The 115,343-nt window shown below is 32.1% G+C and carries 89 protein-coding genes, 1 CRISPR repeat array and 1 other annotated feature (1 of these 91 running past the window's edge); of the genes, 47 read left to right on the top strand and 42 right to left on the bottom strand.

The genetic code is table 11. The features are described from left to right. From rhaD to ACTHPI_RS02385, 4 genes are all read left to right on the top strand, one after another. Nucleotides 1–393, top strand: the final stretch of a protein-coding gene (gene rhaD / locus ACTHPI_RS02400) for a rhamnulose-1-phosphate aldolase (RefSeq protein WP_445352585.1). The gene continues 429 nt to the left of window position 1, outside the view; only the last 393 of its 822 coding nucleotides appear in the window; its start codon lies beyond the left edge, outside the window; it ends in the stop codon at nucleotides 391–393. A gap of 154 nt (nucleotides 394–547) precedes the next feature. Further along, entirely contained in the window at nucleotides 548–1,321 is a 774-nt protein-coding gene (locus ACTHPI_RS02395; protein WP_445352584.1) for a sulfite exporter TauE/SafE family protein, read from the top strand. A gap of 145 nt (nucleotides 1,322–1,466) precedes the next feature. Then, complete coding sequence (locus ACTHPI_RS02390; RefSeq protein ID WP_445352583.1) at nucleotides 1,467–2,789, top strand: MFS transporter; 1,323 nt, start codon at nucleotides 1,467–1,469, stop codon at nucleotides 2,787–2,789. After that, nucleotides 2,755–3,054, top strand: coding sequence for an L-rhamnose mutarotase (locus tag ACTHPI_RS02385; RefSeq protein WP_445352582.1), 300 nt, complete (start codon nucleotides 2,755–2,757; stop codon nucleotides 3,052–3,054). The genes ACTHPI_RS02390 and ACTHPI_RS02385 overlap by 35 nt, the downstream gene beginning before the upstream one ends. 127 nt (nucleotides 3,055–3,181) lie before the next feature. Here ACTHPI_RS02385 and ACTHPI_RS02380 read toward each other — a convergent pair whose 3' ends face one another. Then, complete coding sequence (locus ACTHPI_RS02380; protein WP_445352581.1) at nucleotides 3,182–4,102, bottom strand: LysR substrate-binding domain-containing protein; 921 nt, start codon at nucleotides 4,100–4,102, stop codon at nucleotides 3,182–3,184. Between the two features lie 120 nt (nucleotides 4,103–4,222). On the opposite strand from ACTHPI_RS02380, the gene ACTHPI_RS02375 reads away from it, so the two are divergent. Continuing rightward, the gene (locus ACTHPI_RS02375; RefSeq protein ID WP_445352580.1) at nucleotides 4,223–6,004 is read left to right on the top strand and encodes an FAD-binding protein; all 1,782 of its coding nucleotides are present in this window, start codon (nucleotides 4,223–4,225) and stop codon (nucleotides 6,002–6,004) included. A gap of 98 nt (nucleotides 6,005–6,102) precedes the next feature. Here the strand turns inward: ACTHPI_RS02375 and ACTHPI_RS02370 are convergent, their stop codons facing one another. Beyond that, nucleotides 6,103–7,002: a LysR family transcriptional regulator gene (locus ACTHPI_RS02370; protein ID WP_445352579.1), complete on the bottom strand. Its 900-nt coding sequence runs from the start codon at nucleotides 7,000–7,002 to the stop codon at nucleotides 6,103–6,105. 132 nt (nucleotides 7,003–7,134) lie between these two features. Here ACTHPI_RS02370 and ACTHPI_RS02365 point away from each other — a divergent pair, with 132 nt between their 5' ends. Continuing rightward, nucleotides 7,135–8,730 carry an FAD-dependent oxidoreductase gene (locus tag ACTHPI_RS02365; RefSeq protein ID WP_445352578.1) on the top strand — a complete coding sequence of 532 codons (1,596 nt, stop codon included), beginning with the start codon at nucleotides 7,135–7,137 and terminating at the stop codon, nucleotides 8,728–8,730. Nucleotides 8,731–8,843: 113 nt separating this feature from the next. After that, nucleotides 8,844–10,223: a PTS transporter subunit EIIC gene (locus ACTHPI_RS02360; protein ID WP_445352577.1), complete on the top strand. Its 1,380-nt coding sequence runs from the start codon at nucleotides 8,844–8,846 to the stop codon at nucleotides 10,221–10,223. A gap of 50 nt (nucleotides 10,224–10,273) precedes the next feature. Here the strand turns inward: ACTHPI_RS02360 and ACTHPI_RS02355 are convergent, their stop codons facing one another. From ACTHPI_RS02355 to ACTHPI_RS02340, 4 genes are all read right to left on the bottom strand, one after another. Continuing rightward, nucleotides 10,274–11,278 carry a LacI family DNA-binding transcriptional regulator gene (locus tag ACTHPI_RS02355; protein WP_445352576.1) on the bottom strand — a complete coding sequence of 335 codons (1,005 nt, stop codon included), beginning with the start codon at nucleotides 11,276–11,278 and terminating at the stop codon, nucleotides 10,274–10,276. A 121-nt stretch (nucleotides 11,279–11,399) separates the two neighbouring features. Next, on the bottom strand, nucleotides 11,400–12,719 hold the full coding sequence (locus tag ACTHPI_RS02350) for an oligosaccharide MFS transporter (RefSeq protein WP_445352575.1): 1,320 nt from the start codon (nucleotides 12,717–12,719) through the stop codon (nucleotides 11,400–11,402). 21 nt (nucleotides 12,720–12,740) lie between these two features. Then, nucleotides 12,741–14,144 carry a glycoside hydrolase family 32 protein gene (locus tag ACTHPI_RS02345; RefSeq protein ID WP_445352574.1) on the bottom strand — a complete coding sequence of 468 codons (1,404 nt, stop codon included), beginning with the start codon at nucleotides 14,142–14,144 and terminating at the stop codon, nucleotides 12,741–12,743. A 340-nt stretch (nucleotides 14,145–14,484) separates the two neighbouring features. After that, nucleotides 14,485–14,841: direct repeats of the CRISPR family, unit length 30 nt; unit sequence GTTTTTATTTAACTTAAGAGAAATGTAAAT. A 624-nt stretch (nucleotides 14,842–15,465) separates the two neighbouring features. Beyond that, entirely contained in the window at nucleotides 15,466–16,662 is a 1,197-nt protein-coding gene (locus ACTHPI_RS02340; protein WP_445352730.1) for an amidohydrolase, read from the bottom strand. A 150-nt stretch (nucleotides 16,663–16,812) separates the two neighbouring features. After that, nucleotides 16,813–17,065 (top strand) — a binding site (T-box leader). Between the two features lie 68 nt (nucleotides 17,066–17,133). Here ACTHPI_RS02340 and ACTHPI_RS02335 point away from each other — a divergent pair. Beyond that, entirely contained in the window at nucleotides 17,134–18,759 is a 1,626-nt protein-coding gene (locus tag ACTHPI_RS02335) for a peptide ABC transporter substrate-binding protein (protein WP_445352573.1), read from the top strand. Nucleotides 18,760–18,884: 125 nt separating this feature from the next. Here ACTHPI_RS02335 and ACTHPI_RS02330 read toward each other — a convergent pair whose 3' ends face one another. The 6 genes from ACTHPI_RS02330 to ACTHPI_RS02305 form a co-directional block, all read right to left on the bottom strand. Then, complete coding sequence (locus ACTHPI_RS02330; RefSeq protein ID WP_445352572.1) at nucleotides 18,885–20,303, bottom strand: C69 family dipeptidase; 1,419 nt, start codon at nucleotides 20,301–20,303, stop codon at nucleotides 18,885–18,887. Between the two features lie 19 nt (nucleotides 20,304–20,322). Further along, nucleotides 20,323–20,688 carry a PqqD family peptide modification chaperone gene (locus ACTHPI_RS02325; RefSeq protein ID WP_445352571.1) on the bottom strand — a complete coding sequence of 122 codons (366 nt, stop codon included), beginning with the start codon at nucleotides 20,686–20,688 and terminating at the stop codon, nucleotides 20,323–20,325. A 2-nt stretch (nucleotides 20,689–20,690) separates the two neighbouring features. After that, nucleotides 20,691–22,631, bottom strand: a complete 1,941-nt coding sequence (locus ACTHPI_RS02320; RefSeq protein WP_445352570.1) for an OPT family oligopeptide transporter — start codon at nucleotides 22,629–22,631, stop codon at nucleotides 20,691–20,693. Nucleotides 22,632–22,781: 150 nt separating this feature from the next. After that, nucleotides 22,782–23,096 carry a metal-sulfur cluster assembly factor gene (locus tag ACTHPI_RS02315; RefSeq protein WP_445352569.1) on the bottom strand — a complete coding sequence of 105 codons (315 nt, stop codon included), beginning with the start codon at nucleotides 23,094–23,096 and terminating at the stop codon, nucleotides 22,782–22,784. 13 nt (nucleotides 23,097–23,109) lie between these two features. Beyond that, the gene (gene sdaAA, locus ACTHPI_RS02310; protein WP_445352568.1) at nucleotides 23,110–23,991 is read right to left on the bottom strand and encodes an L-serine ammonia-lyase, iron-sulfur-dependent, subunit alpha; all 882 of its coding nucleotides are present in this window, start codon (nucleotides 23,989–23,991) and stop codon (nucleotides 23,110–23,112) included. 17 nt (nucleotides 23,992–24,008) lie between these two features. Then, nucleotides 24,009–24,674, bottom strand: coding sequence for a serine dehydratase beta chain (locus tag ACTHPI_RS02305; RefSeq protein WP_445352567.1), 666 nt, complete (start codon nucleotides 24,672–24,674; stop codon nucleotides 24,009–24,011). 234 nt (nucleotides 24,675–24,908) lie between these two features. Between ACTHPI_RS02305 and ACTHPI_RS02300 the strand changes: the two genes are divergently transcribed. After that, nucleotides 24,909–26,261, top strand: a complete 1,353-nt coding sequence (locus ACTHPI_RS02300) for an MFS transporter (protein ID WP_445352566.1) — start codon at nucleotides 24,909–24,911, stop codon at nucleotides 26,259–26,261. A 172-nt stretch (nucleotides 26,262–26,433) separates the two neighbouring features. Here the strand turns inward: ACTHPI_RS02300 and ACTHPI_RS02295 are convergent, their stop codons facing one another. Then, nucleotides 26,434–27,189: an MIP/aquaporin family protein gene (locus ACTHPI_RS02295; RefSeq protein ID WP_445352565.1), complete on the bottom strand. Its 756-nt coding sequence runs from the start codon at nucleotides 27,187–27,189 to the stop codon at nucleotides 26,434–26,436. A 376-nt stretch (nucleotides 27,190–27,565) separates the two neighbouring features. On the opposite strand from ACTHPI_RS02295, the gene ACTHPI_RS02290 reads away from it, so the two are divergent. The 6 genes from ACTHPI_RS02290 to coaA all read left to right on the top strand — a co-directional run bounded on the left by ACTHPI_RS02290 (nucleotide 27,566) and on the right by coaA (nucleotide 33,785). Further along, on the top strand, nucleotides 27,566–28,360 hold the full coding sequence (locus ACTHPI_RS02290) for an enoyl-CoA hydratase-related protein (protein WP_445352564.1): 795 nt from the start codon (nucleotides 27,566–27,568) through the stop codon (nucleotides 28,358–28,360). Nucleotides 28,361–28,404: 44 nt separating this feature from the next. Beyond that, on the top strand, nucleotides 28,405–29,343 hold the full coding sequence (locus ACTHPI_RS02285; protein WP_445352563.1) for a nitronate monooxygenase: 939 nt from the start codon (nucleotides 28,405–28,407) through the stop codon (nucleotides 29,341–29,343). A 333-nt stretch (nucleotides 29,344–29,676) separates the two neighbouring features. After that, nucleotides 29,677–31,242, top strand: coding sequence for an acyl CoA:acetate/3-ketoacid CoA transferase (locus ACTHPI_RS02280; RefSeq protein ID WP_445352562.1), 1,566 nt, complete (start codon nucleotides 29,677–29,679; stop codon nucleotides 31,240–31,242). A 76-nt stretch (nucleotides 31,243–31,318) separates the two neighbouring features. Continuing rightward, nucleotides 31,319–32,236, top strand: coding sequence for a LysR family transcriptional regulator (locus ACTHPI_RS02275; RefSeq protein WP_445352561.1), 918 nt, complete (start codon nucleotides 31,319–31,321; stop codon nucleotides 32,234–32,236). A gap of 10 nt (nucleotides 32,237–32,246) precedes the next feature. Continuing rightward, nucleotides 32,247–32,858 (top strand): ECF transporter S component, encoded by a 612-nt coding sequence (locus ACTHPI_RS02270; protein WP_445352560.1) that lies wholly within the window; start codon nucleotides 32,247–32,249, stop codon nucleotides 32,856–32,858. A gap of 12 nt (nucleotides 32,859–32,870) precedes the next feature. Then, on the top strand, nucleotides 32,871–33,785 hold the full coding sequence (gene coaA, locus ACTHPI_RS02265; RefSeq protein ID WP_445352559.1) for a type I pantothenate kinase: 915 nt from the start codon (nucleotides 32,871–32,873) through the stop codon (nucleotides 33,783–33,785). Nucleotides 33,786–33,874: 89 nt separating this feature from the next. On the opposite strand, the gene ACTHPI_RS02260 is transcribed toward coaA, so the two are convergent. Continuing rightward, on the bottom strand, nucleotides 33,875–34,834 hold the full coding sequence (locus ACTHPI_RS02260; RefSeq protein WP_445352558.1) for a sugar-binding transcriptional regulator: 960 nt from the start codon (nucleotides 34,832–34,834) through the stop codon (nucleotides 33,875–33,877). A 334-nt stretch (nucleotides 34,835–35,168) separates the two neighbouring features. On the opposite strand from ACTHPI_RS02260, the gene deoC reads away from it, so the two are divergent. The 4 genes from deoC (at nucleotide 35,169) to fucP (ending at nucleotide 39,283) form a co-directional block, all read left to right on the top strand. Next, nucleotides 35,169–35,822, top strand: coding sequence for a deoxyribose-phosphate aldolase (gene deoC, locus ACTHPI_RS02255; protein WP_445352557.1), 654 nt, complete (start codon nucleotides 35,169–35,171; stop codon nucleotides 35,820–35,822). An 18-nt stretch (nucleotides 35,823–35,840) separates the two neighbouring features. Next, nucleotides 35,841–36,857, top strand: coding sequence for an aldose 1-epimerase family protein (locus ACTHPI_RS02250; protein ID WP_445352556.1), 1,017 nt, complete (start codon nucleotides 35,841–35,843; stop codon nucleotides 36,855–36,857). 21 nt (nucleotides 36,858–36,878) lie between these two features. Further along, nucleotides 36,879–37,820: a ribokinase gene (gene rbsK / locus ACTHPI_RS02245; protein ID WP_445352555.1), complete on the top strand. Its 942-nt coding sequence runs from the start codon at nucleotides 36,879–36,881 to the stop codon at nucleotides 37,818–37,820. A gap of 86 nt (nucleotides 37,821–37,906) precedes the next feature. Further along, a complete protein-coding gene (gene fucP / locus ACTHPI_RS02240; RefSeq protein WP_445352554.1) occupies nucleotides 37,907–39,283 on the top strand; it encodes an L-fucose:H+ symporter permease in 1,377 nt (458 codons plus the stop codon). A gap of 25 nt (nucleotides 39,284–39,308) precedes the next feature. Here the strand turns inward: fucP and glsA are convergent, their stop codons facing one another. Both glsA and ACTHPI_RS02230 read right to left on the bottom strand, forming a co-directional pair. Beyond that, complete coding sequence (glsA, locus tag ACTHPI_RS02235) at nucleotides 39,309–40,217, bottom strand: glutaminase A (RefSeq protein WP_445352553.1); 909 nt, start codon at nucleotides 40,215–40,217, stop codon at nucleotides 39,309–39,311. 123 nt (nucleotides 40,218–40,340) lie between these two features. Further along, complete coding sequence (locus tag ACTHPI_RS02230) at nucleotides 40,341–40,691, bottom strand: hypothetical protein (RefSeq protein ID WP_445352552.1); 351 nt, start codon at nucleotides 40,689–40,691, stop codon at nucleotides 40,341–40,343. A gap of 645 nt (nucleotides 40,692–41,336) precedes the next feature. On the opposite strand from ACTHPI_RS02230, the gene ACTHPI_RS02225 reads away from it, so the two are divergent. Genes ACTHPI_RS02225 through ACTHPI_RS02215 form a run of 3 tightly spaced genes read left to right on the top strand, consistent with a single transcriptional unit; the run spans nucleotide 41,337 to nucleotide 43,906 of the window. Then, nucleotides 41,337–41,948, top strand: a complete 612-nt coding sequence (locus tag ACTHPI_RS02225; RefSeq protein ID WP_445352729.1) for a GTP pyrophosphokinase — start codon at nucleotides 41,337–41,339, stop codon at nucleotides 41,946–41,948. Beyond that, nucleotides 41,948–42,613 (top strand): response regulator transcription factor, encoded by a 666-nt coding sequence (locus tag ACTHPI_RS02220; protein WP_445352551.1) that lies wholly within the window; start codon nucleotides 41,948–41,950, stop codon nucleotides 42,611–42,613. The genes ACTHPI_RS02225 and ACTHPI_RS02220 overlap by 1 nt, the downstream gene beginning before the upstream one ends. 18 nt (nucleotides 42,614–42,631) lie before the next feature. Then, a complete protein-coding gene (locus ACTHPI_RS02215; RefSeq protein ID WP_445352728.1) occupies nucleotides 42,632–43,906 on the top strand; it encodes a sensor histidine kinase in 1,275 nt (424 codons plus the stop codon). 65 nt (nucleotides 43,907–43,971) lie between these two features. Here ACTHPI_RS02215 and ACTHPI_RS02210 read toward each other — a convergent pair whose 3' ends face one another. Next, nucleotides 43,972–45,717 carry an oligopeptide ABC transporter substrate-binding protein gene (locus ACTHPI_RS02210; RefSeq protein WP_445352550.1) on the bottom strand — a complete coding sequence of 582 codons (1,746 nt, stop codon included), beginning with the start codon at nucleotides 45,715–45,717 and terminating at the stop codon, nucleotides 43,972–43,974. 864 nt (nucleotides 45,718–46,581) lie between these two features. On the opposite strand from ACTHPI_RS02210, the gene ACTHPI_RS02205 reads away from it, so the two are divergent. From ACTHPI_RS02205 to ACTHPI_RS02175, 7 genes are all read left to right on the top strand, one after another. Continuing rightward, nucleotides 46,582–57,138 (top strand): MBG domain-containing protein, encoded by a 10,557-nt coding sequence (locus ACTHPI_RS02205; RefSeq protein WP_445352549.1) that lies wholly within the window; start codon nucleotides 46,582–46,584, stop codon nucleotides 57,136–57,138. A 126-nt stretch (nucleotides 57,139–57,264) separates the two neighbouring features. After that, nucleotides 57,265–58,548, top strand: coding sequence for a phosphatidylserine decarboxylase family protein (locus tag ACTHPI_RS02200; RefSeq protein WP_445352548.1), 1,284 nt, complete (start codon nucleotides 57,265–57,267; stop codon nucleotides 58,546–58,548). Between the two features lie 119 nt (nucleotides 58,549–58,667). After that, nucleotides 58,668–60,200 (top strand): YfcC family protein, encoded by a 1,533-nt coding sequence (locus tag ACTHPI_RS02195; RefSeq protein WP_445352547.1) that lies wholly within the window; start codon nucleotides 58,668–58,670, stop codon nucleotides 60,198–60,200. 347 nt (nucleotides 60,201–60,547) lie between these two features. Continuing rightward, complete coding sequence (locus ACTHPI_RS02190) at nucleotides 60,548–68,230, top strand: mucin-binding protein (protein ID WP_445352546.1); 7,683 nt, start codon at nucleotides 60,548–60,550, stop codon at nucleotides 68,228–68,230. 107 nt (nucleotides 68,231–68,337) lie between these two features. Continuing rightward, nucleotides 68,338–68,937 carry a L,D-transpeptidase gene (locus ACTHPI_RS02185; RefSeq protein WP_445352545.1) on the top strand — a complete coding sequence of 200 codons (600 nt, stop codon included), beginning with the start codon at nucleotides 68,338–68,340 and terminating at the stop codon, nucleotides 68,935–68,937. A gap of 76 nt (nucleotides 68,938–69,013) precedes the next feature. After that, nucleotides 69,014–69,232 (top strand): hypothetical protein, encoded by a 219-nt coding sequence (locus tag ACTHPI_RS02180; protein WP_445352544.1) that lies wholly within the window; start codon nucleotides 69,014–69,016, stop codon nucleotides 69,230–69,232. Nucleotides 69,233–69,495: 263 nt separating this feature from the next. Next, entirely contained in the window at nucleotides 69,496–69,945 is a 450-nt protein-coding gene (locus ACTHPI_RS02175) for a hypothetical protein (RefSeq protein ID WP_445352543.1), read from the top strand. A gap of 127 nt (nucleotides 69,946–70,072) precedes the next feature. On the opposite strand, the gene ACTHPI_RS02170 is transcribed toward ACTHPI_RS02175, so the two are convergent. The 7 genes from ACTHPI_RS02170 to ACTHPI_RS02140 all read right to left on the bottom strand — a co-directional run bounded on the left by ACTHPI_RS02170 (nucleotide 70,073) and on the right by ACTHPI_RS02140 (nucleotide 73,976). Next, on the bottom strand, nucleotides 70,073–70,339 hold the full coding sequence (locus ACTHPI_RS02170) for a hypothetical protein (protein ID WP_445352542.1): 267 nt from the start codon (nucleotides 70,337–70,339) through the stop codon (nucleotides 70,073–70,075). Nucleotide 70,340: 1 nt separating this feature from the next. Beyond that, nucleotides 70,341–70,559 (bottom strand): hypothetical protein, encoded by a 219-nt coding sequence (locus ACTHPI_RS02165; RefSeq protein ID WP_445352541.1) that lies wholly within the window; start codon nucleotides 70,557–70,559, stop codon nucleotides 70,341–70,343. Between the two features lie 244 nt (nucleotides 70,560–70,803). Continuing rightward, a complete protein-coding gene (locus tag ACTHPI_RS02160) occupies nucleotides 70,804–72,267 on the bottom strand; it encodes a DNA primase family protein (RefSeq protein ID WP_445352540.1) in 1,464 nt (487 codons plus the stop codon). Continuing rightward, nucleotides 72,267–73,079: a bifunctional DNA primase/polymerase gene (locus ACTHPI_RS02155; RefSeq protein WP_445352539.1), complete on the bottom strand. Its 813-nt coding sequence runs from the start codon at nucleotides 73,077–73,079 to the stop codon at nucleotides 72,267–72,269. The genes ACTHPI_RS02160 and ACTHPI_RS02155 overlap by 1 nt, the downstream gene beginning before the upstream one ends. Next, complete coding sequence (locus ACTHPI_RS02150) at nucleotides 73,076–73,294, bottom strand: hypothetical protein (protein WP_445352538.1); 219 nt, start codon at nucleotides 73,292–73,294, stop codon at nucleotides 73,076–73,078. Before ACTHPI_RS02150 ends, ACTHPI_RS02155 begins: the two co-directional genes overlap by 4 nt. Before the next feature lie 117 nt (nucleotides 73,295–73,411). Then, nucleotides 73,412–73,708: a DNA-binding protein gene (locus tag ACTHPI_RS02145; protein ID WP_445352537.1), complete on the bottom strand. Its 297-nt coding sequence runs from the start codon at nucleotides 73,706–73,708 to the stop codon at nucleotides 73,412–73,414. A gap of 67 nt (nucleotides 73,709–73,775) precedes the next feature. Further along, a complete protein-coding gene (locus ACTHPI_RS02140; protein ID WP_445352536.1) occupies nucleotides 73,776–73,976 on the bottom strand; it encodes an XRE family transcriptional regulator in 201 nt (66 codons plus the stop codon). Between the two features lie 136 nt (nucleotides 73,977–74,112). Between ACTHPI_RS02140 and ACTHPI_RS02135 the strand changes: the two genes are divergently transcribed. Both ACTHPI_RS02135 and ACTHPI_RS02130 read left to right on the top strand, forming a co-directional pair. Further along, nucleotides 74,113–74,682, top strand: coding sequence for a helix-turn-helix domain-containing protein (locus ACTHPI_RS02135; protein ID WP_445352535.1), 570 nt, complete (start codon nucleotides 74,113–74,115; stop codon nucleotides 74,680–74,682). A 121-nt stretch (nucleotides 74,683–74,803) separates the two neighbouring features. Next, nucleotides 74,804–75,952: a tyrosine-type recombinase/integrase gene (locus ACTHPI_RS02130; protein WP_445352534.1), complete on the top strand. Its 1,149-nt coding sequence runs from the start codon at nucleotides 74,804–74,806 to the stop codon at nucleotides 75,950–75,952. 456 nt (nucleotides 75,953–76,408) lie between these two features. Here the strand turns inward: ACTHPI_RS02130 and ACTHPI_RS02125 are convergent, their stop codons facing one another. Continuing rightward, on the bottom strand, nucleotides 76,409–77,398 hold the full coding sequence (locus tag ACTHPI_RS02125) for a LacI family DNA-binding transcriptional regulator (protein WP_445352533.1): 990 nt from the start codon (nucleotides 77,396–77,398) through the stop codon (nucleotides 76,409–76,411). Between the two features lie 174 nt (nucleotides 77,399–77,572). Here ACTHPI_RS02125 and ACTHPI_RS02120 point away from each other — a divergent pair, with 174 nt between their 5' ends. Continuing rightward, nucleotides 77,573–79,882, top strand: a complete 2,310-nt coding sequence (locus ACTHPI_RS02120; RefSeq protein ID WP_445352532.1) for a glycoside hydrolase family 31 protein — start codon at nucleotides 77,573–77,575, stop codon at nucleotides 79,880–79,882. Nucleotides 79,883–79,986: 104 nt separating this feature from the next. Here ACTHPI_RS02120 and ACTHPI_RS02115 read toward each other — a convergent pair whose 3' ends face one another. Then, on the bottom strand, nucleotides 79,987–80,769 hold the full coding sequence (locus ACTHPI_RS02115; protein ID WP_445352531.1) for a PhzF family phenazine biosynthesis protein: 783 nt from the start codon (nucleotides 80,767–80,769) through the stop codon (nucleotides 79,987–79,989). A gap of 121 nt (nucleotides 80,770–80,890) precedes the next feature. Between ACTHPI_RS02115 and ACTHPI_RS02110 the strand changes: the two genes are divergently transcribed. The 3 genes from ACTHPI_RS02110 to ACTHPI_RS02100 all read left to right on the top strand — a co-directional run bounded on the left by ACTHPI_RS02110 (nucleotide 80,891) and on the right by ACTHPI_RS02100 (nucleotide 84,742). Beyond that, nucleotides 80,891–82,819 (top strand): SLAP domain-containing protein, encoded by a 1,929-nt coding sequence (locus ACTHPI_RS02110; protein WP_445352530.1) that lies wholly within the window; start codon nucleotides 80,891–80,893, stop codon nucleotides 82,817–82,819. A 346-nt stretch (nucleotides 82,820–83,165) separates the two neighbouring features. Beyond that, entirely contained in the window at nucleotides 83,166–83,840 is a 675-nt protein-coding gene (locus ACTHPI_RS02105; protein ID WP_445352529.1) for a dihydrofolate reductase family protein, read from the top strand. Nucleotides 83,841–84,037: 197 nt separating this feature from the next. Beyond that, entirely contained in the window at nucleotides 84,038–84,742 is a 705-nt protein-coding gene (locus tag ACTHPI_RS02100) for a TIGR02452 family protein (RefSeq protein ID WP_445352528.1), read from the top strand. 180 nt (nucleotides 84,743–84,922) lie between these two features. Here the strand turns inward: ACTHPI_RS02100 and ACTHPI_RS02095 are convergent, their stop codons facing one another. Beyond that, nucleotides 84,923–85,198, bottom strand: coding sequence for a hypothetical protein (locus ACTHPI_RS02095; RefSeq protein ID WP_445352527.1), 276 nt, complete (start codon nucleotides 85,196–85,198; stop codon nucleotides 84,923–84,925). Between the two features lie 277 nt (nucleotides 85,199–85,475). On the opposite strand from ACTHPI_RS02095, the gene ACTHPI_RS02090 reads away from it, so the two are divergent. Then, complete coding sequence (locus tag ACTHPI_RS02090; RefSeq protein WP_445352526.1) at nucleotides 85,476–86,243, top strand: hypothetical protein; 768 nt, start codon at nucleotides 85,476–85,478, stop codon at nucleotides 86,241–86,243. Nucleotides 86,244–86,442: 199 nt separating this feature from the next. Here the strand turns inward: ACTHPI_RS02090 and ACTHPI_RS02085 are convergent, their stop codons facing one another. Further along, nucleotides 86,443–86,673, bottom strand: coding sequence for a hypothetical protein (locus tag ACTHPI_RS02085; RefSeq protein ID WP_445352525.1), 231 nt, complete (start codon nucleotides 86,671–86,673; stop codon nucleotides 86,443–86,445). Nucleotides 86,674–86,735: 62 nt separating this feature from the next. Between ACTHPI_RS02085 and ACTHPI_RS02080 the strand changes: the two genes are divergently transcribed. Further along, nucleotides 86,736–87,227 carry a flavodoxin gene (locus ACTHPI_RS02080; RefSeq protein ID WP_445352524.1) on the top strand — a complete coding sequence of 164 codons (492 nt, stop codon included), beginning with the start codon at nucleotides 86,736–86,738 and terminating at the stop codon, nucleotides 87,225–87,227. Nucleotides 87,228–87,386: 159 nt separating this feature from the next. Next, on the top strand, nucleotides 87,387–88,142 hold the full coding sequence (locus ACTHPI_RS02075; protein ID WP_445352523.1) for a carboxymuconolactone decarboxylase family protein: 756 nt from the start codon (nucleotides 87,387–87,389) through the stop codon (nucleotides 88,140–88,142). A 296-nt stretch (nucleotides 88,143–88,438) separates the two neighbouring features. Here the strand turns inward: ACTHPI_RS02075 and xerS are convergent, their stop codons facing one another. Together xerS and ACTHPI_RS02065 are read right to left on the bottom strand one after the other, a co-directional pair. Next, nucleotides 88,439–89,566 (bottom strand): tyrosine recombinase XerS, encoded by a 1,128-nt coding sequence (gene xerS, locus ACTHPI_RS02070; protein ID WP_445352522.1) that lies wholly within the window; start codon nucleotides 89,564–89,566, stop codon nucleotides 88,439–88,441. 142 nt (nucleotides 89,567–89,708) lie between these two features. Beyond that, on the bottom strand, nucleotides 89,709–91,004 hold the full coding sequence (locus ACTHPI_RS02065; protein WP_445352521.1) for an extracellular solute-binding protein: 1,296 nt from the start codon (nucleotides 91,002–91,004) through the stop codon (nucleotides 89,709–89,711). Between the two features lie 242 nt (nucleotides 91,005–91,246). Between ACTHPI_RS02065 and ACTHPI_RS02060 the strand changes: the two genes are divergently transcribed. Both ACTHPI_RS02060 and brnQ read left to right on the top strand, forming a co-directional pair. Further along, nucleotides 91,247–91,684 (top strand): hypothetical protein, encoded by a 438-nt coding sequence (locus ACTHPI_RS02060; protein ID WP_445352520.1) that lies wholly within the window; start codon nucleotides 91,247–91,249, stop codon nucleotides 91,682–91,684. A gap of 107 nt (nucleotides 91,685–91,791) precedes the next feature. Continuing rightward, nucleotides 91,792–93,147, top strand: coding sequence for a branched-chain amino acid transport system II carrier protein (gene brnQ, locus ACTHPI_RS02055; protein ID WP_445352519.1), 1,356 nt, complete (start codon nucleotides 91,792–91,794; stop codon nucleotides 93,145–93,147). 163 nt (nucleotides 93,148–93,310) lie between these two features. Here brnQ and ACTHPI_RS02050 read toward each other — a convergent pair whose 3' ends face one another. The 4 genes from ACTHPI_RS02050 to ACTHPI_RS02035 all read right to left on the bottom strand — a co-directional run bounded on the left by ACTHPI_RS02050 (nucleotide 93,311) and on the right by ACTHPI_RS02035 (nucleotide 97,259). Then, nucleotides 93,311–94,309, bottom strand: coding sequence for an NADP-dependent oxidoreductase (locus ACTHPI_RS02050; RefSeq protein WP_445352518.1), 999 nt, complete (start codon nucleotides 94,307–94,309; stop codon nucleotides 93,311–93,313). A 205-nt stretch (nucleotides 94,310–94,514) separates the two neighbouring features. Next, nucleotides 94,515–95,156, bottom strand: coding sequence for a tyrosine-type recombinase/integrase (locus ACTHPI_RS02045; protein WP_445352517.1), 642 nt, complete (start codon nucleotides 95,154–95,156; stop codon nucleotides 94,515–94,517). 837 nt (nucleotides 95,157–95,993) lie between these two features. After that, nucleotides 95,994–96,818 (bottom strand): Cof-type HAD-IIB family hydrolase, encoded by an 825-nt coding sequence (locus ACTHPI_RS02040; protein ID WP_445352516.1) that lies wholly within the window; start codon nucleotides 96,816–96,818, stop codon nucleotides 95,994–95,996. Nucleotides 96,819–96,992: 174 nt separating this feature from the next. Next, the gene (locus ACTHPI_RS02035; protein WP_144356224.1) at nucleotides 96,993–97,259 is read right to left on the bottom strand and encodes a hypothetical protein; all 267 of its coding nucleotides are present in this window, start codon (nucleotides 97,257–97,259) and stop codon (nucleotides 96,993–96,995) included. Between the two features lie 232 nt (nucleotides 97,260–97,491). Between ACTHPI_RS02035 and ACTHPI_RS02030 the strand changes: the two genes are divergently transcribed. The 5 genes from ACTHPI_RS02030 to ACTHPI_RS02010 all read left to right on the top strand — a co-directional run bounded on the left by ACTHPI_RS02030 (nucleotide 97,492) and on the right by ACTHPI_RS02010 (nucleotide 102,975). After that, complete coding sequence (locus ACTHPI_RS02030; RefSeq protein ID WP_445352515.1) at nucleotides 97,492–98,616, top strand: low temperature requirement protein A; 1,125 nt, start codon at nucleotides 97,492–97,494, stop codon at nucleotides 98,614–98,616. A 139-nt stretch (nucleotides 98,617–98,755) separates the two neighbouring features. Beyond that, nucleotides 98,756–100,516 (top strand): 1-deoxy-D-xylulose-5-phosphate synthase, encoded by a 1,761-nt coding sequence (locus ACTHPI_RS02025; RefSeq protein WP_445352514.1) that lies wholly within the window; start codon nucleotides 98,756–98,758, stop codon nucleotides 100,514–100,516. Nucleotides 100,517–100,724: 208 nt separating this feature from the next. Continuing rightward, on the top strand, nucleotides 100,725–101,414 hold the full coding sequence (locus ACTHPI_RS02020) for an N-acetylmannosamine-6-phosphate 2-epimerase (RefSeq protein WP_445352513.1): 690 nt from the start codon (nucleotides 100,725–100,727) through the stop codon (nucleotides 101,412–101,414). A gap of 82 nt (nucleotides 101,415–101,496) precedes the next feature. Next, the gene (locus tag ACTHPI_RS02015; RefSeq protein ID WP_445352512.1) at nucleotides 101,497–102,318 is read left to right on the top strand and encodes a MurR/RpiR family transcriptional regulator; all 822 of its coding nucleotides are present in this window, start codon (nucleotides 101,497–101,499) and stop codon (nucleotides 102,316–102,318) included. 3 nt (nucleotides 102,319–102,321) lie between these two features. Beyond that, nucleotides 102,322–102,975 (top strand): DNA alkylation repair protein, encoded by a 654-nt coding sequence (locus tag ACTHPI_RS02010; protein ID WP_445352511.1) that lies wholly within the window; start codon nucleotides 102,322–102,324, stop codon nucleotides 102,973–102,975. A 2-nt stretch (nucleotides 102,976–102,977) separates the two neighbouring features. Here ACTHPI_RS02010 and ACTHPI_RS02005 read toward each other — a convergent pair whose 3' ends face one another. After that, complete coding sequence (locus ACTHPI_RS02005; RefSeq protein ID WP_445352510.1) at nucleotides 102,978–103,862, bottom strand: LysR family transcriptional regulator; 885 nt, start codon at nucleotides 103,860–103,862, stop codon at nucleotides 102,978–102,980. 103 nt (nucleotides 103,863–103,965) lie between these two features. Between ACTHPI_RS02005 and ACTHPI_RS02000 the strand changes: the two genes are divergently transcribed. Then, nucleotides 103,966–105,423, top strand: a complete 1,458-nt coding sequence (locus tag ACTHPI_RS02000) for an FAD-dependent oxidoreductase (protein ID WP_445352509.1) — start codon at nucleotides 103,966–103,968, stop codon at nucleotides 105,421–105,423. A gap of 69 nt (nucleotides 105,424–105,492) precedes the next feature. On the opposite strand, the gene ACTHPI_RS01995 is transcribed toward ACTHPI_RS02000, so the two are convergent. From ACTHPI_RS01995 to ACTHPI_RS01985, 3 genes are all read right to left on the bottom strand, one after another. After that, on the bottom strand, nucleotides 105,493–106,392 hold the full coding sequence (locus tag ACTHPI_RS01995) for a DUF7916 family protein (protein WP_445352508.1): 900 nt from the start codon (nucleotides 106,390–106,392) through the stop codon (nucleotides 105,493–105,495). Then, on the bottom strand, nucleotides 106,392–107,732 hold the full coding sequence (locus tag ACTHPI_RS01990) for a PTS sugar transporter subunit IIC (protein ID WP_445352507.1): 1,341 nt from the start codon (nucleotides 107,730–107,732) through the stop codon (nucleotides 106,392–106,394). The genes ACTHPI_RS01995 and ACTHPI_RS01990 overlap by 1 nt, the downstream gene beginning before the upstream one ends. A gap of 168 nt (nucleotides 107,733–107,900) precedes the next feature. Next, nucleotides 107,901–109,340 carry an FAD-dependent oxidoreductase gene (locus ACTHPI_RS01985; protein ID WP_445352506.1) on the bottom strand — a complete coding sequence of 480 codons (1,440 nt, stop codon included), beginning with the start codon at nucleotides 109,338–109,340 and terminating at the stop codon, nucleotides 107,901–107,903. 619 nt (nucleotides 109,341–109,959) lie between these two features. Here ACTHPI_RS01985 and ACTHPI_RS01980 point away from each other — a divergent pair. Continuing rightward, on the top strand, nucleotides 109,960–110,259 hold the full coding sequence (locus ACTHPI_RS01980) for a type II toxin-antitoxin system HicB family antitoxin (protein WP_445352505.1): 300 nt from the start codon (nucleotides 109,960–109,962) through the stop codon (nucleotides 110,257–110,259). 222 nt (nucleotides 110,260–110,481) lie between these two features. Here the strand turns inward: ACTHPI_RS01980 and ACTHPI_RS01975 are convergent, their stop codons facing one another. The 4 genes from ACTHPI_RS01975 to ACTHPI_RS01960 form a co-directional block, all read right to left on the bottom strand. Continuing rightward, nucleotides 110,482–111,642: a cysteine desulfurase family protein gene (locus ACTHPI_RS01975; RefSeq protein WP_445352504.1), complete on the bottom strand. Its 1,161-nt coding sequence runs from the start codon at nucleotides 111,640–111,642 to the stop codon at nucleotides 110,482–110,484. A 129-nt stretch (nucleotides 111,643–111,771) separates the two neighbouring features. Continuing rightward, nucleotides 111,772–112,461 carry a hypothetical protein gene (locus tag ACTHPI_RS01970; RefSeq protein ID WP_445352503.1) on the bottom strand — a complete coding sequence of 230 codons (690 nt, stop codon included), beginning with the start codon at nucleotides 112,459–112,461 and terminating at the stop codon, nucleotides 111,772–111,774. Nucleotides 112,462–112,669: 208 nt separating this feature from the next. After that, on the bottom strand, nucleotides 112,670–113,392 hold the full coding sequence (locus ACTHPI_RS01965) for a hypothetical protein (RefSeq protein WP_445352727.1): 723 nt from the start codon (nucleotides 113,390–113,392) through the stop codon (nucleotides 112,670–112,672). A 304-nt stretch (nucleotides 113,393–113,696) separates the two neighbouring features. Continuing rightward, nucleotides 113,697–115,343 (bottom strand): mucin-binding protein (locus ACTHPI_RS01960; RefSeq protein WP_445352502.1); only part of this gene is annotated, 1,647 nt, incomplete at its 5' end.

The following is a 115,343-nucleotide window of genomic DNA, read 5'->3' as shown; positions in this document are numbered from 1 at the left end:
AATTTAATTGCGATGTCATTTACACAACCACTTGATGAAAAGTACTTCTCAAAGACTATTTGGAAGATGCAAGCTGAAAGTATGCCAGTCTTGCCAGAAGGGTTAGGTATTATTCCTTATGAAACTCCTGGTACGACAATTATTGGTGAACATACTGCTGAAAAGATTGCAAATAAGTTTAGAGTAGTTATGTGGCCACATCATGGTATCTTTGCAGTAGGTGATACACCTGATGAATGTTTTGGTTTAATTGAAACAGTAGAAAAAGCTGCAACTATTTTTACTGCGATTCAAGCACAAGGAGGAAATCGTATCAATGAAATTACTGATAAGCAATTAATAGAAATTGCTAAGTACTTTAATGTTACCCCAAGAGAAGGTTTTTTGAATTAAAAATTAAATATAGAATTAAGTAGAAAAAGTTTTTCGTTTATCATCTCACACAAAAATGAAAACTTTAATAACTACCCTTTAAGGTGAAATAACAGATAAAGAAGATCGAATGAAAAATTCGGTCTTCTTTTTAATTTAGAAAGAGTGAAATGAAATGTCGGGAGTTGAAATAGTTATATTTTTAGTATTTGCTGGAATTGTTTCTGGAGTAGTATCGGCAGTTGCTAGTATGGCATCACTTGTATCGTATCCTGCACTTTTAATGGCGGGTTGCTCGCCGATTATAGCGAATATTACAAGTACTGCAGCGCTAATTTTTACAGGACCTGGTGTATTATTAGCATCTTATAAAAAAATGCTGGGCCATTGGTTTGAGTTTGGAAAATACTGCATATTTTTGTTGTTTGGTGTAGTACTAGGAAGTTTATTGTTAATTAAATTTCCTGGAAAAGTTTTTGAAAGAATTGTACCATTCTTTATTTTGTTGTCTGGTGTTGCATTGATTATAAGTAATAAAGGTAAAAAGAATGAAGAAGGATTAAAGAAAAAGAAACGGTCAAAATTAGGAATTATTGGATCATATATTGGTTTGATAATAGGTGGAATGTATACAGGTTATTTTGGTGCTGCGGCAGGAGTTATTCACTTAATTTTTATTAATTATTTGTCAGATGATGAATTTTATACAATCAATGCAATGAAAGATATTGTTGGAGCCATAGGAAATTTAGTAGCTCTTATGGTTTTTATATTTGGTGCATCTGTAGATTGGATGAAAGCTTTTCCCATGGCAATAGGTCTATTTATAGGAGGGTATTTAGGACAATATAGTATTAGATTTCTATCATTCAAACTTGTTGCTTGGATTACAATGGGATTTTCAATTTTACTTGCTGGCTGGTTATTTTATTCGGGGTGGATTGCATGAGAAATATTGTCTAAAAAAATCGATTAATATGTTACTATTTTCTAGCTTTAGTGTCATTGTAAGCGATTACATTATACGGTATAAATAAATATGTAAGGTTTGTTAAGATATTAGTTGATTATTTTATAGTAAGGAAGTAAGTTATATGGCTAAGACAAAAAATTTTTCTACTTGGGCTGTTTCTCTCACTAACTTTTTAGATTCAGGAAGTATTGTAGCAGGCGCTAGCGGATTAACACTCTGGACATCTTATTTAAAATTAAATAGTGTACAAGTTGGCTGGTTAGGTGCTTTAAGTGCAAATGCATTCGGTGCAGCTATAGGTGCTTTGATTGGTGGTCATCTATCCGATAAATATGGGAGAAAAATCATCTATACTTATGACATGCTTGTTTATATGTTAGGAACATTACTAATTGCATTTTCTGTAAATTTTCCAATGCTATTATTAGGATTTCTCATTAATGGTATTGCTGTAGGTGCTGGAGTTCCAGCCTCATGGACTTATATTTCTGAAAGCTCTGGCGGTAATAATCGAGCTAAAAATATGGGAATTTCTCAATTTGTCTGGTCATTAGGACCCGTTGTTATTTTTATCGCTGGTACTTTGATCTCGCCATTGGGTGTAATGGGCAATAGAATTTTATTTGGAATTTTAACGTTTATTGCATTTGTTGCTTGGAATCTTCAAAGAAAATTACCTGAATCAAAAGAATGGGTTGAACAAAAGAAAATTGAAAAAGAAACCGGTGAAAAAACTCATCCTTATAAGGATCTCTTCTCGAACATGGTAAGTGTAAAATCAGTACTATTCTTAGTTGGTGTTTACATGTTCTGGAATCTAGTTGCAGGTGCGATGGGATTCTTTATGCCATATGTATATGAAACAGCAGGTGGTTTATCAAATATGCAAGCTAACTTACTTCAAGCTGTACTTTGGGGCTTTACAGCGTTATCTGGTTATTTTGGATTTGCAAAATTTGGTGACAAGTGGAACCATAGAATATTCTTCTTTGTTGGGGCAGCTATGGCCTTAATTTCTTGGGTAGTTCTTGCTTATATTGGAATGGGCTGGCCAGCTCTTATCACTTTTGTTACTTTGTGGGGAATTTCTGCAGGTATTGGTGCTCAAGCTTGGTATTCATTATGGTCAACTGAACTATTTCCAACTAAGTATCGTGCTGGTGCACAAGGATTTATGTTCTTTGCAGTTCGTGGTAGTGCTGGTATTTGGTCAATTATTTTCCCATCAATTTTAACAGGAATGGGATTCAAGGCAGCTGGAACATTAATGATTATCTTTTTACTAGTTTCATTAGTAATTGGTACTATTTGGACTCCACATACTCGCGGCAAATCATTGGATGAAATTACACGTGAACGCTATGGCAAAGATATAGAAACTAATACCAAAAAAGAAAGAGTGAAGAAGTATGTCAACCAAACTGGGAAGAATCACGCATATTAATAATTTTAACGATATGAGTTTTGATTTTATTAAGATGAAAAATATTTTAGTAGATGTAGGAATAGTTGATTCTGCAATATATTTTGATGAAAAAGAAAATAAGTTGTTTGTTTATTTAGAAATTAATAACTATAAAAAGTATACTTTGATTTCCAAAAAATATTCTAGCAAATGGTGGTCTAATTTAAATTTGATAAATGATATTAGTTCTAATGAAAATTCTTTGGACTATGCGTGGAAACATATATTCAAAATTAAAGATTAAGTTAGAGTATTACATTAAGATTTAACTATAATAGTAAATATAAAATTTTATTTTTAAATGATGTATAAAATAAGCTAAAGTAGTCCTACAAGATTTTCATTAATCTAATAGGACTATTTTTATACTTTTAATTGAAAAATGAATTCTCCTTAAAGTAGTTAGTAATGCTTTGAGTAATATTTTTAATTAATTTATGAGAATTATTTAAATAAGAAATTCCAATACTAAGTTGTAATAAATTATCTGGAATATGAATAAGCTTGATTAGTTTATTCTCTTTAGCTGCAATTTCTAAAGCAGTATCTTTTAATGAAATAGCAAAACCATATCCTTTTACTGCTAGCTTTACAGCTGCAATAGAATTTTGAACTTTAATTTTCTTGTTAAGATTTACTTCATGTTCTAAAAACAAATTATCAATTATGGCTTGAAAGAAAGAATCATCTGTAAGACTAATATATGGTAAACTATCCAATTCTTTTAAGTGTTCTCGTTTAAGCTCTGCAGATTGTAAATTATAAATCGAAGAACTTTCTGAAGCAACTATATAAAGTTGAGATTGAGTTACATAAATTGATGAAATATCTTTATTAGTCAAAAATTTGCCAATAAATATATCAATATTATGATCAAGTAAATCTTTTTGGGCTAAATTAGTTGTTCTTTCATAAAAGGAAAAGGTAATATTTGGAAACTCTTTTAATAGATATTCTAGTAATTTATCCGCATTAATTTCTAGCCATGGCTGATTTAAAGCAATCTTCACTTGGTGTTCGACTGTTTTCTTATAGGGTAAAAGATTATATTTTAATTCATTTCGTGTTTCAATAATTTTTCTTAAATTATTGAGAACTAATTCACCGGCTTGTGTTAATTTGATAGGTCTTTCTTTTCTATATATAAGTATTACATCATATTTCTTTTCAGCATCTTTAATGATTCTACTTATATATGGCTGACTAAGAAATAGTTTATTTGCAAGCTCACTAATTGTATTACAGGTTTGGATTGAATTTAGAATATCATATAAATTTTCTTCTTTATTCATAATTTTATTACTGTTTAGTTATATTTTTTAATATTAAAAAGTATTGTACTTAATGTGAATTTTAACACATAATTAGTTTGTAAGCGATAACAAATATTAAATTATGAAAGGTAGTTATTTATGCTAAGACAAAATAATTGGAAGGCAGTTTATGATGTTGTTGTTTTAGGTTTTGGTGGAGCAGGCGCAACTGCCGCAAGATTTGCTGCAGATAATGATGCCAAAGTTTTGATTATTGATATTGCTCCATATGGTCATGAAGGCGGCAATACACGTTATTCAGCTCAATTAATTGGTACAGGATATAATCGTGATGAGCTTAAAAAATACTATAAAGGTTTAACTCATCCAATGAGTTTACCTGAAGATATGGTAGATCTTTATGTAGAAGGCATGGTAAAAATTCCTAAATATGTTAAGACATATTTAGATGTAGATCCAGTTAGTTTTATGAAAGATTTTAATATGCCATATGCTAAAAAAGCTTCTGCTTGTCAGGAATATCCAAATTTAGAAGGGCATAAAACTTATGATTATACAATGGTTCACAATGGTTGGTTTGATGCAGCACTTTGGAAAATCTTGCGTCAAAAAGTTTTAAATCGAAATGACAAAATTGATGTGTGGTATGAAGCTAGAGCTATGCATTTAATCCAAGATTCTAATAATAAAGTGATTAAAGGTGTTGAAATTATTAAAGATGGTCAGATAATTAATGTTTTAGCCAAAAAAGGTGTAATTTTAACTACTGGTGGTTTTGAAAACAATAAGGAAATGATTCAAAATTATTTAGGTGTACCAAAACTTTCACCGCTTGGAACTATTTACAATAAAGGTGATGGTATAAGAATGGCGGAAGAAGTTGGTGCGAAGTTATGGCATATGTGGAACTATGAATCTTTAGGATTATTACATGGACTTTCATTTGATACGCCTGAAGGAGAACGTTCACAATTATTTTTAGGTTGGTCCGAACTTAATAATGGAAGTATTTTTATGGTAGCAGATGATGGTATGAGATACTTTAATGAAACTGAAAATAATCGTCATGGGCATATATTTGATCATAGTCAATGGAGAGTACCTAAAACACAAGAAAAACCATATCTTATTTTTGATCAAGCACAATTTGAAGATATGCAGAAAAATAAGGAGCTTTTTTTAAATATTAAAAATAGACTTATCAAAGCTGATTCAATTGGAAGATTAGCTAAAATTACAGGTTTAAGTGTGAATGGATTAGAGAAACAAGTTCATATTTTTAATCAAGCAATTGATAATGGGGAAGATCTTCAATTTAACCGCCCAATTATTACAATGCGTAAATTTAATAATGGTCCATTTTATGCAATTAAGATGACTTACAATGTATTAAATACACAAGGTGGTCCTGAAAGAAACACTAAGGCAGAGATACTTGATACTAATCAAAATCCTATTCCTCACTTATATGGTGCTGGTGAATTAGGCGGTATTTGTGCTAATCAATATCAAGGAGGGGGTAATTTGGCAGAATGCTTGATTTGGGGCAAGATTGCTGGTGAACAAGCTGCTACAACTATTGATGAAGTTAACGAAGAGGCATCAAATCAATATAATGGTATAAATGAATTAGTAGATGGAAATAAAGTTGAAGATATTAAACTTACTAATAATCAATCTTTGGGTTCATCTGACGCAGGTATTGGTGGCAAGTTAGTTGTTCGTGTAACTCAAGATGATAATAAAATTACTAATGTGGAAGTTATCCAAGATCATGAAAGTGAAGATATAGGTAAAAAAGCTTTAGTAGAAGTTCCTAAAAGAATTGTAGAAGCTAATTCAATTGATGTAGACGTAGTTTCAGGCGCTTCAGCAACTAGTCGTGCAATTAAAGAGGCTGTAAGGGATGCTTTAAAATAACTAATAAAAAACGAAACAAGATGTAATATATTGAAGTGCCTTATAATTATTAGATGCAAGTCTAGAAATTATAAGGCATATTCAATTAGATGTTAATTTTAATGTTTATTTTGATAAGTTAAGAAACCTTCTTTAAGGTATGTAATGAATCTATCTAGACAATTTGCATGATTAGGTTTTAGTTTAACAATTCCATAGCTAAGATTGATATTGTATTTAATTGGAATTATAGTTACAAGATTCGTGCTTTTACCAGCAATAAAGTTGGGCATAATACTAATGCCTAAACTAGATTTACACATTAAATATGCAGTAGAAACATCGGTTACATAACTAATATTTAAGTTAGAGTTGTTTTTTGTAATTAATTGTTGAAGTTCAAACTGTTTAGGTGGACACCAGCTACTGTCTAACATAATTATATTGGTATTATTTAAATTTTCTGGTTCTAATTGAGTTTTATTGGCCAAAGAATAAGTTTTAGGAACGACTGCACAGAAATAGCCTATAGTAAGTTCAATATACTTAACTTGTTTTAAATCTTTAAAATCATCTTTTGTTGTTAGAATAATATCGGAGTTTTCATTGAACAGTTGCTTTTTTAAGGTTTCATGATTAGAAGTTTGAAGATATATTTTTTGATGAGGATGTTTAAAACTATAGTGTTGTAAAATTTGTGGTAAGAATTGATTTTCATTGGGAGAAGAAGTTATACCTATAGTTACTTTGGCTTTTTCTTCATTATTACTTTGAACATTTTGTAAGGCTTTATAATAGTTATTTATTAATGACTTAGCATCTTGATAAAATACTAATCCGTCTTGAGTTGGTTTTACACCACTACGAGAGCGAGAAAGTAATTTAACTCCGATTTCATGTTCAAGTGAATTAATAGCTTGAGAAACAGCAGGCTGTGAAATATGTTTTCGTTCTGCAGTTTTTCTAAAATTATGTGTTTCAACAGTATCTACAAAAATTTCTAAATGGTCTAAGTTCATAAATAACCTTCTTTTTATTTGATAACAAAATCTTATTAATAATAACAAAAACAATAAGTGAGACTTTTTACTATATGTTACTATATAACTTGTAAGCGATAACATCAATGACTAATAAATGGAGGTAAAATTATGGGGAATGACCTCGAAACATGTAATACAGAAGTTTTGGTAGTAGGTGCAGGTGATTCTGGCATGATGGCTGCAGCTGCGGCACGTGAAGTAGGTGCCAAAGTGATTTTGCTTGAAAAAGGCGAAACTCTTGGTCCTTTAAGATTATCCAATGCTGCAATTAATTCAAATGCTCAAAAGAGAGCAGGTATTTCAATCAATAAACATGATATAGTTGAATACTTAGCCTCATTTGCTCAACATAATGTAGATCAAAAATTATTAAATATTTGGGCCGACCATAGTTCAGAAACTGTTAACTGGTTAGAAGATAATATTTTAAAGCCTAATGGTGCATATATACGATCAGAACCTGATGCAATGGTAGCGGGGGATATTTATAAAGGATTTCCAACAGAAAACGATCCAACTATAGATGGAAAATCATATGTATCATATGCCCATTGGTTTAAAAAATGGTTGGAAGATAATGATATTGATATTCGTTATAGCACTTCTTTAGTTAAATTAATTAAAGAAGGAGATACTGTTACTGGTGCAATTGTAAAAGATACAAAGGATGACAAGGAATATCAAATTAAGGCTTCTAAGGGTGTAATTCTGTGTACCGGTGGATATTCTGCTAATAAAGAATTGCTTAAAAAATGGAATCCAGAAGCATTAAAGAAAAATGTTTATAATGATAGTCCGAGAAATGATGGTACAGGCATTACCGCAGCTCTTGAAGTTGGAGCTTTACGTGATCAAGAACCTGCAGAATGTATTTTTGATAGGGGACTCGTCCCTGTAGGAACAAAAACTGAGGATATGTATGTTCAAACCGCTAATACAAAAAATTGGCTTTGGATTGGCTCATATCCATTTTTAAAAGTTAATCTTCGTGGTAAAAGATTTGCAAATGAATCCATACCATATCAATTTATTTCTAATGCTGCAGCTAAAGAACCGGGTTACTTATATGCTATGATTTGGGATGATAATTATGCGGATGAGTTAAAACAATTCCATATGCTTGGTTGTGCTAAGTTTGGTTTTCCGGGATACATGACTAATAAGCAAGCCTTTATTGATGACGTTGAACAATATATAAAAAAGGGGTTGATTATTAAAGCTGACACAATTGAAGAACTAGCTGAAAAGCTTAATTTGCCAGTAGAAAACTTAAAAAAGACAGTTGAACGCCAAAATCAAAATTATATTGATCACGTTGATTATGACTTTGGTAAAGAATACTTTAGAATGAGTCCTATAAAAAAGAAACCATATTATGGTTGTATTTTAGGTGGACGTATTTTAGGTACATTTGATGGATTAAGAGTTAACGAAAATATGCAAGTTTTGGATAAAGAGTATAATCCAATTAATAAACTTTATGCTGCAGGTAATGATAGTGGTGGATTCTTTTGGGGATCATATCCAGATCGTGTTCCCGGGTTAGCATCTAGCCATGCACAAACATTTGGTCGATTAGCTGGTAGAGTTGCAGCTAATGATGGTAAGCTTCCTAATGAACTAGAGAATAATGTTGATTCAGAAATTCATACTGTTAAAGTATCGGATAATATAGAAGCTTCAACCGGAGCTTCTATGCACTAATTAATGTAATCATAATACATTATTTCTCTCTTCTTATCTATGTATTCAATTGTTCTATAGTGGTAGAATATTATAGCAAAATAATAATTGAATACTTGTTAAGGAGTAAAAAAGTGAATTTTTCTAATTTAGGAAAAGAAATAATAAAAAATGTTGGTGGAGTAGAAAATATAAATTCTCTTTATCACTGTACAACTCGCTTACGTTTTGAGTTAAAAGATGAGAGTAAGGCTAATACAGCAGCGATTAAAAAATTACCATTAGTCTTAGGAGTAACTTCTGCTAATGGCCAATATATGGTTGTACTAGGTAAGAATGTAGCTCCTACTTATGAAGCCATTATGGAAGAATATCATTTAAGTGATAAAGTTCAGCAATCAAGCAACAGTAAAAAATTCACTTTGAAAAAAGCAGGTAGAGTTACGTTAGACTATATTCAAGCCTCAGTAACTCCGATGATTCCAGCATTAATTGCAGGCGGTATGTTTAAGGTGTTTTTACTAATAATAACCGCTTGGATTGCCCCTTCTTTTGCGAAGACTAGTAGTTATATGTTACTAAGTGCGATTGCAGATGCACCATTTTACTTTATGCCGATTATGGTTGCCTATGGTGCCGCATTAAAATTAAAAGCTACGCCTACTTATGCAATGATGGCAACTGCATCATTGCTATATCCAAGCTTTCATGAATTATTAAATAAACTAATGACCAATCCTCATTTGGCAAGTCCTACTTTATTTAACTTACCAGTTAAAGTCGTCAACTATGGAACGTCTTTGTTGCCAGCTTTATTAATATCGCTTGCTGCATATTATGCTGAAAAACTGTTAAATAAACTTATTCCCGGTATCTTAAAAACAGTGTTTGTAGGTGTGGGAACTATATTTATTGCTGGATCATTAGGATTTTTAATTTTAGGTCCAGTTGGAAACTATTTAGGGGAAATAATTGCACAGGTTATAATTTTTCTTGGAAAAACAGTCGGTCCGCTTGCAACAGGTCTTTTAGCAGCAGCTTTACCATGGCTGGTAATGACTGGGATGCATGCCGCTATTGCGCCGTTTATGCCGCAATTAATTAATAATCCTGGTTATGATCCATTAATTCGACCTGCGTTTTTACTTCATAATATGGCTGAAGGTGGAGCTAACATTGGAGTTGGCTTACGTACTAAAAATAAAAAATTACGTAGTGAAGCATTTTCACTTGCTGTTGATGCGATTTTTGCTGGAGTTACAGAACCTTCTCTTTATGGGATAAACTTAAAATATAAGCGTCCTATGTATGGTGTAATGGCAGGAGGATTTGTTGGAGGCTTAACTGCAGGTTTGCTTGGAGCTAAAGCATATTTGGTAGGTTTTTCAACTATTTTTGCAATTGCTTTATTCGAAAAAACCGCACTAGCAATTATTATTGGAATTATAGTTACTATTGTGGTTTCAGCAGCGGTTACATATGTTTTAGGTTTTGATGAAAATCAACAATATTAAATAAATACCCTTCATAAGAAATAATTTTCTTTTGAGGGGTATTTTTGTAATTAGTTTGTTGTTAATTTTTTTAAAGTTGAACCTTCTCTTAATAGAATAGGTAATACATATTTGTTTTCTACATGTTTATTATTGATTAAATGCTTTAAAACACTAATTGAAGTTTTAGCAATTAACTGAATTGGCTGAACAATAGTAGCAAGCTCTGGACGCATTATTTTGGTAGTTGGCGCACCATCGTAACCTATTATTTGAAGATCTTGGGGTATTTTTATTCCACGCTGTTGAGCAATCTCTAAAATAAGTATCGCATCGACATCATTACTTGCAAAAATCCCGTCCACATTAGGATGTTCATCGAACAATTTGTTATATAGCTTCTTTTTTTCGTTTATATTAGCATTAAATTTAATCTTATAAGTAATAGGTTGTCTGTTATTAGCAATCATTACATCTTCATAAGCTTTATTTCTTAAATAATCATTTTTATCAAAACTTTCTACACTATCTGTATGAATGATTTCTTTAGCACCACGTTCAATAAGAGTTTCAGTTGCTAGTTTCCCGCCTGCATAGTTATCAGAGCTAATATTTGGTATAGTTTCATTTAAATATCTATCAATTGTAACTAGTGGCAAATTAATATCAGTATATTCAGGAATTTTATTTTGATGATTATGGGTAGCAATGATTAATCCATCTACTTGGCGAGCTAAAAGTTGTTGTAAATAAGCACGTTCTTTGTGTATATCATTTTCTGCATTTCCTAAAAAAACTTTAAAACCATTGGAAAAAAGATTTCTTTCTAATTGATATGTTAATTCACCAAAAAATGGATTGGCTACGCTGGGAACTAAAATTCCAATAGATTTAGTGCGGTGGGATTGTAACTGTTGTGCAATCATATTTGGTTGATAATGTAAAGTTTGCATTGCAGCTTCAACTTTTGCGATTGTCTTTTCACTAAGATATCCTCGATGGTGAATTACACGCGAGACAGTATTAGTAGAAACACCTGCAAGTTTAGCTACATCAGTCATTTTAGGTTGATTCATTATATTCCTCATCTCTTTATTACTAATTTATTATACTATTTTAGAGGAGGAAAATTGTAATATACAAAAAATAAGTATTTAAAATCTTAAATACTTATTTAATATATTATATAAACAACAACTAATTACTGCCTTTAAGACTTTGTTGCTTATGCTGTGTATAATGGTGTGAAACAGCTAACGGTTGACCATTTACTTCTTGATTGTCTTTTCTCAAAATAAAGAATGCGTAAATTGCGGAGCAGATAACAATCATTGAAATTACCAAGAAAGTGTTACGATAACCAATTGAATCATGAAGCATCCCTAATGGTGTTGAAAATACGATTTGACCAATTTGACCAGCGATTTGACCTACTACCATGTACATTGTGGCAGAAAGTCTCGTATCAAAGTGAAGTGTCAAGTAACGGAATAATGCCAAGGCAAAGATAGCAGTTTCAGGAGCATGGAATAATTTTACAATTGAAATCCCCACTGGATTGGTAACAATTCCACAAAGACCTATTCTTAAGAACATGATAGTAACCCCAATTAGTAGAGTTTTACGTACGCCAATTTTTTTCATTATCCAAGGAACGACTGCCATCATTGCTGCCTCTAAGAATACTTCAATAGAGTTTAAAATACCATATGCAGTATTACCTTGAGCTGGTGTAGTGAAGAATTGCGTGAAAAATTGTGGAAACATCTGTTGATCAAAGACGGTATAGAAAGAACCACTAAAAATAATAAATATTACCAATTCCCATAATTGCTTCATTTTAAAAACACTTAGAATATCTTTAAAGCTCGGCTTTTCAGAATCATGTTTTTCCTCTTTTTTATCGATAAATTCGTTAATTTCTTGAGGATTTTTTGTTTTATCAAAACATAATAACAAAAAAGTTAAAACACTCAATGCACTACATAACCAAAATACTAAATATGGACTAACAGTAAATAGATAACCTGCGCAAAGAGCAGAAATTGCATAACCAAATGATCCCCATGCTCTAGCTTTTCCATATTCAAAGCCATATCGACGACTCATACGTTCAGCTAATGCTTCAAAAGTTGGAGATGCTGCAAGAAAGGCAAATGATAGATAAAGTGAGCCGCAAAATGCACCTAAAATAAAATTAGAATGAAGTAACGGAGCATATATCCAGGTAAAGAATGGTCCAAGCAACATTTCTAGAACTGTAACAGCTATTAGTAGACGTCTTTTTATACCTAGTTTATCTTGAATAGAGCCATAAATAAACATTAAAATCAAAGTGATTGCAGAGTCAAGAGTATAAATTAATCCAACTTTAGCTCCTGAAAATCCGAGATCATTAGTTAGCCAAATTTGGAAGAATGACCACCAGATTCCCCATGCACTAAAGAATAATAATAAACTTAGTGAGCTTTCAAGATAGAACGGATTTTTAAAAATAGAAATTTTTTCTTTATTCATAATAATTGCCTCGTAATTAAATCAACGAAGGGCATATGCAGTTATTTCAGTTTGACAGGGTTGTTTGCTTGTTACTGAATATGAGACTGTGCCTTTTGCGTAGTAACGATCTGTAAATGAAGTCCAACCGTGATTAATAAAAATTTCAACAGAACTTGTATCAATATAAATTTGGAGTTGTTGAAGTTGTTGTGGTAGTTTTGCATAACGTTTACCATCTTTACCACGACGAGTTAATACAAGTTCATGATTTTGATAATTAAGATTGATTAAGATACCTTTATCATCCTTAAGCTGCCAATTGAAATCATTAGGTACATCATCAAAATTAAAGATAAATTCTGTATGTTGTGGGTCACTCACAGTTAAGTTTTGTTCACCAATAATGGTTAAAGTGTTATTAATATCCTTCTTTTTACGGAGGCTAGTTAACTCTTTAATTGGCTCAGCATATAAGTGCTGGTTTTTAATATGTAATTCACGTGGGAGAGTGAGTAATCCGGCCCACCCATCAGTATGTTCTGCTTGATTTTCATCAAATGGACTCATCCAACCGATTTGAATTCGTCTATTATCTGGAGATTCAAAAGATTGAGTTGCATAAAAGTTATGACCGTGATCTAATTCATTAAAATCACTACCAGTGAATTTATTTGTTTGATAATCAAGCCGACCGATTGAATAGCAAACTTGTGAAACATTTAAATATTCTTTATCAGTAGCTTTAATTCCTTCAGGAGAACAAATAAGCACGTCATGGCCATCTAAACTAAATAAATCAGGACATTCCCACATGCTGCCTTCACGGTTAATATTATGAGATTTTGCAATCGTACCTTTTAAATTCCAATTAAAAAGATCATCGGAGGAGTAAAGAAGAATACGACCGTGATTTGTTTTCTTATCACGACTACCTAATACGAGATAGTATTTTCCATTATGTTTCCAAACTTTAGGATCGCGAAAGTCTTGAGAATTATCATCTGGTGCTGAAATAATAGGATTATCTTTATATTTAGTAAAATGAATACCATCTTCACTGTAAGCGATATTTTGATTTTCCCAAAAATGATCTAAATCATTATCATTATAATAATGTTGACCAGTATATATTAGATAAAGCTTATCATCTTTAACAATTGCAGAACCTGAAAAGCAGCCACCTTCATCTTCAGAATCACCTGGAACAAGTGCGACTGGTAATTGTTCCCAGTGAATGAGATCTTTACTGCGAACATGTCCCCAGTGCATCGGTCCCCATTGAGTAGAGTAGGGGTGATATTGATAAAATACATGATAGTAGCCTTTAAAGTAGCAAAGACCATTTGGATCGTTAAGCCAACCGCCATTAGTTGCAATGTGATAATGAGGTCTATAACGATTGTTAGTAATATGAACAATTTTGTTTGAATTAAGTTGTTTCATTCTTTAGTCTCCTTAATTTATTTTTTTGCTTTTTGTTAGCGCTTACATACTTTATGCTAGTTCCAATCTGCTTATATGTCAAGCGCATAACATAAAAAAGCAAAAACATATATTATGCGTATAACATATTTAAGTTAGCAATCAGTCCATGGATTATTATTTATATCTGTTGATGTATAGTAACCTAATATTTAAGGGACATCGACAGATGCTATAAATGTTAATCTTATAGAGTTCTATAAAAAAGTTGCATTTTTAAGATTTTATTTTTATAACAATTAGACAAATCGACAGAATATGTCCTATAATACTTAGTATGACAAGGCTGATTGTAGGTAGCGTTTTTATTTAACTTAAGAGGAATGTAAATCAGGGAGAAAACACACTTACAAAACTTACTGCATCGTTTTTATTTAACTTAAGAGAAATGTAAATAATAATGTGTTAAGTTCACTAATTTTATTCTGGTATTGTTTTTATTTAACTTAAGAGAAATGTAAATCTACTATTAGTATTTAACCCAGCAAAAGGCTTACCGTTTTTATTTAACTTAAGAGAAATGTAAATAAAGAAGCTAATGATCGTGAAAAGTTTCAAGCTGAGTTTTTATTTAACTTAAGAGAAATGTAAATTAAGACAGTAAACAATACTGCAACTGCAGCAAAAAGTTTTTATTTAACTTAAGAGGAATGTAAATAAAAATGCCAATCTAGCGTCGCTTTCCAAATCACTTTTAACTTAAGAGGAATGTAAATAGATCAAATGGAATACAAAAAGGAAAAATTTTTGGTTTTTATTTAACTTAAGAGGAATGTAAATTACAATTGTTAATACAGCTATGGGGCAAAGTTCAGGCGTTTTTATTTAACTTATGAGAAATGTAAATACGCCTATCGTCCCTATTACTGCTACGATGTAGGGGTTTTATTTAACTTAAGAGGAATGTAAATGACATTCCTTTTTTTACCCAATAATCAAAAACTTGGTTTTTATTTAACTTAAGAGGAATATAAATTCGAAAAAAGTAGATACTTTACGAAATGAAGGCAACAGCGTTTTTATTTAACTTAAAAGAAATCTAATCCAAGTTAGTATAAGTATATATATTGTAAGCTTTGTGTTCTAACGAGGATTTAAAGTGCATTTATTATTAGAATTTCAAGTGCCTTTCATAAGAAATAATTTTCTTTTGAGGGGTATTTTTGTAATAGATAATATAATTATTTTATGTGCTTATTATCAATATCAGATAGTTTAAATTAAAAAGTAGCTCTAAACTAGATTATTAGTAAGTTAGAGCTACTTTTGATGTAAAAATAATTTATTCGTTTTCAAAATAATAGCTAATTATAGCTGCTGCAGATTTTGCACAAATAATTAAACAATCTTCGTTCATTAAGAACTTTGGACTATGATGTGGATGAATACTCCCATCATATGGCTGACAGCCAACATAATAGAAACAAGCTGGAACTTTTTCACCATAATATGCAAAATCTTCAGATGGAGTAATTGGGCCACTATCTTTAATTTCGGTTATTTCTGGAATATTACTTTCTTTAATCCAATCTTTAGCCTCTTGAGTTAGGATAGGATTATTTATAAGAACCGGGTAGTTATCATCATAGTTTAGTTCGGACTTTGTACCAAACATAACATCTGTTCCGTCCAATATTTGTTTAATATTGTTTCTAATTAAAGAGCGATCATCTTCATTCATTATTCGGACATCGCCTTTCATCTTCACTTGCCCTTGTATAGCATTGTAAGCTTTGCTTGCTCCATCAAAAGAACTAATAGTTACACTGGCTTCATGAAATGGATCAATGCGCCTAGAAACTATAGTTTGAACTGCATTAACAAAGTTAGAGCCAGCAACAATAGCATCATTACTTAAATTAGGCATTGCAGCGTGACCACCTTTGCCAGTAATTGTTAAGTCAAAGTTAGCACGTCCAGTTTGTGTGGCACCAGAATGAAGTTGGACACTCCCAGTTGGAAAAGTACTCATAACGTGAATACCAAAAATATCATCAACATTATTTAAGCACCCATCCTTGATCATTGAAATGGCACCACCTGGTGCAAGCTCCTCTGCTGGTTGAAAAATCAATCTGATACTGCCATTAATTTGATTCTTAAGTTGAATTAAGCATTTTCCTAAAACTAACAGATAAGCAGTATGTCCATCATGACCACAGGCATGCATTATTCCTGGGTTTTTAGATTTAAAAGGCAAATCATTATTTTCCGTGATAGGTAAGGCATCAAAGTCTGCGCGCCACGCTAGTTTTTTACCGGGGTTATTTGCATTAATGTCGACAATAATCCCATATCCATCTCCGCAGTCATGAACTTCGCAATCTAAATTTTGATAATAATTTTTAATGAATTTAGATGTGTTTTTTTCGTGAAAAGATAATTCAGGATGTTCGTGCAAATAACGTCTAATTTTGATTATTTCATCTTTATGCTGTTCGAGTAAGTTCATTAATTGTTTTTCAAAATTTGTATTCATCATAACGCCTCAATTCCTGTCTAAGTCTATCTTAAGACTAATAGTTAAAAAAAGATAATGAAATGGAGTAATATTTTATTACAAAATAAAGTTTAATTTTTATTGACTTTTAGTTTAATCCGAGTATTATTATTTTCAACAAGAAATAAATCAATAGCTTTGATAAGGAAAAGTAGGTTGAACTACGGCTTTCAGAGAGTTCCTGGTTGGTGTGAAGGAATAGTTACGGTTTTGCTGAAAATCACCTTTGAGCAGTAATTGCAATATGAGCAATTGCAGGGTCCGCCCTTTATAGCGGCGACGTATCGTCTGTTCTATTTGGAATAGGCCGCACGTGCATGAGGCTAAGTAAGTGATTTGACTTAGTGAATTATAGGTGGTACAGCGCTAAGGCGCCCTATTAGATCAATATGGTCTAGTAGGGCGCCTTTTTTTCTTTATCAAGCTTTTTTGTTAGAGGAGTAAATAGTTATGAAGGTAAAAGGATTATTAACAGTAGCAACTGTTACTTTAACAGCGTTGTTAGCAACAGCTTGCGGAAAAAAGTCTTCCGATAAAGCTGATGGGCAAACCTTACACTTAATGCAAACCAGTGAAATTCAATCCCTTGATCATTCCAATGAAGCAAACATCAGTCAGTGGAATGTATTAGAGAACTCTATGGAAGGATTATATAGAGCAGATAAAGAAAATAAACCAATTCCAGCTCTTGCCACTAAATTAGTAAAGCCAACAAATAATGGTAAAAGATATACATTCACACTTAGAAATAACGCAAAATGGTCAAATGGGGACCCAGTAACTGCACAAGATTTTGTGGTCTCATGGCGTCGCTCAGCTAGTCCAACATCTAAGTCTGGATATGCTTATATTTTTACGGGAGTTAAAAATGCAACCAAAGTTACAGCTGGGAAGCTACCAGTGAAAGATTTAGGAATCAAAGCGTTAAACAAACACACTTTACAGGTAGATTTAGAATATCCAATGCCATATTTTACACGAATGATGGTTATGCCAGCATTTTTCCCACAAAGTCAAACAGCACTGAAGAAATTTAAAAATGAATATGGAACTGCATCTAATAAGATGTATTATGACGGACCGTTTAAAGTTAATGGATGGACTGGTAGTAATTTAACATGGAGTTTAGATAAGAATAAATATTACTATAATAAAAAAGACATCCATTTACAAAAAATGACAATGCAGGTAGTTAAAGATGCAAACACAGCTCAGCAACTTTTTCAACAAGGAAGTCTTGATGATGCTACCATTACCGGAACTACAGCTCAAGGCATGCAAAATGATAAGAACCTTATGCACCTTAAAAGAGCAGGAGTATACTCTTTGCAACTCAATAGTAGAAAAGATGCAGTTTTATCCAATGTTAAATTAAGACAAGCACTAAACTTAGTTCTTGATAAAAAACATTTAACTAAAAAAGTCTTAGCGGATGGTTCAACTCCAGCCTATACTTTCGTGGCTCCAAACTTAGCTCAAGATCCTACTGTTAGAAAAGATTTTGCTACTGAAATGAAACCTAGTGAAACGTTTAATGTTAATAAAGCAAAGAAATTATGGCAAGAAGGATTAAAGGAAGAAGGAAAAAAGAAAGTAGATTTGAAATATTATACTGATGATCAAACTATCAATAAAAATATTGCTCAATTTGTTCAATCACAAGTAGAGACTAACTTAAAAGGAGCAAATGTAGAAGTTCATTCTGTCCCTAAGAAAAACGCTCAAGATAATGTAGCCAAAGGAAACTTTGATATGTATTTATCTTTATGGTTAGCAGATTATGCTGATCCAATGAGTGATTTAGATATTATGCAAACGAATAATACTCAAAACTATGGTAAGTACAGTAGTCAAGTTTATGATAATTATGTGACAGCTGCTAAAAGTAAGAGTGCAGTAAATCCCAAGAATTATTGGAAAAATATGCGTGGCGCTCAACAGCAATTAACTAAAGATGCAGCGATGACGCCACTATATAATATGACTGAAAGTCATTTGGTTAGGAAAAACCTTAAAGGTGTATTATGGCATCCAGTTGGTGAAGTAGATTATACTAGAGCTTATTTCAATGAATAGGCAAAAATATACTGAATTAAAAAATATATTTTTTAAATAAATTATAAAATTAAACTCGCTGATATATCCAAGCTCTAGATTTAAGCTAAGATTATCAGCGAGTTTTTATGAGTTATAATCAGCTATTACAAATTAGGATCCATCTTAAATGACATTTTAGAAAGTTCGCATCCCTGAGTTAATAAGTCATAGAACAATTCAAGTGTGCGTTTATTGTAATGACTAGCAATTTCATGGTTTTGTTCAGTTAAATAATCAATTAATTCTTGACCATCAAGTTTTTCAGCTTTTTCATCAACTTCAGCAATCTTACGACGAGCCCACTCGTTTAGTTCATTTTGATAATCAGTGTCTTGTTCCATAAATTCATCATAGTGACTTTCAACAACTTCAGCTAGTGCCTGATTAAGCCAATAAGCAGACTTTAGGTCCATCTTTTTTGGAACTTCACGGTAAGATTCATCAGTGTCATTGCTATTAGCAAAAAATGGAACGTATGGATTAAAAGCAGGAACCCCTAATTCAATCCAATGAATACTAGATTTGTATTTTTTAGAATTACGGACTTGCAAAATATGTGACTGAGCAGTTCGTGAAAGAGAAATTGCGCGGTAGGTCTTATTTTGAGGACTGTCAGACATTGGATCATATGGTGTTTCATTAAAGTGAGACTTTAATATATATTGAATATCTTCAAAAGAAATCTTGAATTCCGCCTTACGAATGAATGGCATTTCATCATCTTCTGGCATTTGATCTTTAGCGGCTTTAGGACTTAAATAACGCTGTGCAAACCAAGTACGAGGAGTATTGTAATGGTGGTCTTTTTTAGTTTTCGTACCAAAAATATGACGGAAATCCCAACGATTTTCATCTGGATTTAATTGATGTTTTTCAACAAATTCTCGAATTCCATCAGCCCACATATAATTATCAGGATCGTTAAAATCAATATCCTCAATTGCCATTTGGTTAGGAGTAACAGCATAGCAATCATCAGGAATACGAACGGCAACCCATTGATGACCAGTTACAATTTCCATGTACCAAATACTATCTTCATCGGAAAATTGAATCCCGTTCCCTTCGGCAGACCCATATTTAGCAACTAATTTTCCAGTATATTCAACTCCTTCACGAGCTGAATGAATAAATGGCAAAATCAAAGTACAAAGTGAATCTTCTGCGAGCCCATTTTTAACATATGGATCATATGCTAAAACGCGGTCATTTGCATAAACGCTTTCAGTAAAGGATGCTGCAACATTTGCTTCATTTATACCATCTTCTTCATTTGGACCAGTACTTTGATCAAGGTGTGGGGTAGAAGTATAACGCATACCGTCTTCTGGCATTGGAACTGTTACCTTGTTGTAAGGTGAGATATAAGTTTCATGACGCCCTTTTACGGCAGGTTTTACTACAAAACGTTTAGGTGTAATGGCTTTTACACGATCTTCATTACGAGCTATAAATGTTGCTCCATCTAATGAAGCTTTTTTACCAACCATAATTGAAGTACAAGCATCAGTATTCTTTTTCATGATAAACCTCCTAGGTTATTTATTTTTTAACTTTAATAATTAAATGATTTTGTTGGTCTAGTTCTCTAAGATAGATTACTAAACGAGTGTATTGATATTTACGAGTTTCTTTAAACTTGTTGCCGAGTTTTTTTCCTAAATCATAGACATTAGTTTTTCCATCTAAATTATGAAAAACAAAACTTCCATATTTATCTAATTCTAAAGTGCTTTTTTCAGGAATATTAAAATGAAGATATTTACGAAAAAACTGTTGAATTGGGTGATTGTTTTCTTTGACGATCGTAATAATTCCGTCTTTTTCAACAAATTTAACAGCGGGATTACGCTGGTAAATCATTTGTTTTAACTCTTCATCAGTAATACCTTTTTTATTTTTAAACATTTTTATTCTTTGGCGTCCTTTTTACTTTGAGAATCATGAATTCTAAATAATGGCCACATAACACAAATGAGCATAATTACTAAAAGTACCCAAGCCATTTCGTTGGAGGCAAAGAATCCGGTTAATGTTTTATCTTTTAAAACACCAAATACATGCAAAAAGATACCAATTAAACCAAGAATTGAAGCTCCAGCAACTAGTCCTGATGAAAGACTAATTCCACTTGAAACACGATGATCACGAGTAGACTTATCTTTAGTAAGCTTTTCTATAATTAAGCGAACAAGAGCACCAATGAAAATAATTGAAGTAGTTGATGCAGGAAGATAAAAACCTAATGCAACTGCCATTACAGGAAGTCCAAACATTTCAAAAGTGACTGCAAGAACAAGACCGCTAATAATCATGACCCATGGTAATTTATTTGACATAATGCCTTGAGTTAATGCAGCGATTAAGTTAGCTTGTGGAAGTGCAAATGGAGGGTTAGAGCCAGTTATTCTAAGTTGTGGTTCAAGTAAAACCATGGTTCCTACTACTACAATGGTACCGATTGTACCAGCGATTAAGTAGTATTTGGACATTTCATTTTTACTACCACCAATAACAAATGATACTTTTTGGGTTTGCATATAACCACTACCAACAGAAATGGCAGTTACGATAAAGACTCCAAAAGTTAATAGGATTTGAACATGGTCAGTATTTGTCCAGCCACAAAGAGCAAATATTAAAGTTAAGATAACCATTGAAGCAATTGTCATTCCGGACACTGGGTTATTTGAAGCACCAATTAAACCAGCCATTCTAGCAGAAACAATTACAAATAGAAATGACAATAAAATTGAAAGAATTCCACCCAATAACATGATTACTATATTATTGTTTGAGAAAAAGAATGCTAAAACTAAAATTAAAATAATTCCACTTAATAATAAAATTGACGATCCTTTATCGCTATTTTTTCCAGAAGCTGATTTTTTAGCCTTTAAAGTAGCGGAAATTGATTGTTTAATTGCGGGAATAAGTTTAATTGCCCCAATGATCCCACCACCAAGCATCATTCCGGCACCGATATATTTAAGATAAGAACTAATTACAACATCGGCGTTTGCTTGACTTAGTTGAATACTAGCATTATCCCATACATGCCAATTTGAACCGGCCATAGCAATAAAGTAAGAAATTAATGGACCAACTGCAAATCGTGCAAAAAGCATCCCTGCCATCATTATTAGAGAAACTTTCATACCAATAATAAAACCAAGCCCTAGAAGCATTGGATTTACTTCAGTCGACATAGACCATTTATAAAACTTTTTGCTAGAAAAACTGATTGTACTATTGAATAAGCCTAAAAATTGATTAGTGAAAAGGGTAATTAATCCACCAATTCCAAATCCTAGGCCCATCATCTTAAGAGATTCACCTCCGGCTTCGGAAGCAACGATAGTTTCCGCAATTGCCATTGATTCAGGATATTTTAAAATTCCATGTTCAGTAATAATTAAATAATTATAAACAATATTAGAAACACCAATAGCAAATGCTACTGCAGCTACCCCTACTAGAAAACCATAGAAGAAGTTGATTTTTCGTCCAATTAAAACAATCGCAGGTAAAACATAAATCATCCCACTTGCTATTGACTCACCGCCGCTTGACATACCTTGAATCAAGTTAACTCCGAGAATACCCTTCTTTTTAGCAAAAGCTGCTACTAAACCAGAACCTAAAATAGCTCCAGGAATTCCGGCTGAAACAGTTAATCCTGCCTTCATCCCAGAGTATGCTGTAGAAGCAGCAAAAATAATTGCTAAAACGGCACCAATAATCATAATAACTGCGCTGCCGCCGAGTCCATCATGTTTTCCGATATAGGGGTGATATTTTTCACCGGGAACTCCGCCGTACGCTGAATGATCGAGCGTTTTCTTTTTCATAGTCATACCTCCTCGTATTCAATTTTATATAATAACGCTTTCATATTAAATTATATAATTATATGAATATATTAACAAGGGATACGACTATGATTATTGTATATGTAGTCATAATTTATCAAAAAAACAGTGAATTCATTCACTGTTTTTTTATCTTATTCCTAATTGCTTTTTAGCAACGCTGCTCATTTTTTCTGGAGACCATACCGGATACCAGACAAATTCAACATCAACATTTTTAACTTCAGGAACTTTACTGACTTCTTCTGTAATTTTATTAATTAAAAAACCAGTTAAAGGACAAGCTGGGGTAGTAAGTGTCATATTGATTAAGCAAATTCCGTCTTCGTCTAAGTCAATAGAGTAAATTAATCCCAAATTAACAATATCTACTTGCAATTCAGGATCAATTACTTGGCAGAGATGATTTATAATATCATCTTTGATTAATTTACCTTCACGCATTATAGATTCCTTATTATACATTTTTCCCAAAAATTTTAGTTTTAATAGCCTGACCAGTAGGAGTGCCAGCTAGGCCGCCAATTCCAGTTTCTCTTAAAGCAGTAGGCATAGATTGACCTACTTTGTTCATTGCTAAGATATATTCATCTGCAGGAATAACGCTTTTGCAACCTGCAAGTGCCATATCGGCTGCAATTAATGCATTTGTAGCGCCGATTGCATTTCTTTTTACGCATGGGACTTCTACTAAACCCGCGATTGGATCACATACTAAGCCTAATAGGTTAGAAAGAGCAATAGACAATGCTTCAGCACTTTGTTGAGCATTACCTCCTGCTGCTTCAACACTAGCAGCTGCTCCCATTGCTGAAGCACTTCCAACTTCGGCTTGACAGCCACCTGAAGCTCCAGCAATGACAGCATTATTAGCAATAATTAATCCAAAGCCTCCAGCAGTAAACAAAAAATTGATTTCTTGTTCTTCAGTAAGTTCAAGTCGATTTTCTAACATGAACAAAATTCCAGGTAAAGTTCCTGCGGAACCCGCTGTTGGAGTTGCGCAAACTATTCCCATAGAAGCATTAACTTCATTTGTTGCAATAGCATTTTGTACTGCTTGCATCATGGTGTCACCAGACAAGGTTTTATTATTATGGCGATAATTCTTGATTTTTACTGCTTCTCCGCCACTTAGACCAGTTTTTGAAAAAACGCCTTCACCTTCCTGACCTTTTTCAACTGCTTTTTTCATAGTGGAAAGATTATATTTCATTTTATTCCAAACTTCTTTTCGAGAAAGTCCTGAAGTAAGGCATTCTTGCTCAATAATTAACTCTGAAATTGGTTTTTGGAATTTTTGGGATGCAGAAATTAATTCTTTTACTTTGTTATACATATTAATTGAGTCCTATTTTAATAAAGTACAATAATAGACTTGAATTTATCGTTAAGTTCTTTAACTAAACTATCCTGGAGATAGTTTTTTAAATTGTATTCATAAATGTAACTATTTTCTGATTGATAAGTATTTTCTTCTACAAAGGGAGCATTTTCCTTTAAAAAGTTACTTAGTGGTAAATTTGAATTTTTATGTTTTTTATGATCAATATATATAATCATAGGTAACAAACCTGATGACTTAATTTCAATATTATCTATGATAAGGCTTCTGATTTCAATGGCCCCGCCACCAATTGAACAACCTGACAGCTGTCGATATTTTGTATTATCTTTCATATCTAAAATAGCAGTATTGGGATGGTGGATAGGGCTGTCGCCCTTTTCTTCAACAAAGCGAATATCAATTCCTTGCTTGCGGGCAATTTCAGGAGCTTGAGGAACTCGTGGATCATCTGGTTCAAATCCCAAAATTCCTGCTGCAATAGCATAATCTGTTCCGTGACCACGATGGGTTTGAGAAAAAGAACCATAGTAATGAACCGTGACTTTTTTAGGAACACCGCCAAAAAGTTTATTTCCTTCTCGTCCAATGGCGACTGCCCCAGCAGTATGTGAGCTTGATGGACCAATCATTACTGGACCAATAATATCAAAGACACTTCTATATTTATTTACCATAATTTCACCTCAATGTTTATATAATGAGTATTCATAACTAAACAATACCATTGCTTTTAATTGCTGTAAATAATTGTATAACTTTAGTAAAATTTTCCAACAAAATAAGCATTAGTCAGTATCTAAATATGTAAATGCTGATTAATGCTTATTTATTTTATTTGTTTTGTAATAATATGTAATATTTTAAGGTGATAATGATATGCTTATGTTGTAAGAAAAGGAGGAGATTTTATGTTTCATTGGATTTTACAGCAGCCAGATTCTAAAAAGTTGGTTCCAAAGGCTAAAATAGCCAGTGCGTATAAATGGCACCAATTGGGAGTATTACTTGCTACATGTATCGGATATATAGGTTATTATATTATTCGCTTAGTGTTTACGACTGAACAAACTGACATTATGAAAGTATATAATTTTACTACTGCCGATATCGGCTTGGTATTGTCATGTTTTGGTATTGGATATGGAATTGCGAAGTTATTTATGGGAGCATTAGTCGATAAGTGTGATTCTAATCGCTATTTGATGTTAGGATTATTGCTATCAGCTATTTTAAATATTTTTCTTGGAAGTACACGTAATTTATACGTTATGATGTTTCTAATGTTTTTGATTGCAATTACTCAAGGAATGGGAGCGGCAGCCTGTCAAAGAATGATTCAATTATGGTGGGGAAGGCGAATGCGCGGAACTATTTTTTCTATTTGGTCTTCAGCTCACAATGCAGGTTCATTTATTTGTGTGGCTATTGTTCAATTAGCAACGTTTTTATTTGCAGGGTCACTGCCAGCTGTGTTTTATACTGCTTCAGCAGTTTCATTTGTAATTTGTATCTTTATTTTAGTGTTTGGTGCCGATCGGCCTCAAGTTGTAGGCTTGCCAGATATTTCTACATATACTGGTGATAAGGTGATTTTGGAAAATGGAAAAGTTTCTGTTGCAGATTCTACGAAATTAAGTATTGGACAAGTTTTTGTTAAATATATATTAAAAAATAAACTTGTTTGGGCAGTTACTTTGACCTCTATGTCGCTTTATTTAGTAAGATATGGTATACAAAGCTGGATTCCATCTTACTTAGTTCAAAATAAAGGTTTTGATCCTAGCTTTGCTAAGTGGTTAATTGGTATTTTTGAATTGGCATCTGTACCGGGAGTAATTATTATTGGGGCAATTTCAGATGTTTTAAAAGGACGTCGTGGACTTGTTTCTATTGCTTGTGTGATAGGGATGTTGATATGTTTAACGGTTTACTTCTTTAGTAATAATCATGCGTTGATAGTGACTGTATTATTAATAATGGGGAACTTGATTTATGCACCGTTAACTCTTGTAGGTTTAATGGTAAATGAAGTTGTACCTAAATTTGCTGTTGGAGCTTCCACTGGTTTTATGGGCTTTTTCCAATATATATTTGGAGAAACAATTGCAACAGCACTGATTGGAATCTTAGTTAATCAATATGGCTGGATTGCAAGTAATACAGTTTTGTATGTTGCATCATTCTTTGCGATTTTGTTTTTAATTTATACAGCTATTAGTGAAGGTAAATTGCGTAAAGAAGTGAAGAGAGAAGAAAAATAAACTTTAATAATTGTATAGTTAAAGATAAGAATACTTAGTTTTATTAAATTATAATTTATTATTTTTGGGAACTTAATTATCTGATTAAGTTCTTTTTTTATACATAAATAAGCATCAATTACAAAATTGTACTTGATGCTTATTATTTTTTAGTATTCCACATTGATATATTTTAAAGTCCAAATGAAAACTTATACATACCAATTCCAATAATTGCACCTAATATTGGAGCCACTACTGGTACCCAACTATATTCCCAATTTGAACTGCCCTTATTAGGAATAGGCAAAATTGCATGAATTATTCTAGGACCTAAATCTCGAGCAGGATTTAAAGCTGGTCCAGTAGGTCCTCCTCCTGCCATTACTAAGGCAGTAATCACGAGTCCAATACCAATATTCGCAATATCAATTGATTGTTTAAAAAACATTCCTCGATAAAGTCCCATAGCTATAAAGCCTAAGATAGCTGTATCAATTAATTCACTAATGAACCCGTTCCATTTACTACCCATAGTATCTCCAGTAGAAAAACAAGCTAAAATTTTACTCTCACTATTTGGAGTATTTTTGAAGTAAATCCAATAAATAGCAACAACTAATAATTGACCAAAAATTGCTCCCAACATTTGTGCCACTATATATTGAATTACATGAGACCAAGGGAAAATTCCGCAAGTTGCTTCTCCAAGTGTAATAGCTGGGTTAATATGATTTCCTGAAATTGAACCAAATAGCATTGCAGGTAGCATTACACCGAAGCCAAAGCCCCATGCTATAAAATTCCAACCACCATTAGATTGACCATCTTTTCCATTAGCAGTTGTTCCATTAAGAAATGAATTAGAAACAGCACCATTACCTAATATTACTAAAATAGCAGTTCCAAAAAATTCAGCAATATACCTAGACATCCACGTTCCAGACATAATAATACCTCCTTTAACTAAAATATTGTTCAAAGTAAACTTATTTTATATTCAAATTAAGCGTTTACACAAATTTTACTAGTTTAATAAAATTAATTGTTATATCTGTTATTTATGTTAGTTATGATAGACTTTATGCTTACTGTGGCATGAGTTTTAAATAAATAATTGTGAAATAATTATCATATTTTTATACTTGTTATAGTGAATATTACCAAAATTCATAATGTCTACAAGCTAGTATTTGTAAGCGATTTCAGCAAAAACTACAAAAAAGTAAAAAATGTTATCAATTTGCTAATTGTGTTGAAATACACAAGAATAATAAGCGTTGAGAGCAAAACAGATGAGTTGTTTTTTGAAAGGACAAAATATTATGAGTTTCAATACTTACGAAAATGTTTTATTAGATGAAGTTGAAGATGGAATTGCTGTTTTGACAATTAATAGACCTAAAGCATTAAATGCTTTAAATCTAGCTACTTTGCAAGATATCGGTGATGCATTACGTGAAATTAAATCAAGAGAAGACATCCGTGTAGTAATTATTACAGGATCAGGGGCAAAGGCATTTGTTGCAGGAGCTGATATTAAAGAGATGCAAAATGATAATGTAACAGAAGCTTTGAAACTTTCAAAACTTGCCCATTCATCATTTGGTGAAATTGAACACTTACCACAATTTGTAATCGCTGCAGTTAATGGTTATGCCTTAGGTGGTGGCTGTGAACTCGCATGTTCATGTGATATGAGAATTGGGGCAATCAGTGCTAAAGTAGGACAACCAGAAACTGGCTTAGGTATTATTCCGGGCTTTGGTGGTACACAACGCTTAACTCGTGTAGTTGGACGTGGAAAAGCTAAAGAATTAATTGCAACTTGCGATATGATTGATGCTAAGGAAGCTTATAGAATTGGATTATTTGATGAAATTGCTGAACCAGAAGAGTTGATGAACAAGGCAATTGAAATTGCTCATAAAATTATGAAGAATGCGCCATTATCTGTTGCTCGTGCAAAGTATTCAGTTGATCGTGGTGCTGATTTGCCATTAGATGTTGCAATTGATATTGAAAGTCAAATTTGGGCAGAAATGTTTGACACAGAAGATCAAAAAGAAGGTATGGCTGGATTTGTTGAAAAGCGTCCAAAGCACTTTATTGGTAAATAATAGGTTAAATAAATTACGTTAGTTGATTTTAAGGAGATATAATTATGAATCGTGTCACAGAAATGTTAGGTATTAAGTATCCAGTTATTCAAGGTGCTATGCAAGAAGTTGCAACTGCAGAATTAGCAGCCGCTGTATCAAATGGTGGTGGTCTTGGAATTATTGCTGCTGGTGGGAAAACTCCAGAAGAAGTAAGAGAAGAAATTAAAAAAGCAAGAAAGCTTACTGATAAACCTTTTGCTGTTAATTTAATGTTAATGGACAAGAATACTCCAGAAGTTGTTAAGGTAATTATTGAAGAAGGAGTTAAAGTTGTTACTACTGGAGCTGGAACTCCTAAACCATATATGAAGGATTTAAAGGAAGCCGATATTAAGGTTTTACCTGTAATTCCAAATGTTAAAATTGCTAAAAAGATGGAAGAAATGGGTGCAGATGGTGTAATTGTAGAAGGTATGGAAGCCGGTGGACATATAGGTGGTACTACTTCTATGGTATTATGGCCTCAAATTGCTGATGCAATTTCAATTCCTTTAATTGCTGCTGGCGGTATTGGAGATGGTCGTGGAGTTGTAGAAGCTTTTGTAGCAGGTGCTGAAGGTGTTCAATGCGGTACCATATTCTCAATTGCTAAAGAAAGTCCAGTAGGTGATAATTGGAGAAATGCGGTTATTAATGCAACCGATACAGGAACTGCCGTAGTAGGATCGACTATTAAAGGTGGTGCTACTCGTGGTATTGCTAATGAAAAAGCTGGTGAATTATTTGAACTAGAGAAGACTGGTGTATCAAGAGATGAATTTAATGATGCACTAAATAAAGGCTTATATACTGGTGTTAAGGAAGATGATCCAGATAAGAGTTTCTTTATGGCCGGAGAAGTAGCAGGTATGATTAAGGAGTCAAAGCCTGCTGCAGATATTATTAAAGATTTAATGGAAGATACACAAAGAATTCTTGATCAAAAAATTGAAATTATGTAGATAAGATACTTCATTTAATTTTGCATTTTAGCTAGATTATTAAAAAACAGGTAGTTAACTGGGAGTTACAGTTATAATACCTGTTTTTATATTGTTTTTTTTTTTTTTATTATAATAACTTTTGGTTATGTATTAATTAAATAAAAATAATTTCACTTTTGTAAATGTAAGCGGTATCTTAGACATGTAAAGGAAAAACCTTTAATAAAATAATAACAATAATTTTAACATCTACTAAATTGATTCATTTGCTCTCAAAAAATATTAAAACTCATCTAAAACTCAGTTCAGTAGAAAATGAAACAATTGTCTTTAGATGAAAGGATTAGTAAGATGTCAGTTCAAATTATTGATAGCAAAAAAGCTGCAGAACTCATTGAGGATGATGTTTGCGTAGCACTTGATGGTTGCTTGGGTACCGATGTTGCTGAAGAAATTCTTGAAGATATGAAAGAAAGATTTCAAAAGACAGGTCATCCAAAAGACTTAGATGTTTGGTATGGCTGTGGTATTGGTGATAATCATGGTTCAGCTGTTGAAAACTTTGCAGAAAAAGGAATGCTTAAAAGAGTAGTTGGTGGTCTTTGGTCATTAGCTCCAAAGTTAGCACCAATGGTTGCTGATAATGACTTTGAAGCCTTTAATTTCCCACAAGGTACTATTTCGCAACTATTTAGAGATGCAGCAGCTCATAGACCTGTTTTAGTTACTCATACCGGTCTTGGAACATTTGTAGATCCAGAAAATGATGGTGGTCGTTTAAATGAAGCTGCCAAAAATTCTACCTTAGTTAATAGAATCAAGATTCATGGAAAAGATTATTTAGCATATGAAACCCCAAAACCTGATGTAGCGATTTTTCGTGGAACATATGCTGATGAAAATGGTAACATCACTTTTGATGATGAGCCGTTAACAATGGATGTAACTGCAATTGCTATGGCTGCTCATAATAATGGTGGTAAAGTAATCGTTCAAGTTAAACGTATTGTAAGAAATGGTAGTTTGGATCCTAAGTCGGTCAAGGTACCTGGTGTTTTAGTTGATTATGTTGTACCAACTGATAATCCAGAAATGACAAAACAAACTAATGAATTTGTTTATAATCCTGATATTATTAAATCTAATATCGTAAAGAGTGCAGATTCATTTGATTTACCACTTGATAAAAAGAAAGTTATTGCAAGACGAGCAGCATTTATTTTTAATCCTGACACTGATCACTGCGTTAATTTTGGTATTGGACAATATCCAATGTATTGTGCCATGGTTATGAAAGAAGAAGGATTATCTGATAATATCGTCACTACAGTAGAAGCTGGTACATTTGGCGGGACTTCACTTGGAGGTCCAAACTTTGGTACAGCTATTGCACCACAGGCTACTGTTGATGAGCCATATATGTTTGACTTTTATAATGGTGGTGGACTTGATATTACTTATTTAGGATTAGCAGAAGCTGATGAAAAGGGTAACCTAAATGTTTCTAAATTTGGTCCTAAAATTGCTGGAACGGGTGGTTTTGTTGATATTACCCAATATACTCCTAAGATTGTATTTACTGGAACTTTTACTGCTGCAGGATTAAAAGAAGAAATTAAAGATGGTAAATTGCATATCATTCAAGAAGGTAAAGTAAAGAAATTCGTGAAGAATGTTCAACAAATTACTTTCTCTGGTAAAGTTGCTTATGATAGCAATCAAGAAGTTTGGTATGTAACCGAACGTGCAGTATTCAAATTAGTTAAAGATGGTCTTGAATTAGTTGAAATTGCTCCAGGAATTGATTTGCAAAAAGATATTCTTGATCAAATGGAATTTAAACCAATTATCAGTGAGAATTTAAAAGAAATGGATTCAAGAATTTTTGAAAAGCCAATTATGAATATTAAAAATTAGTCCTAGAAAAGCGGTATTTAAATATTAAAAGTGTTTAAATACCGCTTTTATATTATTCAATGGAGAGGTAATAGAATTGGAAATCAATCAAATTAAGTATTTGCTAACAGTTGTAAGTAATAATTATAATTTAACTCAAAGTGCTGAAATATTACATGTATCACAACCTGCTATTAGCAAGGCGATTAAAGAAATTGAGTTTAAACAAGGAATGAATATCTTTAATCGTAAAAAAGGAAGAATTATTGGGTTAACACGTTATGGTAATACCTTGATAGAAGAATCGAAAAAGGTATATCAGCAATATACTGAAATGATTGATAAACTTAATGAACTTTCTGAAGAAAACACTGGCATTGTAAGGATTGGAATTGCTCCGGTAATTATTTCTACAGTATTTAATGATGCCTTAATTGCATTTATTAATGAAAATCCTGGTATTCAGTTAAAGCTAGTTGAAAAGGGTGCATATGAATTACAACAAATGCTAGTACTTGGAGATATAGATTTGGCTGTAATTGTCTCACCAGCTACAATTGAAGGTATTTATGAAGATTTAATTTATGAAAATACTGTTCGCGTATGGTTTAATAAGGAGCATCGTTTTAACGATTACAAATATTCAGTTCCTTTTAAAGAAATTGAAAAAGAAAAAATAGTAACTTTAACTGATGATTTTATGGTTACGTTTCAACTTAATAAAAAATTTAAAGGTGATAGAATTAAGCCTAAATATTTTTTACAAACTTCATCTTGGGATTTGATTTTAAATCTAGTTCAGCGTGATCCTAATCTAGTAGGAATAGTTGCAGCTCCAATTGGAAAAAACTATAGTGATCAACAAATAAGAAACTTTGAAATAGAACCAGCATTTCCATGGAAGATATCATTATGTCATACAATGAATCCAGTTGAAGAACCAATAGTTGACTATACTAAAGATTGGTTTCTGAAATATTTTTCTAAATATCAAAAGCTTTCCATTGATAACTAAGGGGAAGAAAATGAAAAGAAAAGAAACTGTAAAAATAACTATAATGGCAGTATTTACTGCATTACTTATTGTTCAAACTTTTGTCCCGAATATTGGATATATTAGAATCTTACCAGCTCTTCCAGCAATTACGACAATTCCTTTGACTGTAGCAATTTTTGGCACTTTAATGGGACCTAAAATGGGAGCTGAGTTTGGATTGATCTGGGGAATAACTAGATTAATAGTTGCTTATACTCAACCAGGTGATATGGTTAGTTTACTTCTTTTTCAAAATCCAATAATTTCATTAGTACCTAGTATTTTATCTGGCTTTTTTGCAGGAGTTATAACTAATAAATTTAGTAATGAAGATTTAAAATTTAAAAAAATAGGTTATGTATTTAGTGGCGCAGTAGCTTCCTTAACTAATACTTTGTTAGTTATTGGATTAGCAAGTTTATTTTTTGTAAATAATCCTGCAAGCTTAACAAGTTATTTAGGTAATATCAATCAAGGTACTCCGTTATTTTGGATTTTAATTTCAACTTTAGGAATAAATGGATTAGTAGAAGCAATTTTTACTGCAGTTGTTGTTCCAATCATTGTTACACCGTTGAATTATGTTTTAAAAAAAGCGTAGAGAGGCTTAAAAATGAATAATGATTTTACTAAAGTTGAGCGGGCTAATTGGTCCAAGTTGTCTTCAAATAAAAGTTATATAGATATTAATGAATTAGAAAAAATAACTTCTATTGGGGATGTTATTGATGAAGAAGATGTTAGAGAAATATATATTCCTTTAGTAAGATATTTGCATTTATTTGCACAACATAAAAAGATGTTAATAAAATTACAAGATCATTTTATTGGAATTGATAAAATTAATCACCCATTTATTATAGGGATTTCTGGTTCGGTTGCAGTTGGAAAGTCTACGACCGCAAGATTGTTGCAAGTTCTTCTTCAAAGATGTTATCCAGACCTAAAAGTTCAGTTAATGACTACTGATGGTTTTTTATATTCTAATCGTGAATTAAATAAAAGAAGAATAATGGATAGAAAGGGATTTCCTGAAAGTTATAATATGAAAATGCTTTGTGACTTTTTATCAGATGTAACTAATGGTAAATCCAGGGTTTTATATCCATTATATTCGCAAGAATTATCTGATATTGTTCCAGAAAAATATGGAGAAGTTAATAATCCTGATATTTTAATAATTGAAGGAATAAATACATTACAACTGCCGCCAATTGGGGTAGTTGTAACGAGTGACTTTTTTGATTTTTCAATTTATATAGATGCTGATGAAGAATTGATTGAAAAATGGTTTATGCAACGTTTTGAACATTTATTAATAATTAACAAAAATAAGCCCCAAAATTTTTATTATGAATGGGCAAATGAGCCTTTAGAAAAAGCCAAAAAACGTGCAGATACTGTTTGGCAGAGTGTTGATTTAGTTAATTTACGAGAATATATTGCTCCTACTAAAGATAGAGCAAATGTTATTTTGCATAAAACGTATGGTCATAGAATTGATAGTATTTATATAAGACATTATTAATCATTGAATGAATTTGAACTGTTTTTATCAAAATACAGATTTTTTGCCAACTCATTAATTGGGTTGGCTTTTTATATAACAGTTTATAATTATAGTTTTACTAATTTTTGTGCATTAGCTAAATCAGTGATTAATACATTTGCATATCCTCCAAGTAAACATGCATGAATTGCACTTAATTTTTCAATTCCGCCAGCAACTAAAATAGAATATCTTTTTTCTTTTAACTTGTTTAACGGCAAAGAAACGGTTCGTTTATTCAAATCCGCATCAGCGATTTTGCCATCTTGAGTGATAAATTGTGATAATATATCGCCTACAGCATTTTTCTTAAGAAAATCAATTTGTTCAGGATCTAAATAACCAAGTTTAAATAATAAAGCATTTGCTTGAGTGGTTCCTACAGTAAACAAAGCTATTTGAGCAGCTTCTCCTTTTATAGTGATTTCTTTAATAAATTGATCTTGTAAAACTAAGTTTCTTGTTTCTGCATTATCAAATATTACAGGAACAGGTAGGATTTCAGTTTGAGTGTGAAAAGCTGCATTGAATTTATTAGTGATAATGCTGGAATAATTATTGTGTTTTGAATTTGAGACGGTTCCCTTTAAATATACAGTTTGAATGTTTTGTTTAGAGGTTGATTGCAGGTTTTCTGCTACAGCTGCCATTGTTTGTCCCCATGTTAAACCAACAATGTCATTATCTTGAATAATTGAATTAAGATATTCGGCACTAAGTTTGCCAAGCTGATTCAATATACTTTTATATAAATTACCAACTTGATCAGCAATTATAACCTTTTTTAGGTTATATTTTTTCATTAATTGGTTTGGTAAATCCGATTTATTTTCAAAAGGATCATTAATGGTTATATGGATAATATTAGCGTCATGGGCTAATTGTAGTAAGCGTGAAACTGTTGGACGTGAAATTTTCAACTTTTTTGCAATTTCTGTTTGACTTACATTATCAATGTAATATAAACGGCTAACTTTCAAAGCTTGTTTTAAATGTTCGTCGTTTGTTTTTTCTTTTTCAGTATTCATTTTAAACTCCTTATATAAAATTTGCTATTTTACAATTGTGCTTTGTAAGTTTTACAAATGTAAAATTCATAAGTATTTAGTACTATTAAAAACAATTTTAATTGTAAAGTTGCTCACTCCTTGATGTTAAGCATATAACAGATAATTTTAAAAGTAAATATTAGCATTTACTTTTAAGATGGTTATTTTGCATGACTATATTTTATGTTTACAATAAATAACTGTTTTACATTATTTCAGTATATTGCTTTACAAATGTAAAATTAAAGATTATTATGAAAGCGCATTCAAAATAAAAGATGTTTACAACTAACAACGTTGTAGGAGGATAATCATGGAATTTAATAAATATATTGATCATACACTTTTAGCACCAGATGCTACTGAAGACCAAGTTGATGAAGTTATTCAACAAGCAATTGATAATAACTTTCATACTGTAATGGTAAATCCATATTGGGTAGAAAAAGTCCACCAAGCTTTAAAAGATACGGATGTAGCTACAGCTTGTGTAATTGGATTTCCTTTAGGGGCTAATACAACTAATACTAAAGTTGCAGAAGCTGAGGATGCTATTTCAAATGGAGTAGATGAAATTGATATGGTGATGAACATCGGCGAAATGAAGTCAGGTCATTATGGTAATGTTGAAAAAGATATTCAAGAAGTTGTTGATGTTGGGCATAAATCAGGAAAGCTTGTAAAAGTAATTATTGAAACTTGTTTACTAACAGATGATGAAATTGTTAAGGCTTCAAAAATAGTAGCTAAAACTGGAGCAGATTTTGTAAAGAGTTCGACGGGATTTTCTACTGAAGGAGCTACAGTGCATGGTATTAAGTTGATGTCAAAGGCTGTTGAAGGAACTAACACTGCTGTTAAGGCATCAGGTGGTATCCATACAGCACAGGATGCGAAAGCTATGATAAATGCAGGTGCAACAAGACTTGGAGTAAGTCACAGTATGGCAATTATCGGTAAGGAATAAATAGAAAGTGCAGATACTATGAAAAAAATAAACTTAAGTCATGAAATGTTCTCAAAAGCAAAGTTTGAATTATATCGTGATGATAATTTTAAAGTAGAAACTTTTATCTATGAATCCGGTGTTGAAGCATTAAAGATTATAAATAGTAAAGGATATCTAACAGTTTTACCTTTTTATGGATTAATTATATGGGATGCAGTATTTGATGGCATTAAATTAAAAGAAAAAGATGGATTTAAACAGCCTCATTATGGTAATCAAATTGCTGATACATATGGTGCGTTTGAATTTACGTCTGGTTTACTAGGTAATGGGAATCCTGCTAAGAATGATACACATGTTCAGCATGGTGAATTTGCTACAGCTAAAATGGATCATTCATGGCTAGAAGTTTCTGACAATAGTATTGCAATTAATAGTGATTATGAATATATTAAAGGCTTTGGTGATCATTATATAGCACATCCATCTGTGACGATGCATAAAGATAGTGGATTATTTGATATTCGACAACATGTTAAAAATTTATCTGGTTGTGCTCCAATGACACTGCAGTATATGTGTCATCTTTGTTATGCATATATTAAAAATGCAACTTTAACTTCAAATATTCCTGATAAAGCTTTCAAGTTAAGAACATCGATTCCAGCTCATGTACATCCAACTCCAGAATGGACGGAATTTACTCATAAACTTGAAAAAAGTGGAAAGCTTATTGATAAGTTAGATAATTCTAGTCATTATAATCCCGAAATAGTATTCTTTTCTAGCGACTTAAGAGATTATGTTGAAGAAGCAGAATTTAAGATGGATTTAGGAAATGGTCATAATTTTATGACTAAATTTGATACCAAAAATTTGCCAATAGTTACACGTTGGATTTTGTATAATGCTGATCAGCAAGTATGTGCATTTGCTTTACCAGGAACTTCAACACCAGAAGGACGAAATGCAGCTAGAAAGGCTGGAACTCTAATTATGTTAAAGCCTGGTGAAGAAAAAGAATTTCATGTAGTTACAGGTTTGGAGAAATAATGAAAAAGAGGGTGAACTATTATGACATATGATGTAACAGTTATTGGTTCTAATATGATTGAATTGTCTACGAATATAGATAGGATGCCAGAATTAGGTGAAACAGTGGCAGCTCCTAAATTTCATATGGCTTATGGGGGTAAGGGAGCTAATCAAGCATATGCTGCAGCTCAATTAGGATCTAAAGTTGCTATGATTTCAAAAGTTGGCTCAGATATGTTAGGACGAGAATATTTAAAGCACTTTAAAGAAAGCGGTATTGATGTTTCTGGAGTAAGTATTGGAAAAGAAAGCAATGGAGTTGCTCCATGTTTTATTCAAGGTAATATGAATAGTATTATTATTGTTCAAGGTGCCAATAGTGAACTAACTCCCGAAGTTCTAGAGAATTATCGTAACATTATAAAAGATTCTAAGATAATTGTTTTACAACAAGAAATTTCATTAGAGACAGATTATAAAGCTATTGAAATTGCCAATGGATATGGTGTGCCAGTCATGTTAAATCCTGCACCAGCCAATGATCATATTGATATAGAACATGTAGCTATGTGTGAATTCTATTCTCCTAATGAAACTGAACTTGGACGATTAACTCATATGCCTATAAAAACATTAAACCAAATTACGAAAGCAGCACATAAATTAGTTGATTTAGGTGTTAAGAATGTAATAGTTACTATTGGTTCTCGCGGTGCGCTTTGGGTAAGTAAGAATGAAGAACAATTGATTCCATCTTATAAGGTTGAGGCTATTGATTCAATTGGAGCTGGTGACTCATTTGTAGGTGCGTTTGTTCATTATTATTCTCACGGAGATAATATTTCTGATGCTTTAAAACATGCTAATGCTTATGCGGCTGTTACTGTAACTAGAAGGGGCAGTCAGACTTCTTATCCTAGTGCAAATGAATTTGCAAAACTTAAAGAAAAACTAGGAATAAAAGAACTTGTAACAGCATAATTAAGTTGTAGAAGTGAATGTATAATTTATAATTATATTTTTTTAGTTAGTATCATTCATTTTCAATAACTAGAAAGAGTATTTCTATGGATAATCCAAATAATCTCAATACAAGTACGGTAAAAAATAGTACAAAAAAATTGCCTTGGGTACAATATTCTGATGGTTACTTAAACAAAACACCTGTTTGGCAATATATACTAGTTTCATTAATTTTTCCAATGTGGGGAATGGCAGCTTCGCTAAATGATATTTTAATTACACAATTTAAAACAGTATTTTCACTTAGTGATACTGCTACCGCTTTTGTACAGTTTGCTTTTTATGGCGGATATTTTTTGTTGGCAATTCCAGCCGCTACAATTATTAGAAAAAATACATATAAATTTGCTATATTAACTGGATTAACTTTCTTTATAATTGGATGTGGGATGTTTTTCCCTGCTTCTCATATGGCAACTTACGGAATGTTTCTAGTTGCGGTATTTATAATTGCAATTGGATTAAGTTTTTTAGAAACGTCATGTGATACTTATTCTACAATGATGGGACCAAAAAGTAGTTCTAACTTAAGAATAAACTTATCACAAATGTTGATTCCTTTTGGAGATGCTGGAGGAATTTTATTAGGTAAATATTTAGTATTTGCAGGTCATGGAAATATGGCTGATGAAGTTAAAGGACTTTCGTCAGTGCAAAAACTTGCATATAATAAGGAAGTTTTACAATTAACTTTACAACCATATAAATATATTTTAATTGTATTAATAATTTTATTTGCTTTAATTGCGGTGACAAAGATGCCTTTATCTAAGGCTACTCCAAGTACATCAAAAAATGGGAAAGAACCTTCTACTAAAGAATCAATTAGTTATTTGCTTCATAATGGAAGATTTATGAAATCTGTTGGAGCCCAATTCCTATATGCTGGAATGCAAACTTGCGTGTGGTCATTTACTATTAGATTTGCTTTGCGAATAATACCAGGAATAAGTGACCATGAAGCTACTAATTACATGGTAATTGGATATATGGTTTGGTTTGCTGGTAAAATTTTAGCTACATGGTTGATGCATAAATTTTCTATTACTAAAGTTATGGTATGGTATGGATTACTTGGAACTGCTGCTCTTATATTTACTATTGTATATCATCATCCTGCAGCAATTTGGGGTGCAGTAGCTACTGATTTCTTCTTTGGTCCATTTTGGCCTACCATTTATGCACATGGTCTTGATCAAATTCATGAAAAGAAATATACAGAAACTGGTGGTGCCTTTATGGTTATGTCCCTAATTGGTGGCGCATTGGTTCCAATTATTATGGGTCGTGTATCAGATTTATCTGGTTCTATGCAACTTGCGTTTATTGTTCCTGCTATTTGTTTTGCACTTATTACGATTTACTTTATTTTTGAACATAGATGGGAAAAGGCTCACCCTGATCAAGTACAAGAACATTAAAATTTGATATTAAGCTAAAAAATTATCATCTAAAAATATTTATTTTCAACTCCTTAGCTATATCTTTTAATAAAGCTAAGCCGGCAATACTATTACCATCTTTATTGAGTGCTGGACTAAAAATACCAATGCCATATTTTTCAGGAGATGCACAAACAAGTCCCCCACCAACACCACTTTTAGTAGGAACACCGATTAACCTTGAACAAATACCAGACTGGTTATAAAGACCAGTTGTCATCATTAATGACTTAACACAAGTAGCCGCATTACTTGAAATAAGTCTATGATTATTCCAAGGGGCAATACCATCGTTTGCTAAAAGAGCACCTAAATTTGCTAAACTTTTAGTGGTTACCATCATTGAGCATTGTTTAAAATAAATATCCAAACTTAAGGTAATATCATTTTTTATCATATTTTTAGATTTCATATAGTAAGCCAAGGATCTGTCTAAATCTCCCGTTGATTTTTCAGAATTAAAAATTTCTTCATCTAAGTATATTTGAGAATCATTACAAATTTTTTGAGCAAAATTTAAAATATCGTCAAAAGCTGTATCTTTTGCAATTAAAGATGTCGTTAAAATAGCACCAGCATTTACAAAAGGATTGAGAGGTACATTAGTGTTCTCGATTTCCATATTCAGTATAGAGTTAAATGCAAAACCAGTTTGTCTAGAACTTACATGCTTGAAGACCTCAGTCATGCCTAATTTTTTAATTGCCCATAAAAGAGTAATAACTTTGGAAATACTTTCAATTGCAAACCGTACATCATAGTCTCCTGCTGAATTAACTTGATTACTTTTTAAATTAAATAAAGTTACCCCAAGTTGTTTAGGATCGACTTGGGCAAGCATCGGAATATAAGATGCGACTTTTCCCTTATTATAAACGGGTAAATTTTTAGTTATAAGTTGTGATAAATCCATAATTTAGACACCTTCTTTTCTAACTCTATCTTAAGCTTTCAAAGACCAAATTCCAAAAATAAGCTTTATAATTAAAAAAACTTGTAGTCTTCAATTTTAAAGTTGAAAACTACAAGCTTTTTATTATGAATTTTGTTTTTCATCGGCTCGCTTCAGATAAAAGAATAAAATATATTCAAAAATCATGAAAAAACCAGCTAAATATATTGAAATTGAGATTTGTCGATTAAGCCATTCTTCTGGGATTATTATCCAAGGACCCACTAAATATTTATACGCTAATAATCCTAATAGCCATCCAAAGCTTATGGATTCAAGTTTTTCATAATTAAAGAAAATGGTCTTACTCTTATAAGATAACGGAATAGCAGAGAGAGCAAGTTGATTGAGTCTTTTTTGGAAGCGATAAAATAAAGTTGTTACTAAACTTACAATAAAAGCTAATAAAAATATACTAATAAATTCTGCTGACATTTTTCCTCCTTATATAATTAAAAATACGATAGAATCTAATCCCTCTGATTCTATCGTATTTTTAGTATGTTCTGATTTTCTGTTATGTGAGATCATAATTGATAAAAAATCAGACATAATCAAATCTTATTACTACTTCACCAGTTCTATCAGGCTATATCTAACAGATAAAGATGTTCGAAAAAAGATTTCATTAAAATTTGCTAGTCAGAGTCAAAGTCTAGGTTATTTGAATCTATCAAATATAACTAGAAAATCTCATCGAATACAAATTTACAGTGTTTTTTTATAAAAAACAATCTCATTTTAGGAGAAAATTGTTACCAAACATCGGTCCAGCTCAACTGTTACCAAAAATGTGATTACAATTATTTCAGTAGTTATTGTACCATACAAAGCAAGCAAAATGCATAAAAATCTATGACTTTTTCAATTTTTTTGTTATTTATAAGTCAAAATATTTGACTATTTTTATGGTAGCGATTACAATAGTGCGTTTTTATTAAATGAATTATTTAAGCAATAATTATAACTTAATATTTTTGCTAAAATATTAAGTTGAAATAGATATAGAAAAAACTTAATGAATTTTCACAGAATATTCAAAATAATATGACAGAATACCAACAAGAAAAAGGTGAGATTATGAGTATTTATGGTGAATATACACCAACCCTGCAAAAAATATTACAAGAGTTAATGACAAGGTTTGAAAACTTAAATAAAGATCAACAACTAAAAACTGGAGATAGTTTATTTGAACATTTAAATGGTAGAGTTAAAACCGAAAAAAGTATGACAGAAAAATGTTTACGTAAAAAACTCCCTCTAACTCCTTATTCTGCTCTAAGAGAAAATCGGGATAGTATAGGATTAAGAATTATTTGTAATTTTATTGACGATATTTATTTATGTATTCAAAAAATTAATGAAATGTCAGATATCAAGATTGTTAAGAAGAAGGACTACATTACAAATGCAAAAACAAATGGTTATCGTTCGTACCATTTAATTGTAGATATAACTGTTCCAGATGTTGATATAGATGGAAATGTGCCGGGGCATTATTATGTAGAAATTCAATTAAGAACAATTGCAATGGATACTTGGGCTAGTTTAGAACATGAAATGAAGTATAAGCATGAAGTTAAAAATCCAGAGTTAGTTAGTCGTGAATTAAAACGAGTAGCCGATGAATTAGCATCTTGTGATGTAAGTATGCAAACAATTAGAAAAATGATAAAGGAAGATAATTAATGAAGATTTTACTGGCAGAAGATGAACCACAGCTTTCTCGAGTGGTAAAGATGGCAATAGAAACTAATGGTTATGAAGTTGAAGCTGTTTTTAATGGAAAAGAAGCCGTTGATAAAGTAAAAAATAATGCTTATGACGTTATCATTTTGGATATTATGATGCCGATAATGGATGGGATACAAGCACTTAAAGAAATTCGTGCAATGGGTGATAAAACTTATGTTATGATGCTCACTGCGAAAGCAGAAGTTGATGATAAAGTAACGGGTCTTGAATCAGGTGCTGATGATTATTTAACTAAGCCTTTTTCACTAAAAGAATTGATTGCTCGATTAAAATCTCGTGAACGTCGTGACAATGATTATTCAACAAGTGAGCTTAAATATGGGGACATCATTTTGAATACAGAGGAACAAGAATTAATTAGTCAAAATTCAATTCGTTTATCTAATAAAGAGACTGAATTATTAAATTATCTTATATTAAATAAAGAAAAAGAAATTCCAACAGAAGATATTTTAAATCATGTTTGGAAAAATGATTCCGATGCTAATAGTCAGGTGGTGTGGCTATATATTTCTTATTTGCGCCAAAAATTACTTAATATTCAAAGCTCTGTAAAAATTGAGGGTGATAAAGGTAGTAGCTTTAAGTTAATTTTTTAGGTGGTAAAAATGAATAAAATTATTCAAAAGTTCCGTTTACAGTTTATTATTATATCAATTGCATCGTTAGCACTTGTGCTGTTTACAACGGTTGGATTAATGATTGGAGCAGACTTTAGTAGAGCCCATGGTGAAGTTAGTAGAGTAATGAACATATTGGTGCGTAACAATGGACAACTAACTCCACATGATTCACATGAATTTGAGCAAAGTCAAACTCCTTTCAACGCATTGATAAATAATCAATCTAATCCAGATTCTATATATCAATATCGTTATTTTTCAGTCGCTGTTGATAAAAATAATAAATTAAAAATTTTAAATTGGCAAAATAGTAAGGTCTATGGAGTTAGCCAAGAAAAAATCTTAAAAGTTGCACAGCACGCTCTTAATAAAAGACAAATCAAGGGGATAACAATTTTAGCCGGTAATACTTATTCATACGAAGTAATAACTCATGCTAATAGCAAAAAAATGGTTGTTTTTTTAAATACTTCTTTAATTTATGATCGAAGCTGGAATCTTTTTAGATTGGCAAGTTTACTTACATTAGGAGCATTATTATTTTTTGCGATAATTTTAGTAATTTTATCTAGAAGGGCGATTCAGCCAGTTGTTCGTGCATATCAAAAACAGCAACAATTCATTACGAATGCAGGCCATGAATTGAAAACACCGCTTGCTATTATTTCTGCTAATACTGAAATGGAAGAAATGATGGGCAATGAATCTGAATGGACTAAAAGCACAAAACAGCAAACTATGCGATTAACAGAACTTATTAATCGACTTATTTCCATGGCTCGCCTTGGTGAAACAGGTGATTTAGCACTATCTAAAGTTAATTTATCTGAAGTAGTAGAAGAAGTTGCAAAAAGTTTTTCTTCGGTGATGAAAAATGATGCAAAGACTTATCAAGTTGCCGTTCAATCAGGCCTATATGTAATGGCTGAAAAACAATCATTAATAGAAGTTATAAATATCTTATTAGATAATGCGCATAAGTATTGCACGGAAAAAGGGACTGTTAAAGTAAAGCTACATAAAGGACGTTTTTCTCAAACTGCAGTGTTAAGAGTAAGCAATAGTTTTAAAGATAATAAGAACATTAATTATGAAACATTCTTTGATAGATTTTATCGAGAAGATGAATCTCACAATAATAAGAAATCTGGGTATGGAATTGGCTTAGCAATGGCGAGAGATATTGTACATGCATTTAATGGCAAGATTAGTGTTACTTATAAAGATGAAATGATTCATTTTGATATAATTTTGAAATTAGTAAAATAATTAAAAAAACCGGGAGTGTACAATTTGTACATTCCCGGTTCCTATTTTAGGAGCTATATTCAAAATTATTTACTAAAGCCGGCCTCATACCAATTATTAGCTGAAGGCTGTTTCGACCAATTTGACACATTAGAATTAACAGCAGTAATTGAATATGAGCCACTAAGTGGAGCAACATAGGCATGATTGTACATCCATTTTTGCCATTGGTATAATTTTTGAATACGATAGTTTTTATTGAATGATTTTGTAGAATCGATATCATCAAGAAGCTGGGTATTGGTTGGTGAAGTGAATCTAGAGAAATTATAAGGCATTTTTTCACCATAAAACACACTTGGCGAAGGGTCACCTGATGGATCCCAGCTACCTTCAAAAACATCAATTTTAGGATCACTGGCCTTGATAGATTCTACCCAATTATTAAATTCCATTGGTCGACCATTAACAAACTTTACATCTAAGCCGACCTTTTTCCACTGCTGGATATAATTTGTCCAGATAGCTTCAACGTTTTGTTGAGTATCGCGTACTGCTAAGTTGATAACGAGTTTCTTACCGTTAGGCTGAGAGCGGTAAGAAGCACCCGGGCGTTTTTTATAGCCAGCTTTATCTAAAAGTTGATTGGCCTTTTTTAAGTCATGAGGATAACCCGAGATAGATTTGTCATGATATACGCCAAACTGACTAGGGATAAGAGTGGTCAGACGATAACGCAATCCATGATAAAATCTTTTATTAACAGCATCAACATTCATTGCATATAGCATGGCTTTTCTAAGGGAAACATTATCCATTTTGTTATGAGGAGTTTGAACATTTTTTCCCAATTTGTTATCCCATTTGCCTACGCGGAAGCCAAGATAATCATAAAATGGAGTTTTTCTACCGATAAAATTGACACCCTTAGTATTTTTAACATCTTCAAATTGTTCTGAAAGTACACCTGCGATATCAAACTTTCTGCTCTTAATAGCTTGCGAAGCGCTTGAAACTGAAACAGTTGTCATTTCAATGTGTTTAAAGTTGGGCTGTCCTTGCCAGTAGTATGGATTACGTGACCAAGTTGTAGATTGACCACGAACAGTTTTATCCATTTTATAAGGACCGAAGAACAGGGGATATTTACGGACCTTATCACTTGAGATAAGTTTATCCATAGGAATATCTTTAAGATAATGGTAAGGAGCAGCATATTCCCAGAAAAAGCCGTTATCATGTTGAAGCATTGCTGGATTCATTTGCTTAAAATGTAATACTAGTGTGCGACCATTTCTACCGTCTGGCATGGTTATTCCTGAGATTTTTTTACTCTTACCAACATGGTAAGAATGCAGACCGACAATGTTTTCGAGGGAAGAAGTATACTGAGTTGTGGAAACTTTCGGACTTCCTAAAATTTCATAAGAATAATACATGTCTTGGGCAGTAACTGGTTTACCATCGGACCAGCGGACATTCTTTTTGAGCTTAATTGTGGCTGTTTTGTTTTTTCGATTAAGTTTTAATACGGCGGGACCCTTGTTCGTGATTTTATAATTATTATCTGCATAAAATAATCCTTCCTCACCAGGAGCAGACGCTTCTTCGTCTGGTTGGGTGTCTTGAAGCTCTTCTAAGAAAATTCCAGTAAAAGGCGAGTTGTTTTCTAATGCGACGGTTAGTGTACCGCCTTTTTTAATTGGCTTTTTAACTGTTTCTTGCTGAAAATGAACATGCTCAAGTGAAGTCGATTTTGGCTTTGAACAAGCTGTAAATGACATGCTGACTCCTACTAATAAAGCAGGCATTAATTTGGATTTTGATTTCATAATGTTCCTCCAATCTAAAATCCAATGCAGCAAGATACAAAAGTATGAAACACGCTAGGAGCGTCTATACTTAAAAACTAATCTTAAAAAACGTACAGTCAATGACGATACGCCGTCGCTATAAGGGGCTGTCCCCAAATTACTTTTAATCGTAATTTTGCTCAAAGGTGATTTTTAGTAAAATTTTAGTTGATTCTTCTCAGCAAACAGAACCTCTCTGTATCCCTGCTATTTTACTTACTTTCCTTATCAAAGCTGCTTAATATTTTGTTGGTGATTTTAACTATACTCCCTTTTTAAATTTAGTCAATAAAAAATATTTAGTAAATTTAAAAAGTAAAAAAAGACTTGACTCCAAAAGTAATAAAATGAGTCAAGTCTCTTTTGTAATGATATGTAATATAACTAAGTGATGAGAAAGCACTTAGAGATTGAATAAGAAAGCTGAAATCAAATGATTTCAATATTCATTATAGCAGTTATATAAAAAATAACAAGTGTAAATTACAGAAATGATACTAAAATTACTAATTTATGTATATAAAGTATTATAATTTATAATAAATATCAGTACCTTTTAATGTTAAATATGTATAATATGCAAAAAATATAAAATAATTTATATTTTTATAAATTAACATTATATAATATAGGTTGAATTAAAAAATTGATATAAAGTTAATTAATTTAAGCAAATATTTAATTTTGTGGTCAAGTGTAATTTAATACACTTTATATAATTCCTGAAAAATAAGGACAATATTTTTTCGATTTATTCTTAAAAGAACTATAATATATGTATCAATATTCAAAGATATGAAAGCAAGATTAGGTAAATCTTTAAAATATAAAAGGATGAGAAAGATGGTATATAGTAAAAAGAATTGTGATACTAAACAAAGATTTAGTATTCGAAAATTAACTGTAGGAACTTGTTCAGTATTATTGTCTACTTTGTTTTTAACAATGAATAGTAATCAGGTTGTTCATGCAGATGATAATGCATCTGCATCTCCTGAAACTGAAGAAGATACAACTGCAGCTAATCAAACACTACAGAAAAAAGAAGTATCACTTAATTCTTCTGATAGTACACAAACCCAAAAAAGTAAAGCTACAGATGATAAAAAAACTAGTACAGATGCTACTGGTAATACAAAGAGTAAAACAAATACAAATTTAGTAAAAGAAAATGTTCCTCAACATGATACTGAAAATAAACAGCATGTTGATAACACTAAAACTACCAATCTTAAATCTGACTCTCAAAAGCTTTCTCAAGAAACTAAAAATACAACTTCTCAAAAAGATATAAAAACAGCTGTACCTTCTAACAATACTCAACATAAAGAAGCTATTGAAAAAGCTCCCAATAAAGCTAATGATATTAGTACTAATGATTTAAATGTAAAGCCAACTTTGGCAGCTAATTCAAAAGACTTAACTAAAAGTTTAAAAGAATCAAAAACAGCAACAGAGTTACCTACTCCAGAGCTCAATAGCGCATTTAATCAAAATGCATATGCTGGATATGTTGTTCAAGGAAGCGATATGGGTGAAATTGCATCCAAATTTTTAACTAATAGTGATGCAATTAAAGCTGCTGGAGGTAAGATATCTTGGGATGGACCTACAACTATCACCGATGATGATATAACTTCTGGCGGGCAACTTAGTGGTAATATTGTTGTTACTTATCCTGACCAAAAGAAAAAAAGCGTAACTGCCTACTTTATAGGTGTTGCGCGTGTTGCAGCTAATGCTAACTTGCAAGCCAATCAAAATCAAACTGGATTTTTGTATGTACCTAAAGTTGGCGATAAAATCAGCCTTGACGCACTAGATATTAACAATACAGCAATTTTTAATAATAATGCTACTAATTCAATTATTCCAAGCCATGATAGTATGGGAGTAGCGTTATCTGCTAAAATTGTTGGCAATCCAGATACCTCAACCATTGGTTTTCATGATTTGACGGTAGAAGTTACAGATAACGGGAATGCAGATGGTATGACTGTTATCGGTTCACCATACGAGGTAAAGGTACCGTATTTAGTACAAACATTGGAGCCCATTTCTGAAAAGCCTGTTATAAATGTTCAAAAAATAACTACGGCTAGTGCTGCTAGCAGTAATACTGTTGAATTTCAATGGCCATGGTTTTCTAAAAATTATGATAGCTTAAGTAGCGGTGGCAGTGGTATTGGACGCTACTTTTACAAGGACTTTTTGAAATATTTTGCTTTGGGTGGCAATCTGTACGTATCATCTGGAACGAGGAATTTTGGAACGGTTGATAATCCCGTTCAAGAAATTACAGTTCGATTAGTTACTACCTCATCAACTCCACAGATTTTGACTGATTCACCAGCTTTACCAGTAAAACTTAACTGGATCGACAGTCCCACTCATAATCCAATATATATCTTTAAAGACCCTAATCAAAATAATCCAGTTGTGATAAAACAAGATATTATCAAGCAATTGAATAATATGAACGATAAGGAGCTAGCTGATGCATTTTCTAAAATTGTTTTAGCCAATGGACAAACAACTTCACTAACTGCTTTCAAATTTAGTAAAGTTTCTACAAATCCAATGTATATAATAGCTGGACTTCCTAGCCTTGGAAAATATACAACTGATCTTAATTTGACTTATGGTGAAGGCAGCGACACTGCTAATGGCTTTATCCCTGATATCTTTTCTGCAAATTCAGTCATGCCAAAGAGTGATTTATCAACTTTGCTGCAAAAATATAACCCTAACCTATCAAGGAATCAGTTTGGTTGGGGAAGTGGTGGCACTAATATTACCTATTCACCAACACAATGGGTAAATATGCCAGTTGATATTTATAGTATTAATATTCCAAAAAATATTGAAAAGACTGTTGATATTTCTAATGGTCCACAAAGTTATACTGCAAATGAGTTAAAAGATGCATATTTAAAACAATTAACATATGGAACTAATCCAACGAGTGCTGATTGGCCAAAAGGCACTACTTTTGAATTTGTTGGTGGAGATGCCAAAGATGGTAAGATTACCATGGATGCGCCAGGTCAGACTAAAACTACTCAAATAAAAATTACTTTACCAGGTGGAAGTACTGCTACTATTGATGCAGTCTTAAATACAGCAGCATTAAGTAAAAATCAACGTGAAGTAAAAGTTAGATATTTAGATAGCGATGAAAATGATAAGCTAGTTTCTATTGCTGATGGTTTTAAAATTGGCGAAATTGGTAGTGATGTAACATTTAACTTATCTATCCCTGAAAATTATGAATTAAAACCTAATCAAAGTGGAATAAGTAATACAACATTAACTTATAAAATAGTCAATGAGCAAGATGAGAATGGAATTCAGTATGCAAATGTCTATTTAATTCATAAAACCGAAAAAATTACTGATCCTACTCAAGCTGAAATTCAGCAAACTCGTACAGCAACTGTTAACTATGTATATGGAACAGATGTCAGAGATAATCAAGGTAATATTATTCATACAAGAAATAGTAAAGCTACTGAATCAGCGGTTTTAGATGTATTTTACACTCGCAGTGCTATTAAAGATTTGGTTACTGGAAATATTACTTATGGAAATTGGCAATGGGACAGTACTAAGAGTAATGATGGTTATAGCAATGGTTATAAAGTTGTTTCAGGTAAATGGACTAGCTTGCCAACTACATGGAATCCAGTAGTTGCAGATGTACCAACTCTTGATGGATTTACTGCTTGGACTAAGACTAGTCAAAGCACTGTTCCAACAAATGCATTTGCTTTTCCTACCTATGTAAATAAGGGTACTTCAGATATTAATGGTAATTCTACTGCTTATACTCCAACTGCAGATACTTATGAGGCACGTCCTGTTCATACTGTTTGGTACTTACCTATTGAAACACAAACAAGAACAATTACTGAAAACTACAAGATTGTTAATGATCAAGGTCAGGCTACAGGAGACTTAATTCCATCAGAACAAATTGAAGTTTTCTATAATAAAAAAGCAATTAATTATGATGAAAATACTGGTCAAGTTACCTATGGTGATTGGAAGTGGAATCAGGATGCTGGAGATAAGGATACACCAGGATTTCACATTATTTCTGGAACTCATTGGAAGATGCCAGAAACTCCATCATCTTCATGGGGCGTAAATCTTCCTATTAGAGCTGGATATACACATGTTTATCTTGGTCAAGATGGGAAATTTGATACTAGTATGCTAGGCAATCCGAATCTTAATTCCAACACTATTTTTACTTCGGATACTGGAATTGTTTATATGCGTAATAATATTACAACCTATTATGTATCAAATAACATTCTTCAAAAGACAATTACTCGTAAAATTACGGTTAACTATCCAGAGAGTACGTCAACTACAAGTACCCAAGCAGTAACATTAAATAGAAGCCCATATGTAAATTCTGATGATACTGGAGTTATATTTGGAGGCTGGTCAACTGGAATATGGTCAAACTATGACGGCAATATCCCCGTTGTTACAGGTTACACTCCATATATCATAATTGATGGTTCAGAATCCTCAACAATTCCAGAAGTAGTTGTAACTAGCACAACTAAGAATTCGAATGTTTCTATTAATTATGTAAAAAACTCTGCTGATGTTACAATTAATCATCAAGAAATTAATCAAGTTTATAATGGCCAAGGAGCTATAATTCCTGATGATATTACAGATTTAATCACTCCAGCAGATAGTCATATAATTATTCCAGATGCTGTTAAAAATGTTAAGTTTGATACTAGTGATTATTCATTTGCAAATGATGAAGGAGAACCTATTGCGGTTCCAACTAATGTTGGAAGTTACCATATCATCTTGAACCAAAATGGATTGAACAAGCTGAAGAATGCTGCACCTGATTTTACTTTTAAATATGATCCTAAGACCTCATATGTAATTTATAATATTATTCCTGCTCCAGCTTCTATTACCCTTACTGGTTTAGAAGAAGTTACTTATAATAACCAAGATATAACTAATGTATCTAGTGATAATATCAAAGTTATAATTCAAGCTAACCCTGAACTAACTTATAGTTTACAAAGTGGTGATTACCAATTTATTCAAAATGGCCAAGTTGTAACACTGAAAAATGCTGGAACTTACGAAATTCAATTAACTAATGAAGGTATTAGTCATATAACGAGTCTGGGGAATGGAAATTATAACTGGTTAATTAACGGAAAGCCAAATATTAGCCAAAATGCAAAATTAATTATTAATAAGGCTCTTCCTACAGTTTCAATTAATGGTTCGGCTTCTAAAACTTATGATGGTACTCCAATTAGTCAATACTCACCAAAAGTTACCATTTCTGCTCCAGGTGTAAATGATATAACTTTGACTAAAGGAGATTTTGAATTTAATGTAAGTGGAACTTGGACTTCCACTGCTCCTGTTGATGTAGGTAGCTATCGAGTACGTTTAACTAAATTAGGACTGGATAAAATTATTAGTCAAAATGTAAATAATATTTCATGGGCTGATAATTATAATGTAAATGGTGAGTATAAGATTATTCCAGCAAGTATTAATATTGATCTTCACGGGGATGGTTTTAAGATTTATAACGGTACTGAAGTTAAGCCGAGCGTTACAGTAGGGAAAGATGGAAATGCTATTCTCACGGGAGTGCCAACACAAGGAGCAAATATTGTTATTGATAATTTAACAGCAAATGCCTTTGAGTGGAGTGATTCTCAGGGACAAGTATTAAAACCGAATCCAGTAAATGCAGGTACATATACTTTAACTTTGACAGATACTGCTTTAACAGAGTTAGCTAGTCATAATCACAACTATATCTTTACTAAATCTGGAAAATATACTTTTATTATTGAAAAAGCTCAAGCTATTATCAATACTACTGGTGAACAGACTATGTCTTGGACAGGTAATCAAGTAGCAATTGATCCAACTAGATTTAATCAAAAAATTTCGACTAATAATAATCTCTCAATTACTGTTCCTAGTTCAGTTAAGTTAACAGCTCAGGATTATGTTTTGGTAAACGCTCAAGGTAACATTATTACTATTCCAACAGCAGTTGGTCATTACTATGTAAAACTTAATGAAAATGGTTTGGGAAAGATTAAAAATGCTATCTCAGCTAATAGTAACTATAATTGGGTATCAAGTGGTGAAGGTCACTATAATATTGAAAAGGCCCAAGCTATGATTACTTTAAATGGAGAAAGTAGTGTCATTTATAATGGCAGCCAAGCTACAATTCCAACTAATGATGATGGAACTGTTAAAGGGATTACTGTGACTTTGAGCAATGGTAAGATTTATAATTTAAAGCCAAGTGACTTAAAGTTCATGAATTCTAATCATATTAATGCCGGTTTTTATAAGTTACAACTCTCTGATGAAGGTTTGGCTAATATTCGTGCTATAGATGCTGAACAATATGAATATAATTATGATAATAGTCAAGCAACTTTAATAGTTAAAAAAGCTACTGCTAACTATCAATTAAGCGGTAGTGAAAGTAAAACTTACAAAGGAAGCCAATATAACGATAATGATTTAACTTCTGGACATTATAGTATCAAGATTACAACTAATAATGGTCAAACCTTAACTTATACCTTGAAACAAGGCGATATTGCTTTTGCTCCAAATCAAAAGGTTCTTAATAAAGGTATTTATAAGGTTGTTTTAACTGAGCAAGGAATCAACAATATTAAAGCTCTTGATCCAAATAACTACAATTGGAATGAATTGGCTCCGCAAGCAAACTTTGATGTAACTGCTAAAGATATGTCTGTTAATATTACTGGTACTACTCACAGTATTTATGAACATGAAGCAAATAACTGGGATAATGGTATTGCTCAAGGAGTACCTACCGATCAAATGGATCAGATTAGCATGATTTGGGCTGGTGAAAATACTAAACCAGATGGTGTAACTGCACTTCAATTAAGTGATAGTGATTTGGTTTATTATCAAAAGAATAGTTCTGGTAAATGGGTTGAAATTATTGATAATGGTGGCTTGCCAGTGCATGCTGGAACTTATGGCATTAAGTTAACTGCTGAAGCAATTAAAAGACTCAATAACCAAAATAGGGATTCAAACTATACCTTCACAAATGGGAATAATATTATTGCCACTTTTACTATTGATGCTCGTAAAGCTAAAGTTACTTTAAGCGGTTCTCAATCTGCACCTTATACTACTAATAAACCATTAGATTATCATAATTTTATAGTTCAACTTACTGACACAGACAGTGGTACGCCAGTTTCTATAAATTGGGATAGTATTAGTGGAAATAAAAATGATTATCTAGTTATTGCTGGATATGAAAATGGTGGTTTACCTAAGAATGTTGGCAGTTATGATGTCAAGGTAACTAAGAACTTAATTGAAAAACTAAAGAGCCTTTTCCCTGATTATAATTTTGAAGGAACTACAATTAATCCTCGAACAACAAATAAATTCGATAATACACAAGATCAAGATGATATTGTTGTTCCAGAAAATAACAATGGTAAATATATTATTACGCCACTTGATGCAGATATTGAATTAACTGGCAGTCAAGTAATTCGTTATGGGGAAGATAGTACAATTATTCCTGATAAATTTACTATTAGTTTTTTAGATAGTTTGAATCATCAAGTATTAAATCCAAATACTAATCAACCATTAACATTTACATTGACTTCAGCTGATTTACAAATTAATACTTCTACTACTAATAATCCTCTCCATGTTGGCGAATACAAAGTCTTATTGAAGAAGTCGGTGATTGATAAGATTGTTTCTCTAACTCAAGTAGGTAATGTAAATAATTATGAATGGTCAAAAATCATTGCAAACGATGCAACCTTTGTGGTTGAAGCGATGCCAGTTAGTGTAAAAATAGCAAATGCTAATAATGATTCTCCAGCAAATGTAATATTTGGTAATCCAATTAGCTTAAATGACAATTTAGATAAATATACAATTAGCTTGATTACTAATAATGGTAAAACTTTAGAATATACTTTACAAAAAGGTGACCTAGAATTTACTGCTGGAGTTCCAACTACAGCTGGAGTATTTGATGTAAAATTATCGGCTCAAGGACTTGAAAATCTTAAGCGAAAGTTTAATAAAGATTATCCTAATTATGATTTTAATAAACTAACATCAACTGCAACTTTTGTAGTTCAAGCCTCAACTCCGCATATTACAATTACAGCAAACAATCAAAAGCAAAAGATTTATGATGGTCAACCTGCTGAAATTAAGGCAGGTGATTATACAATTACGATTACTTCTAATGCTAGTGATATTACAATTGGAGATTTAAATGGAAGTTCGCTTCAATTTGAAAACGGCAGTTCTCCAACTGACGTTGGTAGTTACAATGTAGTCTTGACTAAAGAAGCAATTGAAAAGTTAAAAGCAGAATATCCTAACTTTAATTGGTCAAAAGCAAATAAAGTTATTGGTACTTACAAGATTGTTGCTTCTGAAGCTAAAGCTACTTTAAGTGGTCAAAATAGCATGATTTATAATGGTCAAACAGTAACTTCAGCTGACTTAAACAATGGAGGTAACATTTTTGTAGATATAACACTTAATGGTGTAAATAAGACAATTAAATATAAACTTCAACCAAGTGACTATATTTGGAATACTGAAGATAAAACTGCTCCAGAAAATGTTGGTAGTTATACATTACAACTTAATAAAAAACAGATTTTAACTCATTTGCAAGAAGCTATTAATGCAAGTGAAGGTTTAGGACAAGATAAGCAACCTAATGTAATAATTTCTTTAGATAATTTATCAGGAAGTGCTAAATTTACAATTGATAAAAAGATTGCCGAAGTAGTTCTTGATGGTAGTCAATTAGCTACTTATAATGGAAATAAAATTTCTATTGATCCAAGTAAGTTTACTGTTACTTTGGATAACGGTGAAAGATATAAGCTTCAAGATGGTGATCTCCAATACGTTGATTCAGCAACTAATGCAGATATAGATGCAGGTACTTGGCAAGTTACTTTGACTAAGCAAGCTAAGGAAGCTATTAGTAAATTAAATCAGAATTATGATTATAAATTTAGTGGTACAGGTAAAGTTATAATCAGTAAAGTTGATGTAACTAATAATGAAATTTCCTTTAGTCATACTGGTAATGCAGCTAAAATTTATGATGGCACTCCGATTGCTAATTATCAGCCAACTGTAACAATTACTGCTCCAGGAGCAAGTGAAGTTACACTTGATTCAAATGATTATAAGTTTATTCGTCAAGATGGAACGATTTTTGATTCAGCGCCATCTGCAGCGGGTGTTTATAAGGTTGTATTGACAGAAGCTGGTATTGATAAAATTAAAGCAGTTAATGAAAAGGATCTTAATTGGTCTAAGATTAACTTTAATGATTCAATTGGTACTTATACGATTTATAAAGCAAGTGCTAAAGCTGTGTTAAGTGGTAATGGAACCATAATATATAATGGTCAAGCTGTTACTAGTCAAGAATTAAATAGTTATGGAATTAAGGTTGCAATTTCAATTAAAGTTGGTAATGACACTAAGATAATTAATTACTGGCTTCATAATGGAGATTACATTTGGAAGACAGATGATAATGTTGCTCCAAGCAACGTAGGTACTTATAAGTTAGAACTTAATAAAGATAAGATTCTAGCTAATCTAATTGAAAAAATTAATCGTGATAATAGTTTAGTAGGAAATTATCAATTAACTAAAGATGACTTAAGTGGTTCAGCTAAAATAACTATTACGCCTAAAGAGATAAGCCTTACTCAAAATGGAAAATCTGATCAAACATTCGATGGAGAGAATGATTTGAACATTTCTACTGTAGTTAAAAGTTTGAGTGCTGATGGTATTGTTAATGGTCAAGTTTTGAATACTGAAGGTCTAACTTTTGATGATTTTGACTGGTATCTAAATGGTAAAAAACTTGATCATGTTCCAACTGATGTTGCTACTTATACACTTAAGTTAAATCAAAAGGGGTTGAATTTATTAAGAGCTAACCACAATCCTAACTATAAGATTGAGAATTTACCTAGTGGCGAATTTACTTATACTATTAATCCATTTGAAGTTACTATTACTACTGATGGAATTGCTACAGTAGAATCAGGAACAACTGTTATTCCGGATAATATTTATAGTTTGAATTTTGGTAATCAAAAAATGCCTGAAGGCTGGGTTGCACCAGTGGTTAACACTTCTGACTTTGAATTTAGTGGAAAAGCACCAACTGCACAAACAACTAGTGGTACATTTAGTGTTAACTTTAAAGGTGGACAAGAGGCACTACAAAAGCTTTTGGGTAATAACTACAAGGTAATTTATACTCCTGCAAAAGATAACTATATTGTAAAGGCTGTTGAACCTGAAACTGGTAAGCAAACTATTCAATATGTAGATTCTGATGGAGATATAATTAAAGAAGAAACTATTACAGGTAATCTTCACGAAGATACTGTATTCAACGGAAAGTTGCCAAATAATTGGACTTTACCTAAGGGTGAGAAATTACCAGATAAAATTAAGATTGAAAATACCATTACTAAGATTTTAATTACTCCTGAACTAAAGAATATAACTGATACCAAGTCCGTAACTCGAACAATTATTATGAAGTTGCCAACAGGAGATAAACAGGTTACTCAAGTGGCTAAACTTGAAAGAACTGGAATTAAAAATATGGTTACTGGAGAAATAACATATAATAAATGGTCAAGTTCTAAGTGGGATGAATTTGTTCCAGTGCAAGTTGATGGCTATACTACAAATCCGCTTAAAATTAATGAACAAATTGTCACAAACAATACTCAAAATATTACTATTACTGTTAACTACATCAAGAATAGTGATAGCTTTGATAATAGCAATAATTCTGGTAATGACTCTAATCTCGAACCAAAACCTGAACCAACTCCAACTCCAACTCCGTCTCCAACACCATCTCCAGATACTCCAAATGTAACTCCAACGCCATCTCCAGATGTAGTTCCAAATAATAAAAAACCACAGCCTACACCAATACCTTCTCCAACTACAAATAATAAATCAGTAGTAAAACAAAATAAAAAGCATCCAGTTAAGTCTAAAAAGCATGAAAATGTAATTATACATAAAAATGTTAAAAAGACAATTTCTCCTAAATGGACTGAATCAATTTCTCACAGAAATTATAATAATGAGACAGTTGAATATAATAGTAGAGCCATTTATAAACATAGAAATTTAACTCAGAATAAAGGTAAGCAATTACCACAAACTGGTGAAAGAAATAACTTGTTTGCTGCAATTGGTAGTTTATTTAGTGGTTTAGGAATTTTTGGATTAGCTGCTACTCACAAAAAGAAACATGAAGATAAATAGCTAATAAAAGAACATCGATTTTTAATCGGTGTTCTTTTTATTGAAAGGTAAGTGTAATTCTTTGAAACCATTTTCTCAAAGAATTATCCTTAAAGTAGATAATTGTTTAAAAAGGAGTGAAAAATAATGACAAGACATAAATTTAATGTGGGTAAGTGGCTTCCTAGTGATCAAGAATTTCAAAATAAATGGGTTAAGAAAGTTCTTAAGGAAGCTGAGCTAGAAGAAAATCAAAAATTATTACCACCAGTTAAGGAATTAAAAGATTTAATAGAAAATAATCACTATATTTGGAACCTATTTCAAATGATGTTTGATGAAATTCCAATGAAGGATGTCGACACTCCTGCAGGAACTCCCCAAGTTAGAGACGTTCATCAATTGTTGCGAGTTCTTAATCATATAATCCAACATGCGCCTGAGTTTAATACTACTGGTTTAGTTGGGACACCAATTAATGCAGTACTTGATTATCCAATGGGAACTAAAGCTGGATATGTTGTTTTTAATAACCCTGAAGTTAATGAAAAGATGAAGGGGATATTAGATTATTGGGGAAAGTATTTACAATCTTCTGATTCTTCTTATGTTTTAAATACTTCTGAAAAAGGATGGTTATCTGCAAATGCTTTACAAGAAATGGCTAAAGAAGCAAAAGGAGATAATTTTCAAGAAATATTTGCTTGCAAAAATTCAGATCCAGCACAAAAATTAGGCTTTACTTCTTGGGATGATTTCTTTACTAGAGTATTTAATCCCGGCATTAGACCAGTTGCAGCTCCTCAAGATGATGATGTTATTGTCAACGCTTGCGAATCAGCACCATATAGAGTAGCTCATAATTTACCATTAAAGGCTAAGTTTTGGATAAAAGGTCAACCTTATTCTTTAATGGATTTACTTCATAATGATCCATGGACTGCTAAGTTTGAAGGAGGAACACTTTATCAGGCGTTTCTTAGTGCATTAAGTTATCATCGTTGGAATAGTCCAGTTAGTGGAAAAATAGTTAAAGCATACAATTTACCTGGAAGTTATTATGGTGAAGCTCTTAGTCAAGGTTTTGAAAATCCTAGAGGAGCTGACCCAGTTGCAGCTAATGATTCACAAGCTTTTCTCACTTCTACTGCTACTAGAGCTGTAATCTTTATTCAAGCAGATAATCCTAAGATTGGCTTGATGTGTTTTGTTGCTGTAGGAATGGGGGATGTATCTAATAATGAAATTACAGTTAGAGTTGGTCAACACGTTCAAAAGGGTGAGCAATTAGGAATGTTTCATTTCGGCGGTTCAACGCATGTATTATTGTTCAGACCTGAAGTAAAACTCAACTTTAATCTACATGGACAAACACCAGGCTTAGATACAGTTAATATTAAAGTTCGTGACGAAATTGCGAGAGTGAATTAAATATAATACCTGCCTAAATTATATTGGGTAGGTATTTCTTTTTGTATTTTACACAAAAGCGCTTTCATAGTAAAATAAACCTAAATAGTTCTTGTTTATAATAGAATGAAGGTTTAATTATGAAAAACGTTAAAAAACGGAAAAAGAAACATCAGTTTCCAACTGCTTATACAGTTGTAATCCTTGTCTTATTATTAGTACAGATTTTAACTTTCTTTATTCCGGCGGGGAATTATGCGACTATTCAATATAATAATGATAGTAATAATTTTACTATTACAAAACCCAGTGGAAAGAAAATAAAAGAAGCCGCTACACAGAAAACTCTTAATAAATATAAAGTTAAAATCAGTATAAATAAATTTAAGGATGGAACAATTTATAAACCAGTTGCAATTCCTAACTCTTATGAAAAGATCAATCAGAAAAAACCTAATTTATATCAAGCAATTGTACAGTTTTTAACTTCACAGGTTCAAGGTATTGGACAATCTATTGATATTATTGCTTTTGTATTGATTTTAGGAGGTTGTATTGGAGTAGTTCATGCGAATGGTGCAATTGATTCAGGTATGGCTGCTTTATCAAAAAAGATTAAAGGTAAACAGAGCCTCTTAATTATTTTAGTTATGGGATTGATTGGTCTTGGTGGTACAACATTTGGATTAGCAGAAGAGACAATGGCGTTTTATCCAATATTGATTCCAGTTTTTTTGGTAGCTGGATTTGATAGAATGACGGTTGTTGCTACAATATTTTTAGGAACAAGTATTGGATCAATGGCTTCGACAATTAATCCATTTTCAACGGTTATTGCTTCAAATGCTGCAGGAATTAATTTTTCTCACGCATTACCACTTAGAGTGGTAATGTGGCTTGTTTGCATTATTACAGGAATGGTATATGTATTAATTTACGCTAATAAAGTTAGGAAAAATCCAAAGGCTTCTTTTGTTTATAATGACTTTGCTAAAGAAGACCAGAAGTATATGAATGAAGAGGCTAGGGATTACAATTTCACATGGCATCAAAAATTAACTCTTTTAATATTTGCGATTGCTTTTATTACTATGATTTGGGGGGTTCAGTCACAAGGTTGGTATTTTACAGAAATTTCTGTTGTCTTTTTAGCAGCTGGTTATATTATGGCTTTTATTTCAGGACTTAACGAACATCAATTTGTTAAAAGTTTTGTAGATGGTGCAGGAGATTTGTTAGGAGTAGCTTTAACTATTGGATTAGCAAGAGCCGTATCAATTGTAATGGAAGAAAGTCATACCAGTGATACTATAATGAACTTCTTCAGTAATGCTGTGAGTGGGATGCCACCATTGATTTTTATTTGGGTAATGTTCTTGGTTTATATTATTCTAGGTTTCTTTATTCAATCTTCATCTGGCTTAGCAGTTCTTTCAATGCCAATTATGGCACCTCTTGCTAATGTAGTTGGAATTGATAGAGCAAGTATCATTGATGCTTATAATTGGGGACAAGGATTTATATCTTTAATTGCTCCAACAGGATTAATTCTAATGAGTTTGATGATGGTTAATATTGGTTTTGATAAGTGGTTTAAGTTTTGCTGGAAACTAATTGTTATTGAGTTCGTTATTTGTTTAACTTTTTTGGCTATTGGTTTAGGTGTCTATTAAGATTATTTTAGTTTAATTGAGAAGTGTTTTGTATATTTTATGCAAAACACTTTTTTGTAAGATTAAATTTTATAAAACCTTGTTACTAAATTATAAACTTAAAAATAAAAAATAAAATTACAATAACAAAGGTTATTTTTATATGGTAACTACTGTTTTTTAGTGTTATAATTGTTTTCAGAAAGCTTGTTATGTTAAGATTTTTGGTATTGCTCATACAGAACTAATACAAATAAGTTTATATTATTAAAATAACAAACTAAGCAATACTCATATATGAAATTGATATAAATTAAGACATGTATGTAATCTAACAATGAGAATAATAGTTAATTGGAGGCTGAATAATGGTTTCAAAAAATAACCGTACACAAAAAATAGAAGCAACTGCAGATCATCAGGCTCACTTCGGGATTCGTAAGTTGTCAGTTGGTGCTGCGTCTGTTCTTTTGAGTACAACTTTATGGTTTAGTGCGGGAACTAATATAGCTCACGCTGATACTCAAGATTCTAATGATAATGAGGATAATGCAAAGGCAGCTACTGAAAGTAATCAATCTGCTAACACTCAGCAAGTTAATAAGGTAGTTGTTCAAGCAAATGATTCTTCAACAAATGAAACTACTGAATCAAAAGTAAATGATAATGTTGAAAAGACAAATAATCAGTCTGTTGAAGCTGATGCTAATATCACTAACAATGATACTAATAAAAATTCAGTAGTTGCTGAAAATAATTCTAAGAGTGAATTAGAAAAAAGTAATAATGAAGTCTTAACTCAAGATGCTAAGCAAAATACTGAAAAGCATCAAGCTCAACAAGTAGCTCAAACTACTAAAAATAATCCCACTAATGATATTCATCAAGCTGCTCAAGATGGTAAAAATGTTGAAAAAACTACCAATTTAGAAAAATCTGGTAATTTAGGTAAGCAATCAGTTACAAGCGATAACGATAATGATATAGATATTGCTAAAAGTGGTTTAAAAGGTTCTACTAGTGATTCAAATACTACAAAAACTGTTACTGATCTTGATACTAAAGCTACATCTAAATTAGCACAAGACAGCTTAAATGTAAGTAAGGCAGCTAACACTAATTCTTCTAAGCAAACAGATGCTAATACTAAGGAAGATGCAAAAGAATATACTATTAATATTCAAGAAGTAGATGATACTACTGGAGAAGTTTTAAGAAGTAATAATTATAAAGGAACTGCTGGTAGCCATAATGAACAAATAGTTTATAACTTCCAAGGCTACAAGTTAATGAATCCAGAAGAGCTTGAAAAGTTAAACCTCACTTCATTAGGTGGTGGGGCTGGCTATTTAGTTGTACCCGATCATGATATTGACATGACTTTGCACTTTGCTAAATTATCACCTACTGTAGTTAAATTTGTTGATACCGATGGTAATCTTTTAACTACTTATAGTGATTCATCTAAGTGGTCCACCTCTAAGAGTGCTTATAGTGATAAAGATAATGTTCTAGATTCTAAGTTTTTAGCAAATGCAATTGAAATTCCAGGCTATGAATTAGTTGAAAATTCACCTAAATCAATTGAAATGCCAATTAATCAAACTTATAAGTCAAAAGATGATCCAAATCCAATGGTTATCACTTTTACTTATAAAAAAATTGCTAAATATGCTCAAGAAGGTCTTCCTGATGGTGGTGGAGCTAGTGTAACTGGTCATGATTATGGTAGTGACTGGAGTAGCTTACCAGGTGGAGTAAGTATTGACTTAGTCTACGATACTTATGGTAGTGGCACTAACGACTTTGAAGGTAGTGTTAAGAGAATGGAAGATAGATATACTAAGCAAGGCTATACCTTCTTAGGTATCTTAAACGATCACAAGAATACTGATAAAATGAACAGAATGGAAATCGCTTCAGCTGTTCACTTCCTTCCTAATAAGTATGTTACTGTTAAGTATGTTGACGAAAACGGTAACGAGTTAGATAAATCTGTAGTTTTAGGATTTAATAAAAATAATCCTGATCAGAAAAATCAAGGTATTGATCCTGCTAACCATTGGTATCCAGAAGGCGACTGGCACACAGAAAGAAAAGAATTTGATGGTTATGTTTTAGATAAAGTATTAGGTTCTGAAAGTGGTAAATTTACTAGCTTTGATTACACTACGACTTATGTTTATACAAAAGCTGCAGCTGCCAAAATCAATTATATTGATGATACTGATAACAAACCATTAACCACTGATACAGTTAATGGTGGAGTTGGTCTTGCAATTGATTATTCAACTAAAGATAAAATTGCTGATTATGAGAAGCAAGGTTATGTTTTTGTAAGTGATAACTTTACTAATGCAGATGGTCAAAAGTTTAATGAAGACGTCGCTAAGAATATTTTTGAAGTTCATTTGAAGCATGGTACTATTCCTGTTACTCCAAATGATCCTAAAACACCTACAGATCCAATTGATCCAGAAAATCCAAATAATCCTAAATACCCAGCTGGAGTTTCTAAAGATGACCTCAATAAAGTAGTTACTAGAACTATCAATTATGTAGATGAATATGGCAATTCAGTTAATGGTAGTCCAGAAGGTAAGAGTCAAGAAGTTCAAACAGTTAACTTTACTCGTACTGCCATTGTTGATAAAGTAACTGGCACTCTTTTAGGTTATGATACTGATAATGACGGTGCAGTAGATACTAAGGATGCTGATCGTGCTTGGACTCCAATTTCAGGTGAGTTTTCAGAAGTGAAATCAGTAGATCCTACTAAACTTGGCTATGTATCTGTTGATAAGCCAGTTATTGAAAAGCAAGCTATTTCACCAGCTAATAATCAAGCTATTTCACCAGCTAATAATAATGTAGTAGTTACTGTAACTTATTATGGTAATCAAAAAGCTGATATTATTTATCGTGATTTAGATAATAATAATCAAGTACTAAACCATGCAGAAGTTTCTGGAACTACTGGTAACAAGATTAACTATTCAACTACTGATGAAATTAAGACTTTAACTGAAAAGGGTTATGTTTTAGTAAATGATGGTTTCAACAAAGATGCTGCTTTTGATAGAGTTAAGGACGAAGATGGAAAAGCTTCTCAAGTATTTTATGTTGACTTCCGTCATGGCACTACTCCAGTAGATCCTAACCATCCAGATTCAAATAATCCTGATTTGTCAAAGGATGCTCTTGAAAAGACTGTAACTCGTACAATTAATTATCTTGACTCTGCTGATCATAGTAATGTTTTGCGTGACCCAGTTGTTGATACTGTAACTTTTACTGCTTCAGGAATTATTGATAAAGTAACGGGTAAATTAGTCAACCTAAATAATGATGGTACTATTAAAGATCAAAATGGTAAGCTTACTTGGACTTATGTAACTTCTACTGGTAAAACTGGTTCAGGAGATAGTTTTACTTTTGCCCAAACCAAGGATCAATCTTCAATTAATAAAGATGGTAAAACCTATAACTTTGTTAATATTGATAATGCTGATTATAATGCTGGAAACGGTGCAGTTAAGAGTTTTGAAGCTAATGCTACCGATTCAAATAATCTTGCAGTTAATGTTTACTATGATGAAGAAAAGGCTCCAGAAGTTGGTCGTGTAACTGTTAAGTACCATGATGATACAGATAACACTGATATTCCTAATATTGGATTTGATAGTGGTGATAAAGTTGTTGACACACCAGTAAGTTATAATACTAACAATGATTTACAGAGCTTAATTAAAAAGGGTTATGTTTATGTAAATACCGAAGGTGAGATTCCAACTAAGATTACAGCTGGATTGAATCAAGTAATTGTGCACGTAAAACATGGCATTACTACTGTGACTCCAGATAAACCAGGTCATCCAGGAGACCCAATTGATCCAGAAAATCCAACAGGACCAAGATATCCAAGCGGTACAAGTGAACAAGATGTTAAGAGAGTTTCAACTCAAACTATTCATTATGTAGGTGCAGGTAACAATACTCCTAAAGATGATACTCAAACATTTACATTTACTAGAGAAATAACTTTTGATAATGTAAATGGAAAAATTATTACTATATCTAGTTGGAATGAGAACAGTCATAAATTTGCTACTAAGAATACTCCAATTGTACAGAACTATCATGCTGATAAAAAGACTGCTGGTGGATTAGTAGTAACTCCTGATGATTTAGAAAAGGAAGTAACTGTTACCTATGTTCCTAATGGTCACGTAGTTCCAGTTGATCCAGAAGGAAATAAAATTCCTAATGTCCCAACTCCAACTTTCCCAACAGATCCAAGCGACCCAACTAAAGTTGTTACAGTTAATATTCCAAATGTACCAAATGGCTATGTTCCACTTAATCCAGAAAACAAACCTGGAACACCAATTAGCCCAGATCCAACAGACTCATCTAAAGATGTTAATGTCGTATTTACCACTCAAAATACTATTACAGTAGTTTTTCATGATGACACAACTGGTCAAGATTTGACTGGTTATGGTTATGTATCTGGTGAAGAAAATGTTGGTACTCAAGATAATAAAGTCGTACCCAAAGTACAAAATGATTTAACCACATTAACTAATAAAGGTTATGAATTTATCAATGTAACTGGTAATGGTAATGTAAGCTATGCAAATGTTTCTGATATTCCAACTATTATAAGTAAAGATGCTCAAAATTATGTAGTTCATATCAGACATTCAATTATTCCAGTTGATCCAACTAATCCACTTGACCCAACTAAACCAGTAAACCCACAAGATCCATCTAGTCCAAATTATCCAAGTGGAGCTAATGAAAATGATTTAACTAAGACTGTTACTAGGACAGTAACTTATGTTGGTGCAGGTGATGCTACACCTCAAACAGTTAAGGATTCATTAACTTTTACAGCTAATAGCTACTTTGATAAAGTGACTGGTAAATTTGTTGATAAAGATGGTAAAGAAGTAGATCAAAGTAATCCATTAACTTGGACGATTGTAAATGGAAATAGTGATAATGGTAGCTTTGATCTAGTTCCAACTAAGTCTATTAGTGGATATACTGCAAGTGTACCAAATGAGTACAATGACGGTAATAATAACGTTAAGAAGATTACTAATATTACTCATAATTCTGCTAATATCAATGTCACTGTAACTTACACTAAGAATCCAGATCATGTTCAACATGCGAGTGTAATTTATCAAGATATTAATGATCCTCAACATGTCATTGTTCTTCATACTGATAAAGATTTAACAGGTGAAGCTGGAGATAAAATTAATTATTCACCAGAAAGTGTAATTACTAGTTTAACTAAGAAGGGCTATGTTCTTCTATCTGATGGATTTGGTGAAAATAGAATTTTTGATAATAATGATAATGAAGATCAAGTATTCTATGTAACCTTTAAACATGGTATTACTACAGTAACTCCAGATAAACCAGGTCACCCAGGAGATCCAATTGATCCAAATAATCCAGATGGACCTAAGTATCCAGAAGGAACTGGATTAGACAATTTGAAGAAGACAGGTACACAAACAATCCACTACACAGGAGCAGATAAGAAGACTCCAAAGGATAATGTTCAAAGCTTTGACTTCACTAAGAAGATTACTTTTGACAATGTAACTGGAGAAATTATTGATAAGGGATCATGGAATGTAACAAGTCATGAATTTGGCACAGTGGAGACACCAGTAGTAGATGGATACCATGCAGATAAGCGAGTTGCAGGTGGCAAGACAGTAACACCAGATAATTTAAAGGCAGAAGTTACAGTAACTTACACAGAAAATGGTAAGATCGTTCCAGTTGATCCAGAAGGAAACAAGATTCCAAATGTACCAACTCCGCAATACCCAACTGATCCAAGTGATCCAACTAGAGTTACACCAAATGAACCAGTACCAAGTATTCCTGGATATACTCCAGAAGTACCAACAGTAACTCCAGATAATCCTGGTAAAGATACTCCAGTGATTTACACACCAATCCCAGCAGATAAGGGACAAGTAATTGTGAAGGTTCATGACAATACAACTGGCAAGGATATTCCAGATTACGGTTACGATTCAGGAGAACAAGAAGTAGGTCAAAAGGTAGACTACAACAAGAATGAAGTAATCACCAACTTGACTAACAAGGGTTACAAGGTGATCAACCCAGATGTAACTATTCCGAGTGACATCACCAAGGGTTCACAAGTAGTAACTATTTACGTAGAACATGATACAGTTCCAGTAAACCCAACTAACCCAGGCAAGCCAGGTGAACCAATCAACCCTAATGATCCAGATGGACCTAAGTGGCCAAGTGAATCAGGTGATGTATCTAAGGATGTCACAAGAACTATTACTTTTGTAGATGACAATGGTAAGGAAGTTCATGCACCAGTAGAACAAACAGTTCACTTCACCGCTCAAGGAGTAATGGACAAGGTAACAGGCAAGTGGGTAACACCACTTACTTGGAGTCCAGACCAAACAGTATCTGGTCAAAATGTTCCATTTGTAGAAAATTACCACGTAACTTCTATCAGTAAAGATGGCGAAGGCACAAGTTCAATCAAGAGCGTAACTTTGAACCATGACTCTGACAGTTACAAAGTTGTAGTAAGCTACGAGCCAAATGGTCATATTGTTCCAGTTGATCCAAATGGCAATAAGATTCCAAACGTTGATAACCCAACTTACCCAACAGATCCAAATAACCCAGCTAAGGTAACACCAAATGAACCAGTACCAAGTATTCCAGGTTACACACCAGAAGTACCAACAGTAACACCAGATAACCCTGGTGAAGATACTCCAGTGATCTACACTCCAATCCCAGCAGATAAGGGACAAGTAATTGTGAAGGTCCATGACAATACAACTGGCAAGGATATTCCAGATTACGGTTACGATTCAGGAGAGCAAAAAGTAGGTCAAAAGGTCGACTACAACAAGAATGAAGTAATCACCAACTTGACCAACAAGGGTTACAAGGTGATCAACCCAGATGTAACTATTCCAAGTGACATCACCAAAGGTTCACAAGTGGTAACTATTTATGTAGAACATACAACAACTCCAGTAACCCCAACACCAGAACCATCAGTAACTACAGTAGTAGGTAAGCAAACAATCACCTTTGTAGATGGAGACAATAACAACACTCCACTTAGAGATTCAGATGTACAAACACACACATTTACAATCACAGATGGAGTACCAAGTGAAAACAGCTACACATTCGGTACAGTTAATGTTCCAGTAATCAAGGGCTACGTTGCAGAGATCAAGACAGCAGGCGGCAAGACAGTAACGCCAAATGATCCAAATGCAAATGTAGTAGTTGTTTACCACAAGATTGGTAAGATCGTTCCAGTGGATCCAGATCATAACCCAATCCCAGGAGCAGAAACACCACAATACAAGAACGATCCAAACGATCCAACCAAGGTAGTACCAGATGAAAATGTTCCGATCATTGAAGGTTACACACCAAGTCAAAGTACAGTAACCCCAGAAGATCCAACAAAGGATACTGAAGTAGTCTACACAAAGAAGACAACTCCAGAAACACCATCTACTCCACAAGAGCCAGAACCAAATGTTCCAAGTCCTCAACCACATCCTCAAGTAACTCCAGACGAACCTGAAGAACCTACAACTCCAACTGAGCCTGAAGTTCCGGATACTCCACAACCAAAGACTGATGAAACTGTTAAACCACATGAGCAAGATAATAAAGAACCCGATGAAGATGATACAGTTAAGCCACATAGTGAAAAGGACAATCAAACAAATACAGTTCGTCCACATTCACAAAACAATAATAAGGTTAAAACTGTTAAACCTCATGGTGTAAAAGTTTCAAAAGCTTCAACTGGTTTAATTCAACATGAAGAAGTAACATCAACTAACAGTAATAATATAAATAAGACAAAGACAACTCTTCCACAAACCGGTGAGAACAATAGTGAAGAAACTTCTGCAGCAATCTTAGGAGCAGCTGCAGCAGGAATTGGTATGATTGGTCTTGCAGGCGTAAAGAAGCGTAAAAGATCTTAATATATAATAAGAAATACATGATTTCAATTTGTATAAGAAATCATGTATTTTTTTAACTAAATAATGCTAAAATTAAATCATAAATATAATTTTGAGGTACTTGATTTATGAAAAAATATATTATTTCATTATTGATTCTTTTTGGTTTAATTGCTCTTGCTCCACAAAGTAAGCAAGTTTTGGCAGCTGATACGAATTCAGTAAAAACAGTTAAAAAAACAAAATATCAGCCATATACAGATCCAAAAGATATGAGAAAAATGAAAGGAACATATTGGAAAAAGTCTAGTGAGACTAAGACAAAATACCCTAATCTTAACAAGGTAAAGAATCTAAATTTACGGGTATCTATTTATGGTAATCGTACTTATATTCGCTCTGGTAAAAAAGTGGTTTACACTATGTATTCTTCTGCTGGTAGCATTATTAATGGCAAAAGTTTAACTCCAACTGGAACTTATTACACCAACAACTATCACCCTTATCGTTTTTCAGAGGCATATTACCCAGTAGGCTGGATTGGACAATTGTATCTTTTCCATACTGTTCCTACTAGACCATGGAAAGCGCCGTTTATTCCTTCTGAAGCTCGAAAATTAGGACGCAAACCAAGTAGCCATGGTTGCATTAGATTATCCGTTAGTGATGCAAAGTGGCTTCAAAAACACGTAACATATGGTACAAAAGTAATTATTAAATATAGGTAATAATTTACAAAAACACTGTAACTGTGGTTGCAGTGTTTTTGTTATAATACAGTAAAAAGTAAAAGGAGAGTATTGAATGAACTTTAAAAAATTAGAGTATACAAATGCTAGAAAAAAGCTTATGCAACTGTATATTGTAGGAGAAGGACTTCAATTAATTGGAGCCATTATTGGACTGAATTCTATAATTGTATCTAAAATTACTATGTATATTGGAAGCGGATTATTTATTTTAGGAACTCTTATTTGGATTATTGCGTTTTTTATTAGTTTTAATAGTAGGTACATTAATTAAAATTAATTATTGCTAATACTGTTTTTAAGCGATTTTAGTTTTTACTAGTTAATAAAAGTTTTTTCTAGTTTCAATAAATAAGTAACAAAAAAGGTAACAAAATTATAGGCATATAAACGGGTTAATCAAAGGTTTTTAATTTGATATAATAGATATGTATTCTTAAGATTTTTGTGAGCGTCCAACATGGGCGCTCTTTTTTTGTTGCATCCCTTTAACTAAGGTAAAATAATTATGTTAATTATTATTTGAAGGGGTTAAATATGAACGTTTTAGATGTATTAAAACCAATTGATGATAAGCAAACTATTATTAATACTAAAAACTTGCTAAATAAGATACCAATGTTTATTAATTTAAGTGGTTGTACCATGGGAAGCTTGAGGACTGACAAGGTAGGAAGTAGAAGCACTAATATAGATCACTCTAAAAATTTTATAGTTGCGGGGGATGCAATGCGGGTTTTAGATGCAATAAAAGAAACTATTAACCATACAAGTGAAATCAGTAAAATAATATTAACTAAAATGTATTTAATGGCATTGCCACCAAGTGAGTTAAAATTAGCTAATGAGTTGGGTTATTCAACCAGACATGTAAGAAGACTAAAAAACAGCGCTCTAATTGAATTTGCTGAAATGTGGGTATTTTATCAAGATAAATATAAAATCTCTCCTAGAGTTAATTTATGCGTATATAAAGGGCAAGAATAAGGATTTATAAGTAATAAATATATGTTTTTAGGTTTTATTAGGTATCTGCCACCATAGTGTTAAATAAAATAAATCAATATAAATAAAAACCGCCTAGGCTAAATTAATAGCTTAAGCGGTTATTTTTTTACGCTGTAATTATTTGTAGGTCATCGGTGAAAGTGTAGTAATGTTTAACGTTTGCGTTCTGCGTTGTTATGGTCGGTGTACCATCTTCTTTTACACTAATCTTTATAGTTGCATATGGGGTGTTTAGTTCATCTAGTAGATCGCTTCTTTCAGCTTCTAGATCTAATTTAGCCATGCAAGCCATATACCTAGCACCTGCTTGTTGTCCGTATCTGTTAAAGGTATCTTGCATAAAGAATACCATTTTGTTTTCTAGTTCTTTCATGTTAAGCCTTTCTAAGTTCTGCAGCCAAAGTATCGGCATGGTCAAATATCTTTAATATTTCGTTATCGGTTTTATTTTCCGAATAGACACCATATAAAACAGTTATGGTTTTACTGTCTGTTTTCCAATCTTCTAAATAAATCTGGTCTGCTAGCTCTAACAACCATTGGTTTAGGTTGTTAAAGCTTATAAAATATGTAAATTGCTTCAAGTTTTTCATTGTTTTACCTCTCTTTTTTGCTTGCACCACTTTTAGAAACATTTTTATTATTGCTGTAAACCCTTGGGGCTGTAAGATGAAACATAAAAATAATAGAAACACTATACTTTTAATTTCTCTACCGTACATATAGGGGGGGTATATATAAGGGTACTATTATATATTTATTTATTACTTTAATAATAAAATGTTTCAATGTTTCAATAGGGCTTTACCCCTTATATATCAATACTTTAGTGATTTTTTAAAAATTGATTCTAGAATGTTTTGCACCAGTTTCATCTTTATCTTTAGGGTGTACCCTTGAAATATCAGTATTTAAATCAATATCAGGGATGTAATACCATCGTTTACCGCCGTGGGGTTGATGGTGCTTCTTTACCAAGTCAAAATTATTTTTAAGTTCTCGGTAAAATTTTCTATTGGTGGCATATTGTTCCCCATTTAATTCACACCAATTACAGTAAACATTGTAAAGTTTTGTAGCGTCTAACTCATTGCCTTTAGCTTTTATGGTGTTATCATCTAAAAATGTCTTAATAGGGCTGTTATTGCCTACCCATTCATTACGTGCTTTTAAAATGCTATCAGTTTCAGTTAAAGAACCATGGTTTATAGCATCCCTAGCAAGCAAGATACATTTATAAATAAATACGCTACGTTCTTGGTTGATTTCATCCCAGTTAATGGCATGCTTAAAGTCTTCAATTTTATGGAATGCTATTATAAATGGTCTTCTGCCCATCCCTCTAGAATTATCTTCAAAAGGTGGTAAACCATTACCAGCCCAGAATAATTTAGCAAAATTCTTAAAATATGAGTCTTTTTTGCCTTTAATATCAATGTTTTGGTTATCGTTACCAGATATGGCTTTTAATACAGCCGTTGAATAAATAGGTGCTTGGGATATGTCGGCGTGAGTATTCAAGTATTTACCAAACAATTCGGATAACTTGAATTTAGATGCTTTTTTACTGGTTAAAGCTTCTAATGGTATAAATGAACTGTTATTTTCTCCAACAATTGGAACCAACCAGTTATTAATAAAAGTACTTTTACCATCGTTACCACGTCCTACAGTAATCATATAAGCTTGTATTTCTTCAAAACTTGGGTAAAAAATCCAACCTATAAATTCCTTAACTGTTTTGGCATTTTCGCCAAAAATCAAATTAAAATATTTATCAGTCATAGGGGTGGGGGATGCTTGAGTTTTTAGTTCAATACCTGCTACACTAGTAAAGTAATATTTAGGGTCATGTTTTTTTAATTTCATGGTATCCCAGTTAAATACACCATTTTTAAAATTAAAAACAGTTTTATCAACTTTATTTATAGTATCCTGCGCCCGCCTGCGGTCTGTGTGTCCTTTAATATAAGCCACTAGATCTCGGGCGGTTGTTCGTTTCCACCAGTAACTAAGCTCTTTAGCAGCAATAGTATCAAACATACTTTTAGGCTGTTCTTCCCAGTAACCATATTTTTGGTTATAAGAATATAACTTTTCACTACTACCATCTTTTAAGTAAAATAATTTATATTTTTCACAGATTTCACGCCCTAACTTATTAACGTTTACTTTTTGGTTGCCTTTATCGTCTATATAAAGCCAATTAGGGGCGTTTTTTTGTTGCTCTTGTAACTTCTTAACATTTTCTTGGTTAACTTCAACATATGAATTTTCTTGATTTTGATGAACTTCAATCATTATTGTTGTTTACCTCTCTTTTCTAGTTCTCTTTCAAGTATTGAGTTAATAGTTCTATTAACTTCATTGTCTGACAGTGGGTCTGCTGTCATATCATTAGCAATACGTGCTAATTGAATAGCTGTATTAACATTTACACGCCTACCCAGTAAACTACCAAACAACCTTGTTAAAGTGTCGTTACGGCTTCCTACATCCCCTAAACCAAAGGCGATTAACTCATATATACCAACATGGTTAGTAACCTTTGAATAATCAGTTTTAATAAATGACTTACTGGTATATAGCCTTTTTTCTAAAAGCTCTGTTAATTCCTTAGGGGCTGTAATAATGGGCTTTTTATTTAACCATTTGTAAGGTTTCCCATTAATGGTAGTTGGTGGCAATACTGATATATTGCCTGCTTCTGCTTGAATATCAATTCCGGGAAAGATAGCAGATTTAGTTTTATTAATCTTTCCTTTAGGCTTTAAATAATATAAATGCAAGCCACCACTAGGAGTAACAGCCGTAAGAGTTTCAAAGTCTTTAGCTGGTAACTTGTCCCTAAACTCCTTTTTAAAGGTTGCAAGCCCATCTATTTTAGTTTTGCCGTTGTGTTCCTTGGTATCCACATCAATACTAAAAATATTGTCCATCTTTAAGGCAATACCAGCGTTAGGGGTCTTAGTCCATATCTCTTTTATTTCATACCTTGTAAGTGGCGTTTTACCTTTATGAGAGAATAGTGGACGTTTTTCGTTTGGAACTGTAGGGATAATATCAAAGCCTTTTTCTTGATACCATAAAGCCCATTCAAGTAAATTGTTCATTTTGTTACCTCTTTTTCTGCATCGTCCCAGATTCTATTAATTAGAACCTTGGTTTTTTCATCAACGGAATAAACTATTTTATTCCATATCACTAACATTTTTTTAGCGTCTTTAAATGCGATAAACTCAACGTTTTTGTAAGGAATTGAATTAATTTCTTCAACACTCAAACCGCTTAGAGCCTGTCTATCTTTAGTAATAACCAAAGCTTTCATAAATTAAATACCTCTGATTAACTCGTTTATGTGCCTTTTATCTGTTAAACTGTTAAAAGAAAAATATATTAGAGTGGTTGTGGTTAATGGCTCTAATATTATTTTTACTAATGTTTTTTAGTCCTTGACTGTTATCCCAGTTAAGGGCTTTTTTTGTTGCACTTCTTTAGTCTTTAACCATTGAGTTATAGACTCCTTGCCGTACAACTTGCGCCCATCACTTAAGACAGCAACAGGCATACCCATGTTAGCCCAGTGGGTTATAGTATCAGGACTTACACCCATATATTTAGCGATACCTGCACGGGTTAAATATGGGCGCTGGTCGGTTGCTTGCTTTACGGCTTTAGCAATGCCAGCGTTAATTAATTCTTGAATTTGTTTTTGTTGTTCTTGATCTAAAATAACCTGCATGTTTTGCACCTCCTTTATTAAGTTTGGTTATTAGTGTTACCACCTCCTTACAGGGATGTTTTAGTTATTAAACATTTGTGTACTGGTCAATAAGCCAATTATTAAGCTTTTCAAAAGTGGGTTTATTAACTTTTCTTTGACCATTTTTTAAAACTTTAGACAAAGTATGACGGTCGATATTTACAGTATTAGCTAACATACTAATAGAGTAATCAAGTTCGCCACGTTTTCTTTTGATTGCAAGAACTTGTTTATCTGTTAATTGCATTTTTATCACCTCCTAACCGTTTTGGTTATTTTATATAATATAACCGTTTTGGATGAAAGTCAATAAAAAATAACCAACATGGTTAATGTGTGTTATTATTAAATAAACTAATATTAATTTAAAAGGAATAAGAAAAATGAATCGAATAAGACAATTAAGAAAAGAAAAAGGTTACACTCTTGAGCAGGTAGCTAAAAGTATAAATGTTACTAATATGACTATTTCACGTTATGAACGTGGAGAACGTGAACCTAAAATAGAAACATGGGATAAATTAGCTAGTTTTTTTAATGTTCCAACTTCATACTTAATGGGTTTATCAAATGATAAAGATGGATGGGATGAATGGGCAAAAAATACCGGATATTCAGTAAAACAAATAAAAAAAGAAATTAATAGATTAAAAGAAACTGGCAGACTTGACCCAAGAACTGACATTCAACATCAAATAGGAGAAGCCGTTAAAAGTTTAGATCATTTTTCATATTCGACTACTCAAGGTGTACAACATAAATTAGTATTTCAATTAACTAATTTAATAAACAACGTTCATAACGCTTTTTTAGAGCCACAAAAAAATCCATTTAACATTAACCACATAAAAGTTAAAGATGATATGGATGAAAAGACTTATGAAGAAATAGTAAATATACTTACTGAAGCAAAACAGAAAATAGGAGAAATTAAAATTAATAATAGTAATTAAGCCTTTAATTTTATTGTTTACGCTTTTAACTAAAATAAAAACATCCCTGCTAAGGGATGTAATAATTAAATACCTTTGATTAGCTCGTTTATGTGCCTAGTAGCAAAAAGAGGTATTAAAAATGTCAAAAATCAAAGAATACAAAACAGGTAAAGGTAAGAAACGCTTTAAGTTTGCGGTGTACGCTGGTAAAGATGAAACTACTGGTAACTCTATCCAAGTAAGAAAAACAGGCTTCAAGACCTATGAAGAAGCTGAAAAAGCTTATAACTTAGTTGTTAAGAAGTTAGAAAATGGTACTTTAACCAATGAAAAAAATAAACGTTTAAAGTTCATTGATTTATATAAATTATGGTTTCCAATTTATGAGCAGGATGTAAAAGAGTCAACAGCTATTAGTACTAAAGGCTATTTTAATAATTACATTCTAAAGGATTTAGGCAATATCTATTTAGATCGTTTAACTCCTTTAATGTGTCAGAAAATAGTAAATAAATGGAGTAATAAGCATAGTTATAATACAACTAAATATTTATATAATTATGCTTCTAAATGCTTAAGTTATGCGGTTAACTTGGATTTGATAGACTCTAACCCAGTTAAGCGAATAATTAAGCCACACAGAAAGCAACGCAAACAAAAAAAGCTTAGATTCTACACCGTGGCAGAATTAAAGCAATTTTTAAAAGTGGCCAAACAAGAAAACTTTAAGAAATTTGTTCTATTTAGGTTATTATCCTTTTCAGGAATGCGAATAGGTGAGGTTTTAGCGCTGAACTGGTCGGATATTGATTTTCAAAATAACACTATTAAGATTTCTAAGACTATTTCTCCTAGTAAACGGGGTTTAATAATATCAACACCGAAAACAATGGCAGGTTATAGAACCATTAGCATAGATGAACAAACAATGAATTATTTAGCCGAATGGAGAAAAGAGCAACACCACGATTTAATTTTGTTAAGTTTAAACCCATTCGATAATAACCAACTTATTTTTCCAAATTATAAGTATGGTATAGAGAACGGGTCTACTGTAAGATATTGGAGCAAACAAATTGCAGATAATGCAGGACTTAAATATATAGGTGCGCATGGTTTTAGACATACTCACGCAAGTATATTATTTGAAAGTGGCGCTTCTATGAAAGAAATACAAACCAGACTCGGACACGCTTCAATTAATATGACTATGGATATTTACACCCACTTAACCAATGAGCAGAAAACAGAAACAGCTTCAAAGTTTGCTAAAATTATGGGTATGTAATTTTAATTAAATATAGTTTATTAACGGTTAGGAACAAAAAAAGGTAACAAAATTTTATTTAAGGGGTCTATAACCCTTATTCTAAAGGCTTTTATTAGTTAATTTACGTTTTTTATTAGATTTAGTAAAAATTATAGAAGTTTAAGAAAGAAGAATAAGATTAAAAGTATTAAAGATATTGCGGCTGAATATGGAACAGGTATGACAATATTTGCATTATTCTTTATTTCGTCTATTACATTGGGAGTAATTTATTTTGCTTATCAATGGACCCATTCGTGGATAAAGGTTGTTTTGTTTCTTTTAGCTTATTCTTTAGTAGATGATTTAAAACAATACTTTAATTCAAACGAGATAGAAGATGAATTTGAATAAATGAAAAAGCGAAAGCTGGATAATAGTAACAGTTTTCGCTTTTTATATTATATATAAGCAATATAATGTTTATCATAAATATTATATATGTAGGATGCTTTCTCTTTTGATAAGCTTAATAGGAACAAATTTTGAATCTTTTGTTTTTAAAAGTGATTGTACACTTAATATGCCGATTTGTGTGAAATCTTGTGTAATACTAGTTAACTCCGGTGAAGTTATTTCACAAATATAAGTTCCATCAATTGAAACGATAGAAAGATCATTCGGAATTGAAACTTTTTCTTTTTTTGCACCTTTTATTAATCCTGCTCCAATCATGTCGCTAGCTGCAATCACGGCAGTTAGGTGACCATCTTTTATCAAAGGAGCGATTTCTTTCATAATTTTTTGTCCACTTTCATAGCTATAGTCACCATATTGAATAAATTCTTTATCAATTGGAAGTTTGTTAATAGACATTTTAGTTTTATAGCCAGCAAGTCGTTCTTTTCCGGTAGTATGATGGTCTATTCCTACAAGCCCGATTTTTTTATGCCCTTCATTAACTAGATAATCAACAGCAGTTTCTGTGATTAAATGATTATCGGAACTGACAAACTTTTTTGTAGGATTATTTGGATGAGTAGAAACGTAGAGATATGGCGTACGAGATTCATTTAAAAGATTGATATTTTCTTGATTAAGTTGAATTGCAACAAGTAAAATCCCACTTACTGCTCTATCTATTGCTGTTTCAATGGCTTGTTTAGTTAAATCATCACTTCTATTTCCTGCATATAAAATAATTACACTATAATGATTTTTATCTGCTTCTTTTTGAATTCCATTTAGAATCTCGAATGAAAAATTAGTTTTAACACTGTTAATGATAACTGCAATTGTAGTACTAGTTTGTTTAACTAAGCTGGCGGCAATGTTATTTTTATGATAGCCAAGTTTTTGGGCTGCTTTTTTTATTTTTTTGGCAGTTTTTGAACTATATGAAGCATTTGCATTATTAAGTACTCGAGAAACTGTCGCAATTGAAAAACCTGATTCATGAGCAATATCTTTGATTGTTGCTTTCATTTTCTATGCCTCGTTTTATCTTTTTAATTATATATTTAGCATAAGGTATTTTTGCTAAAATGTAAACGTTTAACTTATTTATATCATGAGTTTGTAAACGTTTGCAATTAGTGGTAACCTATAACCATAGATAAATGAAAATAATGTTAATCATCACTCAAGAGGTAACTAAAAATGAGTAATAAATTAATGGACTTTACACAAAATAATCAAGAAGTAATTTTAAATTATGAGGAAAAAACGATTTCACTTTTTATTATTACTCCAGAAATTATTAGAGTATTTGAAGATAGAGGTTATACCACCAATTCATATGCTATTGAAGGAGATAAAACAATTGCGACAGATTATAGCATTAAAGATTGTGGCGATCACTTAGAAATTAAAACTGCAAAATTAACAGTGAAGGCATATGATAATTGCAAACTCGATGTTTATGATGAACAGGATAATCCATTAATTTTGGATTATATGGCTAAACGCATCCCAATCGACCGTCAAGTAATGGATGAAGCTCATAAAAAACTAGCTTCTTCTGAAGGTCATGAAATGACAGATAAAGATGCTGATGGAAAAGGTTATTACGAACTTGTAAAGTCACTTGCTGCAAATGAGCATTTTTATGGATTAGGTGATAAGACAGGCTATTTAGATAAACGACATTATGCATATAGCAATTGGAATACAGATGACCCTAATCCACATGTTGAAAGTTTTGAACAACTCTATAAATCAATTCCTGTTTTATTTGGACTTAAAAATGGACATCCTTATGGATTATTCTTTGATAATACTTATAGAAGTCACATTGATTTAGGTAAAGAAAGTAACAATTATTACTATTATTCTGCAGAAGATGGCAATATTGACTACTACATTATTGGTGGGGAGTCTTTAGCAGAAGTCGTAACTAACTACACTTATTTAACAGGACGTGTTCCAATGCCGCAGAAGTGGATGCTAGGGTATCAGCAATCTCGTTGGGGCTATAGTGTCAGTCAGGAAAAAGTAGAAGAAATTGCAGACAATTTACGCAAATACGATTTACCATGTGATGTTATCCATTTGGATATTGACTATATGGATGGTTATCGTGTGTTTACTTGGAGGGATGACTCTTATGAAAAGCCTGCTGACTTTGTTAAAAAAATGCGTCAAAAGGGTTTTAGATTAATGCCAATTCTTGATCCGGGAGTCAAAAAAGATGATAAATATAATATTTATCAAGAAGGTGTAGAGAAGGGCTACTTTGTTACTAATCCTGACGGCAGTGTATATATTAACAAGGTATGGCCAGGAGAAGCTGCTTATCCTGACTTTGGTCGCAGTGAAGTTCGTAAATGGTGGAGTAAGCATTGTAAATACTTAGTTGATATGGGAGTTGCTGGAATTTGGGATGATATGAATGAACCGGCTTCCTTTGATGGTCCAGTTCCTAAAAATATTGTCTTTAGTGATGAAGATAATAAATCTACTCATAAAAAAATGCATAATGTGTATGGTCATAATATGGCAAAAGCTACTTATGAAGGAGTTAAAAATGCATCTGGCAAACGTCCATATGTAATTACGCGAGCTGCTTACGCTGGAACGCAAAAGTATTCTACAGTTTGGACAGGAGATAATCAAAGTTTATGGCCACACTTGCAAATGATGATTCCACAATTGTGCAACTTAGGAATGAGTGGTTTTAACTTTGCAGGAACTGATATTGGTGGATTTGGTGCGGATACTACACCAGAACTTTTAACTCGCTGGATTGAAGGCGCTGTGTTTAGCCCATTATTTAGAAACCATGCTGCACTTGGTACTCGTTCACAAGAACCTTGGGTATTTGGAGAGCCAACTTTATCAATTTATCGTAAATATTTACGTTTACGATATCACTTTATTCCATATTTGTATGATTTATATTATCAAGAAACTAAAGATGGATTACCAATTATGAGACCACTTGTACTTAATTATCAAGATGATGAAAAAGTTTATGACTTGAACGATGAGTTTATGGTTTCAGATGAGATTTTGGTAGCTCCGATTGTTTATCAAGGAATGACTAGTCGTCAAGTTTATTTGCCAAAAGGAGAATGGATTGACTTTTGGAGTGGGGTTGAATATGCTGGTCAAAATACCATCTTAATAGATGCTCCACTTGATAAGTTACCAATGTTTATTAAGAAAGATACAATCTTGCCATGGGGAAAAGTTGTAAGTCACATTTCAGATGAGCCTGATAAAATAATGACCTTTAGATTATTTGGTGATCATGGTAAATATGAACATTATCAAGATAATGGGTTAGATTTTAACTATCAAGATGGTGAATATAATTTATATCAGGTTGAAGTTAATGGTAATGAAGCAAGTGTTATCTTGAGTAAGCATGATTATAAACCAAATTATCGGACTATTGTTATTCAATCTACCGATAAAGAATGGAATTTTGAATATGATGAGCAAGAAAAAACTTATAAAATAAGATAAGCCTGGATTTAATTTTGGTGATAGTAGATTTATGTGATTATATTTATATATAATTAATAAAGCATATCAGTGATATTTAATAAATCATTGATATGCTTTATATTTTAGATATTGAATTTTCCTTCTGAGTAAAGAACGGCATTTCCCGCAAGAATTGTATCTTTTCCAAGATAAGTGCAATAAAGGATTCCGCTGCGAGGGGATGCTTGAAAGGCAACCAAATCATTTTTATTAAGCTGTTTAGCCCAATATGGAATAATGTGACAATGGCCACTTCCGCAAACGGGATCTTCTGGAACTGATAATTTTGGGGCAAAGGATCTTGAAACACAATCAAATTTTGTTCCTTTAGCAGTGGCATGTTGCAATAAGCCAGGAAGGTGAGCAAGTTTTTCTTGATTAGGATTCATATTTTTGACAAAATTTTCATCGTCAAAAATGCAAAGCAAGTCTCTACCCAAATATGCTTCAATTGGAGTTTTGCCAAAAGCATCGGTCATCTCATTCGTAACTGGAATTTTCTTTAAATTATAAGATGGGAAACTCATTTTATAGCGGTCATCATTTTTAGTAACTATTAAATCACCACTTTTTGTAGAAAAAACAATCTTATGAGCATCCCCTTTAACCCCAATCATGTTAAATACAACAAAAGCAGTTGCTAGTGTTGCGTGTCCGCATAGATCAATTTCACCGCCAGGTGTAAACCAACGTAACTTATAATGAGTATTATCCGTTTTAATTGTGAATGCAGTCTCAGAAAAACGATTTTCCATCGCAATCTTGCGCATTAATTCATCATTAGGCCACTTATTTACAATACAAACAGCAGCTGGATTGCCTTTAAATAGTTCTTTAGTAAAAGCATCAACAACGTACATTTTCATTTTTGTCATCTCCTATCTTTAATCATACCTACTTTTAGTAGGGGTACAAAATAAGAAAACACAGAAAAAATAAGATATAATTATTTTAGTAGAAACTTAAATAAATGAAAGGGGAAATATAATGAAAATTAATAAAAAGTTTCTTTTCACTTCAATAGCAGCTTTATTGTTAGTACCTACTGCTGCAATAAATTCAAAACAGGTTGAAGCAAAAAGTCAAACTATTACAATAAAATCAGCTCCTGATTATGCTGCAGCTAGCTACTACACTAGAAAGAATGGTAAGTTTTCTCAAGATTATAATAGTAAAGTTTTAGCAAATAAAACTTTTAAAGTTAAAAGTAGCATTTATGATGATTCTGAAAAGATTCCCTATACTGGTTATGGAGATGAAGTAATAATTGGAAATACTAGCTTCTATTATTTAGGTGATGGTGGCTATATCAAGACAAGCAACACTCAAGGTATTGGAGAAAAATCTGTTAAGGTTAGTCGTAATTCCTATATTTATGATAAAAATGGAAAACGATTGAAGAGTTTTCGTAATAAAAGGGTCTATTTCCCTGCTGGAAGTACTATAAAACTAACAGTTAAAAGTAAATATTATAAAACACCATATACTTACTATAACGTTGGCAATGGGAAATATATTAAAAATTCTGATGTTTCAAAATTAGATGGTAAAGGTGTAATGTTTATTTCGCATAATGCTTACATCTACAACAATAAAGGAAAACGCGCAAATAAAGTTACTTTGAAAGCCGGTACTTTAACTAATTACTACGGTTCAGTTAAAGATGGTAAAAGCCAATATTATTACTATGCTAATGTAGGAGAAACTAAACTTAGACATATTCCAAACTATAAAATTGGTAAAAAGTGGTTTTTCAAAATTGCAAAAAATAAATATATCAAAGCAAATAACATTAATACTATAAATGGAAAGGCACTTTTTACCAAAGGACCTATTGATGTGACTGTTACAAGAGACACTTATTACTTAAATGATAAATTCCAAGCTACTAATAAAGTAGTTAAGGCTGGTAAAACTCTTAAAGTAGATCAAGCAATTAGACAAGGCGTAAGTGATTACCGAATGGTTTATTATCATATAGCAGGAACTAATGATTATATTGATAGTGGATTATCTACTGAATATCCTGATTCTACTACAGGTCCATATGACTGGTATGTAGATGGTGGTCCAGTTCTCTCTAAGCAATATTTGGAAGATGTAAGTTACAATGATTTACATTATAGCTTAATCAGCTTTAAAAAAGGTGTAGATCCTGTTTACTATAATTTTAATGGTGATAAAACTACTCTAAAAGTCGATGACGGGGATGACTTAGCTGCTAATGAAGCTGTATATATCTATAATTCTAAAACTAAGCAAACTGACCTTTATTACCATTTAGAAAAGTCTATCTTCATACAATGGGGAGCAGAGGATACAGGAATTGATACTGCCATCAATGATGTTTATGTTAAAGCTAGTGATGTTGACATTAGGGGCCTTAAATTAAAACCGATAAACACTGCATCTAGTGCTGAAAAGTCAGCTAATACTGTTGCAAGTGAAAGTCAATTAACTAAATTAAAAGACTCAATTGCTGACGAAAATAGTATAAAGAAGAGTGATAAATATCGCTTAGAAACTTGGGCTAATCGTACAACTTATGATAATGCCATTAAGAATGCTCAAGATGTTTTAAATAAAAAGATACCTACTATGGCTTTAGTCGAGCAAGCACAATGGCAAGTTGATTTCGTTAAAAAGAATCTAAAAGGAGCTAAGATTAAAGTTAAAGATATTAATCACATAACTCCTCAAGAAGGTCAGCAAATCTTTAGCTTAATGGCGCAAAGCTATTCTGATGGACCGGGATACTATCCAATGGTTGGTCTTTATCATAAATATGCCCATAAAAATGGCTACTATCCAACTAGTGGATGGGATAATAATGAAAAGAGTGTATTTTTCTTATACAAATATAGCGGTGCTAAAAGAGAAAAAATTAACATTGCAGATTTTGCTACTGAAAAATAATGTATAATTGCAAAAACAACTATGAATAATACTATCTTTATTTTTAGTATAAATTAAGACTATATTATAGCGGAACGTACTGTTCCGCTATTTTTTCAGCTAAGTTATAACTGATGGGAAGATTTTTTGAATAATAAATAATATCAATAATTTAATAAATATTATTAATACAATTTATATTTAAAATATAAAATTGGTATTAGAATATTCTGTTAATAGGAGTGTTTAGCATAAGTACTGTTTTAGCATAACTAAAAGCTATTGCTCAACAGAATCAATAAGTATTTATCATTAGTAAAAATATTCTTTATAATAAACTCAACATTAATAGAAAGAGATTGAAATTATGAATAAACCTTATATTATTTGTCATATGATGATGTCAATTGATGGGCGAATTGATTGCGGAATGACTGCCCAAATTCCAGGTAACAATACTTATTATGAAGCACTAGATAAGATTGATGCCCCAACAAGAATCAGCGGAAAAGTTACTGCTGCTACTGAATTAACTGATGGGGATTTGTTTAAGGCACAAGACGCTACTCCAATTGGACATGAAGCTTTTAAGAAAAATAGCAACTCAAATAAATTCGAAATTGTTACAGATACTCATGGTACTTTGTTGTGGAGGAATGATCACGATGCAATTAAGCCGCATTTGATTTTGATGAGTGAACAAGCAAGTCAAGAATATGTGGATTACTTAAATAAGCAAGGAATATCTTGGATTGCAACTGGAAAAAATAGAATTGATTTAACTCGCGCAATGAAAATCTTAGCTGATGAATTTAACATTGAAAGAGTAGCTATTGTAGGTGGTGGAAAAATTAATGGAGGATTTTTACAAGCTGGATTAATTGATGAAGTCAGTTTAGTAATGGGTCCTGCAGTTGATGGTAGAATTAATCAGCCTGGTTTATTTGATGGACGAACTGAAAATGAAAAGCCTGTAAAATTGAAGCTTGAAACTGTACAGAAGTTTGATGATGGCTCACTTTGGTTGAGATATTTAGTTTAATGTATGTATTAAAAATAATAGGTAAAAGCTAAGACGTAAAGTCTTAGCTTTTTTGTATGCAAAAATATTAATCTATAAAGTATTCTACAATTTAATTATAATAAAGTAGTTAAAGAATTAACTATTTAAGGAAAGAGAAGTAAACATGGGATTTTTTGATAAATATGCATTACAGGCTTTGAAGCATAATTAAAGATATGGAACAAAAGTGGAAGAAAGAGATAAACGAGTCAATTGCTAATAGTACAGTTTACCAAGAAAGTGACAAAGATAAATTTAACAATCCTGATACAGTAGATACAGAGATTATTTATCAATCGATTGGTACGCCTCAAGCAATGGTTGAAACACGTAAACAGTTTCCAAATAAAAAAATTGCAGCATTAAGCTTTGCTGACTTTAAAAATCCTGGTGGAGGTTATTTAGTAGGAGCAAGAGCGCAAGAAGAAATGCTATGTCATAGAAGCGATCTTTTTCAAATAATTTCTTCTTTTCATGATTTTTATACATTTAATCGTGCGCATTTAAATAAGGAACTATATCTTGATCGTGCTATTTACATCCCCAATGTAATAGTCAAAGATGTAGCCAAAGTTGATATTATTAGTTGCGCTGCTCCTAATTTTCGGAGGGCTAATGTTTCTTATAAGACAGCTTGTGAAGTACTTAAAACTAGAATGCAATTTGTTAAGCAACTTGCTGAAGATCAGCATGTTGATGTCTTGATATTAGGGGCATGGGGAGCTGGAGCTTTTGGTTTTCGTCCGCAAGAAGTAGCTGAACTTTGGAGAGAAACTTTTGAAGAACCTACTTCAATATCTAAAGTCATTTTTGCAGTTATTTCTAAGCATGACAATAATGCGGAAGAAATATTTGAAGAAGTATTAAAAATGGAAAATTGAGGTATTTTTGAAAAAATAAATTTTCGAATACGAAAATTTGTAGATTTAGTGAATTTAATGGACTAATATTTGTATCGAAGTGTTATTAAAACACTTCAAGTCGTAAAATTATCACAATTACAAAGAAAACAGGTTAGTGTTTATAATCAAGTTTATTGAAGACCATGGATATAGTTACTACTATAGATTTATCAATTCGATCATTAAGTTATTTTTATCGTAATTACTATAGTGTTTAAAAATCCAGAGATGAAAGGAGGTTCCTCGAAGAACAGTAACATCTTTACCAAAACGTTCAGCATCAGCTGCAAGAGTAGACTTCTTGACAGTAGTCGCACTTGCGATACTAGAAGCACCAATTGTACTTAAAGTTACTAATGCAATAGACGCAATCAAAAACTTTTTCTTAAAATGATGACCAAGTTTACGATTCTTGGTCTTGGACAAAACATCCAACGTTATCATCTTCCTTTCTATTCGATTTAATAAAATTATAAAGGATAGATGATACAAATTACGTTGTAAAAAATGCAGATTTTGCGCCAACACTCCCTTGATATATTGATAATCATAGCAAGTGCTTCAAATATTGCCCAAAAAAGCATAAGCTCAATTCGAGCTTATGCAATAAACAGATATTAAATTCTCAATATTAAATATTACAACATAAATTTTATAATACGCATCCTGTTTTCTATGTAATTAATAAAGTTATTAAAGGAGATTCACTAAAATGAAATTATTAGCAAAATTAGCATTAGCAGGTTCTTTAATATTAGGTTCTATGACAGTAATTGGTACAAACATTAACGCAGTTCAAACGGTTCATGCAGACCAAAATGCAAAATTAACTTCTAAACAAGGTAAAGAAGCAGCAACTATGGTTTGGAATCCTTATGCTAGAGTTTACGATGGTAAAAGATGGGAAACAACAAAACCATATAAAAGTAATTGTGATATTGGTTATATGACTCATTTAACATCAGTTGTTAAGTCACATAATATTTTTTTTGCGCAATTAAATAACGCTCGTTCTCTATTAAGCAATTTCAATGCACCTACTATCTATACTGCTAAGGCTAATATTCCTGTTTTAGCACACAGTGTTGACCAAATGGGTATTGATGAAAACGGTGCATGGTGGAAAAATGGTAAAACTTATAAAACACCAATCCCAGCAGGTTATCTTTCAAAAGGTACAACTTTAGCATTATTAACACCTAAAAAGAAGGTTACTATTAAAGGAGTCAAGTATTATATGATTCACCCTAACGGGGAAGTGGCAACTGACAAAATGGATAAAGTTACTGATTTCGGCTCAAGTAGTGTTCAATACATGAAAGTTAGCGATTTTAAGAAACTTAAGAAAGGTGGTAAATTGCCACTTGGTGACGGTCAATATCTTACTAACAAAGCTTATCATATGTACCGTGACTGCTTAACTGCAACTCACGGCAGATTCTATTGTCCAAACCGCAAAGTTTACGTAAAATCACGTTAAACCCAATAAGAAGCACTAGGTGCTTTTGTTGCAATAGCAATAAGGTTCTTTAGCTTTGTTGCTAAGGCACTATAATAGCATGGATAATCTAGTGGAGTGAGCAGAATGAGGAGGTGGATAATAATTTTATAATTTTTCCAAATAATTATAAAATTAAAGCAAAGCATATCTATAAAAATTTATCATAGATATGCTTTGCTTATTTTTTAGCTTGAAATGTATTTATAGGCTTTAACTTAATACCAGCAACGTACTTAAGATTGTCAGCTTTTAAATAAAAATCATTAATTGATGGATCTGTAGAAATTTGATTCCCATCTTTGTCAACTAGAGAAAGATATAGATCATCCTCAGTTAATTGCACATGATAAAAGAGTTCCGCTTTTTTGTCTTTGGCTACGTAAATATATTTTAGTTCTTTTACCGCCAATGGATAATAACCAAATTTATAATAATTAGTGCTTTCCGCATTATAGAATTTAGAGGTAACTTATGAGCAAAACATTACTTTTGTACTTTTCACCGCAAAATCATACTAAACATTATGTTGACTTAGTAGCACAAAAACTAAACGCAGATGTGCATGAAATTAAAGCTAAGATTCCTTATACAGCAGAAGACTTGAATTGGACTATTCCTACAACACGTGCCACAGTTGAACAAAAGCAAATGCACGATGGGCGAGTAGATATTGTTGAAGATTTGCCAAGTATTCAAGATTACGACACAATTATTTTAGCTCATCCTATCTGGTGGGGAATTCCGCCACGTCTCATTGCTAAGACTATTGATGAACTTGATTTGAATTGCAAGACTTTAGCTATGTTTGCAACTTCAGGAGGTTCAAGTTATGACTGGTCGCAATCAAATATCGAAAGAACAATAAAGGAAAACAGATATCAAAATGTTAATATTAAAAAAGGAATGGTTTTTAATAATGATAATCAAGTTGATAGCTGGATTGAAGAAAATAATTTGAAATAATATTAGTAGGGCTAATCAAATAATGATTATCTTTAGTTTTAATATAACTTAAACTTATACTGCAGTATTAATTATTAGTATTTTTAATTAGTGCTAAAGGGATGTAAACTAATTTTTGTAAAGAAACGTAAATAAATTTTATAAAAAGAAGGTTTTATAATGACAGAAATTCATCAAACTGCAGGTCGTGATAGTTTAGGAAAGTTTGCACCACAATTTGCACATTTTAATGATGATGTATTATTTGGAGAAAATTGGGCAAATGATGATATTAGCCAAAAAACTCGCTCAATTGTTACTATTTCAGTATTTATTGGTAGAGGATTAGTTGATTCATCACTTAAGTATCATTTGCAAACTGCTAAGAATAATGGTGTTACTCGCAAGGAAATTGCTGCAATCATCACTCATGCTGCTTTTTATGCAGGTTGGCCAGTTGCATGGAGTGCATTTAGATTGGCAAAAGAAGTTTGGAATGAAAATGAGAGTGTAGAAGATGAAAAATCTGCTTATGCAAATAGCATGATTTTCCCAATTGGTGAATCAAATGACGCCTTTGCTAAGTACTTTACTGGAAAAAGCTATTTGGCAGAAGTAACTAAAGCTCCATTTCCAATTCATAATGTTACTTTTGAACCTGGTGTAATTAATCATTGGCATGAACATAAAGCTACTAAAGGTGGCGGTCAAATGCTTATTGCAGTTGGCGGACGCGGATATGTACAACTTAAAGGACAAGATCCAGTAGAATTACTTCCAGGAGATAGTTTCTTTGTTCCAGCTAATACTAAGCACTGGCATGGAGCTGCTCCTGATTCATGGTTCTCACACTTAGCATTTATGGTTCCTGGAGAAGGACAAGAAAATGTATGGTATGAGCCTGTTGATGAAGATTTTTATAAAAATTTGAAATAATAAAAAACCATATTCCGATAGAATTTCGAAATATAGTTTTAAGGTAGTCTATTTATAATATGTCCTAACTTTTGGTTGCATACCAATAATAAGATTTAAAGTTGCTTTTTTGATATAATAATGACAGTATAGGTCAGAAATTTCGCTTTCCTAATTGCAGTGCCTTGCACGCACTGGGATAGTAGCACTAAAGCTAGTTTATCAACCCAACTATCGATATTTAGGCAAGTTAATTATAGCATGAATTAGCTATCCAAGAAGGCCAATCAACTTTTGTTGATTGGCTTTTGTAATTTTCATTTGTTCTTCAAATACTTAACGTCAACCTGTTTTTCACCGATATGGCTTAAATCATTATGCAACTTATTTTCACCTAAGTGAGTATATAAGTCAGTAGCAGAAGTACTAGTTTGACCTAATTGCTCAGAAACTGCCACAATGTCTTTATTTTGTTCATAAAGCTCAGTTCCCAAAGTGTGGCGGAACTTGTGTGGAGTAGAGGGGCGACCATAAGCTTGCGTATATTTCTTCACCATGCGTTGAATAGACCTTGTAGTAAGTCTAGTTGCTTTTCCTTTGATTGGAGTTACAAATAGGGCTTTTTCATCATCAGAAGCATTATAGCGCTTACTTCTGATGCCTAAATATTGCTCAAGATAGGGGATAGACCAGGGAACAATGCCAACAGTATCTGCATGATTTCCCTTTCTGATCATTGATACTTGACCGTGAGTATCAGTTAATTTTAAATTTTTTAAATTTAAACTAACTAATTCTGAAACTCTTAATCCTGATGCTAAAAGAAGGGCAATAATTGCTAGATCACGTTCTTTATCACGTTTGAATTTGCTTTTGGCTTGTGGAGTTTTTATTATTTTTTCGTAATATTCATCTATAAAAGCTAACAGATCTTGTTCTCGGCCAACAAATAACTGCGATTCGATTTTTTTATGGCGATAATTAAGAGTAGCAGTATCTTTCTTCATCTTTATTTTTGACATTGGATTATATGGCAAATATGGCTTGCGTAATGGACCAACTTCGGATTCCTCACAAAGATACCTAAAGAAAGATTTTAAGGCACTGATAGTATGATTTATGGTTCCTGTGGTTGGTAACGTACCATAAAAGGTTTCAGTAGTGCTTAATGAATAAATGTAATTATTAATATCCATAGTGTCTAATTTAACTAAAGTATCAATAGTAATATCTTTATTAGATAATGCTGCAGATAACGGTTCAGTATAATCAGGATTAGTATGTGTACGTAACCACGTAAAAAAGCTGTTGATTTCTAATAAATACATTGCATTAGTAGTTGGTTGAGTATCTATTTTATGAGAATCATAAAAGTTTCTAACAAAATCTGGAAGCTCCGATAAGCGCTTAGTAATTTGTTTTTGACTCATTTCTTTAATTTGCATAAATTTCACCTTCGTTATTGAGAATAGGTCATAAAACACCGATTTACAAAGTGTCGCATAATTCATATATTGCGACACCTTATGCAGTATAACATAAAAACCTAGCTTCATTAACTAGAAACTAGGTTTTTATAATTATAAGTTATTGTTTCCAAGCAGCTTCAAATTTAGACTTGCCTGTGTTAATTGCATTATTAATATTTTGTCCCTTTTGAGCAGCTGAGAATATATTTTGTAAAATGCTGTCTAATTGTGAATAAGCAGCATTTGAATTCTTTTCTACAGGAATGCTGTATAAATGCTTCATAGCACTTTCAAGCTTTGCAGGAAGCTTAATACTCTTGTTTGACTTGTATTCATTTGATTTAATAGCTGCATTATTAACTGGAATATAACCAGTAGCATTTGCCCATTTAAGCTGACTTGATTTAGATACTAAGTATTTCATATATTTAAATGCGGCAGCTTTTTGATCAGCATTTGCATGATTGAACATGTAAATATCAGTACCTTGTTGCATAGTATATTCACCAGGACGAGCAGCTACATCGTAAGTAAACTTATTACCTACACTTTGCTTAACATATCCTTCTCCAGCAGAAGTTCCGATGTACATTGCTACTTTTTCATTAGCAAAAGGTCCTGATAAGTAATGCTCAGACCCTGCTACTCTGAAATAACCTTTCTTAATTCCATCAGCGTAGTAGTTAATCACTTCTTTAGAAGCTTTGCCAGTAAAGTCTACTTTATTGGAGAAGTTGATTCCCTTATCTTTCATACCAAGTACATAGTAGTTAGCAAGAGAGTCAAAACCAGCCCCTACAACTTGGTGATGGCTTTTTTGGTAGATAGTTTTAGAAACGTCTTTTAATTCTTCCATAGTTGTTGGAACTTTTTTAATACCGTATTTCTTGAACATATCTTTATTGTAAGTTAAGCTTTCAATTGATTTGTTAAAAGGAATACCGTATTGGATGTTTTCAATCTTAGCACCATCAAGTAATTCTTGGCGAATGTCTGATTTTTTACTACTGCCCCAACCTACATTTTTGTTGTTAATGTATGGAGTTAAGTCCACTAGCATTTTGTTTTTTGAAGCCGTATAAAGCCAGCCAGGATAAGCTTGAGTAATAGTTGGTAAGTTGTTTGGAGATTGCAAGGTAGAGTTGATTTTTGCTTGAAGATCAATATAAGAACCTTGGCTCTCTAACTTAACATTGATTTTTGGATTTTCTTTTTCAAAATCCTTTGTCAACTTTTGTAAAGTTGCTAGTTGAACACCGTGCATCCCATGCCAAAATACTACATTAGTTTTCTTGGTGATTTTTTCTGGAATCTTAGCAGACTCTGAGCTGTTTCCACTCTTAGAACAAGCTGCAGTACCAATCAAAGCTAAACTTGCAATTGCTGCAACGATAGTTTTTTTACCAAAACGCATTAATTAAATCCTCCTCAGATGAATAACAAGTTATTGATTTTTATCTCATACAACCACAATATCTTGTGGTCTAAATCAAAATGCGTTTTTTATTTTACGGTAAAATCAACCAAAATACAAATATATTTTTTAAAAAATTTATAAATAGATTTTGCATAGAAACTATAAATATTATTGCTCAAAGCAAAATGCTCAATTATAATAATTCATATCCAAAACTAGAAAAGAGTAAAAAATATACTATGAAAATTGAAAAAGTTGATAATTTTTATCGAATTCTATCTTATGCAGATACTGTTGATTTAGATAATCTTTCTCCTGTTGAATTTGCAACGCTTTATTTAGTTAAATATAAATATCATGAAAATAAAACTGAGGATACAATTCAATTGCCACATGATGAGCTAAGTCTTGAATTAATGTTAGAGTATATTAATCTGACTGAAGCTGATTCTTCAGTTGATCGTGAATTTGTTAAGAAAAATCAAGATTTAATTGATTTGTTAAGTAAAAATAAAGAAGATTCTTTAGCTTTGGCTTTAAGTATGGGAATTGAGATTTTTGATTTAATGAATTTATTTTGGCAACTTAAAAAAATGGGTCTTTTCAGTATTGAGTATAATTTTAATACTGAAAATCTTACTGTGACACCGACTACTAAACTTAAAACTTTAAGCTAAAATAAATTGACTAAGCTTAGTAGATTCTGTATTCTAAAAATAATAAAAACGTCTCTAATTTAGAGGCGTTTTTTAAATGAATTAATTTACAAAGAAGGAAGTTGAATATGACTGATTCAAAACTAACAGTTAAAAAGATGCTAATTATTGCATCTTTGATATTTGGAATGCTGTTTGGTGCGGGAAACTTAATCTTTCCAGTACATTTAGGACAGCTTGCGGGTAGTAAATGGCTTGATGCAAGTGGGGGTTTTATTGCATCTGGAGTGTTATTACCGCTTTTAGCTTTACTTGCGATTAGTATTACTCGTTCAGATGGAATTTATGATTTAGCTAAACCTATTGGTGTCAAATATGCATCTATATTTTTGATATTTATTCATGCTGCTATTGGACCATTTTGTGCAACACCTAGAACAGCAACTGTACCATATGAAATTGGGTTTGCGCAACATTTTTCTACTAGTGCTAACAAAATTGGTCTAGTTGCTTTTACAGCTATCTTTTTCATCGTTGTATATGCTTTATCCGCAACAGAAGCAAAAATCACAGATCTTATTGGGAAAGTTCTAAATCCGATTTTTTTGGTAATGCTATTCATAATTTTTGCATTAGCGTTTATAAAACCGATGGGAAGTGCGCAAACTTCTGCTGTTACTTCTGCGTATAGTAATGGTGCTTTTGCGAATGGATTCTTGCAAGGCTATAACACAATGGATTGTTTAGCTGCACTAATATTTGGAGTTACAATCATCACTTCTATTAAGGAGCTAGGAATCACAAAACAAAAAGATATTTCATTAGCAACCATTAAAAGTGGTTTTTGGGGTATTTTTGCAATTGCTATAATTTACTTATGTCTTGTATGGATGGGAGCAAGTAGCCTTCATCAATTTAAGTTAGCGGCTAACGGTGGTACAACTTTAGGGCAAATCTCTTATTACTACATGGGAATTGCTGGTAATGCGTTGCTTGCAACTTTAACTACAATTACTTGTTTAACAACTGCTATGGGACTTGCTGTATCATTTGCACAAGATTTTAATCAGCGTTTTCCTAAGTTGTCTTATAAGAATTGGTTAGCACTTAATTGTGGATTGTCTTTTATAGTGGCAAATATGGGGCTTGATACTATTATTGCTTGGTCAAAGCCAGTTTTAATGTTACTCTACCCTCTTGCTATTACATTAATCTTAGTGGCTATTGTTTCACCATTGTTCAAATCAAGTTCAATTGTATATCGCACTACTACTGTTTTTACGCTTATTCCAGCTATCTTTGATATGGCAAATGCTACTCCAGCAGCACTTCATAATACTAGTCTTGTTCAACATATGGTGACTTTTGCACAAAAATATTTTCCACTTTTTGATTTAGGATTTGGCTGGCTTAGCTTTGCTTGTTTTGGTTTTGTTTTGGGAGTAGTTATTCATTTGGTTAAAAAAACTACAGTTAACAATTAATAATAAATAATTTTATATCACTTTACTCACACTTAATAGTGTGAGTTTTTTAATAAAAACAAAAAATAAAACACATACTCTTACTAACAAGTATGTGTTTTATTGCACTTATATAATTTTTCTTGTTTATTGAGGAAAACTAAACCATATAGAAAATTATTTTCTACATCTTAATAATAACTTTACCATTATTATGTCCTTGAGCTACTCTATACAAAGCTTCGCCATATTCATCTAATGAGTAAATGTCTCCTACTGCTGGATGAATTTGTAATTCAGTTAATACTTTAGAAGCTTCAGCAAGTTCGCTACCACAAGAGTTAACAAATAAGAAGTAATAATGTTGATGCTTTTGTTTTGCTAAATGGTCAATTCTTGCACCTAAAATACTGAAGACAAAAGTTTGACCATGAGCAAGTCCTACTCTTTCAGCATATTTCTTATCAGGGATACCTCTAAGTGAAACAATAGTGCCACCGGGTTTCAAAAGTCTCATTTCATTCTTCAAGGCTTTGCCGCCTAATCCATCAATGATGTAGTCAACTTGAGAAACAACTTCATCAACTTTTTCAGTCTTATAATCAATAAAGGTTGTTGCACCTAATTTTTTGACTTCTTCTTCGTGGGCAGAATTTCCACTTACTATAACTTTATAGCCACGATGAACAGCGAGTGGAATAGCCATTTGGCCAAAACCACCGGTTCCTGCAGAAATAAATAGAGTATCACCCGGCTTGCCGTGAAGCTTATTAAGAGCTTGAACAGCAGTTAATGCGTCTAATGGGACAGCAGCTGCTTCTTCATCTGTTAGATAATCTGGAACTTTAGCAAGAGCATGTTTATTTATAACTGCTTGTTGAGCAAAAGAGCCAATTTTTTTAACTGGCATTCTTGCAAATACACGATCACCAACTGAAAACTCTGTAACGTTTGCGCCAAGTTTCTTGATTACACCTACAAATTCATTACCCATGGTTTGTGGAAGTTTATATGGTAGTAAAAACTTCAAATCTCCACGAGCAATCATATTATCAACTGGGTTAACACCAGCTGCTGTAATTTCTACTAAAACATCATTTAATCCTAAGTCTGGAAGATCAATGTCTTCCAGTTTCATCTTAGGATACCTTTTATTATATTTAAGTAATTGTACTGCTTTCATAATTTTCGCCTCGTTATATTTAACCTTACATCTCCAACATAGTTTAGACTAAGATTTAAGTCAAATAATTAGGCTCGTTATAAATTATTTTCTATAAATCAAAATATGATTGTTTTTACATAATTTTTATTATTCGAAACCATCACAAAAATAAGATTATTTATATATAAATGGATTTTTATTAAAAATACAAAATTGGTCTAATTTATCCAAAATCAATCATGTCAAGCAAGTTTTCTCGTTCTTCTTGATCAAGACCGAGATATGCTAAAGTCATTTGTTCAGAGCTATGATTAAGTAATTTCATTACTAATGCAATATTATGATTTGTCTGTTGATAGACACGATAAGCGCCAGTTTTTCTCATAGTATGCGTTCCTAAATAATCAATATGTAAGTTTTTGCCTACTTTGTCCATTATTTTCCAGTATTGCTTACCATCAATATGCTTTTCTGCATGATAAACGCTAGGAAATAACCAAGGGCTAGTGAATACATTTCCGTTAAATGAGGGATGTTTATAACGGGGAATATGACGGGTTTGTTCTTGAAATTCTTCGAGCCAATCAAAATATTCTTCTAAGTCTTCTTGAACAGGCTTTAAGTATAATATGTTACGTTTTTTAGTCTTTTTATCAATTATATAAGCATTCCGTTTTACTCGTCCTCGTTCGTCAAAAACGTCGCTCTTTTTAAGACTTAAAACGTCACTTACTCTAAGGAGTGTAGCTTTACCTACTTGAAAAATTGTGTAATCTCTTTTTCCGGTTCCTTCATTATTTAATAGTTCTTGTTGAACTGACTTTAAAACCCATGAGTCTTTAATCGGTTTAACTTCTTGCTTCATTGTATGTAATTCATTCCTTTTTATTTATTATTATAGGGAGTTATATTTTTATATATAAAAATTATATCACCCTATTGAAATGTAATCTAGCTAATCACTTGTAATATCAAGGATTTCTGATAAGTAAGAGGGAGTTATAATATAGAAATAACTCCCTATTTTGGGACAAAATAAAAAATTAAGACTAAAATAGATCTTAACTCTTAAATTTGCATTCTATGAGTCAAAATGATAACTTATTAATCAATTTAAATGAACTTGACCTTAGAATTGCGATGTCAGCATATCTTAAATTTTAAACTAAAAATAAAAAAACTCACTAACAAAAAGTAGTGAGTTAAATTTATTTTTAAGCTTGAGTAACTGTTACAGTTATTATTTTTGTATCTGACCATGGACTACGTAAATTTCCTTGAAGTCCACGAACTTTTACTTCATAAGTTCTACCTTTGACAAAATATAAATCATCATTCTGGTTATTGCTACCTCCAAATTCAATACCAGTCTTATTATTAGTTAAAATTGTGTGCCAGTCACTCTTTCCTTTAATACGATATGCAAGTTCATAACTATCTATTGTAGAGTTTTCATTCCACTTAGCACTAATATAAGGTTCATCACTACCATTATCATCGTAATAACTTAGGGATAGCTTTGGTGCTAATAAAGTCTTGTCATTATTAGATGATAATGCATAGTAGGTGAATTTAACATCATCATATAATTCCAGCTGAAGCTGCTAGTGTTAACAATAATTTTTTCTTCATAATAAAATAAATCTCCTTTGAATTTATCTTATCATGATTAAAAATATGAAGATATAGTTCATTTAAATTTTTATTTTACATCTTTATCTTCATCTAAATATTCTCTAAGAGTCTGGAAAACTCCATCTTCGGTATTTGCAGGCGCAATGAACTTGGCATGCTTTTTAGCTTCATCCATTCCATTAGCCATCGCATACGAATATTTAGCTAAATCTAACATTGAAATATCATTTCCACTATCACCAAAAGCAATTAAATCATCTCCAGTTAAGTCAAGATCAGCTAAAAGCTCTTTTAATCCATTGCCCTTACTTACTCCATATGAGTTAACATCAATTGCCCATTCTGAAGAAGCAAAAAATGAAAAAATATTTCCATATTTAGCGCTGAATTCGCGTTCAATTTCTTTAGCAAATTCACTTTGATAATGGAAAGTCATTTGAATAAGCCCATTATTCGGTAATTCATTCCAATCATCAATTTCTTGAAGTTTTCCTGCAAAATAGGCTAAGAACTTCTTAGTTTCTTCAGAAGCATCCCTATTAATAAAAGCAGTATCCCGACTAAAAACTACGGTTGCAAGTCTTCCATATTTTTGATAAACAAAATTAATTAACTTAACAACATCGTTTTTATTCATTTCAGTAACTTGGGCTTCTTTGTCATTAACCATGATTCTAGCACCATTAGTTGTCACAAAGTCCATACGCTTATAAAAATCAGCGAAATCTTTTTTTAATCTAGCATATGGTCGACCAGATGAAACAATAAAATTAATATTTTTATTTTCTAATTCTGTCAAAATTCTATCAAATTCTTGATGATCGTATTCACGTTTATCATCTAAAAATGTTCCATCCATGTCTACAGCTACAGCTTTAAATGGTAAAGTCATTAGCAACCTCTTTCATATAAATAATTTATCAAATACATACTCTTTATTTAAGCATACTTAAGAATACTCTGCCAATAATTTAGCAAAAATAAAAACTTTGCAATAAATCAACTTATTGCAAAGTCTTTTTTGAAGCAGTTCAAAACTATAAATCTAATTGAAGCTTTTTTAGGATTAATTAGATGATGAAATTTTGCGGTAGCCAAAGTAAAATTGAACACATGCCAGAACTACATTGATCCAATTCAACCAAATAAAGCAATTTGCTAGAGTATTTGCATCATGGCTTACGCCATAAAATACCCAAAAGCCAATAATAATGCAAGCTACGTTAATCCAAGCAAAAGTACGTTGATAAATTTGCTTGTTAAGTACAAACCACATCCAAATAACGTTTACAACAAACCAAATTAATAGAACCCAAAATACAAATGAGAACATTTTAATAACCCTCTTTCAATATAGAAACAAAAGCTTTTTCATATGCTTCAATCCTATTGTTGAGCATAATAGCTTAAAACTCAAAGAAAATGAACTAATATATATTATTTTAAGTAGTAAATTAACACTTAATTGTCATATTTATTCTAAATTGATAATTTAAAGTTTGAATAAAAGAGGTTAAAATTAAGATATAGTAAGTAATTTAATAATTATAGAAAGCGTTAAAAAATTGAATCAAGCACTCAAGGAAAAACATGTTTCAAAAATTTCTCTATTCTATGATTTAGTTTTTGTCTATATGATTTCAAGAACTACAGAAATAATTCATCATTTACATAATGGAATGGTTTCACCGATGACTTTTGGATTATTTGCCATTATTGTTTTAATTTTTATTAGTTCATGGATTGTACAGACTATATTTACCAATCGTTATGGAAAATCGAGCTGGAGTGATATTTTCTTTTACTTTTTGGATATGATGATTCTATTATTTATGTCGAATTCCTTTGATAGTAATAACTTAAAAGAAATGCGAGTTTTATTCATTTCAGCTGGACTCTTATCTTTAACTTTAGCTAGTCATTATTTGATTACATATTTTCAAGTAGCAAATAAAATAGATAAAAAAATTACGATTACCTATTTTGAGTTTTTAATGGTAAGAGCGGTTTGTCTGTTTATTGGTGGAGTTTTAGACAATTTAATTGGATTTTTGATTGCAGTTGGAGGATTACTCTTAAGCTGGATTATGCCAAGTTTAATAAAAAACTATACTTTAAAACATCCTATTATCTTTTCTCACTTTTTAGAAAGATTAAATTTGTTGATAATCATCATTTTTGGAGAAACAATTATTGGAACGGCAGATTATTTTAGACCTAAAACGTTATCAATTTTTTCAGTGATGATTTTTGGAATTGTAGCTGGACTTTTTCTATCATATGCATTGCAATTTGATTGGTTGATAAATGAGAATCAAAAAGATGATACGGGAAACTTATTAATATATTTGCACTATTTTATCATTTTTGGAATTAGTTTATTGACTGTAAGCTTAAAATTTATTCATGAAGAAGAAGCCAATTATATTTTTGCTGTAAGTTGTTTATATTTTGGTATTTTACTGATCTATTTTGGATTGCTATTAGCTAGTCATTATAATAAGAAGGTTTATCCTTTAACAGTGAAAACAATTCTGATGTTTTTATTAACTGTTTTATTCGGATATGGGATTTGTCTATATAACTCTAGTTTTGAAGTTATTACAATTACAACTTGTTTAGTTGTTATTATAAATTGTGCGTATCTTTCTAAATTGGCTTTAAACGGCAAAAAGACTATTGATATTTAATTTGCATTGCATTAAGCAATGCTTTTTCATTATTCTTTATAGTTATAGATTCTAATAAGTTAGAAATATTTGAAAAAGCAATAAATTGAATTTACAATTAGTAAGTAAATATAGTGATAAATAGAAAGAAGTTAATTGTATGAATAAACATTTAGACTACTTATTAAATAAAATTCATTCACCAAAAGACCTTAAAAATTTGGCTCATAATGATTTAAAGAAGCTTGCTAAAGAAATTAGAAATTTAATTATTGAAAAAGATGCTGCAGAAGGAGGACACTTAGGACCTGATTTAGGTATTGTTGAAGCAACTATTGCTTATCATTATGTTTTTAATGCTCCAGAAGATAAAATCATTTGGGATGTTAGTCACCAAACTTATCCTCATAAAATGCTTACTGGACGGTCTCTTGCATGGCTCGATCCAAAGCATTATAAAGACGTTACTCCATATTCTAACCCTGAAGAAAGTCCATATGATTATTATGCAGTAGGTCATACTTCAACTTCAGTTGCCCTGGCTACTGGTATGGCTCGAGCACGTGATATGCAAGGCGGACATGAAAATATTGCTGCTCTTATTGGAGATGGTTCCTTAACTGGTGGACTGGCTTTTGAAGGCTTTAATAATGCTGCAGATGAAAAACATCAACTTTTGATGATTGTTAATGATAATCAAATGTCCATTGATGATAATGTAGGTGGTGTTGTAACGGCTCTTAAGAAGCTTCGCGATTCCAATGGTAAAACAGAAGATAATCCATTTACTGCTATGGGATTGGATTACAAATATGTGGCTGATGGAAATAGTATTAAGGCTATGATTGAAGCTTTTGAATCAGTTAAAGATATTGATCATCCACTTGTATTGCATATTAATACTTTAAAAGGAAAGGGTTATCAACCAGCCATCGATCATAAAGAGGCTCACCATTGGGTTTTACCATTTGACTTGAAAACAGATAAAACTACTGTATCAGCTCCTAAAACTCCAAATGTTTCTTCAGTAACACTAGATATTTTGAAAAAGCATATTGAAAATAAAGAAAATATTTTAGCAATTAATGCCGCTATCCCGGGTGTTTTTGGTTTAGATGAAATTAAAAAGAATTATCCTAATAATTATAAAGATGTCGGAATTGCTGAACAAGAATCGGTTGCCTTTGCCGCCGGTGCTGTTAAAGAAGGAGTTGTTCCTGTTTTATTTGAAAACTCTACCTTCTTACAGCGTGCATATGACCAGCTTTCTCATGATGTTGCAGCTAATAACTTACCGGTAGTAATGATTGTTGCTGGTGGTGGAATTAGTTCTCAGTCAAAGACACATTTAGGGATTTTTGATAATACTATGATTTCTAACTTACCTAATTGGCAATATTTGGCCCCTACTACATTGAATGAACTTGCTTCAATGCTTGAATGGGCAATAAAACAAAGAAAGCAGCCTGTTGCCATCAAATGGCCAGTTAATCCAGTTCCTGAAGGTAGCAAGGTAAGTGAAGATTATAGCGAAATTCATTACAATGTTGAAGGCGGTTCTAAAGTAGCGATTATTGGTTTAGGTGATTTTTATCAATTAGGTCAAAAGGTTCGTGCAGGATTAAATGAGGAAGGTATTGATGCTAGTTTGATTAATCCAAAATCTGCTTCAGAATTAGATACTGCTACTCTGGAAGATTTGAAGAAAAAGCATGAATTAGTTATTACTTTGGAAGATAATGCTATTGATGGCGGTTATGGTCAAAAGATTGCTAGTTTTTATGGTCCAAGTAAAATGATGGTTAAAAATTACGGTGCCAAGCGTGAATACACTGACAACGAATCAAAATCTTCAATTTATAGACGCAATCACTTGGAACCCAAGCAAATTGTTGCAGATGTAATGAATATTTTAAAATAAGCATATTAAAACTTCATCTCTATATAGGGATGAAGTTTTTAGTTGCGCTTAAGTAATAACAAGCTATTAATTTTTAAGCAAATGCTGACAATGTAACCGCTTGTAATAAATGCTCAAAAATAATATACTTACACTAATATTAATAATTATAAAAGTCACCAATAAAATTTATAATAAGTATTTTGCTTAAAAGAAAGCTGGGTTTATTTTGAATAATGATTTTTTTAAAAAAACAAAAGGAAAGTTAATAGTCTCCTGTCAAGCTCTTAAAGATGAACCACTTTATAGTTCTTTTATCATGGAAAGAATGGCTTGGGCTGCTGAACGAGCTGGAGCAAGTGGCATTCGGGCTAACTCTGTAGTTGATATTCAAGCAATTCAAGATAAAGTTCATTTACCTATTATTGGTTTATTAAAAATTGATTATCCTGATTCAGATATCTATATTACTCCTACCATGAAAGAAATGCGTAGGATTGCAAGTACTGGCGTCCAAGTTGTAGCATGTGACGTTACAGGACGCAAACGCCCACATAATGAAAAACTTGCTAATATTGTTAAACAAATGCGTGAAGAATTTCCTGATACTCTTTTGATGGCTGATACTGCTACTCTTGATAATGTTAAAGAAGCTAATGATCTAGGTTTTGATATTATTGGTACAACCATGCATGGTTATACTCCTGATAGTCAAGGATTAAATATTGCAGATAACGATTTTGAGTATCTTAAAGATGTGCTTAAAATTGCTAAGGGTAAAGTAATTGCAGAAGGTAAAATTGATACTCCAGTAAAAGCTAAAAAGTGTATTGACTTAGGCTGTCACGCGGTAGTAGTTGGAGGAGCTATTACTCGTCCACAACAGATTGCTACCAAGTTTGTAAAAGCTTTAAATTAATTTTTATGCTAAAATACTATACATGTAATTTATGGATGAGTACTAACTCATCCATATTTTTATAAAAATTGAGGTTAAAAATATGGATTTTATAACAAAATTGGAAAATATCATACCATCATTACCAACACAAGAAAGAAAAGTTGCTTTATTTATTATTCAACAGCCACAAAAGGCACAAAAGTTGAATATTACCGATCTGGCTAAGGCTGCAGAAGTTAGTAATGCAACTATCACCAGATTAACTAGAAAACTAAATTGTAAAAACTTTGCAGAATTAAAATTAAATTTAGCTAGTCTTGGTACATCACTATCTTCTACTATTGACACTACAAAGGATGAAACTCTTTATGAAGTATACGAATTTTATAATCGGGTTTTAAAAGAAAATTGGCAAAAAATAAATATTGAACAACTAAAGAAAGTCGTTAAGTTGATTCAAATCTCTAAAAGAATTTATATCTTTGGAATTGGAAGTTCAGGTTTTACCGCTCAAGAAATGAACCAACGTCTTCTTAGAATGGGAATTTCAACTTTCGCTATTACTGAAAGTTCAAGCATGTATATGTCTAGCAGTATTATGAATAGTGATGATTTAATTATTGCTATTTCTTCTTCTGGAAATACTGATGAAATCAATTCTTCAGTTAAGCTGGGAAAACAAATGGGTGCTACAATTGTGGGAATTACCGGATTTAGTGATAGTATTTTAGCTAGAATGGTTGACATACCGATCCTAGTAAAAAGCACTAATTTTATGAATGATGCTCGTTTTGTAAATTCACAGTTTTCAATTATGTATGTAATTGATTTAATTACTACACTTCTTTTGAAAAATGATGATTATCGTCAAAGAATGTCCCATACAATTAATATGGTTTTGAATAGAAAGCTAAATAAGTAAAAAATGTTTGAGAATATTAAAGTAAAATTTGAAGAAAAAGCAGATTCCACACAAGCTCAAATGCTTAAAAAATATATGCGTAATCAATTTGATTTTTATGGCTTGCATTCACCTACTAGAAGAAATTGCTATCATGAATTTTTAAAACAAGAAAAACACAAAAAAGAAATAGATTGGCAATTATTAAATGAAGCATGGGATGATAAATATCGTGAATCACAATATTTTGTATGTGATTATTTAATTGCTATGCAAAAATATCTTACTTATGATGATATGCCAAAAATAGAAAGATTTGTTCGTTCCAAACAATGGTGGGATACAATTGATAGTTTAATTAAACCAATTGGATCATCAGGGTTACGTGATAACAGAATAGATGCCTTAATGCTTAAGTGGTCTCAGGATTCGGATTTATGGATTAGACGAGTTGCTATTGAACATCAACTACTTCGTAAGGATAAGATGAATGTTAAGCTTCTTGAACAAATTTTATTAAATAATTTAAACAGCGATGAATTTTTCATTAATAAAGCTATTGGCTGGGCCTTAAGAGATTATTCTAAAACTGATCCTAATTGGGTAAAAAGCTTCATCTATCAAAATCAAGATAATTTAGCATCCCTTTCAATCAAAGAAGGCAGCAAATATCTCTAGTCTCATAATAAATTTTTTATCTCTTTTCTTTTACTATTATTTTTTAAGTAAATACAAGTAATTGAATATTGCTGAGAGTTATTATTAATATCCAGAGGCAAATAATTAATCAATCCATTGTCAATTACTGTTTCTTGAATTAATCCATTAGGGTAATATGCAATTGCTTGATTTAAAGATACAATCATTTGCATCTGCTCTAAAGCTGACATACGAGCTAAATGAATATGGTCTATTGTAGATGGTAAAGAAGAAATAAATTCTTTTTTCAAATAATGGGATTCTTCAGGAGAATAATATAAGATTGGTTTTTGACTTAGCTCTTTTATTGGAAAAGTAGCTAATTTACTGTTTTTATTTAGTTTGCTGACTCCCATTACCATTTGATTTTTATAAATTACTTTACTTTCTAAACTGGAATTAATTTTATTGTGGTTACCATATTCAAGGATTAACGCACAATCTAAAATTTTAAGTTTTACATCTGAAATCAAATGTTCAATGCTTTCTTCTACAACAGTATATTTAATGTTACTACCATCTTCTTTTGCTTTTATAAGTTTTTTCATAAGCAAATTACCTTCAAAAGGTGAAAAATATCCAATTTTTAATTCACAAAAAGGATTAATCTTATGGTTTTGTAACGATCTGACATTAATATCAAAATTATGCAGCATATCTTTAATTTTTAAATAAAATTGTTGCCCAACTTCTGTGACGAAAATTTTATTATTTTCTCTCATAAATAATTGTAAGTTCAATTCATTCTCAAGTTTTTTCATACTTTGAGAAACTGCCCTTTGAAAAATATACCTTTTCTCAGCCGCTTTTTGAAAACTACCCATTTCTACAACTGTTTCAAATAATCTTAATCTATCTAAGTCCATACCCGAACCTCTTTCTTCTAGTCTAGTAATATTTACTCAGTTTATAAAACCGCTTTCTTTATAATATCATATAATTAAAGGAACAATTAAAGGAGTAAATATTATGAATTTAAGCAAAAAGAAAACTTATGATGTAGTCGTTATTGGTTCGGGTGCTGCAGGACAAGCAGCTGCACTTACTGCAAAAGAAAATGGCAATTCAGTTTTAATGCTTGAAAAAGGTCGTCATACTGGAGGAAGTGCTAATTACAGTGAAGGATTATTTGCCGTAGACTCTTATCTTCAAAAAGAAAATAATATTAAAGTATCTGGGACTGATGTTTTAAAAGAAGAAGTTGAATATTCAAAATATAAAGCTGATTCACGTATTTGGAGAAAATATATTGATTCTAGTAGTGAAAATATTAAATGGCTTCATGATGAAGGTGTCCAATATGAGGGTGTACAAGCCATGGGAGCAGGAGAAGCAACCTGGCATATTTATAAAGGGTTTGGAAATGGTGTTATTCATAATTCATTAGAACCTAAGTTTGAAAAATTAGGTGGAGAATTGTTAACTTCTACTTCTGCGATTGATTTAAAAATTAACATGGATAATACTAAAATAGTCACTTTAAGGGATGAAGTAAGCGGTAAAGTTGAAGATATTACAGCTAAGGTTGTTATTTTAGCTGGCGGAGGATACTTAAATAATCCTGAATTAATGGCAAAATATACTGATTATGATTTAAATCGTCTTATCCCAGTATCATCTGGAAAAGGAACTGGTGATACCTTAAAACTTGCTTGGAAAGCTGGCGCACGAAAATATGGCTTAGGAATGGCAATGCTTTTTGGTGGTTATTTAAAAGATCCTGATGAACCTTCATTTAAGATGATGGGGAGTCAAATGAATACAGCTGCTGGCCAGCAACCACTTTTATGGTTAAATGAAAACGGTGAAAGATTTGTAGATGAATCTGTAATTTATAATTTTAGTATGGCAGGTAACGCCCTTTATACTCAAAATCAAGTCTACAGTATTTTAGATACTGGAGTAATTAAAAAAATGGCCAAAGATGGTAATTTTATGGGGTTAGGAATTTATGTTAAACGCGGACAAAAGATGGATAAACTCCAAGAAGAAATTGATAAAGCAATTGCTGATGAGAAACCATTTATTTTTAAAGCTAATACAATTGAAGAATTAGCCCATAAAATGAACCTACCTGTTGAAAATGTTACTGCAACAATTGCTAAATACAATGAAGATGCTAAGAATGGTAAAGATAGTTTATACGGTAAAGATTCAAAATATATGATTCCTATTGAAGAAGGTCCATATTATGGTTTTAAACTTAATATAGGTGCATTTTGTACAATGGGTGGTTTAAAAGTTTCTCCTGAAAATGAAGTCGAAAATACCGATGGTGCAGTTATTCCTGGTCTTTATGCAACCGGTAATGATGCAGCAGGATTAACTGGAGATACATACGGTCCAAACATGCCGGGAACTTGCGCAGGATATGCTTTTTATTCAGGTAGAAATGCAGCCCAAAATGCAGAAAAGTATTTAAAGTAACTAATTTAATATGATTATTCATTAATAATAAAAAATCCTACTAACCAAATTGCGGCTAGTAGGATTTTTTTATCGATTAATTGAACGAGCCATACGGCTGATTGTATGATTCATTCCACGGATTGTTTTACTTAATTCAAAGATCGTATCAGTCGGAGGAACAACACCCCAACCTGCATCTCCAATATGCTGAATATCTACTCCACAAATTTTGTTTTGCAGTGCAATATCGTGAACTGTTTGAGCCCCAGAACTTTCTTGGCTAGTTCCGATTGTACTCATTACTAAAGCTCCATATTTGTGAGCGATTTTAACTATTTTGATTAATTCTGAGTTAGTAAATCCTGGTACGGTTCCAACCGCAGGTACTAAAATCACATCAGCTCCAGCTTCAATAAAGCTTCTTACAGACGTTTCATCAGCTACTGGCTCATCTACACCTGCTCCATGCATTTTTCCTGCTATAATCAATCCTGAGAAATTTTTCTTTGCTACTTTAATTGCTTTTTCAATCATTTTATTAGTAACGCCAGTTCCAGGATTACCAGTAAAACAAACAAAGTTAAATCCTAATTCTTCTGCCTTTTTTATTGATTCTGTGGTTGCTTGTCTTCCTTTCGATATAGTTAGCTTAGTGGACTCCATTTCTGCGTTTTCATCAACTGGTTCTAAATTAATACCAATTGGTCTTCCTGTTAATTCCTTTAATCTAATTATAGTATCTCTTGGATTATCTACATTTAAGCCTTCTATTTTTGGATTAAAAGTATCAAATAAATTAAGTAAGATTAAATCTGCTCCAAAGGCTGCTGCAATTTCTGAAGTAGTTAAGTTATCAATTGTAGATTCAGTAACAACATTTTCACTTAATACTGTTCGTCCCTCGCTTGCCTTTATACTTTGATATAACTCTTTGCCATTCATTTTTATAATTTCACTTGCATTCGCACTTATTAATCTAGTAACCATTATTTTTCTCCTGTTTTCTTCTCATTTAATAATTGACGCTTATTAATTGCACCGATAAACGGTAAATAAATCAAAATATCTAAAATAATATTGATTATTTGTACAATTGATCCTGAAATACTATTCGTTGCTAGAAATCCTGAAATAATCGGTGGGGTTGTCCATGGAATAACAGATCCATTACATAAAGGAACAAATCCTAGCTTCATAGAAAAGTAAGTAATAATTGCATTAATTGTAGGCGCAATAATAAATGGAATAATTAACATTAAGTTTAAAACAACCGGTAAACCAAACATTGTAGGCTCATTAATATTGAATAAACCCGGCACAATGGTCAATGGTGCTAAAACTTCATTTTGTTTGCTTGCTCGTTTTTTCCAAACAAAGTATCCAATGCATAATACCAAACCAATTGTAGCTCCAGATCCACCCATATATACAAAGTTGTCAATAAATGGCTGAGTAATAATATGACCACCATGCTCTAAGTCAAGATTACCTGCTTGATTAAGAACACGATTGGCATCTGTTTGCATTAGCCAAATTGGTTGAAGAGCTGTATTCACAACATTTCCACCGTGAATTCCAACAAACCAGAATAAACTTACCAAAATGATTGAAATAATTGTTCCAAAAAGTGTATTTCCTAAAAGTCCTAATGGTTTAGATAAGATATTCATAATTGCATCATGAATATTGCCCCATCCTGTCCATGCAAAGAGCCAATATACACATCCGGCAATTAGAATTACTACTGCGGCAGGAATCAAAGCTGAAAAACTCTTTGCAACGGCTGGTGGAACAGTAGCCGGCATTTTAATTTGAATATTATGATTAATAAACCATTGAAAAATCCATGCTGATATAAGACCAAAAATGATTGCGACAAAAAGTCCTCTACTTCCTAAATATGCATAAGGAAAACCTTCTGCTGGAGTTTTGTCTCCACTCATAATACTTGGAGTTAGAATAAAGAAAGTTGATGCTGAAATTATTCCTGCAGATACACCATCTGTTTTACATTGGTTAGCATAGCTCCAAGCAATACCAAAAGCAGAAATCAACCCCATGATGCCAAATGAGCCATTACTAATTTTAGCTAAAACTTGGAATAAACTAACATTGTGTACTGTAGTCTTAGTTAAAAAGTCACTCCAACCAGGAATTGGAAAACCTGAAACAATCATTGCAAATGACCCTACAATAATCAATGGCATAGCCATAGCGATACCGTCACGAACAGCAACTAAGGGTTTAAAGCTTCCAATTTTAGCAGCAATTGGCATTACATGAGTATTTACCCAAGCATTTAAACCGCCTGATTCTTTATTGTTCATAATCTATAATCCTTTCTTTCAATTATTGACAATTATTCATTTTGGTATATACCTTATTACAAATATAATAATATCATAAAAGCGCTTTTTATACAAGGATTATATTATTGAAAATAATAAGCGTTGATAGTTACACTATCAACGCTTATCTTAAAAAATAGTTCAATACTATTTACTTATTGTTTGAACTGCTTTTCTCCCAGAATAAATACAAAAACCAGCTTCAGTACCTGGAACAGTTACATTATAAGTATCTCCAACTAACATCCCTGATGCATCAGCCCCAACTGCAAATAAACCTGGAACTGGGTGTCCTCCGTTATCAAGAACTTCGCAGTTTTCATTAATTCGAATTCCGCCTAATGTACAATAAGCTCCAACTCCTAGTTCAAAAGCATAAAATGGCGGTTTTTCAATTGGGTAAAGATACTTTACATCTTTTTCAAAATCTTCATCAGCACCAATATTAGCTTCTTTGTTATAGCGCTTAATTGTTTCATCTAAATGAGGTAAATCTAATTCTGTAGCAAGCTGATAAATGGTATTAGCTTTAGTAATAAATCTCATCTTTTTATTTTCGACACTTTTAACTTCATCTTTTAAATCACTTAATTTTGTTTTATCAGATAAAGGTTTCAAACTTCTAGGTAATTTTTCAGCTAAATGATCAATTGTTCCTTGATCCAAAATTGCATAAACTTTTTCTTGTTGAATTAACGCATTTCCTGCATATGACCAAGTATCAAAAATATTCTCATTTACAAAACGATTTCCTACTTCATTAACCCATAAAGGTCCCATTTCACAAGTTGCTATAGCTAAATCATTCTTCCAAAATTTATACGCAGGAACATCCTCAGCTTTTAATTGTCCTCCAAATAACATTACCGTACCCATTTTAAAGCGCTTAGCTCCAACTTCCCAAGCCATTCTCAGGCCTGAACCATCACTTTTACCTGAGTTAACTGGAATTATTCGATTAGCATTTTTATTTGAATAGTCAATAAGCATTTCTCGATTATTCAAATAGCCACCACTTGCAATAATAACGTTATGAGTTTGAACTAATTTAATATCTTTATTTTCATAGTTTTGTACAATTACCCCATTAATCAGCCCATCCATGTCTTGGGTAATTTTAGTTACAGCTGCAGAAGTAATAAACTCTACTCCATGTTTTTTAGAGTATGGTTCCATCTTATTATGAATAGCTGTTTTGCCTAAGCCATCAAACAAATGCCAAGTTTTAAGTCCTGAGCCAAGTGATGTCACTTCTTTAAACTTAATACCTAAATTTTCTAACCATTCAATATTAGCACTAGAGTTAGCAATATAATCTTTTAAAATACGGGTGTCAGCATCATAATGTGAAAAAGTTAATTCATCTTGTAAAATTTTATCCTGTGTTAAATGAATTCCCTCTTTATCTTGCATCTTACTGCCTACTGCAAAAATACCTTCAACGTAATTTCCACTGCCACCAGTAGTTCTACCTTGTTCTACAACTAAAGTTTTTAATCCATTCTTAGCAGCTTCTACGCTAGCAGCTTGGCCAGATAAGCCACTACCAATAATAATTAAGTCGTATTTATCATTTTTTGGTAACATAATTTGCCTTCTTCATTAAAACTATAATTACAATTTAATTTTAACGCTTACATTGTTTTAATTATAGAAAAAAGCCTTACTAACAGCGTTTATCCAACAAACAATAAAATAATTGGAAATATTTTCACTTTTTATTTGAAAGCACATTCATTTAGCGCTATAATTTTGAAGTGGAGGGATGTTCAACTCCTACACTAACATCCCTTCCATCCCTTATTACTCTTTTATATATTTTTATCATTCTATACATTATAATTTTTTAAACTATAGTTTGGTATATTTTTTACTAAACTTTCTATTTCCATACTATAGTTTTTAATTTTTACCCACTTATACTTTTTAATTAAGAAACCCAGCATCTTGAAATTCAGGATACTGGGTTTTCTTTTGATCTTTACTAGGTAATAATAGTATATTGTCTCTGTTATTTTTCTGTCAAAAATACCTATCAAAATATTTAATTAATTATTTCTTTTATTTTTATCGACAGTTAATAGTTAAAATTATTATGTTTTTTTATTAACAAAATTAATCTTATTCTTGACACATACATTAATTATTTATATTTTAATTAACGAAAGGAGTAATAGATGTAAATATATCATCTTTTAATGAAACTATGCAAAAAGATAAAATTGTCGTTTTCCCTATTATTATCACTAAAACTAGTGATTCTAAAGTGAAATATACTGTTCATGTTCCCGACCTTGATAGAGATACTCAAGGAGTTGATATTGTAGATGCAATTGATATGGGTAAAGATTTAATTGGAACTATGTCATTAGTTGAAAAACTTCCAGAAAGTAATACTGAACTTCCAAAAGTTGGTAAGGATTCAATTGCTATTCTCGTTACCGTAAATATTTCCAAATATAAGCGAATGAATTTGGATAAAACCAAACTTCATTATTTGTCTTGATTTTTTCATTTTGCATATTTTTGTATTGAAAAATCAATTTTTTCATATTATTTAATCCTTCCATGTTATAATCAATGTATGAAAAGGAAGGGAGTACCGTTCTCTCCCCTTTCAACTACCACCATTTTTTAATGGTAATTTTAAAGTTTATAGTCACAATTAGAAGTTTTACATTTAGTTTAAAACCCAGTATCCTGAATTTCAAGATACTGGGTTTCTGTTTTATTTATTTCTATTTTTTAAACGTGTAATAATCTTAGTTAAAGTTTCAACTAATTGATTAATATCGTCTAATGTATTTTCAATTCCAAAACTAAATCTCAATGATTCCCAGACACGAGGACTATCTTTTCCATACATTGAAATTAGAACATGAGATGGGTCAAGAGACCCTGCAGTACATGCAGAACCGGCTGCTCCAACGATTCCATCAAGATCGAGATTAGTTAGTAAGACGTCAGCTTTAATCCCTTTAAACCAAATATTAATAACTTGTGGAGCCATTTGTGAATCTAATTGACCATTAACTTCAAATTCGATTCCATTCTTAGTTAACCCATCAACTAATGAATGTTTAAAGCTAGCATACTTATTAGTATTTTCTTCAAGATTATTCTCTTCATAATGAAGCTTAGCAGCTGTAGCAAATCCAGCAATTGCTGGCACATTTTCAGTACCTGCACGACGCTTTAATTCTTGATCTCCACCTTGCACAAAGGATGGTAAATCAATTCCATCACGTTCATATAAAAAGCCTAATAATTTTGGCCCATTAAGCTTATGAGCAGAAGTTGATAATAAGTCAATATTCATTTCTTTAACATCAATTGGAACAGATCCATAAGCTTGAACTGCATCAGTATGGAACCATGCATTAGTTGGTTTTACAATTTCACCAATTTCCTTAATTGGGAGCAAACTACCAACTTCATTATTAATCATCATAATAGTGACAAGAATAGTGTCGGGACGAATTGCTTTTTTAAGTTCATCTAAGTCAATTTGACCATTTTCATCAATATTTAAATAAGTAACTTCAAAACCTTCATTCTCTAAACGTTGCAACGGACGAAGAACGGCTTCATGTTCAAACTTAGTACTAATAATATGTTTACCTTCGTTTTTACGGAACATAGCAGTTTGCATAATGGCAGTGTTATCACTTTCTGTACCGCCACTTGTAAAAATTATTTCCTTATCTTCCGCATTAATAGTTTGAGCAATAGTGTGTCGACTAGTTTCAAGTATATTTTTAGCCTCACGACCATAATAGTTAGTTGCAGAAGCATTACCAAACACGTTGGTCATCATCTCTGTCATTGTCTTAACAACTTCTGGAGCCATAGGAGTAGTTCCAGAATTATCAAGATAGATTCTATTCATAATTTATCATCCTTCTCAAAGTTTTAGATACCTTATATTATATCACTGATAAAAAGTAAGTAAAGGCTAGGCAATATAAAAGGTCTCAAAATCAAACTTTGAGACCTTAATATTATTAACTTATAAAAATTAATACCAACCATTTGTTTGCCAAAAACTCTTAGCTGCACTCCATGAGCCATAATGAGATTTAACATAGTTATCAGCTGTTCTTTCTTGGTTAGCTGCGGAATAATCTCCGCCTAAATATGATGCAGATAATTGATATTTGCCTATGTATTGACCATTATTTGCAGAATATGAGCCTCCTGATTCACGACTTGCAATCCAAGCTTTAGCATTAGCTTCTGAACCAGTTACAGTTGAAGTATTATTTACTGTTTTTGATTGAGTTGGAGTTGAAGATGTAGTTTGAGTATTAATTGAAGTGGTTTGTTTAGAAGATGAAGTTTGTGATTTATAGCCCTTATTTGTATTAACTACTGAATTTTGTGTTTTGTTTTTTACATGAATCGCAGTATTGGTAACTTTAACCCATTGGTTTTTTCCTAAATCGTACCACTTATTTCCTTTAGAATCATATGCAGTTTTAATGACCTTCCAATCAGTATTAGCTGATAATACTTGACCAGTTTTCTTAAGTGTATTGTAGTCACTATACACTGGAGTAGAAGTACTTACTGTATATACTGTTGTATCATTTTCTACAACAGCTGCATCTGCAGTAGAATTTTCAACTTCATTAATTGCTACAATACCAGTAGCAGTGAGAGCTACAGTAGCCAAAGTTTTAACTAAAATTGCTTTATTATTCTTCAATGGACTTTTCTCCTTAAATAAAATCATGTTATGTTTTTATCTCTCGTATCTCAATTGACATTTTTTATGTTACAACTAATAATTGTCAAAACAATAATGAAAGCGTTACCTAAGTGTTAAAAAATATGTCAAAATTTGTCATAATATTACATCTTGTAATAAAAAACTCCAAGACTATTGTCTTGGAGTTAAGTAATTTAAATTTTTATTAATACCAACCATTTGCTTGCCAAAAGTTCTTAGCTGCACTCCATGAACCGTAACGTGATTTTACATAGTTATCGGCTACCTTTTCTTGGTTAGCAGCAGAATAATCACCATTTAAGTAAGATGCAGATAACTGGTACTTACCAATGTATTGACCATTAGTTGCAGAATATGATCCACCTGATTCACGATTTGCAATCCAGGCCTTGGCACTAGCTTCTGATCCAGTTGCAGTTGAAGTGTAAGCTGATGAAGTTTGGGTAGTTGATTTTGGTGCAACATTATAAGATTGAGTATTTTGATAGTTAGTCTTATAGTTTTGATTAGTTTGTGAACTAGGAGTATAAGTTTGTTGTGATTGAGCTTGTGAATTATAGGTTGGTTGAGTTGTTGTCTGCTGAGTTTGGGTATTTTGTGCTTTAATCGAACTTGCTTGTACCCATTGATTTTTACCTAAGTCATACCATTTTTGACCTTGAGAGTCATAAGCAGTTTGAATAATTTGCCAATCAGTATTAGCAGGAAGAATTTGACCTGTTGCTACTGGATTTTCATAACTATTATAAACAGTAGTAGAAGTAGTGGTGGTATATACTGTTGCATCATTTTGAATAACTGCAGCTTCTGCTTTTTGATTATCATTATTATTGTTGGCCGCGACTAAACCAGTAACGGATAAAGCTGCAACTGCGATTGTTTTAGTTAAAAATGATTTTTTCAAAATTATTCTCTCCTTAAATAATTAAATGTTTTATTCTCAATAATTATTATCAACATCTATATCAGTTGATGTTTTATATAATACCGAGTAAAAGTTGCAGAACCATCACAGAAATATCACGGAGAAGTTAACGATATATTTCAAAAGTGATTTTTTTGAAATAATTGTAATAATATATAGTAATCTAGTAATATTTGTAATTTAGAAGAAAAAATAAACTGTATTGATATCTATGAAATATAAAAAGCAAGATGTTCTTTTGACATCTTGCTTTTCTGCAATCAATAAATATTTTTATTTACTTGATTTAATCCTTCTTACGACGCTTCTTCACTCCTGCAAGTCCAATCAAACTGAGTCCTGCTGTAGCTCCTCCTAAAAGTGCTGCTGCAGTGTCTGTGTTCTTTTCACCTGTTTGTGGAAGTTGCTTTGTGTAATGTGGATTGCCATTCTTATCTACATAACCAATGATCTCACCATTTGGTGCAACAATATTGCCATTTGCATCTACATGTTCTCCATGTGGTCCAATATTATTACTCCAGCCATTTACGCTTTGGCCATGTGGGGCAACATTATTGTTCCAATATCCATTTTGGGCATGTGGAGCATTGTTGTAGTTGTAATTATTAGTCTTCTTTGGTGTTGAAGGCTTTGGCTTGTTGCTATCACGATGCTTCTTTGGTGTCTTTGGTTCTTCTGGCTCTTCATCTGGTGTATCTGGTTCATCCGGTTCTACTGGAGTTGTCTTCTTTGTGTAGACTACTTCAGTATCCTTTGTTGGATCATCTGGAGTTACTGTACTTTGACTTGGTGTATAACCTTCAATGATCGGAACATTTTCATCTGGTACTACCTTGGTTGGATCGTTTGGATCGTTCTTGTATTGTGGTGTTTCTGCTCCTGGGATTGGGTTATGATCTGGATCCACTGGAACGATCTTGCCGATCTTGTGGTAAACAACTACTACATTTGCATTTGGATCATTTGGCGTTACTGTCTTGCCACCTGCTGTCTTGATCTCAGCTACATAACCCTTGATTACTGGAACATTAACTGTACCGAATGTGTAGCTGTTTTCACTTGGTACTCCATCTGTGATTGTAAATGTGTGTGTTTGTACATCTGAATCTCTAAGTGGAGTGTTGTTATTGTCTCCATCTACAAAGGTGATCGTTTGCTTACCTACCACTGTAGTTACTGATGGTTCCGGTGTTGGGGTTACTGGAGTAACTGGAGTTGTCTTAGCAGTGTAAGTTACAGTGTATTCACGATTGATGTTGTCATCTGAACTAGTTACTGTATCTCCACCAACTACACTTCTATCAGCTGTATAACCATCAATAATTGGTGTATTGATCTTGTTATAAGTTTGACTGTTTGGAGTCCAGCCATTATCCTTAGCAACTTTACCAGTTACCTTATCAATTACTAAGTGGTGTTCAAATGTAACTGTAGTTACGCTATCTTTTGGAGTGTTGTCTCCGCCACCGACATAGTGAACTGTTTGGGTACCAGTCTTAGTCAAACTATCCTTATCAGTGTTACTTGGCCACTTAGGTCCATCTGGATCATTAGGGTTGATCGGTTCACCTGGCTTGCCTGGGTTAGTTGGATTTACTGGAACTGTATCATGTTCTACATAAATTGTTACATTGGTATTGCCCTTAGTTACTTCACCTGGAATAGTTACTTCTGGGTTGACTACCTTGTAGCCCTTGTTTTCAAGATCAGTGATTGTGGTCGTCTTATCATAAGTGAACTTAGTACCAGCATCAACACTTCCTGAAGTCTTACCATAATCTGGAATGTCCTTACCAGTTGTGTTGTCATGAACAATTACAGTAATTGAACCCTTATCTGGAGTTGGGGTTACTGGATTGAATGGTACTGGAACATCCTTGCCTGGATCCTTTGGATCTGGATTGATATTGTTTCCTGGCTTATTGTTTGG

It is taken from the genome of Lactobacillus sp. PSON (assembly GCF_052615405.1).
The sequence above is the reverse complement of the archived record's forward strand: the minus strand, read 5'-3'. Positions and strand labels throughout refer to the sequence as shown.

Excerpts from the sequence above, each read along its gene's own strand:
- ACTHPI_RS02395 (WP_445352584.1), top strand. The coding sequence starts at position 548 with ATGTCGGGAGTTGAAATAGTTATATTTTTAGTATTTGCTGGAATTGTT.
- ACTHPI_RS02390 (WP_445352583.1), top strand. The coding sequence starts at position 1,467 with ATGGCTAAGACAAAAAATTTTTCTACTTGGGCTGTTTCTCTCACTAAC.
- ACTHPI_RS02385 (WP_445352582.1), top strand. The coding sequence starts at position 2,755 with ATGTCAACCAAACTGGGAAGAATCACGCATATTAATAATTTTAACGAT.
- ACTHPI_RS02380 (WP_445352581.1), bottom strand. The coding sequence starts at position 4,102 with ATGAATAAAGAAGAAAATTTATATGATATTCTAAATTCAATCCAAACC.
- ACTHPI_RS02375 (WP_445352580.1), top strand. The coding sequence starts at position 4,223 with ATGCTAAGACAAAATAATTGGAAGGCAGTTTATGATGTTGTTGTTTTA.
- ACTHPI_RS02370 (WP_445352579.1), bottom strand. The coding sequence starts at position 7,002 with ATGAACTTAGACCATTTAGAAATTTTTGTAGATACTGTTGAAACACAT.
- ACTHPI_RS02365 (WP_445352578.1), top strand. The coding sequence starts at position 7,135 with ATGGGGAATGACCTCGAAACATGTAATACAGAAGTTTTGGTAGTAGGT.
- ACTHPI_RS02355 (WP_445352576.1), bottom strand. The coding sequence starts at position 11,278 with ATGAATCAACCTAAAATGACTGATGTAGCTAAACTTGCAGGTGTTTCT.
- ACTHPI_RS02350 (WP_445352575.1), bottom strand. The coding sequence starts at position 12,719 with ATGAATAAAGAAAAAATTTCTATTTTTAAAAATCCGTTCTATCTTGAA.
- ACTHPI_RS02345 (WP_445352574.1), bottom strand. The coding sequence starts at position 14,144 with ATGAAACAACTTAATTCAAACAAAATTGTTCATATTACTAACAATCGT.
- ACTHPI_RS02340 (WP_445352730.1), bottom strand. The coding sequence starts at position 16,662 with ATGAATACAAATTTTGAAAAACAATTAATGAACTTACTCGAACAGCAT.
- ACTHPI_RS02335 (WP_445352573.1), top strand. The coding sequence starts at position 17,134 with ATGAAGGTAAAAGGATTATTAACAGTAGCAACTGTTACTTTAACAGCG.
- ACTHPI_RS02330 (WP_445352572.1), bottom strand. The coding sequence starts at position 20,303 with ATGAAAAAGAATACTGATGCTTGTACTTCAATTATGGTTGGTAAAAAA.
- ACTHPI_RS02325 (WP_445352571.1), bottom strand. The coding sequence starts at position 20,688 with ATGTTTAAAAATAAAAAAGGTATTACTGATGAAGAGTTAAAACAAATG.
- ACTHPI_RS02320 (WP_445352570.1), bottom strand. The coding sequence starts at position 22,631 with ATGAAAAAGAAAACGCTCGATCATTCAGCGTACGGCGGAGTTCCCGGT.
- ACTHPI_RS02315 (WP_445352569.1), bottom strand. The coding sequence starts at position 23,096 with ATGCGTGAAGGTAAATTAATCAAAGATGATATTATAAATCATCTCTGC.
- sdaAA (WP_445352568.1), bottom strand. The coding sequence starts at position 23,991 with ATGTATAACAAAGTAAAAGAATTAATTTCTGCATCCCAAAAATTCCAA.
- ACTHPI_RS02305 (WP_445352567.1), bottom strand. The coding sequence starts at position 24,674 with ATGGTAAATAAATATAGAAGTGTCTTTGATATTATTGGTCCAGTAATG.
- ACTHPI_RS02300 (WP_445352566.1), top strand. The coding sequence starts at position 24,909 with ATGTTTCATTGGATTTTACAGCAGCCAGATTCTAAAAAGTTGGTTCCA.
- ACTHPI_RS02295 (WP_445352565.1), bottom strand. The coding sequence starts at position 27,189 with ATGTCTGGAACGTGGATGTCTAGGTATATTGCTGAATTTTTTGGAACT.
- ACTHPI_RS02290 (WP_445352564.1), top strand. The coding sequence starts at position 27,566 with ATGAGTTTCAATACTTACGAAAATGTTTTATTAGATGAAGTTGAAGAT.
- ACTHPI_RS02285 (WP_445352563.1), top strand. The coding sequence starts at position 28,405 with ATGAATCGTGTCACAGAAATGTTAGGTATTAAGTATCCAGTTATTCAA.
- ACTHPI_RS02280 (WP_445352562.1), top strand. The coding sequence starts at position 29,677 with ATGTCAGTTCAAATTATTGATAGCAAAAAAGCTGCAGAACTCATTGAG.
- ACTHPI_RS02270 (WP_445352560.1), top strand. The coding sequence starts at position 32,247 with ATGAAAAGAAAAGAAACTGTAAAAATAACTATAATGGCAGTATTTACT.
- coaA (WP_445352559.1), top strand. The coding sequence starts at position 32,871 with ATGAATAATGATTTTACTAAAGTTGAGCGGGCTAATTGGTCCAAGTTG.
- ACTHPI_RS02260 (WP_445352558.1), bottom strand. The coding sequence starts at position 34,834 with ATGAATACTGAAAAAGAAAAAACAAACGACGAACATTTAAAACAAGCT.
- deoC (WP_445352557.1), top strand. The coding sequence starts at position 35,169 with ATGGAATTTAATAAATATATTGATCATACACTTTTAGCACCAGATGCT.
- ACTHPI_RS02250 (WP_445352556.1), top strand. The coding sequence starts at position 35,841 with ATGAAAAAAATAAACTTAAGTCATGAAATGTTCTCAAAAGCAAAGTTT.
- rbsK (WP_445352555.1), top strand. The coding sequence starts at position 36,879 with ATGACATATGATGTAACAGTTATTGGTTCTAATATGATTGAATTGTCT.
- fucP (WP_445352554.1), top strand. The coding sequence starts at position 37,907 with ATGGATAATCCAAATAATCTCAATACAAGTACGGTAAAAAATAGTACA.
- glsA (WP_445352553.1), bottom strand. The coding sequence starts at position 40,217 with ATGGATTTATCACAACTTATAACTAAAAATTTACCCGTTTATAATAAG.
- ACTHPI_RS02230 (WP_445352552.1), bottom strand. The coding sequence starts at position 40,691 with ATGTCAGCAGAATTTATTAGTATATTTTTATTAGCTTTTATTGTAAGT.
- ACTHPI_RS02225 (WP_445352729.1), top strand. The coding sequence starts at position 41,337 with ATGAGTATTTATGGTGAATATACACCAACCCTGCAAAAAATATTACAA.
- ACTHPI_RS02220 (WP_445352551.1), top strand. The coding sequence starts at position 41,948 with ATGAAGATTTTACTGGCAGAAGATGAACCACAGCTTTCTCGAGTGGTA.
- ACTHPI_RS02210 (WP_445352550.1), bottom strand. The coding sequence starts at position 45,717 with ATGAAATCAAAATCCAAATTAATGCCTGCTTTATTAGTAGGAGTCAGC.
- ACTHPI_RS02205 (WP_445352549.1), top strand. The coding sequence starts at position 46,582 with ATGGTATATAGTAAAAAGAATTGTGATACTAAACAAAGATTTAGTATT.
- ACTHPI_RS02200 (WP_445352548.1), top strand. The coding sequence starts at position 57,265 with ATGACAAGACATAAATTTAATGTGGGTAAGTGGCTTCCTAGTGATCAA.
- ACTHPI_RS02195 (WP_445352547.1), top strand. The coding sequence starts at position 58,668 with ATGAAAAACGTTAAAAAACGGAAAAAGAAACATCAGTTTCCAACTGCT.
- ACTHPI_RS02190 (WP_445352546.1), top strand. The coding sequence starts at position 60,548 with ATGGTTTCAAAAAATAACCGTACACAAAAAATAGAAGCAACTGCAGAT.
- ACTHPI_RS02185 (WP_445352545.1), top strand. The coding sequence starts at position 68,338 with ATGAAAAAATATATTATTTCATTATTGATTCTTTTTGGTTTAATTGCT.
- ACTHPI_RS02180 (WP_445352544.1), top strand. The coding sequence starts at position 69,014 with ATGAACTTTAAAAAATTAGAGTATACAAATGCTAGAAAAAAGCTTATG.
- ACTHPI_RS02175 (WP_445352543.1), top strand. The coding sequence starts at position 69,496 with ATGAACGTTTTAGATGTATTAAAACCAATTGATGATAAGCAAACTATT.
- ACTHPI_RS02170 (WP_445352542.1), bottom strand. The coding sequence starts at position 70,339 with ATGAAAGAACTAGAAAACAAAATGGTATTCTTTATGCAAGATACCTTT.
- ACTHPI_RS02165 (WP_445352541.1), bottom strand. The coding sequence starts at position 70,559 with ATGAAAAACTTGAAGCAATTTACATATTTTATAAGCTTTAACAACCTA.
- ACTHPI_RS02160 (WP_445352540.1), bottom strand. The coding sequence starts at position 72,267 with ATGATTGAAGTTCATCAAAATCAAGAAAATTCATATGTTGAAGTTAAC.
- ACTHPI_RS02155 (WP_445352539.1), bottom strand. The coding sequence starts at position 73,079 with ATGAACAATTTACTTGAATGGGCTTTATGGTATCAAGAAAAAGGCTTT.
- ACTHPI_RS02150 (WP_445352538.1), bottom strand. The coding sequence starts at position 73,294 with ATGAAAGCTTTGGTTATTACTAAAGATAGACAGGCTCTAAGCGGTTTG.
- ACTHPI_RS02145 (WP_445352537.1), bottom strand. The coding sequence starts at position 73,708 with ATGCAGGTTATTTTAGATCAAGAACAACAAAAACAAATTCAAGAATTA.
- ACTHPI_RS02140 (WP_445352536.1), bottom strand. The coding sequence starts at position 73,976 with ATGCAATTAACAGATAAACAAGTTCTTGCAATCAAAAGAAAACGTGGC.
- ACTHPI_RS02135 (WP_445352535.1), top strand. The coding sequence starts at position 74,113 with ATGAATCGAATAAGACAATTAAGAAAAGAAAAAGGTTACACTCTTGAG.
- ACTHPI_RS02130 (WP_445352534.1), top strand. The coding sequence starts at position 74,804 with ATGTCAAAAATCAAAGAATACAAAACAGGTAAAGGTAAGAAACGCTTT.
- ACTHPI_RS02125 (WP_445352533.1), bottom strand. The coding sequence starts at position 77,398 with ATGAAAGCAACAATCAAAGATATTGCTCATGAATCAGGTTTTTCAATT.
- ACTHPI_RS02120 (WP_445352532.1), top strand. The coding sequence starts at position 77,573 with ATGAGTAATAAATTAATGGACTTTACACAAAATAATCAAGAAGTAATT.
- ACTHPI_RS02115 (WP_445352531.1), bottom strand. The coding sequence starts at position 80,769 with ATGAAAATGTACGTTGTTGATGCTTTTACTAAAGAACTATTTAAAGGC.
- ACTHPI_RS02110 (WP_445352530.1), top strand. The coding sequence starts at position 80,891 with ATGAAAATTAATAAAAAGTTTCTTTTCACTTCAATAGCAGCTTTATTG.
- ACTHPI_RS02105 (WP_445352529.1), top strand. The coding sequence starts at position 83,166 with ATGAATAAACCTTATATTATTTGTCATATGATGATGTCAATTGATGGG.
- ACTHPI_RS02100 (WP_445352528.1), top strand. The coding sequence starts at position 84,038 with ATGGAACAAAAGTGGAAGAAAGAGATAAACGAGTCAATTGCTAATAGT.
- ACTHPI_RS02090 (WP_445352526.1), top strand. The coding sequence starts at position 85,476 with ATGAAATTATTAGCAAAATTAGCATTAGCAGGTTCTTTAATATTAGGT.
- ACTHPI_RS02080 (WP_445352524.1), top strand. The coding sequence starts at position 86,736 with ATGAGCAAAACATTACTTTTGTACTTTTCACCGCAAAATCATACTAAA.
- ACTHPI_RS02075 (WP_445352523.1), top strand. The coding sequence starts at position 87,387 with ATGACAGAAATTCATCAAACTGCAGGTCGTGATAGTTTAGGAAAGTTT.
- xerS (WP_445352522.1), bottom strand. The coding sequence starts at position 89,566 with ATGCAAATTAAAGAAATGAGTCAAAAACAAATTACTAAGCGCTTATCG.
- ACTHPI_RS02065 (WP_445352521.1), bottom strand. The coding sequence starts at position 91,004 with ATGCGTTTTGGTAAAAAAACTATCGTTGCAGCAATTGCAAGTTTAGCT.
- ACTHPI_RS02060 (WP_445352520.1), top strand. The coding sequence starts at position 91,247 with ATGAAAATTGAAAAAGTTGATAATTTTTATCGAATTCTATCTTATGCA.
- brnQ (WP_445352519.1), top strand. The coding sequence starts at position 91,792 with ATGACTGATTCAAAACTAACAGTTAAAAAGATGCTAATTATTGCATCT.
- ACTHPI_RS02050 (WP_445352518.1), bottom strand. The coding sequence starts at position 94,309 with ATGAAAGCAGTACAATTACTTAAATATAATAAAAGGTATCCTAAGATG.
- ACTHPI_RS02045 (WP_445352517.1), bottom strand. The coding sequence starts at position 95,156 with ATGAAGCAAGAAGTTAAACCGATTAAAGACTCATGGGTTTTAAAGTCA.
- ACTHPI_RS02040 (WP_445352516.1), bottom strand. The coding sequence starts at position 96,818 with ATGACTTTACCATTTAAAGCTGTAGCTGTAGACATGGATGGAACATTT.
- ACTHPI_RS02035 (WP_144356224.1), bottom strand. The coding sequence starts at position 97,259 with ATGTTCTCATTTGTATTTTGGGTTCTATTAATTTGGTTTGTTGTAAAC.
- ACTHPI_RS02025 (WP_445352514.1), top strand. The coding sequence starts at position 98,756 with ATGAATAAACATTTAGACTACTTATTAAATAAAATTCATTCACCAAAA.
- ACTHPI_RS02015 (WP_445352512.1), top strand. The coding sequence starts at position 101,497 with ATGGATTTTATAACAAAATTGGAAAATATCATACCATCATTACCAACA.
- ACTHPI_RS02010 (WP_445352511.1), top strand. The coding sequence starts at position 102,322 with ATGTTTGAGAATATTAAAGTAAAATTTGAAGAAAAAGCAGATTCCACA.
- ACTHPI_RS02005 (WP_445352510.1), bottom strand. The coding sequence starts at position 103,862 with ATGGACTTAGATAGATTAAGATTATTTGAAACAGTTGTAGAAATGGGT.
- ACTHPI_RS02000 (WP_445352509.1), top strand. The coding sequence starts at position 103,966 with ATGAATTTAAGCAAAAAGAAAACTTATGATGTAGTCGTTATTGGTTCG.
- ACTHPI_RS01995 (WP_445352508.1), bottom strand. The coding sequence starts at position 106,392 with ATGGTTACTAGATTAATAAGTGCGAATGCAAGTGAAATTATAAAAATG.
- ACTHPI_RS01990 (WP_445352507.1), bottom strand. The coding sequence starts at position 107,732 with ATGAACAATAAAGAATCAGGCGGTTTAAATGCTTGGGTAAATACTCAT.
- ACTHPI_RS01985 (WP_445352506.1), bottom strand. The coding sequence starts at position 109,340 with ATGTTACCAAAAAATGATAAATACGACTTAATTATTATTGGTAGTGGC.
- ACTHPI_RS01980 (WP_445352505.1), top strand. The coding sequence starts at position 109,960 with ATGCAAAAAGATAAAATTGTCGTTTTCCCTATTATTATCACTAAAACT.
- ACTHPI_RS01975 (WP_445352504.1), bottom strand. The coding sequence starts at position 111,642 with ATGAATAGAATCTATCTTGATAATTCTGGAACTACTCCTATGGCTCCA.